This is a genomic window from Archangium sp., assembly GCF_057119385.1.
On record NZ_DBNGVP010000022.1, the window covers coordinates 57672 to 146620 of the forward strand.

The 88949-nt window shown below is 69.5% G+C and carries 71 protein-coding genes and 2 pseudogenes (1 of these 73 only partly in view); 36 read left to right on the forward strand and 37 right to left on the reverse strand.

From position 1 onward, the window contains the following. Nucleotides 1-782, reverse strand: the start of a protein-coding gene (locus AC16DP_RS05395) for a TonB family protein (RefSeq protein ID WP_329732654.1). 1231 nt of this gene lie to the left of the window's left edge; only the first 782 of its 2013 coding nucleotides appear in the window; its start codon is at nucleotides 780-782; its stop codon lies beyond the left edge, outside the window. A gap of 233 nt (nucleotides 783-1015) precedes the next feature. Between AC16DP_RS05395 and AC16DP_RS05400 the strand changes: the two genes are divergently transcribed. The 7 genes from AC16DP_RS05400 (at nucleotide 1016) to AC16DP_RS05430 (ending at nucleotide 8906) form a co-directional block, all read left to right on the forward strand. Continuing rightward, nucleotides 1016-1582 (forward strand): chemotaxis protein CheW, encoded by a 567-nt coding sequence (locus tag AC16DP_RS05400; protein WP_329732653.1) that lies wholly within the window; start codon nucleotides 1016-1018, stop codon nucleotides 1580-1582. Beyond that, entirely contained in the window at nucleotides 1579-3009 is a 1431-nt protein-coding gene (locus AC16DP_RS05405; RefSeq protein ID WP_329732652.1) for a CheR family methyltransferase, read from the forward strand. Before AC16DP_RS05400 ends, AC16DP_RS05405 begins: the two co-directional genes overlap by 4 nt. A gap of 28 nt (nucleotides 3010-3037) precedes the next feature. Beyond that, on the forward strand, nucleotides 3038-4651 hold the full coding sequence (locus AC16DP_RS05410; RefSeq protein ID WP_329732651.1) for a methyl-accepting chemotaxis protein: 1614 nt from the start codon (nucleotides 3038-3040) through the stop codon (nucleotides 4649-4651). Between the two features lie 31 nt (nucleotides 4652-4682). Continuing rightward, nucleotides 4683-5060, forward strand: a complete 378-nt coding sequence (locus AC16DP_RS05415; RefSeq protein ID WP_047858980.1) for a response regulator — start codon at nucleotides 4683-4685, stop codon at nucleotides 5058-5060. 9 nt (nucleotides 5061-5069) lie between these two features. Continuing rightward, nucleotides 5070-5648 (forward strand): chemotaxis protein CheW, encoded by a 579-nt coding sequence (locus tag AC16DP_RS05420; protein ID WP_329732650.1) that lies wholly within the window; start codon nucleotides 5070-5072, stop codon nucleotides 5646-5648. 12 nt (nucleotides 5649-5660) lie between these two features. After that, a complete protein-coding gene (locus AC16DP_RS05425) occupies nucleotides 5661-8186 on the forward strand; it encodes a hybrid sensor histidine kinase/response regulator (protein WP_329732649.1) in 2526 nt (841 codons plus the stop codon). Between the two features lie 90 nt (nucleotides 8187-8276). Next, nucleotides 8277-8906, forward strand: a complete 630-nt coding sequence (locus AC16DP_RS05430) for a DedA family protein (protein ID WP_329732648.1) — start codon at nucleotides 8277-8279, stop codon at nucleotides 8904-8906. 28 nt (nucleotides 8907-8934) lie between these two features. Here AC16DP_RS05430 and AC16DP_RS05435 read toward each other — a convergent pair whose 3' ends face one another. The 4 genes from AC16DP_RS05435 to AC16DP_RS05450 all read right to left on the reverse strand — a co-directional run bounded on the left by AC16DP_RS05435 (nucleotide 8935) and on the right by AC16DP_RS05450 (nucleotide 11736). Next, nucleotides 8935-9717: an alpha/beta fold hydrolase gene (locus AC16DP_RS05435; protein WP_329732647.1), complete on the reverse strand. Its 783-nt coding sequence runs from the start codon at nucleotides 9715-9717 to the stop codon at nucleotides 8935-8937. Nucleotides 9718-9836: 119 nt separating this feature from the next. Beyond that, nucleotides 9837-10196: a hypothetical protein gene (locus AC16DP_RS05440; protein WP_329732646.1), complete on the reverse strand. Its 360-nt coding sequence runs from the start codon at nucleotides 10194-10196 to the stop codon at nucleotides 9837-9839. Next, nucleotides 10193-10744 (reverse strand): YaeQ family protein, encoded by a 552-nt coding sequence (locus AC16DP_RS05445; protein WP_329732645.1) that lies wholly within the window; start codon nucleotides 10742-10744, stop codon nucleotides 10193-10195. Before AC16DP_RS05445 ends, AC16DP_RS05440 begins: the two co-directional genes overlap by 4 nt. 23 nt (nucleotides 10745-10767) lie before the next feature. Next, nucleotides 10768-11736 (reverse strand): histidine kinase dimerization/phospho-acceptor domain-containing protein, encoded by a 969-nt coding sequence (locus AC16DP_RS05450; RefSeq protein WP_329732644.1) that lies wholly within the window; start codon nucleotides 11734-11736, stop codon nucleotides 10768-10770. A gap of 245 nt (nucleotides 11737-11981) precedes the next feature. On the opposite strand from AC16DP_RS05450, the gene AC16DP_RS05455 reads away from it, so the two are divergent. Together AC16DP_RS05455 and AC16DP_RS05460 are read left to right on the forward strand one after the other, a co-directional pair. Further along, nucleotides 11982-14057 carry an alginate lyase family protein gene (locus tag AC16DP_RS05455; protein ID WP_329732643.1) on the forward strand — a complete coding sequence of 692 codons (2076 nt, stop codon included), beginning with the start codon at nucleotides 11982-11984 and terminating at the stop codon, nucleotides 14055-14057. A gap of 58 nt (nucleotides 14058-14115) precedes the next feature. Continuing rightward, nucleotides 14116-15441: a nucleotide sugar dehydrogenase gene (locus tag AC16DP_RS05460; protein WP_329732642.1), complete on the forward strand. Its 1326-nt coding sequence runs from the start codon at nucleotides 14116-14118 to the stop codon at nucleotides 15439-15441. Nucleotides 15442-15548: 107 nt separating this feature from the next. On the opposite strand, the gene AC16DP_RS05465 is transcribed toward AC16DP_RS05460, so the two are convergent. Further along, entirely contained in the window at nucleotides 15549-16001 is a 453-nt protein-coding gene (locus AC16DP_RS05465; protein ID WP_329732641.1) for an SDR family NAD(P)-dependent oxidoreductase, read from the reverse strand. Between the two features lie 144 nt (nucleotides 16002-16145). Between AC16DP_RS05465 and AC16DP_RS05470 the strand changes: the two genes are divergently transcribed. Together AC16DP_RS05470 and AC16DP_RS05475 are read left to right on the forward strand one after the other, a co-directional pair. Beyond that, nucleotides 16146-17873 carry a TldD/PmbA family protein gene (locus tag AC16DP_RS05470; protein ID WP_329732640.1) on the forward strand — a complete coding sequence of 576 codons (1728 nt, stop codon included), beginning with the start codon at nucleotides 16146-16148 and terminating at the stop codon, nucleotides 17871-17873. A gap of 141 nt (nucleotides 17874-18014) precedes the next feature. Then, nucleotides 18015-18545, forward strand: coding sequence for a hypothetical protein (locus AC16DP_RS05475; protein ID WP_329732639.1), 531 nt, complete (start codon nucleotides 18015-18017; stop codon nucleotides 18543-18545). Between the two features lie 78 nt (nucleotides 18546-18623). On the opposite strand, the pseudogene AC16DP_RS05480 reads toward AC16DP_RS05475, so the two are convergent. Beyond that, nucleotides 18624-19057, reverse strand: a pseudogene (locus AC16DP_RS05480) (M24 family metallopeptidase). A gap of 90 nt (nucleotides 19058-19147) precedes the next feature. Between AC16DP_RS05480 and AC16DP_RS05485 the strand changes: the two are divergent. Continuing rightward, complete coding sequence (locus AC16DP_RS05485) at nucleotides 19148-19426, forward strand: LysR family transcriptional regulator (protein WP_329732638.1); 279 nt, start codon at nucleotides 19148-19150, stop codon at nucleotides 19424-19426. Between the two features lie 27 nt (nucleotides 19427-19453). Here AC16DP_RS05485 and AC16DP_RS05490 read toward each other — a convergent pair whose 3' ends face one another. The 14 genes from AC16DP_RS05490 to cra all read right to left on the reverse strand — a co-directional run bounded on the left by AC16DP_RS05490 (nucleotide 19454) and on the right by cra (nucleotide 38773). Next, on the reverse strand, nucleotides 19454-21436 hold the full coding sequence (locus AC16DP_RS05490; RefSeq protein WP_329732637.1) for an SIR2 family protein: 1983 nt from the start codon (nucleotides 21434-21436) through the stop codon (nucleotides 19454-19456). 86 nt (nucleotides 21437-21522) lie between these two features. Further along, nucleotides 21523-24075 carry a DUF5916 domain-containing protein gene (locus tag AC16DP_RS05495; protein ID WP_329732636.1) on the reverse strand — a complete coding sequence of 851 codons (2553 nt, stop codon included), beginning with the start codon at nucleotides 24073-24075 and terminating at the stop codon, nucleotides 21523-21525. Between the two features lie 32 nt (nucleotides 24076-24107). After that, nucleotides 24108-25361, reverse strand: a complete 1254-nt coding sequence (locus AC16DP_RS05500) for an MFS transporter (RefSeq protein ID WP_329732635.1) — start codon at nucleotides 25359-25361, stop codon at nucleotides 24108-24110. Next, nucleotides 25351-26676 (reverse strand): ATP-grasp domain-containing protein, encoded by a 1326-nt coding sequence (locus AC16DP_RS05505; protein WP_329732634.1) that lies wholly within the window; start codon nucleotides 26674-26676, stop codon nucleotides 25351-25353. The genes AC16DP_RS05500 and AC16DP_RS05505 overlap by 11 nt, the downstream gene beginning before the upstream one ends. 80 nt (nucleotides 26677-26756) lie before the next feature. Beyond that, on the reverse strand, nucleotides 26757-27908 hold the full coding sequence (locus AC16DP_RS05510) for a KamA family radical SAM protein (RefSeq protein ID WP_329732633.1): 1152 nt from the start codon (nucleotides 27906-27908) through the stop codon (nucleotides 26757-26759). 293 nt (nucleotides 27909-28201) lie between these two features. Beyond that, nucleotides 28202-30388: a spermidine synthase gene (locus tag AC16DP_RS05515; RefSeq protein ID WP_329732632.1), complete on the reverse strand. Its 2187-nt coding sequence runs from the start codon at nucleotides 30386-30388 to the stop codon at nucleotides 28202-28204. Nucleotides 30389-30474: 86 nt separating this feature from the next. Then, nucleotides 30475-31182, reverse strand: coding sequence for an NAD(P)H-dependent oxidoreductase (locus AC16DP_RS05520; protein ID WP_329732631.1), 708 nt, complete (start codon nucleotides 31180-31182; stop codon nucleotides 30475-30477). A gap of 43 nt (nucleotides 31183-31225) precedes the next feature. Beyond that, on the reverse strand, nucleotides 31226-31369 hold the full coding sequence (locus AC16DP_RS05525) for a hypothetical protein (RefSeq protein ID WP_329732630.1): 144 nt from the start codon (nucleotides 31367-31369) through the stop codon (nucleotides 31226-31228). 254 nt (nucleotides 31370-31623) lie between these two features. Beyond that, complete coding sequence (thiE, locus tag AC16DP_RS05530; protein ID WP_329732629.1) at nucleotides 31624-32289, reverse strand: thiamine phosphate synthase; 666 nt, start codon at nucleotides 32287-32289, stop codon at nucleotides 31624-31626. 13 nt (nucleotides 32290-32302) lie between these two features. Continuing rightward, nucleotides 32303-33097: a hydroxyethylthiazole kinase gene (thiM, locus tag AC16DP_RS05535; RefSeq protein ID WP_329732628.1), complete on the reverse strand. Its 795-nt coding sequence runs from the start codon at nucleotides 33095-33097 to the stop codon at nucleotides 32303-32305. A 15-nt stretch (nucleotides 33098-33112) separates the two neighbouring features. Beyond that, nucleotides 33113-34252 carry an acyl-CoA dehydrogenase family protein gene (locus AC16DP_RS05540; protein ID WP_329732627.1) on the reverse strand — a complete coding sequence of 380 codons (1140 nt, stop codon included), beginning with the start codon at nucleotides 34250-34252 and terminating at the stop codon, nucleotides 33113-33115. 27 nt (nucleotides 34253-34279) lie between these two features. Next, nucleotides 34280-35476, reverse strand: a complete 1197-nt coding sequence (locus AC16DP_RS05545; RefSeq protein ID WP_329732626.1) for an acyl-CoA dehydrogenase family protein — start codon at nucleotides 35474-35476, stop codon at nucleotides 34280-34282. A gap of 33 nt (nucleotides 35477-35509) precedes the next feature. Continuing rightward, nucleotides 35510-37594 (reverse strand): 3-hydroxyacyl-CoA dehydrogenase NAD-binding domain-containing protein, encoded by a 2085-nt coding sequence (locus AC16DP_RS05550; protein ID WP_329732625.1) that lies wholly within the window; start codon nucleotides 37592-37594, stop codon nucleotides 35510-35512. Nucleotides 37595-37789: 195 nt separating this feature from the next. Continuing rightward, nucleotides 37790-38773 (reverse strand): catabolite repressor/activator, encoded by a 984-nt coding sequence (gene cra / locus AC16DP_RS05555; protein ID WP_329732624.1) that lies wholly within the window; start codon nucleotides 38771-38773, stop codon nucleotides 37790-37792. 111 nt (nucleotides 38774-38884) lie between these two features. Between cra and ptsP the strand changes: the two genes are divergently transcribed. From ptsP to AC16DP_RS05575, 4 genes are all read left to right on the forward strand, one after another. Further along, nucleotides 38885-41758, forward strand: a complete 2874-nt coding sequence (gene ptsP, locus AC16DP_RS05560) for a phosphoenolpyruvate--protein phosphotransferase (protein ID WP_329732623.1) — start codon at nucleotides 38885-38887, stop codon at nucleotides 41756-41758. Then, the gene (pfkB, locus tag AC16DP_RS05565; RefSeq protein WP_329732622.1) at nucleotides 41758-42723 is read left to right on the forward strand and encodes a 1-phosphofructokinase; all 966 of its coding nucleotides are present in this window, start codon (nucleotides 41758-41760) and stop codon (nucleotides 42721-42723) included. The genes ptsP and pfkB overlap by 1 nt, the downstream gene beginning before the upstream one ends. Further along, entirely contained in the window at nucleotides 42720-44504 is a 1785-nt protein-coding gene (locus AC16DP_RS05570) for a PTS fructose-like transporter subunit IIB (RefSeq protein WP_329732621.1), read from the forward strand. Before pfkB ends, AC16DP_RS05570 begins: the two co-directional genes overlap by 4 nt. A 116-nt stretch (nucleotides 44505-44620) precedes the next feature. Then, a complete protein-coding gene (locus AC16DP_RS05575; RefSeq protein ID WP_329732620.1) occupies nucleotides 44621-45232 on the forward strand; it encodes a hypothetical protein in 612 nt (203 codons plus the stop codon). 1 nt (nucleotide 45233) lies between these two features. Here the strand turns inward: AC16DP_RS05575 and AC16DP_RS05580 are convergent, their stop codons facing one another. Next, nucleotides 45234-45389, reverse strand: coding sequence for a hypothetical protein (locus tag AC16DP_RS05580; RefSeq protein WP_329732619.1), 156 nt, complete (start codon nucleotides 45387-45389; stop codon nucleotides 45234-45236). Between the two features lie 169 nt (nucleotides 45390-45558). Here AC16DP_RS05580 and AC16DP_RS05585 point away from each other — a divergent pair, with 169 nt between their 5' ends. Beyond that, nucleotides 45559-46044 carry a hypothetical protein gene (locus tag AC16DP_RS05585; protein ID WP_329732618.1) on the forward strand — a complete coding sequence of 162 codons (486 nt, stop codon included), beginning with the start codon at nucleotides 45559-45561 and terminating at the stop codon, nucleotides 46042-46044. Between the two features lie 50 nt (nucleotides 46045-46094). On the opposite strand, the gene AC16DP_RS05590 is transcribed toward AC16DP_RS05585, so the two are convergent. Both AC16DP_RS05590 and AC16DP_RS05595 read right to left on the reverse strand, forming a co-directional pair. Continuing rightward, nucleotides 46095-46679, reverse strand: a complete 585-nt coding sequence (locus AC16DP_RS05590; RefSeq protein WP_329732617.1) for a hypothetical protein — start codon at nucleotides 46677-46679, stop codon at nucleotides 46095-46097. A 16-nt stretch (nucleotides 46680-46695) separates the two neighbouring features. Beyond that, on the reverse strand, nucleotides 46696-47373 hold the full coding sequence (locus AC16DP_RS05595) for a hypothetical protein (protein ID WP_329732616.1): 678 nt from the start codon (nucleotides 47371-47373) through the stop codon (nucleotides 46696-46698). Nucleotides 47374-47808: 435 nt separating this feature from the next. Between AC16DP_RS05595 and AC16DP_RS05600 the strand changes: the two genes are divergently transcribed. Beyond that, complete coding sequence (locus tag AC16DP_RS05600) at nucleotides 47809-49812, forward strand: hypothetical protein (RefSeq protein WP_329732615.1); 2004 nt, start codon at nucleotides 47809-47811, stop codon at nucleotides 49810-49812. Nucleotides 49813-49887: 75 nt separating this feature from the next. On the opposite strand, the gene AC16DP_RS05605 is transcribed toward AC16DP_RS05600, so the two are convergent. After that, a complete protein-coding gene (locus tag AC16DP_RS05605) occupies nucleotides 49888-54240 on the reverse strand; it encodes a carbohydrate binding domain-containing protein (protein ID WP_329732614.1) in 4353 nt (1450 codons plus the stop codon). Nucleotides 54241-54341: 101 nt separating this feature from the next. Here AC16DP_RS05605 and AC16DP_RS05610 point away from each other — a divergent pair, with 101 nt between their 5' ends. Next, the gene (locus tag AC16DP_RS05610; RefSeq protein WP_329732613.1) at nucleotides 54342-54827 is read left to right on the forward strand and encodes a tetratricopeptide repeat protein; all 486 of its coding nucleotides are present in this window, start codon (nucleotides 54342-54344) and stop codon (nucleotides 54825-54827) included. Nucleotides 54828-54863: 36 nt separating this feature from the next. Here AC16DP_RS05610 and AC16DP_RS05615 read toward each other — a convergent pair whose 3' ends face one another. Next, nucleotides 54864-55496 (reverse strand): SRPBCC family protein, encoded by a 633-nt coding sequence (locus tag AC16DP_RS05615; RefSeq protein ID WP_329732612.1) that lies wholly within the window; start codon nucleotides 55494-55496, stop codon nucleotides 54864-54866. Between the two features lie 133 nt (nucleotides 55497-55629). Here AC16DP_RS05615 and AC16DP_RS05620 point away from each other — a divergent pair, with 133 nt between their 5' ends. The 4 genes from AC16DP_RS05620 to AC16DP_RS05635 all read left to right on the forward strand — a co-directional run bounded on the left by AC16DP_RS05620 (nucleotide 55630) and on the right by AC16DP_RS05635 (nucleotide 62432). Next, nucleotides 55630-56916, forward strand: a complete 1287-nt coding sequence (locus AC16DP_RS05620) for a TolC family protein (protein WP_329732611.1) — start codon at nucleotides 55630-55632, stop codon at nucleotides 56914-56916. Further along, the gene (locus AC16DP_RS05625) at nucleotides 56913-58520 is read left to right on the forward strand and encodes an efflux RND transporter periplasmic adaptor subunit (protein WP_329732610.1); all 1608 of its coding nucleotides are present in this window, start codon (nucleotides 56913-56915) and stop codon (nucleotides 58518-58520) included. Before AC16DP_RS05620 ends, AC16DP_RS05625 begins: the two co-directional genes overlap by 4 nt. A gap of 9 nt (nucleotides 58521-58529) precedes the next feature. Next, on the forward strand, nucleotides 58530-61670 hold the full coding sequence (locus tag AC16DP_RS05630; protein WP_329732609.1) for an efflux RND transporter permease subunit: 3141 nt from the start codon (nucleotides 58530-58532) through the stop codon (nucleotides 61668-61670). Nucleotides 61671-61769: 99 nt separating this feature from the next. After that, nucleotides 61770-62432, forward strand: a complete 663-nt coding sequence (locus tag AC16DP_RS05635; protein WP_329732608.1) for a hypothetical protein — start codon at nucleotides 61770-61772, stop codon at nucleotides 62430-62432. Nucleotides 62433-62461: 29 nt separating this feature from the next. On the opposite strand, the gene AC16DP_RS05640 is transcribed toward AC16DP_RS05635, so the two are convergent. Further along, nucleotides 62462-62887 carry a transposase gene (locus AC16DP_RS05640; protein ID WP_329732607.1) on the reverse strand — a complete coding sequence of 142 codons (426 nt, stop codon included), beginning with the start codon at nucleotides 62885-62887 and terminating at the stop codon, nucleotides 62462-62464. 207 nt (nucleotides 62888-63094) lie between these two features. On the opposite strand from AC16DP_RS05640, the gene AC16DP_RS05645 reads away from it, so the two are divergent. Beyond that, entirely contained in the window at nucleotides 63095-63877 is a 783-nt protein-coding gene (locus tag AC16DP_RS05645) for a hypothetical protein (RefSeq protein WP_329732606.1), read from the forward strand. 34 nt (nucleotides 63878-63911) lie between these two features. Here AC16DP_RS05645 and AC16DP_RS05650 read toward each other — a convergent pair. The 4 genes and pseudogenes from AC16DP_RS05650 to AC16DP_RS05665 form a co-directional block, all read right to left on the reverse strand. Then, nucleotides 63912-64199, reverse strand: a pseudogene (locus AC16DP_RS05650) (tyrosine-type recombinase/integrase); the annotation flags it as partial. Between the two features lie 304 nt (nucleotides 64200-64503). Further along, on the reverse strand, nucleotides 64504-65295 hold the full coding sequence (gene istB, locus AC16DP_RS05655; protein WP_329732605.1) for an IS21-like element helper ATPase IstB: 792 nt from the start codon (nucleotides 65293-65295) through the stop codon (nucleotides 64504-64506). Beyond that, on the reverse strand, nucleotides 65267-66754 hold the full coding sequence (gene istA / locus AC16DP_RS05660) for an IS21 family transposase (RefSeq protein ID WP_329732604.1): 1488 nt from the start codon (nucleotides 66752-66754) through the stop codon (nucleotides 65267-65269). Before istA ends, istB begins: the two co-directional genes overlap by 29 nt. After that, the gene (locus AC16DP_RS05665) at nucleotides 66751-67131 is read right to left on the reverse strand and encodes a hypothetical protein (RefSeq protein WP_329732603.1); all 381 of its coding nucleotides are present in this window, start codon (nucleotides 67129-67131) and stop codon (nucleotides 66751-66753) included. The genes istA and AC16DP_RS05665 overlap by 4 nt, the downstream gene beginning before the upstream one ends. 653 nt (nucleotides 67132-67784) lie before the next feature. Here AC16DP_RS05665 and AC16DP_RS05670 point away from each other — a divergent pair. Both AC16DP_RS05670 and AC16DP_RS05675 read left to right on the forward strand, forming a co-directional pair. After that, nucleotides 67785-68339 (forward strand): hypothetical protein, encoded by a 555-nt coding sequence (locus tag AC16DP_RS05670; RefSeq protein WP_329732602.1) that lies wholly within the window; start codon nucleotides 67785-67787, stop codon nucleotides 68337-68339. Nucleotides 68340-68390: 51 nt separating this feature from the next. Next, on the forward strand, nucleotides 68391-69293 hold the full coding sequence (locus AC16DP_RS05675; RefSeq protein WP_329732601.1) for a LysR family transcriptional regulator: 903 nt from the start codon (nucleotides 68391-68393) through the stop codon (nucleotides 69291-69293). A gap of 49 nt (nucleotides 69294-69342) precedes the next feature. Here the strand turns inward: AC16DP_RS05675 and AC16DP_RS05680 are convergent, their stop codons facing one another. Further along, the gene (locus AC16DP_RS05680; RefSeq protein WP_329732695.1) at nucleotides 69343-69663 is read right to left on the reverse strand and encodes an NAD(P)-binding oxidoreductase; all 321 of its coding nucleotides are present in this window, start codon (nucleotides 69661-69663) and stop codon (nucleotides 69343-69345) included. Nucleotides 69664-70368: 705 nt separating this feature from the next. Between AC16DP_RS05680 and AC16DP_RS05685 the strand changes: the two genes are divergently transcribed. The 5 genes from AC16DP_RS05685 to AC16DP_RS05705 all read left to right on the forward strand — a co-directional run bounded on the left by AC16DP_RS05685 (nucleotide 70369) and on the right by AC16DP_RS05705 (nucleotide 74570). Further along, complete coding sequence (locus AC16DP_RS05685) at nucleotides 70369-70599, forward strand: hypothetical protein (RefSeq protein WP_329732600.1); 231 nt, start codon at nucleotides 70369-70371, stop codon at nucleotides 70597-70599. Further along, on the forward strand, nucleotides 70587-71285 hold the full coding sequence (locus tag AC16DP_RS05690) for a hypothetical protein (RefSeq protein WP_329732599.1): 699 nt from the start codon (nucleotides 70587-70589) through the stop codon (nucleotides 71283-71285). Before AC16DP_RS05685 ends, AC16DP_RS05690 begins: the two co-directional genes overlap by 13 nt. A gap of 341 nt (nucleotides 71286-71626) precedes the next feature. After that, on the forward strand, nucleotides 71627-71875 hold the full coding sequence (locus AC16DP_RS05695) for a hypothetical protein (protein ID WP_329732598.1): 249 nt from the start codon (nucleotides 71627-71629) through the stop codon (nucleotides 71873-71875). A 603-nt stretch (nucleotides 71876-72478) separates the two neighbouring features. After that, nucleotides 72479-72796: a hypothetical protein gene (locus tag AC16DP_RS05700; protein ID WP_329732597.1), complete on the forward strand. Its 318-nt coding sequence runs from the start codon at nucleotides 72479-72481 to the stop codon at nucleotides 72794-72796. Between the two features lie 43 nt (nucleotides 72797-72839). Further along, nucleotides 72840-74570 carry a hypothetical protein gene (locus tag AC16DP_RS05705; RefSeq protein WP_329732596.1) on the forward strand — a complete coding sequence of 577 codons (1731 nt, stop codon included), beginning with the start codon at nucleotides 72840-72842 and terminating at the stop codon, nucleotides 74568-74570. A gap of 490 nt (nucleotides 74571-75060) precedes the next feature. Here the strand turns inward: AC16DP_RS05705 and AC16DP_RS05710 are convergent, their stop codons facing one another. From AC16DP_RS05710 to AC16DP_RS05725, 4 genes are all read right to left on the reverse strand, one after another. Then, the gene (locus AC16DP_RS05710) at nucleotides 75061-75309 is read right to left on the reverse strand and encodes an ATP-binding protein (protein WP_329732595.1); all 249 of its coding nucleotides are present in this window, start codon (nucleotides 75307-75309) and stop codon (nucleotides 75061-75063) included. 47 nt (nucleotides 75310-75356) lie between these two features. Beyond that, nucleotides 75357-77138 (reverse strand): hypothetical protein, encoded by a 1782-nt coding sequence (locus tag AC16DP_RS05715; protein ID WP_329732594.1) that lies wholly within the window; start codon nucleotides 77136-77138, stop codon nucleotides 75357-75359. Nucleotides 77139-77162: 24 nt separating this feature from the next. Beyond that, a complete protein-coding gene (locus AC16DP_RS05720; protein WP_329732593.1) occupies nucleotides 77163-77990 on the reverse strand; it encodes a HEAT repeat domain-containing protein in 828 nt (275 codons plus the stop codon). A gap of 234 nt (nucleotides 77991-78224) precedes the next feature. Continuing rightward, a complete protein-coding gene (locus AC16DP_RS05725) occupies nucleotides 78225-79082 on the reverse strand; it encodes a hypothetical protein (RefSeq protein WP_329732592.1) in 858 nt (285 codons plus the stop codon). 192 nt (nucleotides 79083-79274) lie between these two features. Here AC16DP_RS05725 and AC16DP_RS05730 point away from each other — a divergent pair, with 192 nt between their 5' ends. The 4 genes from AC16DP_RS05730 (at nucleotide 79275) to AC16DP_RS05745 (ending at nucleotide 87130) form a co-directional block, all read left to right on the forward strand. Further along, a complete protein-coding gene (locus AC16DP_RS05730) occupies nucleotides 79275-80669 on the forward strand; it encodes a sigma 54-interacting transcriptional regulator (protein WP_329732591.1) in 1395 nt (464 codons plus the stop codon). Continuing rightward, nucleotides 80666-84505: an nSTAND1 domain-containing NTPase gene (locus AC16DP_RS05735; protein ID WP_329732590.1), complete on the forward strand. Its 3840-nt coding sequence runs from the start codon at nucleotides 80666-80668 to the stop codon at nucleotides 84503-84505. The genes AC16DP_RS05730 and AC16DP_RS05735 overlap by 4 nt, the downstream gene beginning before the upstream one ends. A gap of 80 nt (nucleotides 84506-84585) precedes the next feature. Then, nucleotides 84586-86256: an ADYC domain-containing protein gene (locus tag AC16DP_RS05740; protein WP_329732589.1), complete on the forward strand. Its 1671-nt coding sequence runs from the start codon at nucleotides 84586-84588 to the stop codon at nucleotides 86254-86256. A 235-nt stretch (nucleotides 86257-86491) separates the two neighbouring features. Further along, nucleotides 86492-87130: a DUF3575 domain-containing protein gene (locus AC16DP_RS05745; protein ID WP_329732588.1), complete on the forward strand. Its 639-nt coding sequence runs from the start codon at nucleotides 86492-86494 to the stop codon at nucleotides 87128-87130. A gap of 32 nt (nucleotides 87131-87162) precedes the next feature. Here the strand turns inward: AC16DP_RS05745 and AC16DP_RS05750 are convergent, their stop codons facing one another. Continuing rightward, nucleotides 87163-87942: a hypothetical protein gene (locus tag AC16DP_RS05750; protein ID WP_329732587.1), complete on the reverse strand. Its 780-nt coding sequence runs from the start codon at nucleotides 87940-87942 to the stop codon at nucleotides 87163-87165. 452 nt (nucleotides 87943-88394) lie between these two features. On the opposite strand from AC16DP_RS05750, the gene AC16DP_RS05755 reads away from it, so the two are divergent. Continuing rightward, entirely contained in the window at nucleotides 88395-88805 is a 411-nt protein-coding gene (locus AC16DP_RS05755; RefSeq protein ID WP_329732586.1) for a hypothetical protein, read from the forward strand. Nucleotides 88806-88949 lie beyond the last annotated feature (144 nt).

Here is an 88949-nt window from a genome sequence, read left to right on the forward strand (position 1 = left end):
CTGAACGCGGGGGGCGGCTCCTTGTGGTGCGCGAAGATGAGCTCGATGTGATCCTTCGAGACGAACGGCGGCCGCCCCACCAGCATCTGGTAGAGCATCACCCCCAGCGAGTACACGTCGCTGCGGATGTCCGCCTCGTTGCGCGCCTGCTCCGGCGCCATGTACGCCGGCGAGCCCAGGAAGGTGCCGCTCTGGGTGATCTCCGGGTTGGGCGCGTCCTCGGTGGGGGCGATCGACTTCACCAGCCCGAAGTCCAGCACCTTCACGAGATCCTGATCGGACTCGTTGAGGACCATGATGTTGGCCGGCTTCAAGTCCCGGTGCACCACGCCCAGGTTGTGGGCCTCGCGCAGTGAGCGGCAGATCTGCTGGGCGATGCTCAGCGCGCGCGCCCAGGGCAGGGGACCGGTCTCCGCCAGGAGCTGGCCGAGCGTGCGGCCCTCCAGGTACTCCATGGCGATGTAGTAGATGCCGTCGTCCGTCTGCCCGTAGTCGATCACCGTCACCGTGTTGGGGTGGCGGAGCTTGGAGGACAGCGAGGCCTCGCGCAGGAAGCGCTTCTGGAAGCCCGGATCCTTGCTGGTGGGGAAGTTGGGGTTGAGCACCTTGAGCGCGACCACCCGATCCAGGGGGGTCTGCTGGGCCCGGTAGACCCGTCCCATGCCTCCGACGCCGATCGGCTCGAGGATGCTGAAACGGCCGTTGAGCGTTCGCCCGATGAGAGGATCCGAGCCACCATCGCCCGGTCCCTGCGAGTCGCCCTGCGAGTCGCCGGTCACCATTTTCTTTATGCTCCCCCGGTCTTGGCCTGGGTCGGAACCATCCGCACGGCCTCCCATGAAACCACATCTCCCGGAAACACGCGACCTGTCGAGGGGGGCGCCTGCCCGGTTCCTGTCCTCCCAACTCCACCGCGTGCCCGGCGAGCAGCCGGATGTGAGCCCCGCATTGACGGGTCCCGCAATGTCGGACTACCGTCCAATCCTCTTCCCGCATGGACCCCAGCGGGCTCGCGATGGTCGATTCCCCTCCGATGACAGCGGCTGAAGCCCAGGCGAGGCGTGCGTCGGTGCAGAAGCGCCTGGCGCAGGTGGAAGAGGAGATCGTCCGGCTCCGGCGCGAGCTGGCCACGCTCGGCGTGGATCAGCGGCTGCCCGGCCTCTACCTCACGGTGGAGGTGGCCGGTACCACCGCATTGCTGCCCGTCGAGGCGGTGATGGAGGTGGTGCGGCTGGTGGCCATCGAGCCCCTGCCGGCGGCGCTCCCCCATGTGCGCGGCACCATGCTCTACCGGGGCACTCCCGCGGTGGTGGTGGACCTGGCCGCCATGCTCGGCGTGCGCCGGGAGCCGGACCTGGACGCGCACCTGGTCATCTGTGGGGGCGCCCGCACGGTGGCCGTCCTCGTGGATCGGGTGCGCGACCTGGTCGAGTCCCCGGTGCTGGTGGAGGGCTCCGTCTCCGGAGAGTCCACCCACGCCTGGGATGGGACGGGGTTGATGGCGGGCCTGTGCCGCACGCCCGAGGGCATCCGCCCGCTGCTGCGCGCCTCGGCCATCCTGGCCGTTCCGGAGGGGGCGTGAAGGACACGGTGCGCGTGGAGCGCCTCGACGAGGCGACCCTGGGCGGGCTCGAGTCCGTGCTGCGCATCGCGTGCGGCATGGTGCTGGCCCCCAGTGTGCGGCCCTCGTTGGGGACCGCCCTCACGCGCGCCGCCGAGTCCCAGGGACTCCCCACCGCCGACTTCCTCCAGCGGCTGCTGGCCCGCGACACCGCGGCGGTGGAGGCCTTCATCGGCTACGCCGTCATCGGCGAGACCTACTTCTTCCGCCACCCGGAGCAGCTGCGCGAGCTGGCCCGCATGGCTCCCTCCCACCCCGGCCCCTTCCTGGTGTGGAGCGCCGGGTGCGCCAGCGGCGAGGAGCCCTACAGCATCGCCATGACGCTGCTGGCCGCGGGCCTGCCTCCCGAGTCCATCCGCGTGGTGGGCACGGACGTGTCCGGGCGGGCCCTGGAGCGGGCCCGGCAGGCCACCTACTCCCCCTGGTCCGTGCGGCGCATGGAGCCCGAGCTGGAGCGCCGCTTCCTCACCATCCGCCCGGAGGCCGTCAGCGTCCCCCCCGAGGTCCGCGCCCGGGTGGAGTTCCGCCGGCACAACCTGGTCACGGATCCGCCGCCCGTGTCCGGTGCCCAGGCCGTCTTCTGCCGCAACGTCCTCATCTACTTCCCCCCGGAGGTCATCCCCACGGTGCTGGAGCGGCTCGTCCGGGCGCTGGCCCCCGGTGGCTGGCTCTTCCTCGCCCCCGCCGAGGTGCCCTTCGCCAAGGGCATGGGCCTGGAGGAGCGCGAGGTGGAGGGCATGCCCGTGTTGTGCAAGCCCGTCCCCGGTGAGCGCGTCACCCCTCGGGCCGCCCGCCCCGCGCCCCTCCGGGTGCTCGCCCCCCGTGCCCCCACCAGCCCGCTGCGGCGCGTGCAGACGCCCACCCGCGCCACCCCGGCCACCGAGGCGCCCGCCCCCGCGGCCGCTCCCGTGGCCCAGGCCCTCCGGGCAGGCCCGGCCATGACGCCCCCGCCGCTCCCCCCGGCGCCTGGCGGGACGGGCACCCCCGTGGCGGACTCGCTGGAGCAGGCCCTGGCCGCCGCGCGCGCCGGCCAGTTCGACGTGGCCGAGGAGTTCGCCCGCCTGGCCGCTCGCGAGCTGTCCCCCGAGGCCTACCTGCTGCTGGCCATGGTGGCCGAAGGCCGGGAGGACGTGCAGGGGGCCGTGGCCGCGGTTCGCAAGGCGCTCTATCTGGAGCCTCAACTGGCCATCGGTCATGCGATGCTCGTGGCGTTGTATGGGCGGCTGGGTCAGCCCGAGGAGGCGGAGCGGGCCCGCCGGAACGCCCTCCGGGCGCTGGAAGGACTGGATGACGAACACGTGCTGCGCGGAGTGGAGGCGATGACGGCGGGGGGGTTGCGGCGCGCGCTCGTTCCGGGCGTGAGGATGGGAAAGTCGGGTGCGCGATGAGCTTGGAGGAGCTGTGGAAGTCACTGGCATGAAACCGCCCGAGATCCAAAGGCTGGACATGCGCCGGCTCAGCCTGAGGACCAAGATCCTGGCCATCACCGGCGTGTCGGGCGCGCTGGTGACGGCCGTGCTCGTCGCCGTCTTCTCGTTCCAGATGCGCGAGTCGCTCAAGGTGGAGTTCGCCAAGCGCGCCGCGGCGGCCAGCCAGGAGCTGGCCCACCACCTGGGCACCGCCACCTGGTCCCGGGACGAGGAGGGCCTGCGGCTGGCCACGGCCATCACCCTGCGCAGCAACCCCAACATGGCGTACGTGGTGGTGCGCGATCGGCAGGGAGAGCTCCTCGGCCACGCCGAGGTGCAGCGCCTGGTGAACCCGGCGATGCTGCCGGCCCTGCCCGAGGACGCCCCCGCCCGCCGCGAGCTGTCCGTGGGCAAGCGGCCGGTGCTGGAGACGTCCGCCCCCATCTACTTCGAGCCGCGCGGCCCCCGGACCGAGGGCGGCTCCCAGCCGCGGGAGCTCGTGGGCTCGGTGCAGGTGGGCCTGGAGCTGGACGTGCTGGAGGAGGCCGTCCAGAGCATGGCCGTGCGCGCCCTCGGCCTGGGCCTGCTGGCGCTCGCCGTGTGCCTGCTGGGCGTGGCCGCGCTGTGCCGCGTGCTCATCGTCCCGCTGGAGCGCCTGGCGCGCGCGGCGGCCGGCATGGCCTCGGGAGACCTGCGGCAGCAGATCGACGCCAGCGGCAGCGACGAGGTGGGAGACCTGGCGCGCAGCATCGCCACCATGGCGGAGATGCTCACCAACCTCCTCAAGGACCTGCGCGGCGCGGCGGCGGACATGGAGCGCGAGGCCACCAACGTGCTGGCCACCTCCTCGCAGCAGTCCGCCATGGCCAACGAGCAGGCCTCCGCCATCCACGAGACGGGCGCCACCGTGGCGGAGATCGCCCAGACGTCCAAGCAGGCCACCTCCTTCGCGGACACCGTCATCAGCGGCACCAGCCGCTCGGATGCCCTGGGCGCCGATGGCCAGAAGGTCGTCGACGAGAGCGTGGCCGCCATGGAGAAGCTCAGCGAGCAGGTGAAGGCCATCGCCCTCGCCATCACCGACCTCAACGAGCAGACGCTCCAGATTGGCGACATCATCACCACCGTGAAGGACGTGGCCGAGCAGTCCAACCTGCTGGCGCTCAACGCCTCCATCGAGGCGGCCAAGGCGGGAGATCAGGGCCGCGGCTTCGCGGTGGTGGCCATGGAGATGCGCACCCTGGCCGAGCAGTCGAAGATGGCCGCCAACCAGGTGCGCGCCCTGCTGGGCGAGGTGCAGAAGGGCACCCGCGCCGCCGTGTCGGCCACCGAGGAGGGCAGCCGCCGCGCCCTGGCCGCCATGGAGCTGGCCCAGAGCGCCGGGGCCGCCATCAAGGGCCTGTCCGACGTCATCCGGGACTCCTCGGGTGCCGCCCGGCAGATCGCCGGCAATACCCGGCAGCAGACCATCGGCGTGGAGCAGATCGCCGCGGCGATGAACGAGTTGACCATCGCCATGCAGGACAACGTGGAGGGCACCAAGCGCATCGAACAGGTGGCCGGTAACCTCTCCAATCTTTCCAAGCGCTTCTCCGACCTCGTCGGGAAGTACCAGCTGTGACCGGGGGCGTGTTCGTGGAGGCAAGGGACGTATGAAGGTTCTGATCGTCGAGGACACGAAGACCATCACCAACCTCATCCAGGTGTACCTGATGGGGTGGGGGCTGGAGTTCTTCGAAGCGAGTAACGGAGTGCAGGGACTGGCGCGCGCCCGGGAGATCAAGCCGGATCTGATCATCTCGGACGTGCAGATGCCGGAGATGGACGGGTTCGCCCTGTGCGCGGCCGTCCGCGCCGACCCCATCCTCTTCTCCACGCCCTTCGTGATGCTGACGTCGCTCAAGGATGACGCGAGCCGGCAGCGCGGACGGCTGGTGGGTGCGAGCGCCTTCCTCAACAAGCCCGTGGCGGTGGATGACCTGCGCGAGAAGGTGCGCAGCATCCTGAAGCTTCCCGCCAGCAAGTACTGACGAGGGGTCATGGCCGGCGACCAGTCGCGCGAGAAGATCGACTACACGGCCCTGCGCCGCAAGCTGGACGAGGCGCAGGCGGTGCTCGAGGGCGCCCAGGTGCTCAGCCCGGAGCGGCGCCGCGAGGTGCTGGCCGAGCGTGCGCGCGCGCTGGCCGAGTCGCGCCATGAGGAGCGGCGCGAGACGTTGTCGGTGCTCGCCTTCCGCGTGGGCGGTGAGCGCTATGCCGTGCCCATCGACGCGGTGGACCACGTGCTGGAATCCAAGGGCCTGTGCCCGCTGCCGGGCGCCCCGCGCCACGTGCTGGGCGCGCTGGTGTCGCGCTCGCGCGTGGTGCCGGTGCTGGACTTGCGGCAGGTGCTCGGCCTGGAAGGAGGCGGCATGTCCGACCTGACGCGCGTGGTGGTGGTCGAAGTGTCCGAGGAGTTCTTCGGACTGGCGGCCGAAGAGGTGGATGGACGGCAGGAGCTGCCTCGCGCGGACCTGTCGCACCCGCCGCCTGGACCTTTCACGTTCCTCACCCGGGAGCGGTTGATGGTGCTGGACCTCGTCCAGCTCAGCGATCCCGCGGTCGTGGGGCGGGGCTAGGGCGAGGGACGAATGGATCCTCGGGTTCTGCGGAGCCTCTGGCCCATCTTCGCCGCGGAGACGCGCGAGCAGCTGCAGACCATCGGCACCGCGGTGCTGGGGCTGGAGCAGGGCTCGGCCGATCAATCGGCCGAGCAGCTCATCGCGCTCAAGCGGGAGGTGCACAGCCTCAAGGGGTCCGCGGCCAGTCTGGGCCTGGCGGACATCGAGCAGTTGATGCACGCCCTCGAGGACGGGCTGGCGCGCTGCGCTCCCGGCCATGTGCCGCCTCCCGGACTGGTGGAGACGACGCTGCGGATCCTCTCGGCCATGGAGGCGGCGCTCAACCGCGGTGACGCGGGCGAGATGCCGGCCATCGAGGGCCTGGGGCCGCTGCTGGCCGCGCTCGGGCGCGGTGGCTTCGAGCAGGCCCCCGAGGTGAAGGCCAACAAGGTGCCGGCGCAGTTCCGGCGCGACGGCCTGCAGACGCTCGAGAAGCTGGAGACGTCGCTGACGCGGCTGTGCTCGCCGGGCCTGGAGGACCGCCCCGGTGCCGTCTGGGAGGCGGTGGGCCTGGCCGAGCTGCTGAAGGCCGCGGCCAACACCGCCGGCATCTCCGCCGTGGAGTCGCTGGCGAGCTCCGTGCGGGCGGGTTTCGCGCGCATGGAGGAGGCGGGCGTCGGGGCCAGCGTGGCGGCCTCGGACATCGCGGGCTCGCTGGTGCAGCTGCGCGGCGCCCTGGAGTCGCTCTCCGAGGAGACGCCGGCCGAGCCCGCGGCGGCCCCGGCCGAGCCCGAGGTGACGGCACGCTCGGCGGCCGGCCGGCGCCAGCAGGACATGGACCGGGCGGTGCGCGTGTCCGTGCGGACGCTCGACTCGCTGGCGCTCCAGGTGGAGCAACTCGCGGCGGGCCGGGCACAGCAGCTGCGCCGCGCCGAGGCCCACCGCGAGCTGTTGGAGCAGACGCACCAGGCCCTGCTGCAGCTGGAGCGCGCGGCGCAGCAGCTGGCGCTCTCCGGAGGCGGCGGCGCGCTGGAGTCGCTGCGCGCGGGCGTGGGACAGGTGCGCGGCGTGCAGAAGCGGCTGGTGCAGCTGTCCAAGGACGTGCACCGCGAGGGCGAGCAGCTGGCGCTGGTGGCCCAGGTGGTGCGCGACGACCTGCGCGATCTCCGCATGGTGCCGGCCTCGCAGGTGCTGGAGCCGCTCAAGCGCACGGTGCGCGAGCTGGCGGCGCGGTTGGGCAAGGACGTGGAGCTGGTGCTCGCCGGGGGCGACGTGCGCATCGACCGGCGCATCGTCGACGTGCTGAAGGATCCGCTGCAGCACCTGGTGCGCAACGCGCTGGACCACGGCATCGAGACGGCGGCGCAGCGCACGGCCGCGGGCAAGCCGCCGCGCGGACTGCTCACGGTGCGCGTGGAGCCCCGGGGCACGCGTCTGGCGGTGGTGGTGGAGGACGACGGCGGAGGCCTGTCGCCGGAGAACGTGAGGGCCACGGCCGTGCGCCGCGGGCTGCTCACCGAGGCGGAGGCCGCCAAGCTCACCGAGATGCAGGCCGCGCGGCTCGTCTTCGAGCCGGGCTTCTCCACGAGGGATCAGGTGACGGAGACGTCCGGCCGCGGCGTGGGCCTGGACGTGGTGCAGACCACCGCCACGCGGCTGCAGGGCGCGGTGGACCTCTCCTACGAGAAGGGCAATGGCACGCGCTTCACCATCGACCTGCCGCTGATTCTCGCGGGCGCGCTGGGGCTGCTGGTGCGCACGGGCACGGCGGTGGTGGCCATTCCCTCGGACGCGGTGGAGCGCGTGCTGCGCCTGTCGCCCGGGGACGTGGGCACGGTGGCCGGGCACGTGGTGGCGCGCGTGGAGGACGAGCAGCTGCCCTTCCACCCGCTCTCCACGTCCATCGGCATGCCCCGGCTGCCCCTGGCCATCGAGTCGGGCAAGCCGCAGACGGCCATGGTGCTGGCGCTCGGCGGCGTGCGCGCGGTGTTCGCCATGGACGCGGTGGTGGGTCAGCAGGAGATCGTCGTCCGCTCGCTGGGGAGGCACCTGCAGACGGTGTCGCACCTGGCCGGGGCCGCCGTGCTGGACGACGGCAGCGTGGTGCCGGTGCTCAACGCTCCCGAGCTGCTGCGCGTCGCCGCCGCTCCGGTGGTGCTGCGCGCCGCCACCGAGGTGCGCCGCTCGCACATCCTCGTGTGCGACGACGCGCTCACCACCCGCTTCGCCATCAAGTCGCTGCTGGAGATCGCCGGTTACTCGGTGGTCACGGCCGGCGATGGCGAGGAGGCGCTGGGCATCCTCGAGCGCACGCCGTGTCAGCTCGTGGTGAGTGACTGGCAGATGCCCCGGTTGGACGGCATCGGGCTCACCCGCCGCATCCGCGCCCACCCGAAGCTGTCGCACCTGCCCGTCATCCTCTGTACCTCGCTGGACAGTCCGCAGGAGCGGGCCGCCGGCCTGGAAGCGGGCGCGGACGGCTACCTCGTCAAGCGCGAGGTGGAGCGCGGCAAACTGTTGGACCTGGTCCGCCAGCTGCTCCCCTCGGGCGCCTGAAGCAGGCGAGGGGACGAGGCCCGCCCCGGAGGGTGGGTTCCCTTCTCCTCCCGTCCTGGCATGTGCATGTTGCCGGGACCAGGAGGCGGCGTGGAGGATCAGGTCGCACTATGGATCGCGGGCTTCTCGTATCCGGCGGTGTTCCTGCTCCTCCTTCTGTGCGGAGTGGGCGTGCCGCTGAGCGAGGAGCTGGTCATCATCACCGGTGGGCTGGTGGTCGCTCGCAGCGGTGCGAACCTGCCGGTGATGGTGCTCGCCGCCTACCTGGGAGTCGTGGCCGGGGATAGCATGCTGTACCGGATTGGCCGCTCGCTGGGGCCGCGGGTGTTCTCGCATCCCAAGCTGTCGAAGATGCTGACCCCGGCGCGCATCGAGCTCCTCCAGAAGCTGTTCGCGCGCAGGGGCGCGGTGGCGGTGTTCCTCGCGCGCTTCCTGCCGGGCCTGCGCGCTCCGGCGTTCCTGCTGGCGGGAGCCACCGGGCTGCCCTACCGCCGGTTCTTCCTGGCCGATGCCCTGGCGGCATGGGGTCCGGCCCTGGGGATGACGTGGCTGGGCTTCCGGTTCGGTCCCCGGGTGCTCGCGGACGTGCAGGGCGGCTTGCGGTGGCTGCTGCTCGCGGCGGTGATGGTGGCCGTGGGCGTGCTCGGCGTGCGGTGGATGCGGCGGCGGGCGGCGGTGCGCGCCACCCGCGTGGTGCAGGCTCCCGAGGGAGAGGCCTGAGGTCACTCCCACGCGGCCGCTGAGCAGCTCAGTGCTCGTGCCTGCAGCGGCCGATGAAGCGGACCAGCTCCGTGTGGAACCACTGCGGCGCGTCCAGCATCATCCAGTGACTCGTGTGCGGCAGCGTGGAGTGGGACAGCTCGGGCCGCTGGCCGGCGAACGTCTCCGGGCCGGTGCTGGCCACCAGCGCGTGGGTGGGTCCGGTGAACCGCTCGAAGGCCTCGTCCGGGTTGTAGCGGAAGAGCGACTCCATGTTGCCGGCGATGGCCTCCCGCCGCGAGGTCCTCAGCGTCTTCATGACCAGCGCGCGCGTCTTCTCCTTCGCCTCGAGGAGCAGGGGCGTGAACCAGTGCTCGTGGAAGCCGCCGTACTTCGCCTCGCTGAAGTTCTCCAGCCAGGCGTCCACCTGGGCCTTCTCATGGCGGCGCGGGTCTCCCATCGGGTCGACATAGAGAAGCCCGGCGAGCCGCTCGGGGTAGTACGAGGCGAAGGCTCCGGCCACCGCGGCCCCGAAGCCGTGGCCCACGAGGATGAACTTCTCGGGCAGCAGCGCGTCGGCGATGGCGGTGACATCCTCCACCGAGGACTCCACACCAAAGGGGCCGTGGCCACCGCCGCTCTCGCCCATGCCGCGCTGGTCGAACGAGACGCTGCGGGTCGTGAGGCCGTGCTGCGTCTCCGCCCAGTGCGTCCGGTCGGCGGCGAAGTCGTGCACGAAGAGGACGGGGATGCCGCCGTCGCCTTCGACTGTCGCCATCAGCCGCCCCGCGGGTCCGGGGACCGTCACCGTCGTCGCTTCCTTGTGCTTCATCGTGTCCGCTCCCGGCCCCCGCTATTGGCCAGGGCCATCTTCGGAGTCTGACCCAACGCGGCGGGAACGCGTAGCGGCTGGGGCTCGTGCGCTCACCTTCGAACATCGTGAGCGCGGGCCTATGCGCTTTCCGCCTCCAGCAGTGCCGCGAGGAACAGCTCGTAGGTCAGCTCGGCGACAGGCCGCTTCTCGCGGCGGGCCTGGGTGCGCAGCGCCTTGGGCAACGAGCACGGTTGGCCTTGCTCGCCATCGCGCATCTTCACGTAGCCGCGCTCGGAGAAGCCGACGACCTGCCAGCCCCGTTTGCGGAGTGCCTGGCTGAGGTCATCGGTGAGCTGGTGGTGGACGGCCTTGGCCATCGGATGCAGGCCGAAGATCTCGCTCGACCAGCCACCGTCCTCCTCGTGCCAGCCCTTCGCGCGCAGGTAGTTGGCCTTGCGCGCGAGCGAGAGTCCTCCAACGTGTCGCTCGAGCTTCACAGGGACGCGCGGGTCAGCGGACCGTCGAAGCTCTGCCCCTCGCACTCGACATAGGCGTGGTCGCCCACCAGGGTCAGCGACAGCTTGATCCGCCGGGAGTCGAAGCCGGAGAGCGCACGCAGCAGGTCGGCGTCGATCGCGGCGAGCTCTGCCTTCGCCACGCGTAGGGCCTTCGCCTCACGTGCCTCGGTGAGGAACGCCTCGAGCCGCTGCGGAGACTCGAACAGCACGGACACCTTCGCGTGCGGGTTCTGATCCACGGCGCGTTGAATCTTCACCGGGTCCGCCTTGCCCACGCGCACCCAGCTCGTGACCAGTCCGGTGTAGTCGCGGCACTCGAGGTCCGGCTCCTCGGGCTCGCCCAGACCCTTGCCGAAGGCCAGCCGCTCTTCCCACAGCCAGCAGTACGCGAACACCCGCAGCCAGACCCGCTGCATGGTCTCGGACGGGTGGCGTGCGACCTTGAAGTTCAACTGCGGCTGGTCGATCGCGCGATCGACGTGGCTCAGGGCGATCTGGAAGTCGTACAGCGTCGGAGCGAGGGTCATCGGAGCGAGCTATAGCGCATCCGCTAACCCGGGAGGCGTGGCAACACCACGGCCAGCTCGAGCCCGGGCGTCTCCTGCACGGACACCCGGGCCTGCCATCTCCGCCCGAACCGCTCCAGGGACTCGAGCGCTCTGCTCGGCAACGGCAGCTGCGTCCGAGCCCTCACGAGCAACCGCCACGCGTCCACCCCGTCCGGTGCATCCACCCACAGCTCCACCTCGGAGGCCCCGGCCCCCGACAGCAGCCGCTCCAGCGTCCGCACCAGCAGCGCCGAGCCCGTCCGCGGCATCCTCAGCAGCACCGGCCCGGGGGGCAGCTCCAGCCTCGCGGCGCCGGGCCGCCCCGGTCCAAAGGTGGCACTCAGCAACGCCCTCAAATCCTCCGCGGGAACGTCCTCGCCCGAGGGCCGCTGCTGGAGGCGGACATTCATCTCTCCCGCCGCCCGGCCCATGCGCTCGAGGTAGCGCTGCATGGACGGCGTGAGCGCGCCCGCCATGCCCTTGGTCATCATGTCGATATAGCCCTGGATCACCAGCAGCGGCGTGCGCAGGTCATGCGCCGCGCGGGACCAGGCCCGCTCCCGGTGCGCCAGCCGCTCCATCAGCCGCAGCCGCTCCAGGCGCAGCCGCTTCTGCTCGGCCCTCGCCGTGTCCTCCCGCTCCCGGCACGCCAGCAGCGCGCCGGCCAGCTCCGTCAGCCGGGCCAGGTGCTGCCGATCCGCGGGGTCCACACACGGTGTACCCAGCACCAGTGTCGTGCGCCCATGCTTCATCATCTGAAGGGGATGGGCCCGGGCCGGCACCGGCGGCGTCACGCCCGCGAGCGCCACGCACCGGCCCTCCGCGTACAGCGCGGCCCCCGGCGTCTCCGTCAGACGCACCACCGATTCCACGAGCGCAGCAAGTCCGGCCCTCGCCCCGTGGTGCAGCGCCCGCTCGGCCACGGCCGAGACTGTTCGCTCCACCTCGGAGGCGCTGACACTCCGCCCCACGCGCCACCCGCTCCAAGCACCCGCCTGCACACAGGAGGAATGGCCACGGTCGTCCCACGGCGCAACGCAGCCCTGTGTGGGAAACAAAGGCATGACGGAAGGAAAACCTTTTCCCACTCATTCCCTCCGCCACCCAACCTTTTTACTGGCCTGCGGGGATTCCCCGTCCCCAAACCCCGTATTTCCCTGTGCTTGCGCTGGCCGGGCACTTGCTATCGCTCCCGTCCGGGATGGGACGGAGCGGAATGGGGACGCTGGGATACTACTCGACGATCGCACGGCTCGCGCCGGCAGGGCTCGCCCGGGGGATGGCGCGGCGGGTCCAGGGGGTGGCGCGGCAGGCCCTCTATAAGAGGCGCGAGCGCCTCGACGAGCCGAGGCTGTTGGAGGCCTTCGGTGCCGCCACCTCGGAGGAGCTGGCCGAGCGGGTGCTGTCGGATCGCCCGGGCGCGGCCTGGTGCGAGGTGGGGCAGCGGGCCTCTGTATTGGAGGCGCTCGCGGCCCTGTCCGGTGCCAGCGAACGGGCCCTGGAGCGGGCCCGGGCCGCGCTCAGAGGAGAGTTCGACGTCTTCGGCACCCGCGTGTGCTTTGGCGAGGGCCAGCCAGTGGATTGGAGCAGGGATCCGGTGAGCGGCTACCGCTACCCGGTCGTCCCGGTGGAGCAGCTGCGGTTGGCCCAGCCGGGGGTGGATCCGAAGTTCCCCTGGGTGCTCGGCCGGTTGGATTGTCTGGTGGCGCTCGGTCAGGGGTACTGGGTGGAGCGCGACGAGGAGGCTCGCCGGGGCTTCGCACGGGCCTTCGTGACGAGGACCCTGGATTTCCTTCAGGCCAACCCGGTGGGGCAGGGGGTTCACTGGACGTGCGCCATGGAAGTGGCGCTGCGTGCGGCCAACCTGGCGCAGGCGCTGGTGATGTTCTCGGACGCACCCGAGGCGCGCAGGCCCGAGTTCCTCGTGCCGGTGCTGGAGTCGCTCTCCGAGCACACCGCCTGGGTGGAGGCACACCTGGAGGATCAGGGCGCGGTGCCCAACAACCACCTCGTCTCCAACTACGTGGGCCTGCTGGTGGCGGGCGTGCTCTTCCCGGAGCTGCCGGACGCGCCGAGGCAGGTGGCGTGCGCGGTGACGGGGCTGCGCACGCAGATGGAGGCGCAGGTGCACCCCGAGGGCACGTCCTTCGAGGGCTCCATTCCCTACCACCGGCTGTCGGTGGAGCTCTTCACCCTGGCGCTGCTGGTGGCGCATGGCCAGGGCGTGGATCTGGGCTCGCGGTACGTGGCGCGGCTGCACCGCATGTACGAGGCCTCGCACGCCTGGAGCTCCGAGCGGGGGCTGGCGCCGCAGGTGGGGGACAACGACTCGGGCCGCGTCTTCCCCTTCCAGGAGAGGGATCCCCGCGAGCAGGGCTACCTCGCGCCGCTGGGCGCCGCGCTCTTCGGTGACGCGGAGCTCGCCGAGGGGACGTTCCCGGACGAGGCCGCCTGGCTGATGGGCATGGCGGGGCTCGAATGCTTCCGGGGGCTGCCCGAGGCACCACCCGCGAGCTCCGTGAGCTTCCCCGCGGGAGGCTTCCACGTGCTGCGCGGGGTGGGCGCGGTGGTGACGGTGAGCGCGGGCACGCAGGGACAGCACGGCGTGGGCGGGCACAGCCACAACGACAAGCTCTCCTTCGAGCTGCACCTGCACGGGCGGCCCGTCATCGTGGATCCAGGCACGGGCACGTACACGCGGGATCCCCTGGTGCGCAACGCGTTCCGCTCCACGGCCGCGCACAACACGCTCGAGCTGGATGGCGTGGAGCAGGCCCCGTTGGATCCAAACCGGCTGTTCGCGCTGCCCGAGGCGGCGCGGGCCCGCGTGCAGGTGTTCCAGCCGGGCGCGGAGCTGGATCGCCTCACCGTGCGCCACGACGGCTACCGCGCGCTGTCCTCTCCCGTGGGAGTGGAGCGCACCTTCGTGCTCGACAAGCGCGAGCGTGCGCTCGGGGTGACGGACGCGCTGGTGGGGGTGGGGCTTCACGATGTGAAGGGGAGGATCCACCTTCCGGACCGCGAGGCGCGAATGAGGGCGCCAACGCCCGAGGAGCTGGCGCGGGCGCTGCGTGTCCCGGAGGCGCCGAAGGGTTTCGAGGCAATGGGTGTGGAATTGGGGCCGGCGCAGGCACCGGAGGCACTGGTGCTCTTCGCGGCGGGCCTGGAGCCACGGTTGGAGCCGTCCCGGTACTCGCCGGGGTACGGCCTCGTGGTGCCGTCGCAGGTGGTGGTGTTCCGGGTGCGGGTGTCGCCCCCGGTGTGTCTGAGGTGGGTGGTCGTCTTCAAGTGAAGACACGTGACGGGGGTGTGACGGGGGAACCCGCACGCCTTCAGGAGAGGTGAGTCAGATGCGCGTCATGGTGAGCCCGCTGCTGGAGAAGATCCGCCGGCGGGAGGCGAGGGTGGGCGTGGTGGGGATGGGCTACGTGGGTCTGCCGCTCGGGATGGCATTCGCGGAGGCCGGCTTCCCCGTGACGGGGCTCGACGTGGACACGCGGAAGGTGGACAACATCACCAAGGGGGTGAGCTACATCAAGCACATTCCCAGTGCACCGCTGGCGGAGCTGACGAGCAAGGGCAAGCTGAAGGCCACGACGGACTTCGCGAAGGCCCGCGAGATGGATTGCATCATCATCTGCGTGCCCACGCCGCTCACGGCGTCGCGTGAGCCGGACATGAGCTACATCGTCAAGACGGGCGAGGCGCTGTCGCCTCACGTCCGTCCCGGCCAGCTCTTCATCCTCGAGTCCACCACGTATCCGGGTACCACGGACGAGGTCCTCAAGCCCCTGCTGGAGAAGAGCGGCCTGAAGGCGGGCGTGGACTTCCACCTGGCCTTCAGCCCCGAGCGCGAGGATCCGGGCAACAAGAACTTCAACACCAAGACGATTCCGAAGATCGTCGGTGGCCATACCCCGGCGTGCCTCGAGGTGGCGCAGGCGCTCTACTCGAGCGCGCTGAAGGAGACGGTGGCGGTGTCCTCCACCCGCGTGGCCGAGCTGGCCAAGCTGCTGGAGAACATCTACCGCTGCGTCAACATCGCCATGGTCAACGAGATGAAGATGCTCTGCGACCGGATGAACATCGACGTGTGGGAGGTCATCAACGCGGCGGCCACCAAGCCCTTCGGCTTCCAGGCCTTCTACCCGGGCCCGGGCCTCGGCGGTCACTGCATCCCGATCGATCCCTTCTACCTGACGTGGAAGGCGCGCGAGTACGAGTTCCACACCAAGTTCATCGAGCTGGCCGGCGAGGTGAACACGCAGATGCCGTACTACGTGGTGACTCGCACCATGGAGGCGCTCAACAAGACGAAGAAGACGCTCAATGGCGCGAAGGTGCTGTGCCTCGGCGCGGCGTACAAGAAGGACATCGACGACATGCGCGAGAGCCCGAGCCTCCGCATCATCACGCTGCTCAAGGAGAAGGGCGCCGAGGTCGACTACCACGACCCGTACGTGCCCCGCCTCGAGGAGGGCCACGGCTTCCACTACACCATGCAGTCGGTGCCGCTGAGCCCGGAGACGCTCGCCCAGTACGACGCGGTCGTCATCCTCACGGACCACTCGAGCATCGACTACAACATGGTGGTGAAGCAGTCGCAGTGCGTGGTGGACACGCGCAACGCCTGCAAGAACGTGGGCCCGGGCCGCGAGAAGGTCACCAAGGCCTAGTCACACAGGCGTGAAGGCGGACCGGCCCGGTTGCCGTTTCCGCCCGAACGCCGGAGGCCCCGCTGCGGCGCCGTGAGGGGGGGCGCCGGGGCGGGGCCTCCTCTTTTTCATGGACGCCGCGTGCCGGGGGGCGCGCCGCCCTCGGGGAGCGCCAGGTCCTCGGACGCGTAGTACGCGAGGACCTGCTGCCGGTACTCGGGCCGCGAGTACACGTCCGGACGGGGCCGCTCGATGACGTCCACCAGGACGCCCGCGGTCTCCTCGCCGGACTGCGCGCCGGGAATCCTGCGCGAGTCCATGCCACCGCCGAGCGCGTTCACGCCGAACTCCGTGGCCACCACACCGGGCAGGAAGGTGGTGACGTGGCTGTCCGGGTAGCGCTCGCGCAGCTCCTGGCGCAGGTTGGCCGTCAGCGCGTTGAGCGCGTGCTTGGCCGCGTTGTAGGCCGAGCGCACCGGGACGTACGGCACCCGCCCCAGCATGGACGAGACGTTGATGATGTGCCCCCGTCCTCGCGCCTCCGAGCTCGCCCCGGTGATCACCACCACTTTGTCGTCCATCAACGCCTCCAGAGGTTTCCCTGCTCGCGGTGCTCTCTATCCCCGCGGGCCTGGAGCGTCCAGGCGAGCGATTCCAGGGGGTTCTTCACTCGCCGTTCAGCCGCGGAGCATGCCGGCTGGAGCGGGCTCGGCTAGAGTCGGGGCGTGCGAACCCGAAACTGGACAGTCCTTCCCCTGCTCGCCGCCTCCGTCCTGCTCACCGCCGCCGCGCCCGCTCCGGACGCGCGCGTGACGCTGCTGGACGCCATGGCGGAGGAGCTCCAACGCAACCAGAAGCAGCTCAAGCTGCAGAACCACGAGCCCCCGTACTTCATGAGCTATCAGCTCAAGGAGGGCGAGCAGGCCGGCATCGTCGCCCGGTACGGGGCGATCTTCCTGGATGACACGTACCGAGATCGCAAGCTGTACGTGGACGTGCGGGTGGGCTCGTACGACTTCGACAACTCGGGACCCGAGGAGTACGACTTCTTCGGCGGCGGCAAGGGCTCCAGCTACATCGCCAACAAGGACGCGCCCGTGGACGACTCGCCCCTGGCGCTGCGCACCGCGCTGTGGCTGGTGACGGACGAGAAGTACAAGGCCGCGCTCTCGCAGTTCCTCAAGAAGAAGGCGGACAACGTCTACGCGGTGGAGGAGCCGAACCAGACGGCGTCCTTCTCCAAGGAGAAGCCGGTCACGTACGTGCAGCCGGCGGTGGCCTTCCCCTTCGACCACGACCGGTGGGTCCGTGTGGCGCGCGAGGTGTCGGCGCGCTTCAAGGCGCACCCCGAGATTTTCGACTCGGAGGTGCGGGTGACGGCGGACAGGGTGAGGCGCTTGTTCGTGTCGAGCGAGGGCAGCCGCATCGTGACGGAAGAGACGATGTACGGGCTGCACGTGATGGCGGTGACGCGCGCCGAGGACGGGCAGCTGCTGGACAACTCGCGCAACTACTACTCGCCCACCGAGGCGGGGCTGCCGGACGACAAGAAGCTGGCCGAGGCCACCCGCAAGGTGATCGAGGAGCTGCTGGCGCTGCGCAAGGCCCCGGCGATCGATCCGTACACGGGGCCGGCGATCCTCGCGGCGGAGGCGGCGGGGGTGCTGTTCCACGAGACGATGGGCCACCGGCTGGAGGGGGACAGGCAGGATGGGGAAGGGGAGGGGAAGACGTTCCGGGGCCAGGTGGGCAAGCAGGTGCTGCCGCCGTTCATCACGCTGGTGGATGACCCGACGGTGCGGACGCTGCGGGACGAGCCGCTCAACGGCTTCTACGAGTACGACGAGGAGGGCGTGAAGGGACTGCGGACGGTGCTGGTGGAGAAGGGCGTGCTGAAGGGCTACCTGCTGTCGAGGCGGCCGGTGGAGGGATTCCTGCAGTCGAACGGGCACGGGCGCAGCCAGGGGACGCGCAAGCCGGTGGCGCGCATGGCGAACCTGATCGTCGAGTCGTCGAAGCAGCTGGACGACGCGGAGCTGAAGAAGCAGCTGATCGCCGAGGCGAAGCGTCAGGGCAAGCCGTACGGGCTCATCATCCGGGACATCACGGGCGGCAACACGAACACGTCGAGCTACGGCTACCAGGCGTTCAAGGGCGTGCCGCGGATGGTGTACCGGGTGGACGTGAAGACGGGGCAGGAGTCGCTGGTGCGCGGGGTGGAGATCGTGGGGACGCCGCTGTCGTCGATCAACCGGATCATGGCGACGGGCCGCAAGCAGGGCATCTTCAACGGCTACTGCGGAGCGGAGAGCGGGAACGTGCCGGTGTCCACGGTGGCCCCGGCCCTGCTGCTACAGGAGATCGAGCTGCAGCGCGCGGTGGAGGGCAAGGACCGGCCCCCCATCCTGCTCAGCCCCACGGAGGGCACCACCGCCAGCGATGAAGTGAAGTAGGGGCCCAGGGGCTCCCGGGCAGCCGGCCCGTCCCACCCGCGGGAACCGGAAGCAGAGGAGCCCTTGTCTGCTTGCTCCCCTGCTTCCGGATTGCCCTCTCCGCTCGCATCCTCCTGCGCAGTCCAAAAGAGGGGGTTCGAGATGTCGATTCGTCTGATGTGGTGCGGTGTTCTCGTCATTGGCGCGGCGCTCTGGGGCACGGGCTGCGCTCCCGCCGCCGAGGCCCAGCAGGAGGTAGGGACCCAGCAACAGCATGCCGAGGGAGATTTCTGCGGAGGGTTTGCCGGCACCCCTTGTCCCGAGGGCTATGCCTGCATCGACGATCCCACCGACAGCTGTGACCCGGACCAGGGCGGCGCCGATTGTGCGGGCACCTGTCAGAGGGAGACCCCCGCCGCCTGCACGGGCCAGGAACCGGGCCTCAAGTACGTCTCCCGCGACCCCGCCCAGTGTGCCCTCATCCGCTACACCTGCAAGGAGGGCTACGTCCCATTCTCCAACGAGTGTGGTTGTGGCTGCCAGAGGCTGCCGCCGGCCTGTGACTACAACGACCCGGACCGCACGTACGTCTCGAGAGACCCGGACGCGTGCGCCGCCATCACCTTCATCTGCGAGGGGAACACGCAGGGGTTCTTCGATCAGTGCGGCTGCGGCTGCGAGGTCATTCCGTAGCGCGCCCCGGGTCTGACAACACGACCGGCGCGGCCGCCAGCAAGGGCCGCCGCGCCGGAGTCCCTCGGAGCCGGCCGGTCAGCCCTGGGCGGTGAGCACCTCGCGGCCCTCCCGTGTCACCAGGACGGTGTGCTCGAACTGGGCGGAGAGGCTCCCGTCCTGCGTCACCACCGTCCACTTGTCCGGCAGTATCCGGATGCCGGGGCGCCCGAGGTTCACCATGGGCTCGATGGTGAGGACCATGCCCGCGCGCAGGGTGATGCCCGTTCCCCGCCGGCCCACGTGGGACACATGGGGCGGCTGGTGCACACCGCCGCGGGAAAGCCGTGGTAGCCCAGTTGGCTCGGCGTGCCTCCGCGCCTCGCCGTGTCCTCCCGCACCCACGCGTCGATGTCCGCCGTGGTGATGCCGGGGGCCAGCCGTGCCGCGACGTACGCCAGTGTCCCCGCCGCCGCCCGCCCCGCGAGGCGCAGCCGCTCGACCTCGGTTCCCTTCAGCAATGGAATCCCCATGCACGGCAAGGTGGCACCCGGGCCTTCGGAGCGTCCAATGCTGTTTCGGTATGGTGTACGGGCGCCGGGGCGTGCGTTAATCTTCAGGGCGTGAGTCTCACGCACATCCAGTCCTTCGTCGCCGTGGCCGAGGAGCGCAACGTGGGGCGCGCCGCGCGCCGGCTCCACCTCACCCAGCCGCCGCTCAGCCGCCACATCCTCGCGCTCGAGGACGAGCTCGGCACCCGGCTGTTCGAGCGCACGCCCAGCGGCATGCGCCTGCTGCCGGCGGGCGAGGCCTTCCTCCAGCACGCGCGCCGCATCCTCGCCGAGGTGGACGCCGCGGTGCACACCGTGCGGGATGTCGCGGCGCGCGAGCAGGACGCCTAGTCGAGCGTCCTCGCGACCCTCGCGGCGTCACTTCCTCGGGGAGAAGACGACGATGGAGCTGGGCGTCACCAGCAGGTCGTCCTTGTCCGTCGGTTCGTCCTTGCTGGGCCGGGGGAGGATCTCCGTGCTCCACCGGTCTGGCACCAGCCCACACAGCTCCTTGAGCTGTCCCACCTTCGTGGGGGCGCGGGCGGTCACCGCGTGGATCTCCGAGGCGCCGAGGCTGTCCCGGATGTCCACCCAGATCTTCATCACGTCGGACGCCAGGATCTCCGCCACGGGGACCTTGCCGGCGACCACGGGGAACCAGACCGCGGGGGAGAAGACGTGCAGCTCCAGGAGCTGGATGCCCGAGCGGGGATGGTCCGTGAAGTATTGGCGGATGCCCGCCAGCGTCTGGACGAACGGGTGCAGGGGGTTCCACAGGCGGTATTGCCCCGAGGCCACCGGCCCGAGGTGCACCTGGTGGAATCCCGCCGCGTCGGCCAACCGCAGGGCCTCGGCCACCGCGGGCACGATGATGCCCAGGTCCCGGCTGTCCTTGGGGTCTCCGGGGTGGGGGGGAGGCGGTGGGTCGGTCTGGGGGAGGCGGGCCGCGACGGCGAAGATGGGCGTATCGCCGTAGCGGTAGCTCAGCGAGTGCTCGGGGCGGGTGGGCCTCCACTGGCTGGGGTCCCTGTGGGGGATGTGCTTCGCCTGCACCGCTCCCTCCAGGAGATGATTCCCCTGCCGGCCGAGGTCCGGGCTGTTGTCCAGGTTCCTGCCGCTGCTGACGATGACGCACGCGCCCCGGCCCGGAGCGGGAACGGGCAGCGGGGCATACCGCAGCCGGAGCCTCCGGGACTCTCCGACGGGAGGGTACGCGAACTCCGGGGCCGGCTTGTTCGGGCGGTCGGTGGATGGCCTGTCCATGCCATCCGTCAGGCGGAAGCCCAGCTCGTCGGGAAGCCACGCGACGGGCCTGGCGCCGGCCGCCGGAGGACTCCTGCGTTCCCAGACGGTGTCCGTCAGGCGGCCGAGCAGGTCCTTCAGGTCGTCGTAGTTCTCGTAGAGCACAGGGGTGATCCCCAGGCGCGTCTGGAAGAACCGCTCATCGGGTGGCGCCTTCTTTCCGTTCTTGAATTCCTCCCGGGCGAACAGCGCGAAGTGGGGGTAGGGGCCGGGCCCGTAGTGGTGGGCAATCTCTCCAAAGAGATTGATGAGGTAGTCCTCGAGGATGCCGGAGCCCAGGAAGAGCAACGAGCGCCGGGAGAAGACCTCGGCGAAGGCCCGGCGGAAGTGGGGCTGGGCGTTGATGGCCCGCTGGTACTGCTGATGGCCCGCGACCACCTCACCCGCCAGCAGGCGGCGGCGTGGCTCGTCGAGGATGAGCTCCGCGTCGAGCGTCTCGGGCCGCTCGGCCTGCCCGCCCAGGAAGCCTTGCAGGGCCCAGAGGATGGGCCGTGTCGGTGCATCCAGCGAGCGGAGGACCTTGTGGCAGTCCTCGACGCTTCGGCCGAGCACCTCGGGTACATCCGTCTCGTCCCGCTTCGCCGTCAGCGAGGCCGTGCCCACACGCTCCGGGCCCGCCAGCACGGCGGGGCGGGATTGCCGCATCCGGCTCACCACATACAGGTCGTCGTAGTTGGTGGTCAGCACCAGCGGCCAGTAGCACCGGGCGAGCGCCTGCGTCTGGGGCGGAATGGCGCAGGTGCCCGGGGCCGAGCCGCTCGCGTTGAGCGCCTTGCGAAACGCCTCGGCGCGGAGGTCCGCGTCCAGGGAGCCCAGTCCCATCACCGCCTTGTCCGCCAACCGGTACAGCTCCGCGGTCTCCGGGGCCCGGTCCGTCTTGCCGTCGAGGTAGTGCTGGATGTTCTCGGGCAGCGCGACGCCGCCTTCCCGGGCCAATCCCACGAGCAGCTTCAGCCAGCCCGTACAGACGGGAATGCTCATTCCCGAGCCGATGAATGGCACGAGCAGGCCCCGCCGGTAGGTGCTGGCGAGGTGCGGCAGGATGTCATCGAACTCCACGAGTCCCCCTTCATGAAGACGCCTGGGCGGCGTCCGCAGTCTGGTGGGGAACCGGGCATCACTCAAGGAGATGGGGCATGAGCTCGTCACACGCTCCACCAATAGGACCATTTGACGAGCAAGGCGTCGTTGGCGGGCCCCGAGAGGAGATTGCCGGGCAGGAGGGTCGCGGGCGGCGTGACGCCCTTGGGGTAGGGGCCCTCGTGCTGCGAGCGGCTGTAGACGAGGAACAGGGTGGAGCCCAGCCCGTACTCCCAGCGCAGCACCAGGTTCAGATTCAGCGCCGCGTCGTGGAAGCCGGGAGGGCCCACATAGCTGGTGGGCACCAGATCCCTGTCCACCCGGATGGTCGTGCCACGGGGGCGGGCCTCGTAGAAGGTGCCATAGCGGCCGAAATCCGTGAAGAGCTGCGCGTAGGCCTGGAGCGTCAGCCTCGGGGTGACCACCCACTGTTGCCGCAGGGTGATCGAGGCGAACTCCGAGCGCAGATCTCCGAAGAAGTACTGCTCCGCCTCTCCGGGCTCCAGGTAGCGAGGCCCGTGTACGGTGCGGTCCACGTTGAGGCTCAGCCGCGTCTCCAGCCAGTCATTGGGCCGGAAGATGGCGCTCACGGTGGAGCCGTAACCCAGCTTCACGCTGCCATCCATCTGCTTGTTGAAGCCAACGGCCGCGAAGGTGTTCACGAAGAAGGACTTGCTCTCGTCCGTGTTCCACAGGAGCGCCAGGTAGAGCTCCGGCCGGCGGTAGAAGCCGAGGCCCGTCCCGGAGATCTCCCGCACGTCATACCCGAGCGAGGTGAAGCCCAGCTCGGTACCCAGGGTGTGCCAGCCAGGGAAGACGCCGCGGACGTTGAGGACCGCCGACCCGTTGCGCGGGAGGAGGCGCTCATCCGTGGTCCACGACTGCGACGCGGTGAAGTCCGCGTCGAAGCGGTGGAGCACGCCCACGCCATTGGGCCGCGTGTAGTGCAGTCCCAGTCCGGCGATCTGCTGGTTCTGGCTGCGGAGGAACCCCACCGCGTTGAGATCCAGGGTGGGTGAGGCGTAGCGGTAGTTGACGTCGAAGCGGAATGGCTCGCCGCCCAGCTTCCCGGCGGCGACGTAGCCGCCGAAGCCGCCCGCCCCTCGCTCCAGCACGACGCCGTCTCGCAGCGTTCGCGAGGGGGGCCCGCCGACCACCTGGGAGCCCTCCAGCTGCCCCTGGATCGCCCAGGTGCCGTCCGCCGTGTGGAGATCCCAGTCCACCGCTGCGGCGTTGCCGCCCTGGGCGGAGCAGGAGGGCGGCGGGACGGGCAGGGCGGCCTCCGCCTCGGTGCAACGGCGGGTGAGGGGCACCGCCGAGCTGACGCGCGCCCCCACGGTGGAGTTGGCACCGACCGCGCCGCGCACCACGCCCACGAAGTAGTTCTCCGGCACCGGCAGGGTGGCGGGCAACTCGTGGTCCGGGCCCAGGTGCAGCGGCCGTGTCAGATTGAACCGGAGGCCGCGGTCCGGCCGCGCCTCGTCCGTGTTGTTGCGTTGCGCGCCCGCCACGAGCACGTCCAGGAAGCCCACGTCCAGCCCCTTGCCCACCGTCCCCGTCAGCTTCGCCGCTCCCAGGATGGGCGCGTCCAGGCCGATCCGTCTCGAGTAGAAGAGCTGGTGCGGCGAATCCGTGCCCAGCACGGGCTGGAACAGATCCATCCCCTGGGTGAAGAAGGGCCGCTTCTCCGGGAAGTACTGCTCGAAGGTGGAGAGATTGAGGATGATCTGATCCGCCTCCACCTGTCCGAAGTCCGGGTTGATGGTGGCGTTGAGCGTCAGCTCGGAGGTGAGCGCGGCCTTCACGTCCACCCCCAGATCCGCGGAGGGAACCCACAGGCGTGGCTCGGGGCGGGTGGCATCGGAGAACTGCGGCCGCAGCACCATGCGGGTCGCGGCGTAGGGCGTGAGCTCCAGACGCCCCGTATTCTGGAGTTGCTCCAGCCCGGTGAGGTGGCCCAGCCGGGACACCCTGCCGTTGGCGTCACGAGGGATGAAGACCGAGAGGTTCTCCTCGAAGAGCCGGGCGATGGTGCGCTGGGCGGCGAAGCCCCACGTCTGCACCGGGGCGGACGGGTAACGGAGGATCCGCAAGGGGATGATGAGCTCCGCCGTCCAGCCGTCGGGGGCCATGGCGGCGGCGCCGTCCCAGACGGCATCCCATTCCTGCGTCTCCTTGATGTCCTGGAACAGGAGCGAGTCCGCCTGCACCCCGCCCGCGGTCACCTTGAAGACATAGCCGGTGCGATGGTCATGCGCGGAGTCGATGATGACCTGGATGGCGTCCGAGTAGGGCGGTTGATCCCTCCGCCCCAGGTTGCGGATGATCTCCTCCGGCCGCGAGTCCTGGAGGTGGAAGCCAAAGTAGACATTGTTCTCGTCGTACAAGACACGCATCTGCGTGCGTTGGGACGGAGCGGCATTGGCCTTGGGGAAGGTCTGCACGAAGGCGTCGAACACCGGCGCCTGCTGCCAGGCGGGCTCGTCCAACTTCCCATCCGCCCGGATCTGCGCCGTGGTGCGAGTGGCCTGGATGAGCTGCCCCACCCCAGGCCCCTCCACCGCCGCCAGCGCGGGCAATGCCACCCACGCCGCCATCATTGCCGCGAGCCTTGACACGGTCCTGTTTCCTTCCCTGGGTATCCAACGCGTCAGGATGCTTCGATGCCGAGTTTCGGACGGCGCCCCGCCATGAGCAGGCGCAAGCCAATGATCGCGACCGCCAGCAGCGGCAGGCCGTGGAACAGCGCCACCACTCCCGCCGGGTGCATCCACTCGAAGAATGGCGCGGAGATCAGCATGCCAATTCCAAACCCCACCATCTGCATGAGGGTGAGCAGGCTGAAGATGGGCAGCCGGAGCTCGTCACTCGTCCGCTGGGCGCGGGACACCAGCGCCACCTCGGCCAGCCCGTCACCCAACCCGGCCAACGCCGCGAAGGTCAGGAGCAGCGGCAGGCCGTCCTGGCGGAAGCAGAGGATGAAGCCGGCGGACATCATCACCACCCCGGCGAAGAACATCCGCTCCAACCAGGGCTCCGGCCGGGGAGCGCGCCGGCCGAGGCCGCTGGCCAGACGGGCCCCGGCGAACTTGCCAACGGCCCAGCAGGCCAGCAGGAAACCCATCACCCGGGCGGCGCCCTGTGCATCGATCAGTTTGGCGAGCACCGGGAAGCCGACGTTGTGGGCGGCGCTCCCCAACGTATCGAACAGCGTCACCAGCAGCATGGAGGCCAGGACTGGCAGCGCCCGCAGGCCCACGCGCAGCTGCCGCCACTCGTCCAGATAGCTGCTGCCTCCGCTACTCCGGCTGGCCGCCGCGCTCCCTTCACTTCGCAGCGGAAGGATGAGCAGCCCCGCCACCAGGTAGGTCAGCACATTGATGGCGAAGACCGCCTGATAGCTGGCCAGGGCGATGAGCAGACCGGAGGCCAGACTGCCCAGCACCATGCCCAGCGACGACATGGACGTCAGCCAGGCGTTCACCCGCATGAGCAGCTCCTGCCGCACCAGCCCTGGCAACTGGCTGTTGAGGCCAATGGAGAACAGCGCGTTGCACAGCCCCAGTGCCAGGGCGATGAACGGCAGCACGGGCACATGCAGCTCCGAGGGCAGCAGGAGCAACAGGCCAATGGCGCCGGCACGGATGACGTCGAGCACCACGAGCGGGGCGCGGCCGGGGAATCGGCGGAAGAAGACGGTGCCCATCAGGCTGGCCGCGATGCCACCGCTGACGCGGCATGCCAGGAATATCCCCACCATGATGGCATTGCGGCTCTGCAGGTAGACGTAGGTGGACAGGGCCACCATGTTGAGGAAGGCCCCCACGTCGGAGACGAAGCGGGCCGAGACCAGCAGCACCGCGTTGGAGGCCGGCGGAGCGGCGCCGGTGGAGTCAGGCGCCAACTTCCACCTCCACCGCGACCTGCGCCCGGATCTGCTCATCGATGCGATGGATGTCGGCCACCGAGTTGCCCTTGAACCAGGCATCCACCACGAACACCTCCTCGTAGTCACCCCCCACGCGGTCTCCAGGCCTGGCATAGCCGGCGATGTCCACCATGCCAGGAATGGCGGACGCCTGCTCCAACCCGGTGATGCGCCGGAGCACGCCACCCCGGCGGGGGTAGAGGGCCATCATGCCGTACAGGCCCTCGGGCTTCTGGACGACAGGTTTGTCGACCGGCTGGCCCACCGTCTGACGGATGAAGGTGTCCGCGTAGTCGACGTTCGCGAGCGTCTTGAAGCTGTCGCTCACCCGCATGCCTCCGATGCGCGGGTTGACCTCGATGACGCTCGGACGCCCCTGGCTGTCGTAGCGCAGCTCGACGTGGCAGAAGCAGTTCTTCAATCCCAGACTGCGGATGACGTCGACGGTGTAGTCCCGGACGCGCTGTTGCATGGTCTCGTCCAGCCGCACGGGCGGGGTGACCAGCAGATTCTCGTAGGAGCAGTAGGCCTCCTGCGTGACGTCGAGCTTGTCATGGATGAGGACCGGGTAGGCCGTGTCCTCGGTACAGAGGAACTCCACGCTGAGCTCCCAACCGTCGATGGCCTCCTCCACCAGCACCTGGGACAAGGGATCGAAGCGCCGCGTGCCATGCCGGGGGTCCTGGTACTCATGGGCCGCGAAGAAGTGCGCGTAGTAGCCCTTGCGGACGTTCTCCAGGTAGTGCCGGAGCACCTCGCGCGCCTGCTGCAGCGTGGTGCAGCGGGAGATGAAGCTGGAGCCCACACCGACGAGGGGCTTGATGATCAGCGGGAAGCCCACCGTGCGCACCGCTTCCTCGAGCTCCGCGTCGTTGCCGGCCAGCGCATGGCGGATGGTATAGACCCCCGCCTGCTGCAGGGTCTGGCGCATCAGGTACTTGTTGTTGGCCCGCAGCAGGGCCTCCGGGTTGTTGTGGGGCAGGCCATGCTGGCGTGCCAGTTCCGCGACCTGCATGCCCAACAGCCCCTGGCCCGTGAAGAAGCCGAGGATGGTGTTGATGCCCACGATGTGGCGTGTGCTGGCCAGCTGCTCGTAGAGGGCACTCAGGTTGGCGGATGACCAGTCATCGGTCCGGATCAGCTCGAACGGTTGATCCTTGACCAGATGCTCGGGGATCGTCGTCGGCGCCACGACCACCACCGCGAAGCCCATCTCCACCGCTCGGCGGGCGACCGCGCAGGTCGAATAAAAGGAGAACTTCTCCAGAAGGAGGATTGTCGGTTGGGACATGTGAGTCTCTCGCTGAAGCGCTGCCCGGCCACGCCGCCCATCCCTCTCGGGCGGCGGGTGGCCAGGAGCCGGGCGTTCAATCAGTAGGGCAGGTAGGTGTCGTTGCCGTCGAGGTAACGGGACACGATGTAGCCGTTCTCGTCCACCTCATGGAGCGCGGGCAGGCTCTTCTTGCCGGAGAACGCCAGGAAGCGCTCGGCCTTGTAGGGCGAGGTCCTGCGGATGTACCGCTTGCCGTCGATCTCCTCGTAGTCCAGCGTCATGCCTGGCGCCACGCGGTGCTTGCCCACGGGCGTGACATAGACGTAGGGCACCGCGTACGTCCCCGAGAACTCGGCCAGCTGCGCCAGGATGTCCAACCCCCGCTGCACGCTGGTCCGCATGTGATAGGTGCCAATCACATCCATGCAGTGGAACAGGTAGTAGGGCACGATGCCAATGGCCAGGAAGTGATCCAGCAGGTTCTTCAGGGTGGCGACGTCGTCGTTGATTCCCTTCATCAGCACCATCTGGCCGCGCACCGTGACGCCCCGTTTGGTGAACTGCTGCACCGCGCGGATCACCTCCGGCTGCAGCTCGTCGGCATGATTGATGGAGACACCGATGGAGATGTTCTTCGAGGCCAGCGGCTTCTCGGGATCGACCCGGTTGTAGCTGGCGATGCGCTCGGCCAGCTCGGTGGTGATCCTGTCCGGCTGGAACAGGATGTGCCGGCTGCCGATGCGAATCTTGGTGATGTGCGGAATCGACGAGAGCTGCTCCAGGATCTTGTACACCAGCGCGGGTTTGGCCAGGGGATCGCCGCCGGTGATCAACGCCGTCGTGATGCGCGGATCCGCGCGGATGTACTCCAACGCCGCATCGATGTTCTCCTCCGGCATCACCTTGTTGTCACCGGCGAGGGTGCGGGTCTTCTTGAAACAGTACCGGCAGTAGGAGGCGCAGCCGAAATAGGGGGTGATGACGGCGCGATCCTCGTAGATGCGCTCCAGGCCATAGATGCCGGAGTTGTCCTTGCCTTCTTCGAAAGGCTGTTCCTTGCCGAAGTCCATCAACTCATAGAAGCTCGGCTCGAACTGCTTGCGCACCGCGTCGGACTGCTCCATCAGGTTCTTGATGTAGCGCGTGGTGGCATAGCGGAAACGGGACTTCACCTCGTCGACCATCTCGGCATGGCTCGACTCGGGAATGCTGGACAGGGTCTCGGGGGTGAACTTCGCGGGCGCAGTCACTTGGTGCCTCCTTGTCTGGGCTTGGGCAACACTGGCTGCGGTATACGAAATGGGACTGACGTAACCCGATGACGGGGCGGCCGGGCCCGTGTAGGTCTCCGATAAGGGATTGAATTTCCTGGTGGGGGGCTGGGTTGCCTGACGCACCATGTCGGGCGCACAAACGAGAACGGCCGCGCCCGGATGGACCGAGCGCGGCCGGTGATGTCGAGGTCAGCGCGTGGGCTCAGCGGCTCTGGCAGGCCAGCTCGGCGGTGAAGCTGAGCGTGTGGCCGTTGCCCGTCATGCCGCGCTCAGGGGCCGGCGGGGGCGGCCACGGGAGCGGGCGGCTCGGCGTCTCCGAGCGCGACGAGGCCTTCCTGGTCCACCTCGAGGACGTGGAGGAACGGCAGCAGGCTGTTGCGCTCGTCCGTCCACCGCCTCCGAGGGGCCTTGATGAAGGCCACCCGCTGGGCCCGATTGCCCGCGCGCGTGAAGGTCTCTCCCCGGCCGAAGCTCCCCTCCTGGTCGAGCAACACCCAGAGGCTGCTGCGCGCGTCTTCCTTCGCCTCCGTGGACACCATGGTGGCATGCAGGCCAGTGGCCCACGCGTGCGCCACGGCGATGGGCAGCAGATCCAGGTGCAGGTTGCTGATGTGCAGCGCCAGCACGCCACCGGGGGCCAGGTGCCGCCGGTAGGTGTCCACCGCCTCCTCGGTGAGCAGGTGCACCGGGACGGAGTCCGAGCTGAAGACATCCACCGCGAGCACGTCGAAGCCTTGCGCCTGGCCGCGCGCCAGCTCCTGCTCGAGCAGGATGCGCGCGTCTCCCTCCACCACCTCCACCCGGGCCGGTGTGTCGCTCAGATAGGTGAAGTAGCCGCCCATCCCCTTGGCCAGGGAGATGATCTGCGGGTCGATCTCATAGAAGCGCAGGGTGTCTCCGGCGCGCGCCAGCGCGGCCGTGGTCCCCACGCCCAGGCCCAGCACTCCCACGCGCAGCACGGGTGGCTGCCCCGCGAGCTCCTTGAGCCGCCGCTGCTCGGTGAGGGCCAGCCCCAGCCCGCTCTCGGGCGTGTAATAGGTCGTGGGCCGCATGCGCCGCTCCGGCCGCGTGTACTGGAAGCCGTGGAGGATGTCCCCGTGGCGCAGCGAGAAGTTGTGCGCCTCCTTGTCCCGGCCCATCGGCTCCGTCACGCGCACCACGCCGAAGAAGCCGCGCCAGGAGCCGACCACGTGACGCTCTTCCGACACCGCCAGGCCGAGCGCGCCGGCCACGAGGATGAGCAGCAGGGCCGGTACGTACCGGAGGGTGGCTCGGGCCACCGTCTCGTCCGGGGCGCGCCGCAGCAGCAGGAGCGCCGCCAGGACACAGCAGAGGCCCAGCGTGAGGGGGTACTCCAGGTAGGTGTTGAAGACGTGAGGGGCCACCAGGTGCACGAGCCCCGCGCCGAGCACGCCCCCCGCGGACACCCACAGGTAGAAGGCGCCGAGCAGGCGCGGCGAGGGCCGCAGCCGGTACAGCTCCCCGTGGCACAGCAGGGCCCCGGAGAAGAGGGCCGTCGCGTGGATGAGCAGCTGCACGACCAGGGACACCTGCACGCCCGCGTAGGCCATGCGGGTCACCCCGCCCACCGCCAGCAACAGCAGCAGCGAGGTGACGAGGCGCGAGTAGAGCGCCTCGCGCTCGAAGGCGATGATGAAGGTGACGAGGTACAGCGCCAGCGGCAGCACCCAGACGAAGGGCCCCGCCGACACGTTCTGCGAGAGCTGATTCGTCGTGGCCAGCAGCAGCACCGAGGCGCATGCGCTCAGTCCCAGCCAGGCCAGGGGGAGTGCCACGCCCGCGGACTCCGCCGGGGCCTGCTCCCGGGCCACCTGCGCGGGGGCTTCCTCGTGGCGCAGCACGCCCATGGCGCACGCCGCGCTGCCGATGGCGAAGAGGAGGAAGCCCGCCCCCCACGCCCACGCCTGCGCTCCCCGGCCCAGCCAGGGCTCGACGAGCAGTGGATAGGCCAGCAGCGCCAGCAGGGAGCCCGTATTGGAGAGGGCGTAGAGCCGGTAGGGCGAGGCGTCCGGCCGCAGGCGGCTGAACCAGCTCTGCAGCAGCGGCGCGGAGGTGGACAGCGTGAAGAAGGGCAGCCCCAGGGTGGCCGCGAGCATGGCCAGCAGCCGCCCGGTGGAGATGCCATCCGCCGCCGGACGCCACTCGAGCCCGGGTGCCACGGGTGAGCCCACCAGCACCGCGCGGCCGAGCAGCACCAGCACCGTCAATCCCAGCAGTGCCAGGTGGACGCGCGCCTGCCGCTTCGGGGGCAACCAGCGGATGCTGGCATACGAGTAGGCGTACCCTCCCAGGAGCATCGCCTGGAAGAAGAGCATGCACGTGGTCCACACCGCCGGCGTTCCGCCGAACCAGGGCAGCGAGTACTTCCCCGCCAGCGGTTGCACGCCGAAGAGCAGGAAGGCGCTGAGGAAGAGGGTGACGGCGTATCGGAGCATGGGGGGGTCGTCCTCGTGCGCAGCATATCCCGCGCGAGGGACGGCTTCGCCCCCGTGCTCGGCCGCTTGCTTCTGGAAGGGGTGGCTCAGCCCGTCACGCGGCGGCGGAACGTCTCGTCGAACTCTGCCAGCGATGGGTAGGCGATGGGCTGCGTCGTGGCCAGGGTCCGCAGCCGCTGCGCGTAGGACTCCAGGTACGCCGCGCGCTGCTCCGCGCTCACCCGCGCCGCCGCGAAGCTGATGTGGGGCGGCAGCACGTCGAAGCCGCAGAAGCGCAGGACGCCGGAGTTGATGGGGTAGAGCTGCATCAGGATGTCGCCGCTCAGGCCCTCGGGGCTGAAATAGGTCTCCCCTCCGCCCGTGGTCAGCGACAGCATGGCCCGCTTGCCCCGGAAGACTCCGCGGTCGTGCCAGCGGCCCCCTCCATAGGCGAACCCCGACGCGAGGACACGATCCACCCAGCCCTTGAGGATGGCCGGCATGGAGAACCACCACAGCGGGAACTGGAAGATGAGCACGTCGCACGTGCTCACCTTGTCCATCTCCGCCTGGACGTCGGGCGCGAAGCCGTGGTTCGCCACGGCGTGCGCCTCCTCCGCCTGCTGCTTGTAGAGGTCCGGGTTGGCGACCGTGGTGAAGTTGCGGCGGTCCGAGACGGGGTTCCACCCCATGGCATACAGGTCGGAGACCTGGACCTGGTGCCCCTCCGCCTGGAGGACCTGCTGGGCGTGACGGGTGAGGGCTCCGTTGAAGCTCTGGGGCTCGGGGTGGGCGTGGACGATGAAGACGTTCATGGCGCCGCGAGTCTATCCCCGCGGCGCCGGGAGCGGGGAGGGTTCACGCCCGGCCCGCGGCCTGCCTGCCCCGGCGCGAGAGCGCGTCGATGGACGCGGCCACCAGCAGTACACCCCCCGTCACCATGAACTTCACCGAGGCCGAGAGCGCCAACAGGTCCATGCCGTTGGAGATGGAGCCGATCACCAGCGCGCCGAGCGAGGAGGGCGATCTTCTTCTCCGCCCCGGGCGCTCCGGCGCTGGCCCCCTCGGGTTTCTTGTCCCGGTTGCAGGCCGAGGCCAGGAGCACCGCCAGCACGAGCAGCGGGAGACGGCCGCTGAATCCGCTGTTCGAGGAACGCATCCCGCGACCATGGCGTCTGGCCCACGGGCTCGGAGAAGAAGACCGCGGAGGATTCGTCGTCCATGCGACGCGCACCGTCCAGTACCTGCCGCGAGGGTCACCCTGTCGGCGGAGAGGCCCTGCGCGCGAGCCCCTGTCGGACGGCCCGGACGAGGGCACTCGCGGCCAGCTCGCAGTCGTCCGCCGAGCAGATGGCGGAGACCACCGATACGCCGTCCGCTCCCGCGGCGATGACCGCCGGGGCGTTGGCTGCGGAGATGCCACCGATGGCCACCACGGGGACGGGGAGCAGACGCCGCAGCCGGGCGAGCTCCTCCAGTCCGAGCGCCGGGGTGGCGTCCGCCTTGGAGCCGGTGGGGAAGATGGGGCCCACGCCCGCGTAGTCCACCACCGCCGGGTCCAACGTGGGCAGGTCCGCCGCCCCGGTGATGGACAGGCCCACCAGCGCGTCGGGCCCCATCAGCCGTCGGGCCACCTCGGGGGGCAGGTCTCCCTGTCCCACGTGGACGCCATCCGCTCCGAGCGCCAGCGCCAGGTCCACCCGGTCATTGACGATGAGCGGCACCCCGAGGGGCCGCAGCCGTTGGAGCAGCGCCCGGCCCAGCTCCAGCGTCTCGCGGGCCGAGGCGTCCTTCTCGCGCAGCTGCACCACGGTGGCCCCACCGCGTACCGCGGAGAGCACCACGTCCACCAGCTCGCGCCCGCGCGACAGCAGGCGGTCGGTGACGAGGTAGACGGACAGGTCGGGCACACGGCGAGGCATTGCGGGCGTCTCCTCAGCGTACGCGGGCGCGGGTGCGCACGGTGGCTTCGTCCAGGGTGTGGAGCACGTCCAGCAGGTGCATCTGCAGCGAGCCCGGTCCCCGGGACTGCTCGGCGGCGAGCTCTCCGGCCAGACCCAGCACGACGAGGGCGCGCGCGGCGGCCAGCACCGCATCGGGCTCCACGGCCAGGAATGCGCCCACGAGCGCGGAGGCCGTGCACCCCATGCCCGTCACGCGGGACATGAGCGGGTGCCCGTTATCCACCGCGACCACGCGGGAGCCGTCGGTGACGTAGTCCGTCTTGCCCGTGACGGCCACCACGGTGCCCAGGCTGGAGGCCAGCCGCCGGGCCGCGTCGAGCGAGGCCTCGGAGGACTGGGTGCTGTCCACGCCGCGTGTGGCGCCCGCCTCGCCCGCCACCGCGAGCACCTCCGAGGCATTGCCTCGAATGACGGCGGGCGCCTGCCGGGCCAGCTCGGCGGCGGTGGTGGTGCGGTAGCGCGTGGCCCCGGCACCCACCGGATCCAACACCCAAGGCACCCGGGACTGGCGCGCGGAGTGGATGGCCAGCCGCATGCCCTCCACCCATTCTGGCGACAGGGTGCCGATGTTCACGACCAGCGCCTGCGAGATGGCGGCGAACTCGGCCACCTCCTCCCGCGCATGCACCATGGCGGGCGAGGCCCCCACGGCGAGCAGGGCGTTGGCCGTGTTGTTCATCACGACGTAGTTGGTGATGTTGTGCACGAGCGGCGAACGCTCCCGCACCGCCTTCAGCGACTCCCATACTCCTGCGATCAAGTCCAACGCGAGCTCCTCTCCCTACGCCGCGTCCGAGGTGGCGAAGCGGGTCAGGTGGAAATCGGCATCGCCGAAGGTTCGGTCGATGCTGGTCAGCCGTTTGAAATAGTGGCCGGCGTTGTACTCCATCGTGGTGCCGATGCCGCCGTGCAACTGGATGGCCCACTGGCCGATGAAGCGGCCGGAGCGGCCAATCTGGACCTTGGCGGCCGACATCGCCTTGGTGCGCGCCGGAGCGTCCGTGCTGTCCGCCCGGCCGGCGGCGAGGATCGCCATGGACTTCGCCTGCTCGTGGGCGATGTACATGTCCACCATGTGGTGCTGCAGCACCTGGAAGCTGCCGATGGGCACGCCGAACTGGGTGCGCGTCTTCAGGTAGTCGAGCGTCACCTCGTTGAGCGCCTGCATGTTGCCCACCGCTTCCGAGCACAGGGCGGCGATGCCACGGTCGCTCGCCTGCTGGATGAACGGAAACGCGCCGCCCTCCGGTCCCATCAGGGCCGAGCGTGGTACCCGCACACCCTGGAGCGTGACCTCGGCGGCGCGGGTGCCATCGACCGTGGGGTAACCGCGGATCTTCAGGCCCGGCGCGCCGCGCTCGACGAGGAACAGCGACAACCCGTCCTGTGCGTCCGGCTTGCCCGCCGTGCGCGCCGAGACGATCAGGTAGTCCGCGCAGTCGCCCCCGAGCACGACCGCCTTGGCCCCATCGAGCGTGTAGCCATCAGCGCCGCCCCTGGCGGTGGTCGTGACGTGGGTGAGCGAGTAACGCGATTTGGGCTCACCGTGCGCGAAGGCCAGGAACAGCTTGCCCTCGGCCAGGCGGGGTAGCAGCTCGGCTTTCTGTGCGTCGCTGCCGGCGGCGCGCAGCAGGCCCGCGCCCAGGACGACCGTGGGGATGTACGGCTCCACCACCATGCCGCGGCCGAATGCCTCCAGCACGATGGCGAGGTCCTGGAAGGTACCGCCGATGCCGCCGTGCTCCTCGGCCAGCTCCACACCCAGCAGGCCCAGCTCGGCGAAGGTGGCCCACAGCTCCCGGGAGAAGCCGTCCGCCGAGGCCAATATCTTCGCCCGCGCCTCGAAGCCGTAGCGCTCGCGGATGAGCCGGGCGGCGGTGTCCCGCAGCATCTGCTGCGTGTCGCTCAGACTGAAGTCCATGAGAGTTCTCCTTCCTTCCGCGCGAGCTCAGAGCCCGAGCACGGCCTTGGCCAGGATGTTGCGCTGGATCTCGTTGGAACCGCCGTAGATGGTCACCTTGCGGTAGTTGAAGTAGTCAGGCCCCAGCGGGGCGGCATACTCCGGGCCGATCGGCTCTCCGTGCCAGCCGGGCTCACGGGCCTCGGGGTTGAACGGCAACGCGTAGGGGCCCACCGCTTCCATCATCAGCTCGGTCAACGTCTGCTGGATCTCCGAGCCCTTGATCTTGAGCATGTTGGCCTCGGCGCCCGGCGCCTGGCCCGCGCGCTCGGCGGCGATCATCCGGAGGTTGGTCAGCTCCAGCGCCATCAGCTCGATCTCCACCGCGGCGATCTTCTCGCGGAAGCCCGGGGTCTGGATGAGCGGCACGCCGTCCACCGTCTCCTCGGTGGCGATCTTCTTGAGCCGTGTCAGCTCCGACTTGGAGCGGCCGATCCGGGCGATGTTGGTGCGCTCGTGGCTCAGCAGGAACTTGGCGTAGCTCCAGCCCATGCCCGGCGCGCCGACGATGTGGTCCTTCGGCACGCGCACGTTGTCGAAGAAGACCTCGTTGACCTCGTGCTCACCGTCGATGGTGATGATGGGCCGGATCGTGATGCCCGGCGTGCTCATGTCCGCCAGCAGCATGGAGATGCCTTGCTGCTTCTTGGCCGCCGGATCCGTGCGTGCCAGCAGGAAGATCATGTTCGCGTACTGGCCCAGGGTGGTCCACGTCTTCTGCCCGTTGAGCACCCACTCGTCACCGTCCAGCTCCGCCTTCATCCGCAGCGACGCCAGGTCCGAGCCCGAGCCCGGCTCGGAGAAGCCCTGGCACCACCAGTCGTCCTGCCGCAGGATGCGGGGCAGGTAGTAATCCTTCTGCTTCTGGCTGCCGAAGGCCATCAGCACGGGGCCGATCATGCTCAGGCCGAAGGGCAGGGCCTGCGGGGCGCCCTCCTCGGACAGCACCTCGTCGAAGAGGTGTTGCTGGACGGAGTTCCAGCCGGGTCCGCCGTACTCCTTCGGCCAGCGGGGGGCTCCCCAGCCGTGCGCGTGGAGCCGGCGCTGCCACTCGACCTGCTCCTCCTTGCCGAGGCGCTTGTGGTGGAGGACGCGCTCCCGCGTCTCGGGCGGGAGGTTGGCCCGCACCCACTGCCGCACCTCGTCGGCGAAGGCGAGCTCTTCGGGGGTGTAGTTCAGGTCCATGGTGCTCTCCTGGGTGTCTCGTGCGTTCCCGGCTCAGACGGCCTGGGCGAAGCCCTTGCCCTCGGCGACCCACCGCTCCAGCAGCGGGGACGGCGTCCACCAGCGGGCGCCGTGCTTCCGGCCGTACTCGCGAATCTTCTCCAGCGCCTGGGGCAGGCCCACCTCGTGCTCCGCCCAGAACATCGGGCCCCCGCGGTGCGCCGGGAAGCCGTAGCCGTAGAGGTAGACGATGTCGATGTCGCTCGAGCGGTAGGCGATGCCCTCGCGCAACACCTCGCAGCCGATGTTCACCATGGCCAGGAAGCAGCGCTCGAGGATCTCCTGCTCGCTGATCTCCCGGCGCTGGATGCCGTACCCGGCCGCCGTCTCTTCAATCACCCGGGCCACGACGTCGGAGGGAACCGGGGTGCGATTGCCCGGCTGGTAGTCGTAATAGCCCGCCTGTGTCTTCTGGCCGAGCCGGCCCATCTCGACGAGCTTGTCGGCCACGGCGCCAGCCCTGGGCTCGAAGGTGGTGGGGTCCCGGTCCTTGCGAGACTTGTAGCCGATGTCGAGTCCGGCCAGGTCACCCATCTGCAACACGCCCATGGGCATGCCGAACTTCACCAGGGCCTGGTCCACCTGCTGCGGCGTGGCGCCTTCCAGGACGAGCAGGCTGCCCTCGCGCATGTAGCCTTCCAGCATGCGGTTGCCGATGAAGCCGTGGCTGTTGCCGGCCACCACGCCCACCTTCTTGATGCGTTTGGCGATGTCCAGCGCGGTGGCGAGCACGTCGGGCGCGGTCCGGGCGCCGCGGACGACCTCCAGCAGCTTCATGACGTTGGCGGGGGAGAAGAAGTGCATCCCCAGCACGTCCGCCGGGCGCGAGGTGTAGCCGGCGATGGTGTCGATGGACAGGTAGGAGGTGTTGGTGGCCAGGATGGCGCCCTTCCTGGCGACGCGGTCCAGTGTCTCGAAGACCTTCTTCTTCACCTCGAGCGTCTCGAACACCGCCTCGATGACGAGGTCCGCTCCGGCCAGCGCGTCATAGGAGAGGGTGGGGCGGATGAGGCCCATGCGCGTCTCCACCTGCTCGGCCGTGAGACGCCCCTTGGCCGCGGTGGCCTCGTAGTTCTTCCGGATGACGCCGAGCCCTCGGTCCAGCCCTTCCTGGTTCACCTCCAGGAGGGTGACGGGGATGCCGGCGTTCGCGAAGTTCATGGCGATGCCGCCCCCCATGGTGCCGGCGCCGATGATGGCCACGGACTGGATGGGGCGGGGCTTCACGTCGGCTGGGAGGCCCGGAATCTTGGAGACCTGACGCTCGGCGAAGAAGACGTGCTGGAGCGCCTTGGACTGGCTGTTCCGCGCGCACTCGAGGAACAGATCGCGCTCGCGCTGGATGCCCTGGTCGAAGGGGAGGGTGACCGCGGCCTCCACCGCGTCGATGATGCGCTGGGGAGAGAAGAGGTTGCGCTTCTCCTTGGCGGTGCGCTGGCGGGCCGTGTCGAAGAAGCCGGCGGGGACGGCGTTGGGCGCGAGGGTGAGGTCTCGCACCCGGCGCCGCGGCGAGCCGATCTTCTCCCGCGCGAAGATGACGGCGGCCTCGGTCAGGTCGCCCTCCACCAGCTTGTCGATGGCACCCAGGCCGAGCGCCACGGGCGCGGGGATCGGGTCACCGGAGATCATCGCCTGCAGGGCCGGCTCGACGCCCACGAGGCGCGGCAGGCGCTGGGTGCCGCCAGCGCCCGGCAGCAGGCCCAGCTTCACCTCGGGCAGGCCGACCTGGGCGCTGGCCACGGCCACGCGATGGTCGCAGGCCAGCGCGACCTCGAAGCCTCCGCCGAAGGCCGTGCCGTGAATGGCCGCGACCACCGGCTTGGAGAAGGCATCGAGCGCGTCGATCACCTCCGGCAGGCCCGGGGACTTGAGCGGGCCACTGAACTCGGTGATGTCCGCGCCCGCCATGAAGGTGCGCCCGGCGCAGGCGATGACCACGGCCTGGATGGCGCCGTTGGACTCCGCCTGTTTCAACCCGTCGAGGAGCGCCACCCGCACGGCGTGACTGATGGCATTCACCGGCGGGTTGTCGATCCAGAGGATGCCCACGTCACCGCGTGCCTCGAAACGTCCCGACATTCACCTGCCTCCCTTGGCGTGCGCTTGGAGCGGCTCAAGCGCCGCGCACTATACCGGGGCCGCTGGCGTGCCTACCCCTGCAATTCGCCTTGGGGCGGGAAGCCGTGCTGCTTCCGCCCCTCGTCGCCCTCGAAGAGGGCCGTCGTCTTGAACAGCCATCCGCTCCACCGGTCCGACAGGCGACACAGTGCCCGCTCAACCGCGGCGCTTGAGTTCGCGAGCCACCACTTCGCAACCGGGCGCGTAGTGGCCCCGCACCGCTTCCAGCGCGCGCGCCAGCGTCAGCTCGGCGATGCGATCGTGCCGCTGCGGCAGCGAGTTGACGCGCAGCGGGAGGAAGTCGAGCAGCCGATCGTCTCCGAACGTCGCCAGCCGCAGTGACCGTGGCAGACCGGCGGGTGACTCGAGCAGCACGTCGAGCACACCCTGCAGCAACGTATAGGAGCTGGTGACCAGGGCGTCCGGCAGGCCGTGCCGGGCGAGCAGTTCGCGCATCAACAGGGCGCCACTCTCGCGGTCGTACCGGGCGCCGGTGAGCTCGTGGACGTGCTCGATGCGTCCCTTGACGGCACGCCGGAAGCCCTTGCGCCGCTCGACGCTGATCGACAGCGCGGGCACCGCGTCGAGCCAGGCGATGCTCCGGGTGTGCTCGTCCATCACCGAGTCCGTCAGGGCCTCGGCGGCCGACACGTTGTCGCTGATGACACAGACGAAGCGCTTCGGGTCCAGCGCGCGGTCCACGGCGATCACCGGCGTGCCGCCCTCCATCAGCCCCGTGTAGAACGAGTCCTTCGCGGGCAGCGCGCTCGCGACGATCAACGCATCGCAGCGCCGCGCGCGCAGGGTCAACGCGAGCTCCCGCTCCGTCTGGGGGTCATCGCCGGAGCCGGCGATCAGCAACTGGTAGCCCTCCTTCCGGGCGCCGTGCTCGAGCAGCTTCGCGAGCCGGGCGTAGCTGGCGTTCTCGAGGTCCGGCACGATGAAGCCCAGCGTGTGGCTGGCACCCCGACGCAGTGCGGCGGCCTGGGCGTCGATGCGGAAGTTGTGACGTTGGACCACGGACATCACCCGCTCCACCGTCTGGGGGCTGATGCGGCGCGCCTCGGCCTGTCCGTTCAGCACGTAACTGGCCGTGGTCCGCGAGACGCCCGCCAGCCGGGCGATGTCCGCCAATGTCACTGCGTCCTCCTGCTGCCCGGGAATTCCAGGTGGGCCCCTGGCATTGAATCCACGTAGGTGACACGATTCAGCAAGTCATCTATAAGCCTCGGGACGGGGAGGACGCAACGGATGCTGACGCTGACTCGGGACGATGTCCGGCTGGGTTGCCGCGCCGCCGATTGGCGTGCGGCGTTGGACCAGGCCGCCGCCGCGTTGGTGGAGGCCGGCCGTGTCTCGGCCGAGTACCGCGAGGGGCTGCTCGCTCGCGAGGCCCAGTCCTCCACCTATCTGGGCCACGGCATCGCGATCCCCCACGGCACGCCGGACAGCCGGCGCTACGTGCGCTCCACGGGAGTGCGCGTGCTGCAGTTTCCGGAGGGCATCCGGTGGCACGACGGCACCCGCGTCAACCTGCTGGTGACGATCGCCGCGCAGTCCGACGAGCACCTCGACATCCTGCGTCAGCTCACGCACGTGCTGGAGCGCGAGGGCGTGGCCGAGACCCTGGCCGGTGCGACGACCGCGGACCAGGTCATCGCGGCGCTGTCCCGCGCGCCGGTGTCGGCGAGGCTCGATGCCGGGACGCTCTGTCTGGGCGTGCCGGTCCGAGACCGTCTGGAGCTGGCCCTGGCCGCGGCGGCGCGGCTGCGCCAGGCCGGCTGCGTGGACGCGGGCTTCGTCGCGGCGATCGCCGGACAGATGCCGCTGCCGCTGGGCCAGGGACTCTGGCTCGTGTACGGCGCCTCCGGCGTCAAGACTCCGGCCCTGGCGCTGGCGACCCCGGAGCAGCACTTCCGCGACGACGTGGGCGAGGTCTCCGGCGTCTTCTGTCTCGCGGCCCAGGGGGACACCCATCGCGCGCTGCTCGTGCGGCTGGATGAGCTGATCGCGCGAGGAGACGGTGGGGGGCTCGCGGGCCTGCCCGCCGATCAGGTCCTGGCCCGGCTGGCCGGTGAGTCCGCGCGGGCCGAGACCGCTCGGGTCCGCCTGCTCAACGCGCACGGGCTCCATGCGCGGCCGGCGAGGGAGCTGGTGCTGGTGGCGCGGGCGCAGACCGCCCAGGTCCGCGTCCGGTTGCTCGAGGGCAATGGGGAGACGGTGTCCGCGGCCAGTCTGACCAGTGTGCTCAGCCTCGGCGCGCGGCGGGGCCAGACGTTGGTGTTCTCCGCGGAAGGGGAGGGCGCCGCACAGGCCGTGGCGGCGCTGGCCGACGCGGTGCGGGGGGGCCTCGGTGAGCCGGTGACGCCGCTCCAGGAGACGCGCGAGGAGAGCGCTGCCCGGACTCCCCAGACTCCCCGTGCCGCTCCGGTGGAGCCGGTCGTCCCTCCCCGGGTGGACGAGCCGCTGACGGCCGTGCCGGCCTCGCCGGGACTCGCCATCGCGCCCGCGTACGTGCTGCGCCTGCCGGAGTTCCATTACCCCGAGCGGGCGGAGGTCCCCACGCACGAGCGCGGACGGCTGGAGCGCGCGCTCGACGGTGCCCGCCAGCAGCTCGAGGCGTTGGTGAAGCGGGCGGTGGGGGGAGAGGTCTCGCAGATCCTCTCCATCCACGCGGAGATGCTCGGAGACCCGGACCTGCGCGATGCGGCCTTCGAGTCCATCGAGGAAGGTGTGTCGGCCGAGGCCGGCTGGTGGCGCGCGATCGACACGGCGGCGCGCGCGCAGGAAGCGCTGGCGGACCGGTTGCTGGCGGAGCGCGCCGCGGACCTGCGGGACGTGGGCCGCCGCGTGCTCGGTCTGCTGTGCGGTGTCGAGATGCCGATGCCGCCGGAGCAGCCCTACATCCTGGTGGCCGACGACGTGGGGCCGTCCGATGTCGCGCGGCTGGACACGGCGAAGGTGCGCGGGCTCGTCACCGCGCGCGGCGGGGCCACCTCGCACAGCGCGATTCTCGCGCGGGCCCTCGGTATCGCCGCCGTGGTGGGCGCGGGGGAGCGCGTGCTGGCGTTGACCTCCGGTGTCGAGCTGATCGTCGATGGCGAGGGTGGGCGCATCGTGGCCGCTCCGACGCCGGAGCGCCGCCAGCGCACCGAGCGGCGCATCGAGGAGCAGGAGACGCTGCGGCGCGCGGCCCATGCCCGGAGGCACGAGGAGGCGCGCACGCGTGACGGCCACCGCGTGGAGATCGCCGCGAACCTCGGCAACACCGCGCATGCCGCGGATGCCGTCGAGCGCGGAGCCGAGGGCATTGGCCTCCTGCGCACCGAGTTCGTGTTCATGGAGCATGCGGAGGCGCCGGATCTGGCGACGCAGATCGCCGAGTACGGTGAGGCCTTCGATGCGCTGGCGGGCCGTCCGCTGGTCGCGCGGACGCTCGATGTCGGTGGCGACAAGCCGCTGTCGTACTGGCCGATGCCCCACGAGGAGAATCCGTTCCTCGGGGTGCGCGGCATCCGTCTCACGCTGATGCGGCCGGAGGTGCTGGAGACGCAGATCCGCGCCCTGCTGATGGCCGCCGGCAAGCGGCCGGTGCGCATCATGTTCCCCATGGTCAAGGACATCGAGGAGTTCCGCGCGGGCAAGGCGATCTTCGACCGCGTGCAGGCCGAGGTGAAGGCGGCCGACGTCCAGCTCGGGGTGATGATCGAGGTGCCGTCCTGCGCGCTGCTCGCGCCCACGCTCGCGAAGCAAGCCGACTTCTTCTCGATCGGCACCAACGACCTCACGCAGTACACGCTCGCGATCGACCGTGGCCACCCGCGGCTGTCCGCGCAGTCCGATGCACTGCACCCGGCCGTGCTGCGGCTGATCCAACTGACGGTGGAGGCCGCTCATGCCGAGGGCCGTTGGGTGGGCGTCTGTGGCGAGCTCGGCTCGGATCCCCAGGCCATCCCGGTGCTGGTGGGCCTGGGCGTGGATGAGCTGTCCGTGAGCAGCCGCCGTGTCCCGCTGGTGAAGGCCGCCGTCCGCGAGCTGACGCTGCCCCGGGCGCGTGAGCTGGCCGCGCTCGCATTGAGGCAGCCGACCGCCGCCGCGGTGCGCGAAGCCCTGGAGGTGGTGTGATGGCCCGGATCCTGACGCTGACGCTGAACCCCGCATTGGATCTCGCGATCCGCCTCGGACCCATCCGGCTCGGCGAGGTCAACCGCACCGAGAGCACCCGGCTCGACGCCGCCGGCAAGGGCATCAACGTGGCGCGGGTGCTCGGGGACCTGGGCCATGACGTCACCGTGTCCGGCCTGCTCGGTGCGGACAACGAGACGGCCTTCGTGCGCGCCTTCGCCCGCTACGGCTTGCACGATGCGTTCGTCCGGATACCGGGCGAGTCGCGCATCAACGCGAAGCTCTCCGAGCCGGACGGGCGGGTCACCGATCTGAACGGTCCGGGTCCGCTCATTCCGGCGCATGCCCTGGACATGCTGACCGTGCGCCTGGGGCCGCTTCTTCCCGGAATCGAGGCGGTCGTCATCTCGGGCAGCCTGCCGCCGAACATGACGCCCGCGCAGCTCGCCAGCCTCATCGCCCGCGTTCGTGAGCGCGAGATGCCGGTGTGGCTGGACACCAGCGGTCCCGCGCTGTTGGCGGGCCTGGCCGCGCGGCCCACGGGCGTCAAACCCAACGAGACAGAGCTGGCCGACTGGGCGGGCCATCCGCTCGACACGCCCGACGCGCGGCTCCAGGCGGCGCTGCGGCTCAATGCCGAGGGCATCGAGGACGTGCTGGTCTCCGCCGGAGCCGAGGGCGTGATCTGGGCCCAGCGGGGTGACGCCCTGATGGCGGAGTCGCCAAGGGTCTCCGTCGTCAGCACCGTGGGCGCTGGCGATACGCTGCTGGCGGGCGCGCTGCACGGCGTCATGTCCGGCTGGCCTCGGGAGCGCACTCTGCGCTTCGCGACGGCGCTCGCCGCCGAGTCCGTGCGCCACATCGGCGTGGGAGATGCATCGGCCGCGGATCTCGACATGCTCCAGGCGCGGACGGTCGTGCGGAGCCTGACCGGGCAACCACTCACCGGGGAGACGCAGCGATGAACGTGATCCTCATCACGGCCTGCCCGAGCGGCGTGGCCACGACCTTCCTGGCCGCCCGGGGGCTCGAGCGTGCCGCGAAGCGGCGCGGTTGGAACGTGACGGTGGAGATGCACAGCCAGCTCGAGCCGGTCGTCGTGCCCGGCCGTGAGGCCATCGAGGCCGCCGACCTGGTCGTCGTCGCGGCGAGCGCGCCCGTGGACCTCTCCCGGTTCGTCGGCAAGCGCGTCCACCAGGCGCCGATCTCCGAGGCGCTGCCCGACCCGGACGCCTTCCTGACGCAGGCCGAGCAGAGCGCCAGGACGCTGACGGCGGACGCCGCGGCCAGCCCCACCGAAGTGGCGCCCGCGGCCCGGCCTTCCACGGAGGGCGGGAAGAAGATCGTGGCCGTCACGGCCTGTCCCACCGGGGTGGCCCACACGTTCATGGCGGCCGAGGCGCTGACCCGGGCCGGGCAGGGGCTCGGTCATCCCATCCGCGTCGAGACGCGAGGCTCGGTGGGGGCGCAGGATCCGCTGACGGCGGAGGAGATCCGGGACGCCGAGGTGGTCATCCTGGCCGTCGACATCGAGGTGGACTCCTCGCGGTTCGCGGGCAAGCGGGTGTGGCGGACCTCCACCGGCACCGCGCTGAAGAAGTCCGAGCAGACGATTCGCGATGCCCTGGAGAAGGCCCAGGTCATGGCGGGCGCGCCGGGCCGTCCAGCGGGCGGTCCCTACCAGCACCTGCTGACTGGCGTGTCCTTCATGCTGCCCATGGTCGTCGCGGGCGGTCTGCTGATCGCCCTGTCCTTCGTGTTCGGCATCGACGCCTTCAAGCAGGAGGGCTCGCTGGCGGCGGCGCTGATGCGCATTGGTGGCGGAGCGGCGTTCAAGCTGATGGTGCCGCTGCTCGCCGGTTACATCGCCTACTCCATCGCCGACCGGCCCGGCATCGCTCCCGGGATGATTGGCGGCTATCTGGCGAGCGAGCTCGGGGCCGGCTTCCTCGGAGGCATCGCCGCGGGCTTCATCGCGGGCTACGCGGCACGAGGACTGAGCCGCTACGTCAAGCTCCCGGCCAGCGTGGAATCCCTGAAGCCCATCCTGATCATCCCGCTCGTGGCGAGCCTGATCACCGGGCTGGTGATGATCTACGTCGTTGGCGCGCCCATGGCCGCGATCATGTCAGCGGTGACGGGCTTCCTGACGAACATGAACTCCGGCAACGCGATCCTGCTCGGCGTGCTGCTCGGCGCGATGATGTGCTTCGACCTGGGCGGTCCCATCAACAAGGCGGCGTACACCTTTGGCGTGGGGCTGCTGTCGGCGGGAGCCGGCTCGTACGGTCCCATGGCGGCGATCATGGCGGCCGGCATGGTGCCGCCCATTGGCATGGGCCTGGCGAGCCTCCTGGCCCGGAACAAGTTCTCGGAGCCGGAGCGCGAAGCGGGCAAGGCCTCGCTGGTGCTGGGCCTGTGCTTCATCTCCGAGGGAGCCATCCCCTTCATGGCCAAGGATCCCCTGCGCGTGATTCCCGTCAGCATGATCGGTGGAGCGTTGACGGGCGCGATGTCGATGTACTTCGGCGTGCAACTCATGGCCCCGCACGGGGGACTGTTCGTGCTGCTGATCCCCAACGCGGTCAATCACGTGCTGCTGTACCTGTTGTCGATCGCCGTCGGTTCCCTGGCGGTGGGCGTCGGGTATGCGGTGATCAAGACCGGCCAGGCCGAGCTGCCGGGCACGGCGGCACCCCCTCGGCTGCTTCCGGCCGCCGCGGGGAAATCAGGGATGAGTCACTGATAGGCCCGGGCTATCAGCCCGATGAAAACCTTGTCTTGGTCACATCCGGGCCCGGAACGCATCCTTCCATGCACGACACCAGCGTGTTGCCGCGCTGGCGCACTGGGAGGCTGTTCATGGTTGCTGCCCTTGCTGGATTGGGATCTGGAGCGCTTCACGCCGTCTCCGGTCCGGATCACCTGCTGAGCCTGGCGCCCCTCTCCCTGGGCATCGGCCGGAAGGCGTGGCGCGTGGGGTTGATGTGGGGGCTGGGGCATGCGCTCGGCACCCTGCTGTGTGTGGCGGCCGTGGTGGTGGTGGCCGCGGCCCTGAACCTCGACGTGCTGCGGACGTGGGGCGAGCGCATCGCGGGCGGTGCGCTGGTGATGACGGGCATGGTGGGGTTGCGCCGTTGGTTGTCCCATCGCAAGCCGGCCAGGGACGCGACCGTCTCCAAGGCCGGCGGGACGAGCACCTGGGGCGTGTTCTCCATCGGCTTCATCCATGGCCTGACGGGGGCCGCGGCGGTGCTGCTGCTGCTCCCGGCCGCGGTGGCCTCCTCGCCCGTGTGGCAGGCGCTGTACCTCGGCGGCTTCATGGTGGGCAGCACCGTGGCCATGGCGGCGCTCACCGCGGCCCTGTCCGCCGGCTCGAGCGCCATGCCCAGGCCCGAGGCGCTCCTGCGGCACGTGCCGGCGGTCGCCTCGTTCGGCTCGGTGGTGCTCGGCGGCTGGTGGATGGTGGCGTGACTCAGTGGCCGCGCAGCACCGTGAGCCCGGCGTCGGTGAGGACGTAGAGCATCGCCGGGGTGCCGTTGGGCAGGTCTCCCTCCAGGAAGCTCGAGTCCTGGTAGGAGCTCCGCTGGGAGCACCTTCGTCCCCCTCGTGCCGGGCCATGCGGGAGCAATCCGCGTACCGGGCTGGAGGAGGAGAAGACGGGCCCGCGCCCACCCCGATGGAAACCGGTGAAACCGAGGGCTGGAGATGCGAGGAGGCAGGCTTGTGTCTACACTGACGGCATGCCCCTTCTACGCTCCTGGTCAAGTGCTCTGGGTCTCGGACTCCTCGTGGGAGGAGTGGCCCTGGCGGAAGGCACACCGGTCATCTCGGTGGACCTTCCGTATGACAATTACAACCTGCAGCTCCGGGGAGATGACGTCGTGTCGCGCGACCTCCAGCTCCACCGCACCCCGACGGAGATCCGCGGGCGGGCGCTCGGCTCGGTGGCGCAGCTCTCGCTCGAGAAGGACGGTGTCTCGGGGGCGGTGGGCAACTCCCCCGTGAACCTGAAGGTCCGCACGGAGGGAGACTCCCTGATCGCCGAGGGCGGCTTCATCGATGGGCCGGTGACGCTGCGCTTCAGCCCGAAGGAGCTCCACGTCTACATCAGCCAGTGCCGCTACGAGCTGACGTCCACCCAGGGGGTGTACGAAGGGCGGCGCAGCTGTGACAGCCGCCTGCTGCCCCCGGTGCGCATCACCGTGCCGGCCGGGCTCCGCGAGCGGAGTCCCGCGGAGCAGGCGGCCCTGCTGCTGTTCGCGCTGGCCCCCGCGGCCAGGTAGCGCGGCGCACTCCGGACCCGTCTCCCACCGGGTCCGGAGCGCACCGGGCGCTAGTTGATGATCGGAATGCAGCGGCAGCTGCTCATGTCACACCGCGCGGCGCCGCCGCAGGTGTCGCCGCAGTTGGGCTTGCAGACGCACTGATCACCCGCCTCGTTGCAGCCGAGCAGCGGGCCGGAGCAGTGGTCCGGCTCGGTCTCGCTGTATTTCGGGTCGTCCTCGCAGGGGATGCCGCCGTCGGGAGACTTCACCGCATCCACCCAGTACTGGTACGAGACGGCCACCTGGGTGGACTCGCTCGCGGGGCGGCAGGCGCCGAAGAAGGAGAGGGTGCGCGCGCTGCCATCGAAGTCGAAGCCGTTGACGGTGCTGCGCGGGATGTCACCGCTCGCCTTGCAGACGGCCGGGTCGCGCACGTTCTCCATGGCCACCTTGATGGACGCGCCGATGGGCGGCTTGAGCGTCTTGTAGCCCGCGTTGCCGATGGTGTCAGCGATGATGGCGTCCATTGAGGACCCGATGGAGGCGGTGTCGAGGATGGAGCCGAGCACGCCGCCCGTGGCGTTGACCACCGACGCGTGGCGCTGCGGGCCGTTGGCGGGCAGCGGGTTGAACTCGCGCGTGCCCTCGGTCACGGTGCAGGTCTTGCCCTCAGTCCGTGGTGGTGCCGGGATTGACGTCCGGGCGGAAGATGCCGGCGCAGTTGGCCTCGTCCAGGTGGGTGATGGCGCCCACCTCCACGCCGTCGGAGATGCCATCCCCATCCGTGTCGAAGCGGCGCGGGTCCGTCTCGGAGGCCCCGCGGGTGCCGTTGGCGTCCTGGTCCTCGCCCTTGATGCTCCCGCTGGAGGGACCGTCGCGCAGACCGTCGCAGTCCGTGTCCGCCAGCAGTGGGTGCGTCTCGTCGTCGTCCACCTTGCCGTTGTGGTTGGCGTCCTCCACGCCGTCCGGCAGGCCGTCCCCGTCCGAGTCCGCCTTCACGGGGCTCGTCTGCAGCGAGGTGTCCGCGTCCGCGGGGACGGTGCAGGAGGTTCCGGTCACCGGCGTGCCCACGCCCACCTCGAGCCCGTCCGGCAGCCCGTCCTGATCCGTGTCCGTCACTCCGGGGTTCGTCTTCTTCCCGTCGTAGGAGGCCTCGAATTCGAGCTTGTCGCTCAGGCCATCACAGTCGGTGTCCTTGGTGGCGTTGTTCGGATCATTGGCATCGGTGGGCAGCGGCGTGGGGCCGGGATCCGTGGGGCCGGGGTCCGGGTTGGGATCGGTGCACGCGGGTGCCGCCATCAGGCTCATGGCGAGCAATGCGGCGCTGAACAACTGTCTTGGATTCATGGGGCCTTCCTCACAGAGGAACCGAGGTGTCTGGAATACCGCCCCCCCCCCGTACGGCGAGTTCGAATCATATACAGTATCGGACGTATTCCACCTTGTTTCGCTGGGGCTGGGATTTACGGCTCGAAGTGGATTCCGCTGCCGGCAGGGGATTTCACGTGTTGGAAGAAGGTGGAGGCCCTGTATTTGAAAGGGATTGAGAACATGAGAAGGCTTTGAAGCCAGGGCCTGTTCCCATACGGACAGTGCGTGGCATGTGGGTGAGCCGGATGTATGTGAACAGGGGGAAGCCTCGGAGTGGGACTCACGGCTCGCGTGCCGGGATGTTGTCGATTTCGGCTGTCAGCGGACGTGCTTCGTCAGACACGGAAGACATACGAAAGTATCGACGGCACGCGCCCCCTCGCGTGCGTCCCCTTTCTGGATCGGAGGCCCATGATGTGCCGGACCTTGAGCACCCTGGTGCTGACGCTGCCCCTGTTTGCCCTGCTGGGTTGTGAGCCGGATCCTGGAGGAGGGCCTGGCGGGAACAATTCCGAGGTGACGGTGGTGCTGAAGCCGGCGGCGGTGACGCTGCCCATGACGGCGGCGCAGCACTTCACGGTGACGGTGACGGGCGCGAGCGACACGTCGGTCATCTGGACCTCGACGGGCGGGGACATCACCCGGGAGGGGGCGTTCACGGCGCCGAGGAAGGAGGGGACGTACAGGGTCCGGGCCACGAGCATGGCGGATACGACCCGGTATGCGGAGTCCGTGGTGACGGTGAAGAGGCCGACGGTGCCACCGGCCCTGCCGAAGATCCATGCCTTCACGGCGGCGGCGGCGACGATCAACCCGGGGGAGGGCACGACGCTGAGCTGGGAGGCGGCGGGCGCCACGAGCCTGAGCATCGAGCCGGACGTGGGCACGGTGACGGGGACGAGCGTGGCGGTGAGCCCGTCCGAGACGACGACCTATACGCTGACGGCCACCAACGCGGCCGGCAATGTCACGGCCACCACCACGGTCACGGTGACGCCTCCGGCCGCTGACACCTGGGCGTCCCTCGGTTGGGCCAACGAGCTGCCTGGCAACTACGACTCGGACGTCTACCGCTGGCTGGATGCGGGCAAGCAGCAGCGGACGGCGGTCCTCACGCGCAACACCGCTCGCGATCCGGGTGGCAGCCATGGCGGCATGCTGCGCCAGTTCCGCTTCTACATCGGCAGCACGGAGCGTGTCGCCACGGGCACCGGTGCCAGCAGCGGCGCCGGCTACATCTGGAACGGCTGGGGCTACGTGGTGAGCCACTTCGGCAGTGGCGGTGTGAGCCACTCCGGAAACCTCGCGGGCAACTACCGCCGGGTCTTCGTGGGCAAGCACCACGCCATCCACGAGTTCTCCTGGAACATGCCCATCAATGGCACTCCGGTGAAGGTCACGGTGCACTGGTTCTTCTCCACGGGCCGGGATTACCCGGTGTACGCCGTCACCTTCGACACCAGCGCCGCGGGGTCCTCGGGCCTGTCCACCAGCGCCGATTCCCGGACGCCCTACGGCGACATCGCCTGGGATGGGGACGGCACCAACGCCTTCGTGGACGGCGTGAAGTGGGGCGACAAGTACAAGTTCTACTCCCGCACCGAGCCCTTCACCGCCCAGAGCCAATGGGACTACAGCCAGCCCAACGTCGTCCCCTACACCCTGCTCTATTCCCGCGCCGCCGATGCCGAGATGGGCATGGTGCAGACGCTCGACTGGGTCCAGCACAACACGGGGGGCACCTGGTTCAACGACAACTGGGGCAAGAACTCCGAGACTCGCGTGGGAAGTTTCGATGGCTGGATGATGCCGCCCAATTGGAACTGGCCCTACCAGATGTGCCAGTACGAAATGGACGGCTACAGCCAGACCCGCAGCAAGCGCCTCGCCTGGGGCTTGATGTACGGGGCCGTGGGCAATCCCGCCTACTACGGCTATGGCTATGGAGGGACGTTCTCGGGCCATCCCTACCAGAGCTACTCCGTCTTCATGGTCATGGGTCAGCAGAGCGCTGGAGAGGTCCTGGCCCAGGCGACGCAGGTGGAGCGCATGCTCAAGGCGCAGCTCACCGTGACCCAGGGCGCGGTGGTGATCTCCGGTCCGCTCGGCGTGGCCCGCTCCGACACCGCCACCTATCCGGTGCCCGGGTACAACAGCAACTACGCGGTCTACGAGCTCCGGGCGGACCTGTCCGGCCTGTTCAACGCGACCCTGAACGCCGCCGGAGGAGAGTTGCAGAATCCGCTCTTCCTCGTCCGCGCTGCGGCGGGCGTGCCGGCGCGCCTCTACCTGGACGGCGTGCTGCTCAAGGCGGACGTGGACTACTTCGCTTCCTTCGACTCCAGCTCGGGCGTGCTGTGGCTCACCCTCAACCGGGCCTGGAGCGGCAGCCACACCCTGTCCAGCGGTACGTAGGCAAGCGCGGGGTCGCCGCGGGGACCACCGGCGCGAGGCTCATGGGCCTCGCGCCGGGGCACTTCCCGCGACGGATTACTTCCAGGTGTCGTTGAGCGTCAGGGTGCCGGTCGCGGGTGTCGTGGAGGTGCGGTTGGTGCCGCTCTCCCAGATGACGTTCCCGCTGCCGTCCTTCTTGATGTACTTGTACTCGAAGGCCGTGGAGCCGGGCAGGCTCAGCGTCACGCTCCACGTCGGGTAGTTGGTGGGCGAGAGCTGGATGGCGGCGGCGGTGCTCCAGCTCCCGAGCGCGGCGATGCTGCCCACGACGTAGATGTTCTGTCCCACCACGGTGCTGGCCGTCTCGTTGAAGGTGACGGTGGCGCCGGTGGTGCTGGTGGTGACGCTCAGCGCGGTGCTCAGCGCGGAGACGTTGCCCGCGGTGTCCCGGGCGCGCACGGTGTAGCTGTACGTGGCGCCAGCGCTCAGGCCGTTGTCGGTGTAGCTGGCCGAGGCGGGCGAGCCCACCAGCGAGCCATTGCGGTACACGTCATACCCGGCGATGCCGCTGGCGTCCGTGGAGGCCGTCCACGTGAGCGAGACGGAGGTGGACGTCTTGGACTGCACCGCGAGGCCCGTGGGGACGCTCGGCGCGGTGGTGTCGGCGGACGGAGCGCCCGCGGTGATGGTGCCGGCGCTGAACGTCTGCACTCCCGCGGGGAAGAAGTAGTTGAGCCCGCCGTTGTTGTCCCAGGTGCCGCTGCCGTTGTTGAAGACGGCCTCGAGCTGCGTGGCCGAGCCCAGGTTGACGGTGTACTTCGCGTAGCCGGCCACCTCCGCGGCGGGCATGGCGACACCCGGCGACGTCGTCCACGTGCCACCCGCGGGGCGGTAGTGGATGTACGGGGTGGCGAAGCCCTTCTTGTAATAGACGGTGACGGAGTTGCCCGCGCTGGTGGTGACGGAGAGCGCCGTGCTGGCCGCCGAGGTGTTGCCCGCCGCGTCCCGCGCCTTCACGGTGTAGCTGTACGCGGTGCTCGCCGCGAGCCCGCTGTCCGTGTACGTGGTGCCCGTGGGCGTGCCCACCTGCGTGCCGTTGCGGAAGACGAGGTAGCCCGTCACGCCGGCGTTGTCCGTCGACGCCGTCCACGACAGGGACACGGACGCGGCCGTCTTCGAGGGCGAGGTGAGGCCACCGGGAACGCTCGGCGGCGTGGTGTCCACCACCGGGGCGCCCGCGGTGATGGTGCCGGCGCTGAAGGTGGAGACGCCCGTGGGGAAGAAGTAGTTGCCGCCGTTGTTGTTGTCCCACGTGCCGCTGCCGTTGTTGAAGACGGCCTCGAGCTGCGTGGCCGCGCCCAGGTTGACGGTGTACTTCGCGTAGCCCGTCACCTCGGAGTCGGGCATGGCGTAGCCCGGCGCCACCGTCCACGTGCCGCCCGTGGGACGGAAGTGGATGTACGGCGTGGTGAAGCCCTTCTTGTAATAGACGGTGGCGGTGTTGCCCGCGCCGGTGGTGGCGGAGAGCGCCGTGCTCTGCGCGGAGAGGTTGCCCGCCGCGTCCCTGGCCCTCACGGTGTAGCTGTACGGGGTGCTCGGCGACAGGCCCGTGTCCGTGTAGCTGGTGCCCGTGACCGAGGCCACCTGCGTGCCATTGCGGAAGACGTCATACCCGGCCACGCCGTAGTTGTCGGTGGAGGCCGTCCAGAGCAGGGCCACCGAGGAGCTCGTCGTGCCCGAGGCCGTCAGCCCCGTGGGCGTGGAGGGCACGGTGGTGTCCGGCGCCAGGGTGGTGACGGAGAGCGCCGTGCTGGCCGCCGAGGTGTTGCCCGCCGCGTCCTTCGCCTTCACGGTGTAGCTGTACGCGGTGCTCGCGGTGAGCCCGCTGTCCGTGTAGCTGGTGCTGGGGCTCGAGCCCACCTGCGTGCCGTTGCGGAAGACGTCGTAGCCCGTCACCGCCACGTTGTCCGAGGCCGCGCTCCAGGTGAGCGTCACGGAGCGATCCGTCTTCGTGGAGGCCGCCAGGCCCGTGGGCGTGGAGGGCGCCGTGGTGTCGATCACCAGGAACGGGTGCGTACCCTGCACCGTGCCGTTGGGGTCCTCGATGTACTTGCCGCCCACCAGGTTGTACTTGCCCGAGCCGACGTAGACGGACTGGATCTCGCTGCGCGTCACGTTGCCCCGGCTGTCCGTGGCCTCGACGTAGTAGTCGAGCAGCTGGTCCCGGTAGTTGCCGAGGTAGACGTAGTAGAGGTCGCCGATCTCCTGCGCGGGCACCTTCGCCATGACGGGCAGGTAGGCGGGCTGCCACGAGACGCCGTTGATGACGGGCTTCAAATCCCTCCGGCTCAACGGGAAGTCCACCCAGGCGCCCACGCGCGTGGTGTCGATGTTGGGCACGCCCGCGGCCTTGAGCGCGGCGGGGTCATACACCTTGTGGGTGTTGTCCAGCGGGTCGATGCTCTTGTTGGTGTGCACGCGGACGCGGGCCTTGATGCTGGTGATGCCGCTCACGTCGTACGCGTAGGTGTAGATGGCGAAGTTGTTGTTGAAGTGGTGGAGCGTCCAGCCCTCGGACTTGTCCGTGTTGGGGCTGCCCGGGTTGTACGGCCAGCGCTGCGGCCACCAGACGGACGGGCCCGTACGGTCCTGCGTGAGGCGGTCCTGCACGTAGGGCTTGGAGAAGTAGAGCGAGTTGTTGAAGGCGAGCGTGGGCTTGACGATGTCGTCCTGGTTCTCGTCGTAGTAGCCGAAGCCCGAGTCCATGGCGGGCAGCAGGAAGTACCAGGCGAGCTCGGCGGGGTTGGCGCCGCCCGCCCAGTCGTTGGCCGCGTCACCCTTCACCGGGAAGGACATCATCCACGGGTTGAGCTGGTTGCCCGCATGCGTCACCTGGTTGTCCAGCGTGGTGGTGGGCTTCCAGTGGTTGGGGTGGGCGTCGAGCCAGATCTGCTCGGCCGTCTTCGCGTAGTTGAGCGAGGCCTGGAGCAGGGCGAAGTTGCGCTCCAGGTAGTGCCAGCCGTGCTCGAAGGAGACCGTCATGCCCTCCTGCACGCCGCTGAGGTTCGTCTTGGGCGCCAGGTTGAGGCCCGTGGCCGAGTTGAACGCGGGGAACTGGCCCCTCCAGATGCCGAAGGGCAGCTTCCAGTGGTGCCACTGGGGGTCGGACGAGGAGTCGCGCGTGTCCACCCACGAGCCGTCCTGCACGTGCACCACGTCGGTGGCGGGCGGCGTGTTGTTGACGAGGTACTCGCTGATGCCCAGGCACTGCACGCCAGCGGTGCAGGTGACGCTGCGGCCGTTGTACCAGGTGGTCTCCGAGCCCGCGCGCCCGCCCGAGTTGTCTCCGTCATGCGCGATGACGAAGAACTGCTTCTGCGGGACGAGCCCCTCGAAGCTCTGGAGGTTGACGATGTCGACGGTGACCTGGCCCTCCCAGCCCTCGTACCAGGAGCCGTTCTGGTTGACGGGGATGCCCACCACGCGCGACTCGGCGCCCGTGGCCGGGTCCACGTAGCGCACCCAGTGCGGCGTGGAGGCGAACGGGTACTTGTTGCGGATGACCTGCTGCTCGTGCGCCATCTGCAGGCTCACCCAGCTGCCCACGTTGCTGGTGTTCTGCAGGTCCGCGCGGTTGGGCGGCGACACCAGCGTGTCCGAGCCCGGATCGTTCAGGAAGGGGTAGTCCTTGAGCGTGCGCGAGAAGTGGTTGTCACCGATGACGGACCACTGGATGCCCAGCTTCGCCAGCGTGGGGATGAGGCGCTCGGAGAAGCCCAGCTCCGTGGGGAAGAAGCCCTTGGAGGACTGGAAGCCGCTGCCCAGGAAGTAGGGCTGCGCGAGCGTGGCGCTCTGGTTGACGAGGTCCTTGAGGAAGTAGTCCGGCCCCACCAGCGGCCCCATGGTGTGGTGGCCGGTGAAGTGGATGAGATCCAGCGTCCGGTTGCCCGCCGGGGTGCGCAGGGTGTTGTACCGGTCCCGCCAGGGCGAGCCCCAGCTGGTGTTGGTGTAGCCGGGCACGTTCTGCAGCGTGTTGATGTCCTGGACGTTGTTCACCACCGCCCCGGACATGGTCACGTGGACCTGGCCGGTGGGGGCGTTGGTGCTCATGTCCGCCGCCACGCTCGGGGGCCAGTACATATAGGCGCCCGTCTTCGCGTGGTGCGAGTAGTAGGCGACCAGGTCGTCGTGCGGCATCGGCGCGCCCGACGGCAGGAAGTACGTGTAGTTCGACGGCGGGCTCTGCTTGATGTTGATGACCTGGCCGTCATACGCGTAGCGGATGGCTCCGCCCACGGGCGTCGATGCGTACTTGCCCAGGTCGTAGTACGGCCAGAAGTTGGGCATGTGGTTGTGGTACACGTGCGACGCGGCGATCTGCGCCTGCGCCGGTCCGGCCCACAGCAGCGCCGCCACGGCGGGCAGCAGCAATGGCTTCAATCGGTTCACGGGGCTCCTCGGGGGAGGGGTGGGGGAAAGCGCCGGACGGATTAGTGGGGCTTACGCTTTTTGTCACTTTTTTATGCAATTCAGTTTTATTAGGAGCTCAGATGAACAAGGGGTTCTGGGTGTGCGCGCTGCTGCTGGTGGCGTGCTCCGAGAAGCAGGGGAGTGGGGCCGGGCCGGGCGCGCAGGACAAGGAGGCGGCGGCCCTGGCGAAGCAGGACGCGCAGTGCCCGGGCGGGACGGTGAAGGGGTGCCTGGACGGGGCCATGGAGGCCGATCGACGCGGTGAGTCACCGCGCGCGGTGGAGCTGTACACGCGCGTCTGTGACGCGGGCGTTGCACGGGCGTGCAACGTGCTGGGCACCTTCGTCTGGCAGGGGCGGGGCGTGAGCGCGCCGGATCCGGCGCGGGCCTATTCGCTCTACAAGCGCGCCTGTGAGGGAGGGGATGCCGCGGGGTGCTTCAGCGCGGGCATCTGCCACCGGACGGGCTCGTGCGCCGAGAAGAACGACGCGGAGGCCCACACGCTCATCCAGCGCGCGTGCGATGGCGGGGACAAGCGGGCCTGCGCCAACCTGGGCGGCCGCTGAAGGCCCGCCCGGCGGCTCAGGGAAACAGCGGGGACTTCACGGCGTGGGCGTGGCCGCCTGGGCTTCCTGCTCGGCCTTGGCGGCCTCGGCGGCGGCCCGGGCCTTGAGCTGGAGCTCGCGCTCGAGGCGGTTCTTCGCCTCCTTCTCGGTGATCGTCTTCAGGGTGGCCAGGCCCTGCTCGAAGTCCTTGCCGATCATCTCGTCCATGTCCACGAACAGGGAGAAGGCCTTGCCCATGAAGTCCTGGTGCCCCTCCATGGCCCACGTCACCTGGATGCTGCCATCACCCGTGGGCTTGAACGTGAAGAGGGCGGTGTTCGTGTTCGGCCAGGGCTCGAGGAACTCGAGCTGGATCTGGATGGACTCGTAGAGCTTCGCGTCCACGAGGGTCATCCTGCCCTTGCCCACCTGATCATTGCCGGACCAGGCGTAGATGGAGCCGGGCCCCGCGAAGGCTCCGTCGAAGGCCGTCTGCATCTTCGGGTCCTTCTCCGCCCACGGAGACCAGAACTTCCACTTGTGGAAGTCGTTCACGGTGCCGAAGGGGAGCTCGACAGGGGCGGCGATGGTGATGGACCGCTCGATGCGGAAGGTGGACGGCCGCGAGGCCACCACGGCACCCACTCCGATGAGGGCGACCACGAGCGCGAGGGAAATCTTCTTGAGCATTTCGTCTCCTGAGAGGCGGGGTGAACCGTATGTCCCCTCGCGGCTGGACGGCAAATGCCATGTGCCTCGGGACGGAGTGTCCGGGTGACCCGCTCCGGGTGTCCGGCCGAGCAGGCGTGCTAGGCTGCCGCCCATGAGCACGTGCTCGCCCCGTCGACGCTCGTCGTCTCGTCCTCCCTGGAGTTTCGTTCTCATTCTGCTGGCCGGGAGCGCCCTGGCCCAGCCCGCGCTCGACGAGTCCCAGTACGTGGAGCGGGTGCTCACCGCGAGCCTGGAGGCCCGTGTCGCCGGGCTCGAAGCCGCGCTCGGCCGGGCCGAGGCCGTGGGTGTGGGCCTGTGGCCCAATCCCTCGCTGGAATGGCAGCGTCAGAAGACGACCTCCGGGACTCGGGATGGGGAGAGCCAGGACGTGCTGGTGGCCTCCATTCCCCTCGTGCTCTCCGGGCGGTTGGGCCTGGAGGCCGAGGCCGCCGAGCGGAGCGCGCAATCCGCCGAGGCCCGGTACGCGTGGGCCCGGGCCGGGCTGCGCCATGAGGCCACCCGCGCATTCACCGCGGTGCTGGCGGCCCGGGAGCGCCGGAGCCTCCTCGAGGAGTCACTCGCCTCGCTGGAGCGCCTGGCCGGGGCCATCGCCGTCCGCGAGAAGGCGGGTGAGGCCGCGGGTTACGACCGGTTGCGCATCGAGCTGGAGGTGGAGGCGGTGCGGGATGCGCTGCGCGGCGCCGTGCTGGAGGAGCAACAGGCCTCGGCGCAGGCGTTGTGGTTGCTCGGGCCCGGGATGGCGTCCCTGCCTCCGTTGCAGGGCACTCTCGGGGTGGAGCGGCCCCTGCCGGACGTGGCCACGCTGTTGGAGGGGCTCGGCGAGCGGCGGGGTGATCTGCGTGCGCTCTCGCTGGAGGCCAGCGGCGCGGAGGCCGCGCGGCGTGCGGCGGGCCGCGGCGTGATTCCGGAGCCCACCGTGACGGCGGGCGCGCAGTTCCTCGACGTGGGATTGCCGGGCGCGGGGACGGGGTATGTCGTGGGCGTCGCGCTGCCGCTGCCTTTCTTCGAGCGCCGGCAGGGAGAGTCCGCCCGGGCGGAGGCGCGCAAGCAGCTCTCCGAGGCCCGCCACGCCGCGCTCCTGTACGCCGCGCGGACCCGGCTGCCGGTGCTGCGGGAGGCGGTGTCCGGCAGGCGGGAGCGGCTCGCGCGGCACCGTGCGGATGTCCTCTCGCGCGCCGAGGAGCTGCGCCGCATCGCCGCGACGGCCTACCGGGGTGGCAGCGCGGAGCTCCTCGTCCTGGTGGAGGCCGAGCGTGCCGCACGCGAGGCGCGGCTGACGGCCATCCAGCTGGGTGTGTCCCTCGTCGAGGCAGAGACCGATCTTCTTCTTTTCGTGGGCGCCTATGACGGCGCCGGATCCCGGAGCCCAGGGCGATGAGCCGACTGTCGTTGATCCTTCTCACCGTGGCGTGTCTGACCGCCTGCAAGCCGCGCCAGGAGGGGCATGAGCATGGGCCGGGCCAGGAGCATGGGCACGAGCACGGCGCGGCCTCCTCCGCGGAGCCGGAGCGGCCAGGCATGTCCGTGACCGTCTACCAGGATGGGCTCGAGCTGTTCATGGAGTACCCGGCGCTGGTGGTGGGCCAACCGTCGCCGCTGGTGGCGCACTTCACCGACGCGCGAGATCCCAACGGCTTCCGGGTGGTGACGAAGGGCCGGGTGACGGCCACGCTGCGCTACGCGGATGGCACCGAGGAGCGCTTCGTGGCCGGCAAGCTCCTGCGCGATGGCATCTTCAAGCCGCCGGTGCAGCCCACCCGGGCCGGCGAGGGCACGCTCACCCTGCGTCTGGAGGGCGAGCAGGTCTCGGGCACGGTGGAGGCGGGCAAGGTCGTGGTGTACCCCACCGTCGCCGCGGCCGTGGCCGCCGCGCCTCCCGAGGAGCCGGGTGAGGCCACCGTGCCCTTCCTCAAGGAGCAGCAGTGGAAGACGCAGTACGCGACGGCGCCGGCCGAGCCGCGCGCGCTGCAGGGAGGCGTGCGCGCCACCGGTGAGCTCAAGCCCGTGGCGGGACAATCCGCGGAGCTGTCCGCGCCCGTGGCGGGCCGAATCCCCGTGGGGGACCGCGTGGTGCACCTGGGGCAGCGCGTGCGCAAGGGCGAGGTGCTCGTGCGGCTGATGCCCACGAGCGCCGCCGCCGGGACGGATGTGGCCACGGTGGAGATGGAGGCGGCCCGGGCCCGGGCGGAGCTGGGCCTGGCGGAGCGTGAGGTGAAGCGCGCGGAGGAGATGTTCGCGGGCAAGGCCATCCCCGAGAAGCAGCTCGACGCGGCGCGGGTGGCGCGGGAGGTGGCGGCGGCGCGGGTGGATGCCACCGAGCGTCAGCTCTCGCTCTACCGCAGCACGCAGAATGGAGGTTCGGGGGGCCCCGGTGGCGCGGCCTTCGAGCTGCGCTCGCCGGTGGACGGGGTGGTGTCCTACGCGGAGGTGACGCCCGGGGCCATCGTGGACGTGGGCACGCGGCTCGTCTCGGTGGTCAACCCCGAGCGGCTGTGGCTGGAGGCGCGGGTGTACGAAGCGGACGTGGCGAAGGTGGAGCGCTCGCCGGGCGCGGCCTTCACGGTGGCGGGCTTCGAGCGCGAGTTCTCCGTGGACGAGAAGACGGGCCGCCGCGTGGCGGTGGGCTCGGTGGTGGATCGGCTGACGCGCACGCTGCCCGTCATCTTCGAGCTGCCCAATCCCGAGGGTGTCCTCAAGCCGGGCATGTTCGCCAAGGTGATGCTCTACACGGGCGAGACGGTGCGCGGGGTGGCCATCCCCGAGTCCGCCATCGTCGACGACAACGGCAAGCCCACCGTGTTCGTCATGGACGGGGGCGAGTCCTTCTTCAAGCGGGCCATCCAGCCCGGGGTGCGCTCGGGCGGCTACGTCCAGGTGCTCGAGGGCGTGAAGGAGGGCGAGCGGGTCGTCTCCCGGGGCGCCTACGAAATCAAGCTGTCCACCGTGGCGGGCGCCGCCGTCGGGCACGGACACACGCACTGAGGGCCCGGCATGAACCGCCTCATCCGCTGGTCCATCGACAACCGTCTGCTGGTGGTGGCCGCCTCGGTGCTGCTGCTCCTCCTGGGCATCGAGACCGCCCGGAACATGCCCGTGGACGTCTTTCCGGATCTCACCGCCCCCACCGTCACGGTGCTCACCGAGGCGCACGGGCTCGCGCCCGAGGAGGTGGAGACGCTCATCACGTTCCCCATCGAAACGGCGGTGAATGGCGCCACGGGCGTGCGCCGGGTGCGCTCGGCCTCGGCGGTGGGCATCTCCATCGTCTGGGTGGAGTTCGACTGGGGCACGGACATCTACACCGCCCGGCAGGTGGTCAACGAGAAGCTGCAACTGGTGGCCAGCCAGCTCCCCGCGGACGTGCCGCCGCCCACGCTGGCGCCCATCTCCTCGGTGATGGGGGAGATCCTCTTCCTGTCCATCTCCTGGGACAAGGCCGCGCAGGCGCCGGACGCGGCGGGGCGTGAGGCGCAGATGATGGAGGCGCGCAGCGCGGTGGACTGGGTGCTGCGCAAGCGCCTGCTGTCGGTGGCGGGCATCTCCCAGGTGGTGCCCATTGGCGGGGCGGTGAAGCAGTACCAGGTGCTGCTCCGGCCCGAGGCGCTCCAGGCGCTCGACGTCAGCTTCGAGCAGGTGGTGCACGCGCTGCGGACGACGAACCGGAACACCTCCGGTGGTTTCTTCGTGGAGCGGGGGCAGGAGTACCTCCTGCGCGCCGTGGGGCGGGCGCGGGGCGTGGAGGACGTGGCCAACACGGTGGTGACCGTGCGCGCGGGCCAGCCCATCCGCGTGGGGCAGGTGGCGGACGTGCGGGTGGGGCCGAAAACCAAACGCGGGGAGGGGAGTGCCAACGCGGAGCCCGCCGTCATCCTCGCTGTGATGAAGCAGCCGGACGCCAACACGTTGGAGCTCACCCGGCAGTTGGACGCGGTGCTGGACGACATCCAGCCCACCCTGCCCAGGGGGCTGATCATCAACCGCCACATCTTCCGGCAGGCGGACTTCATCTCGGTGGCCGTGCGCAACGTGTCCGTGGCGCTCCGGGACGGCGCCATCCTCGTCGCCGTCATCCTGCTCGTGTTCCTGATGAACCTGCGGGCCACCTTCATCTCGCTCGTGGCCATCCCGCTGTCGCTGGTGGTGGCGGTGCTGGCGCTCAAGGCGCTCGGCGTCACCCTCAACACGATGACCATTGGCGGGCTGACCATCGCCATCGGGGCGCTGGTGGATGACGCCATCATCGACGTGGAGAACGTCTTCCGGCGCCTGCGGGAGAACGCGCACCTTCCCGAGGGCCAGCGCCGCTCCGCCTTCGAGGTCATCTACCGGGCCTCGGTGGAGGTGCGTGCCTCCATCGTCTTCGCCACCCTCATCATCATCCTCGTCTTCGTGCCGCTCTTCTTCCTCTCGGGGTTGGAGGGGCGGATGCTGGCGCCGCTGGGGCTGGCCTACATCGTGGCCATCGCCGCTTCGTTGGCGGTGGCCGTCACGGTCACCCCCGCGTTGTGCGCGTACCTGTTGCCGCAGGCCCGCTCGCTGGGCGCGGAGGAAGGGCCCGTGCTGCGCTGGCTGAAGGTGCGCTACCAGCCCGTCCTCCTGTGGGCCCTGGCACGTCCCCGGGCCGTGCTGGGTGGAGCCGCCCTGGCCTTCCTCGCCACGCTCGCGATCGTCCCCTTCCTGGGGCGCTCCTTCCTGCCCGAGTTCAACGAGGGGACGTTCACCGTGAACGTCGTCACGTTGCCGGGCACGTCGCTGGAGGAGTCGGACCGGCTCGGCCGCCGGGTCGAGCAGGCGCTGCTGGCCCTTCCCGAGGTGGTGACCACCTCCCGCCGCACCGGGCGCGCGGAGCTGGACGAGCATGCCCAGGACGTCAACGCCTCGGAGCTCGATGTGGGCGTGGACCTCTCCAAGGGCAAGCGCGGCAAGGAGGAGATGCTGGAGGCGATGCGCCAGGCGCTCGCGCAGGTACCGGGGGCCGTGGTCACCATCGGCCAGCCGCTCTCCCACCGGATCGATCACATGCTCTCGGGCTCGCGCGCGGCCATCGCGTTGAAGCTCTTCGGGGATGACCTGGACACGCTGCGCGGACTGGCCGAGCGCGTGAAGACGGTGGCGGAGACGACCCGGGGCGCGGTGGACGTGTCCATCGAGCAGCAGGTGAACATTCCGGAGGTGGAGATCCGCATGGACCGTGACGCCGTGGCGCGCTACGGCCTCACCACGGGCGAGGTCGCCGAGGCGGTGGAGCGGGCCTTCTCCGGTGAGACGGTGGGCACCCTGCTGGAGGGACAGCGGGCGGTGGAGCTCGTCGCGCGTCTGGATGACGCCTCGCGGGCGGACCTGGATGCCATTGCCTCCACGCCGCTCGACACCCCCACGGGCCCGCGGATTCCCCTGAAGATGCTGGCGAGCCTCACGCGTGAGTCCGGCCCCAACACCATCACCCGGGAGAACGTGCAGCGGAAGATGGTGGTCCAGGCCAACGTGTCGGGCAGGGATTTGTCCTCGCTGGTGGACGAGCTCCGGGCCCGCGTCGCGAGCGAGGTGCGATTCCCCGAGGGCTACTACATCGTCTACGGCGGCCAGTTCGAGAGCGCCGAGCAGGCCGCGCGCACCATCACCCTGCTGGGTCTGGGCGTGGTGGTGGGCATCTTCCTGCTGCTGGTGGTGGCCTTCTCCTCGGTGCGCAATGCCTTGCTCACGCTCATCAACCTGCCGCTGGCGCTCATCGGCGGGGTGGTGGCGGTGGTGCTCACCTCGGGCGTGGTGAGCGTGGCCTCGCTGGTGGGCTTCATCACCCTGTTTGGGATTGCCACGCGCAACGGCATCCTCATGGTGAGCCATTTCGAGCACCTGATGACCGAGGAGGGAAAGAGCCTCCCCGAGGCGGTGGTGCAGGGCTCGCTGGAGCGGCTGGCGCCCATCCTCATGACGGCGCTGTGCGCGGGGCTCGCGCTGGTGCCGCTCGTCATCGCCGGGGGCGAGGCGGGCAACGAGATTCAAGCGCCCATGGGCGTGGTCATCCTGGGCGGGCTGCTCTCCTCCACCTTCCTCAACATGCTGGTGGTGCCGGTGCTCTTCCGGCTCTTCGGCCAGCCGCCAGGGTCAGGCTCCGCCAGCCCCTCCATCTGACGAGGCGCGTCAACGCCTGCCTCGCCTGCCTCGCAACCCCGTGGCTTGTATTTCAGGGCTGGAATATTGTACCTTGATAACAATCCTCGCGAGGTAATCATGAAATCACGGAAGACGACTGGTATTTCCCTTGGCGCCGTGCTGTCCGGTTTGATGCTTCTCGCTTGTGGCGGTGTTCCCGACGCGGAGCTGACTCCGGCCGATGGGCCCCAGGGCACCACCACGTCGGCCCTGTGCTCTGGCGTGAGCGTCACGACGCTCAGCCTCGCGGGCATCAGCACGTATCAGGGAGAGATGGCCGGGAGCGGGGACTGGGCGGTGGCCAACCCCGCCAATGCCGTCCGGCTGGAGTACTATGTCGATGGCGTCCTGCGCAGCTCGGAAGATCGCTGCAACGCCTCGGGCGGGACGTCTTCCTGCACCGGCTCGGGTTCCTGGTCCTTCAGCGCCTCGGGCATCACCTGCGGCTCGCACAACTTCCAGGTGAAGGCCTATCCGATGGTCATCGACAGCGCGGGCAATCGCACCGTCTGCTTGGACAGCCCCAGGTCGCTCTCCCAATCCGTTGCCGGTGATGCGTGCCCCCCGCTCATCACGCACATCCTGTACAACCCCTACTTCAGCGGCACCTATCAGTATGTCGATTCCGCCAATGTCACTCGCTATATCTTCGTGAACAAGAATCAGACGTACTACATCTGCGCGCGGGATGGCAGCGTCAACGGAGGACCCTTCACCAAGGGAGGTGGCTGCAATTACTAGTGGACTGTCCACGAAGTTATTGGACAAAATCAGGACGGGTGCCGATCCACCCACTCGTGCATCTTGGGACGGGTCCACGACCAGGTAAATGGATGGGCGTAGAGCCGGTTGTACTCGGGCCAGCTCGCTTCGAGGTGGGCAATGAACTCGGAGCGGCTGGCCCAATCTCCCCGCTGCAAGTAGTGGGCTCCGAAGGTACGCAGCAGCAGTTCAGCCTGATTGAGCCAGGAGGCATGCGCTGGGGTGAAGAGCACCCGGACATGAGGGTAGTTGTGCCGCAGGAAATCGAGCGTTTGTCGGCAGACATGGCTGGAGCCGTTGTCCCAGATGAGGTGGATGCGTGGTGAATGCCTGTACTCCTCGAGCAACTCGGGTAGGACGGCTCGCAGGCTGGCTGAGTCATTGCGCTCCAGACACCAGCCGCGCATCTGTCCGGTGTGGACCTCCAGTTTCACCAGGACTTCGTGGACAGTCCACTAGCGCCGGAGTTGGCCGAGCTTGTGGAGCACCTCGGGTATTCGCCGGCCTGCCCGGGATGTCTCGGCGAGCCTTTCCGCACCGGGCTCCGACTCGAATGCGTCGGGAGGAGTTCCAGGGGGTGGCGGGATGGGGTAGGTCCTGACTTAGGCTTTCTGGGTTTTGCTTGGTGAAAGGACACTCGCGTGAAATTCGAGGTCTTCCAGGTGCTGTTCAGCGCTGCTCTGGAACGGCGGCAGCACTATCTCTCCGACCCCTCGCTGGCCCCTTGGTTCAAGAACACGGCATTGCCGCCCATCATCGGGTTCGGGCTTCCAGCCGATGAGGCGCCGGTCCATCTCGTGACGATTGGCCTGAATCCGAGTGACCGAGAGGTGACCGAGGGCTTCGTGCCGAAATCGGACGATGCCAAGAGTCACTGGGACCGGCAGACTGGGTACTTCACGCGTCCGTACCGCACCTGGTTCGACAAGGCTGAGCGCATCGTTCGGGCGGCTTCGGGCGGAGAGGTCTCCTACGGCGGCGTGTACGGGACGGGACGACGGTGCGTGCACCTCGACGTGTCGCCCCTGCCGACGGCCGGCAAGTTCGACACGGTCTTCGATGCCTCTGAACGAACGCCGGAGGAGCGCGCACGGGCGATTGATCTCCTCAAGCGGGAGTCCGACGAGTTGCTGCGTCCGCTTGTCCGCCTGCTCGTGGAGAAGCACCAGCTGCCCCGCGTCCTCATCATGGGGTATTGCCCCCCGGCTGGAGGCTCCGCGACCATGAAGCGCTTCTGGGGCCGCGGCGCAGAGTTCAAGGTGCGCGATTTCGGGGCCGAGGCGGGTACGCGGTGGGCCGTGGGCGCGTGGGCCATTGGGACGTCTTTGCAGCTGCCGGTCGCGTTCCTGTCGAAGGGGCCTTCCAGTCAGGCAGGCATCGGTGACCTCGAGCGGGCGGCCTCGCGGCTCTCACCAGAACATTGATCGCCTCCCGGCGCGCGTCCGGGCTCAGGTGCGCGTACTTCATCATCATGTCGATGGTGGCGTGACCCAGCAGTTCCTGTGCTGCTTTGAGCGTCATGCCCTTCATCACCAAGTGGCTGGCGAACGCGTGGCGGAGCGTGTGCCAGCAGCCCACCTCACGGAGTCCTGCCCCCACTCGACTGCCCTTCGGTGGTGAAGCGCGGGCCGCAGCGGTACTCTCTGACCCCGGTTTGTTCTTCCTATCCGCGTAGCACGCCGGGCGCCGCGCCGTCAGAACTCGTAGTTGGTCTGATGGTAATTGAATTTTCCGCACTCGAGGCATTCGTACCAGCACTCATTCCACTGCGAGGTCTCAGCGCTTCCGAAGTGCGTCGCAGAGCTTGCGTAGATGACGCGGGTCTCCTTGCTCGCGCAGTTCATGCAGCGGGAGAACCAGCCATTCGCAAGCGGATGCTCCGAGGCCGGAACGCCCGAGCCCACGTAGGTTCTCGCGTAGCCACTGTAGACGGCAGCGAAGATCCGACGGAATTTGACGGTCGGGTCGGCCGAGCTCCCCGCCCCCCAAGACGACAAAACCCCCGGTCGTTGGGGCGACCGGGGGCGGGGGCGTCATGGGGGCTGGGCGCTCAAGCGGATTTGGCGCGCTTGCGCGTGGGGGCCGGAGGTGTCGGCTGCGGGTCATGGCCCGCGTGCTTCTGCCTCCAGGAGTCCGCGTCGATGTCCAGCACGTGGCAGTGCTGGACGAAGCGGTCCACCAGGGCCGCGACGCACGCCGCACCTGGGAAGACAGTCCCCCATTGCTTGAATGACAAGTTGGTGGTTATGACCGTCGCGCGTTTTTCATGCCGCTGGCTGATGATGTTGTAGAGCAGGTCTCCAGAGCGGCTGTCACACGGCAGGTAGCCCAGCTCGTCGAGAATCAGCAGGTCTGGCTGGAGGTAGCGGCGTAACCGCCTGTCGAGCGCGGGGAGTGACTCCTGTTTGAGCAGGTCGGCCAGCGCGCCCGCCAGGGTGGTGAAACGCACGGTGTAGCCCTGCTGGAGGGCGGTGAGGCCGAGGTTCTGTGCCAGCATCGTCTTGCCCACGCCACTCTGGCCGCGCAGCAGCACGTTGTGTCCGTGCTGGAGGAAGTCGAGTGTGAGCAGCCGCTCGTAGAGAGGCTTGTCGATGCTGCGCGGGTGATTCCAATCGAAGCGGTCCAGGGGACAGAGGGTGCCCAGGGTGGCGACGCGGGTGCGGCGGTCGAGGTTGGTGGCATCGCGGGCCCGGTGCTCCAGTTCCACCAGGCGCTCGCACACCTGGGTGGGTGAGGCCCGGTCGCGGGTGGAGCTCTCCAGCAGGGAGCGCAAGGCCTCGGGGGTGGCGCGCAATCCGAGGGCGCGCAGTCTGTCAATCACGTCGACGGGTGGTGCACTCATCGTAAGACTCCAGGGAGTGAGGCAGCACGTCCCGGTCAGGGACATGGCTGCCGAGGTGGACTTCGAGGGGAAGGGGCTGGCGCAGGGCGAGGCGGCGCTGCTCGCACACGGCGGCCAGGGCGCCCGGGTCATGAGTGCCGCGCTGGAGCACCTCGGCGACGGCGTCGGCCAACAGGGAGGGGCCGTAGGTGTCCAGCAGCCGCAAGGTGCGGGCGGTGAGGCTGCCCACGTTGCGGCCGGCCTCCACCCAGCGGGTGAAGAGAGCCTCCACGCCGGGCACGCAGGCGCGCAGCCTGTCCTGGCCCTTGGGCTCACGTGCATGGCGCTTGAGGGCCAGGAGGGCTTCGCGGTGCTCGGGGGCTTCCACCAGCTGGCGCCGGCCCCAGCAGCGGGCATGGCGGGCCACCTCCTGGGCGCCGTCCAGCAGACGCACGCAGGTGTCATCGGCCACCAGGGTGAGGCTGGTGCTGGCGTAGCGTGGGGGCACGGAGTAGCTGTTGGTGTCCAGGCGGATGAAGGCGGTTGCATCCACGCTCACCGGCTCCACCCTGTCGGTGCTGGCCGGTGTTGGTGGAAGCGGCAGCAGGCGTTGCTTCTCCTCGGCCAGGCACTCGGCCACGGTGCGCCCGGGCTGCGTGGGGTGGGGGCGCGCATGGGCCACCTCCTGAAGGAAGGCCCACAGCTCCTGGTTGCCCTGCTCCACCGAGTGCACGCTACGGCCCGCCAGGAAGCGCTCGCGCAGGTAGCGGATGGCCCGCTCCACCTTGCCCTTCTGGTTGGCTTTACGTACCGCGCACACCCTCGGCTGCACCCGGTAGTGCCCCGCCACCTCCAGCAGCAGCGGGTGGAAGCGCACCGCGTCCCCATACCTCTCCAGTACCACCGCCTTGGGGTTGTCGAACAGCCATTGCCGGCTGGTGCCTCCAAAGCAGCCCGCCGCTCTCACCAGCGAGCGCACCAGCGAGTGGGCTCCCATGTCGAAGACAAACTCGCCCCACATGCCGCGCGACCAGGCCAGCACCTGGACGAACAGCCACAGCGCCCTCTCCCCGCCGGGCACCTTCACCTTTCCCACGTAGGCCCAGTCCACCTGCGACTGCTCGCCCGGCAACGGCTCCACCCTCAGGAAGGCCTCCCGCGTGGGCCGCGGGCGCACCCCGGCCACGTACTCGCGCACCGTCCGGACGCTGCCCTCGTACCCTCTGCCCCTGAGCATGTCGTACAGCCTCGTGGCTCGCAGCTTCGGGTAGCGCGCCAACGTCTCGGTGATGAAGTCCGTATACGGCTCCACCAGCCGCGGCCTCTCCTGTCGTGACGGCCCGCGCCCCTCCATCAATCCCAACACCCGGCGCACCACGTCCCCGTGCACCTCGAGCTGGCTGGCGATGGTGCCTACCTTCCAGTGCTCGGCGTAGTACAGCCGGCGCACCTCCGCCTCCACCTGCGTGTCCACCGTCACGGCAACCCTCCCGCTGACTGCGCCTGTCTCAGCGCGTGCATGTCCTCGAAGTCACCCAGGCCGTGCACCTCGCCGGCCATGCGCTTGTCCCGTGGCGCGACGAGCTGCACGTCGTAGAAGAGGCCGCGCATGCCCACGCCACGTGCGTCGGTCAATCCCAGCCAGTACGAAACGGCCGTGGCGTTGGCACACAGCACAACGCGCACCGGACAGTCCATCCACAGCGCCAGTCCTTCCAGCAGCGTCGTCACCGTCCGGCCGTGGCGCAGGTGCGTCAACGGGGGCAGCACCGCCCTCAGCTTCTCCTCCGGGCCGTGCGTCAGCAAAAGGCGCGTCTGCGTGGCCGAGGGCCACATCAGCAGCGAGGGGCAATCCATGCTCAATCTCCACGCCGGCTCGCTCGCATGCACCGCCCATCGATGCGCCCGGCTCGCTCGGCGCCGCGCACTCCACAGCAGCCGGAGGAGACCGCGAAGGTGGATCCGTCACGCTATACTTGGTACGTTGGCTCAGCCGCCGCCTGTAGGCGCGTTGCCGGTCGCGGTGGTCCAACCGCCCCTCCTCGCTGCGCTGGTGGCGGGCCCGGGCGGCACGCACCACTCGCTGGCGGCCGGCCTCGCGGCACTCCGGGCCGCAGTAGGACTGGCCCCGATAGCAGGAGGGGCACAGGAAGAAGACCCTCAGGCACCAGGAGCAACGCTCCTCGAGAAGAAGCTCCACGTCCGCACACTCCGAGCGGACGGGCAGGAACTTGACGGAGCTGCGCAGCGGCGGCACTCATGCCGCCAGCCGACCGCAACACTCCGGAGGGCTCGGGTGGCACAGACCCGGGCCCTCTCTTTTATGGCCGCCCGCTACTGCTCAGGTGGTGTACGTCCCCCTACCACTCCGGTCGAATTCTCGACCCGACCGTCAAATTCCGTCGGATCTTCGCTGCCGTCTACAGACGAGAACCCGCACGCCCTGGCGGAACAACTGCTCGGCTTCTTCGCCGAACCCTGACACCTTCTGTCTCCTGGAGCCCTCCCCCATGTCCTGCTTCTTCAAGTCCGCCCTCCTGCTCGTCTTCCTCGCCACCGCCGGGACGGCCCATGCACAGACACACATTGAAACCCAGCCACTGGCCCTGGCCTTCCGGGGTGTGAGCGTGGGGGCCCTCCACCAGGTGGGCCACGTCAAGTTTGGAGGGGGTTTCTACTTCTTCTCCTTCCCGGACTTCTTCGTCGACCAGAGCCCGGGCAACGCCAACGAGGGCTGGAACGTCACCGTCTCCCCCGCCTTCTGGTTGGAGGGCAATTACCAGTTCCAGGAGGATGGGACGGGCCTGGGCCTCGGCGCCAACGTCGTCTACTCCAACTTCCAGATCACCCAGGACACCGCCCCCGGACGGGCCCAGTACCAGGCGCTCGTCTTCATCCCCAAGGTCACCTATACGTGGGTGTTCTTCTCCCACCTCGTCGTCTCGCCGGGCCTCGGACTGGAGTTGCACGCCAAGGTGGGGGGCAACACCACGGTGGGCACGAATGACTTCGAGCCGCTGCGCCTCCAGCCACTGCCCATCCTCAGCGTGGGCTACCGCTTCTGAGCCGGGTGGACGCCGCGCTCCAGCCTCTGGAATGCTGGAGGGGTGCTCGACTTGAATGACGTCCGCGTGTTTGCCCGGGTGGTGGAGCTGCGCAGCATCTCCGGCGCGGCCCGGAAGCTGGGCCTGCCCAAGTCCACCATCAGCCGCAACGTGGCCCGGCTGGAGGAGGCGCTGGGGGCGAGGCTGATCCAGCGCTCCACGCGAGGACTGGGGCTGACGGACACAGGCACCGTCTTCCACCGCCACTGCCTGCGCATCCTCGAGGACGTGGAAGCCGCGGAGGCGGCGGTGAGTCAGTTGCAAGGGGCTCCCCGGGGGCTGCTGCGGGTGAGCGTGCCCGCCACCTTCGGCCACTTCTTCCTCGGGCCCCTGCTGGCCGAGTTCCTCCAGCGCTACCCGGAGCTGCGCGTGGCGCTGGAGGTGACCAACCGGCGGGTGGACCTGGTGGAGGAGGGGGTGGACGTGACCATCCGCGCGGGGCGCCTGGCCGACTCCTCCTTCATCTCCCGCCGGCTGGGGGAGGCGCGCTTCGTGCTGTGCGCGAGCCCGGCCTACCTGCGCCGCCGGGGAACACCCCAGGAGCCCCTGGAACTGGCCGCGCACGAGGTGGCGGATGTGGTGCCCTTGGAGGGCAGCCGCACCTGGCGGCTCTCCGGCCCCGCGGGCCAGCAGGTGGACGTCACCCTCACCCCCCGCCTGGGCGTCAACGATCCAGGCATGGTATACAGGGTGGTGCTGGGCGGCACGGGGCTCGGCTGGGTGCCGGAGTTCCTTTGCGCGGAGGATCTGCGCGCCGGCCGGTTGCGCCCGCTTCTCCCGGGCTGGAGCCTGCCCGCGGCCGAAATGCACGCCCTCTTCCCCAGCCAACGGGACCTGGCACCCAAGGTCCGCGCCTTCGTCGATTTTCTCGTGGAGAAACTGGCCCGCCACGGTGCGGTCCAGGCGCCTCGATAGCCGATGGCCACGCCACAGCGCGGGGATGCGCGCTCGGCGGCTTGCGCGATCATGAAGCGCGCCAGGTCGGCACGGGTGAGCTCACTGCCACCGGGCACGCCCGCGTCGCGAGCGAGGCGGTAGCCCCCCGGGCCGGTCCATCCAGCAGCCGCGGCGGGCGGACGATCGTCCAGTCCAGCCCGCTCGCCTTCACGTGCTCCTCGAGCCGCAGGTGGTCCGCATGCACGTGGCGGAGCAGATGACGGCCGATGAAGCGGAAGAACAGGGGCTCCGTGCCCGTGGGGGTGACCATGCCCGAGGTGATGACCAGCAGGCGGCTCACGCCCCCGGCCTTCATCGCGGCGATGATGCTCGCCGTCCCCTCGGACATCACCGGGGTGGGCGACAGATCCTGTCGCTGGTGTGGTGTTGAGCCGCGAGCAGTCACGCCGCCAAAGACGCCCACGCCCCTGCTGCCACCCCCTGGGGAGGCCACCGGGCCGGCGTGTGCCCCAGGGAGCTGCACCGTGTCTGCACCAGCCCGGCCCCCAGCCCTCGTGGCACCCGTCAGCAGCCCTCCTCGCCCCCTCGGCTCCAGCCCTCTCCCTCCACACCGCCCCCATTCCGCCTATACGCCCCCGCCCAGGACAAACTTGACGCGCTTGCATGGCGTCTTCGCCCCAGGGGCGACACTGCGGCCATTTCTGGTCCCCACGGCGGCGGCGCCGGGCGAGGACGAAGCAGCAGCGGGAGGAGCGGGAGCAGGGAGTACGTGCAGGAAGCGGCAGCGCGTCCCGAGGCCGGACTGGGCCGGGTTGCTCCGCAGGACGTTCGCGGTGGATGTCTTCTCCTGCCCAAGCTGCGGGGGCAGGCGGCGAGTGCTGGCCCACCTCACGCAGGGCGCCGTCATCCGGCGCATTCTCCGCCACCTTCAGCTGCCTGAGTCCCCAGCTGTCCTGGCTCCGGCCCGGGGGCCACCGCAGCTGGAGCTCTGGGAGTAACTCACAGCGCAGGGACGCCCCCTCTCGCGGAGCCCGAGGCGACCGGTCGTCCGCGCAGGGGAGAGGTGCGCCTGGAGCGCGACGTGCAGTCCCCCATGGGGACCCTCCTGCACTGTCCACGGCGTGTCGCGCGGCCCTCCTGGCCGACCACCTACCCCGGCTGTCGCCCGCAACAGGGCTCCTATCCCGCCTATACTCCGACGGATGGCTGGGCCCTCAACCGGGGGAGCTGGTTCAATTTCAACACGGTCGCGCAGCTGCCGAGCTTCGACTTCGTCGGGGTGGAGACGGGCGTGAACGTCGGCGGCTGGACGTGCGCGAGCTGAACGGCACGGGCGTACCGCTGGAGAACAGGAGCACGGCCTTCCTGGCGCTCATCCTGGAGACCAACGCGAACCGGATGGCGTCCATGGGAGGCTACGTGGCGGCGTCCCACCGCTTCCAGTCGGGCCCGGTGGCGCCAGCGTGGGAAGGGCAGGTGAACCTGTATGGGACGGTGCGGCCCCACCCGGCGCTGGAGACGCGGCTGGAGGTGTTCCTGGACCGCGTCTCCTTCGGCCCGCGCCTCATCGAGGACCTGGGAGATAACCGCTTCCTGCTGAGCCCGCTGCTGCCGGACTCGATGTCGCTGACGCTGCGGCAGCAGTGGGTGGTGACGCCGAGGCTGACGCTGCAGGCCTACGCGCAGCTCTTCACCGCCTACGGGGCGTACGGCACGTATTACGAGGGAGTGTCCGACGCGTCCCGCACGCCCATCCGCTTCGCCAGCCTGGTGCCGGTGGAGCGGGAGAACACGGAGGACTTCCACGACGTGGCGCTGAAGCTGAACATGGTGCTGCGCTGGGAGTACCGGCTGGGCTCGACGCTGTACGTGGTGTACACGCACGGGCAGCAGCGCTTCCCGGTGGCGGACGGCGTGAGGCCGCCGCACACGCTGATGCCGAGGGGGCTGCTGGCGGGAGCGGCCAACGACGCGCTGATGGTGAAGTGGTCCTGGTACTGGGGCGCGTAGACCCCCCTCTCCCCTCGGGAGAGGGACGGGGTGAGGGTCTTCCCCCCGTACACGAATGTTCAATCGGGTTCAACATCCGTGCATGCAGGCGCAGGAGGCCGGCTACTCGCTGCCGCTCCTGACCCACCGTGTGAAGCAGGGCCCCTGCGGCGCAGGCATCGCGGCATCTACCGTCTCACGCACGACCCGGCTGTTCGAGTCCTCTGAGCGATGCCCGGAGGTTACTTGCCGCTTCAGGCTTTTCAACCTATGGAGTTGACTCAAGGGACTCGGATCGATTGCGACGGAGCCGAGCAAGCCCTGTAGGGCCTGACTTCTCAACCTCAGCGGGGAGCGGAGCAATGATGAAGGTTGTAGCAGCGTCGGCCGAAACGAAAATGGAGAGGTTCCCCATTGCGCCGGCACAGTTCCTGACCAACCTCTTCGCGCTTCTCCGAACGGCCGGTCACGAGCGCATCATCAAGCTCCTGGCGTCCTCTACGACCCAAATTGGCGTCCACAACTACGGTAACTGGAACGGAGGCACGTATAACTGGGGTCTCGTCTTCCGGGTCGACATGGAGTCCTTTGGTAGATTATCCGAAGCGTAGAAAGTCAGAATTGATAACGGAAGTCAGTTGAATGTTCCGGTCAAGCCATATGACACACCCTGTTCGACAATCTCTTGGCAGGGCCTTCACTCGGAGATGCTCGCTCCGACCTCTGATGGCGAACAGGTCTAGATATAATATAACTGACTTCCGTTATGATACGTAGCTGCGTGCTCCATCTAGGGCTCCCCTGAACGGGACGTGAAGAAACCCGATCTGAACTGCGCTGTTGCGCAAACGGGATCTGATTCCCACATGAGCTTGAGTATGAATGCCGATGTTCCATTGCCCGGACTCGATCGACTGATGGATGTTTGCCGGAAGCACGGCTTACCCATGAAGACCCTGCCACCAGGACACTCTCCTCCTGCCGCTGGGTCACTGGTGGCGGGGCACCCTTTCGATCCCATTCTCGCGACTGTCTACAGGCGTCTTGGAGGAGCCCTGCTAGGAGGGAAACACGATGGGGTGCTTTTTCTCAACCGGGTCGATGACCAGGTAAATGGAGTCGAACGGGAAACCGAAGAGCTACGCGACGGAGAAGAGCCCTTCCACTCCTCCGTCGCCTTCGGGTCCATTCCCGCGCTTGCCTCGTATTACGCCGTGGTGCCGAAGTTGGCCGACGAGCAGGGCCGCCAACCGGTCATCTACTTCGAGACCTACATGGATAGGTACGCCTTGCCCATCGCCTCGGACGTGGACCGATTCTTCGACACCCTCTCGCGCTATATCGACCTGCTCGTGGAGGACGAGGGCTTCCGCTCGGGTGGTAAGCGAGACGTTGAGTTCCCGGATAGCGTGCCCGAACTCATCGCCCGTGACCGGCGGCTGGTCGAGATGATCGTCACCGGCCGCTTCGACTTCATCATGAACCTGGGGGACGAGTTCCAGGACTGGCTCGCCCGGGTGAAGTCGGCCTGATGGAGAATCACTCATCGGCTCCGTCCCCTCTATTCCAAGCGCCATGAGTCAGGAGACATTCGCAGCGCTGCGCCCTGCCGACTACGGCTACAACACGGCCAGCGCCGCTCGATGCATCGGCGTTGAGCTCGCGTGGTGGGTATGCATCCTGGCCCTGGTGCTCCAAGCCTGTGCAACGACGGGAGCGATGGATGACCTCGAGCCCGAGGAGGACCTTCCAGCGAAGGAGATTGGAAGGGCCCTGCATCCCTCATGGGAGACACGCGACGCGGAAACGGACGAAGAAGCACGCCGGGCTGAGGCCACGGCGGCCCTGTCGGGCATGCGCGGAGTGGCCAGCCACGTGGAGGAAGCCGGCGCCGAGCTGGTCTTCCGGTTCTGGGCACAGGACGGCGTGCTGACACTGCTGTCCTGGAAGCGCAGTGCCGGAGAAGCTGGCTTCACGGGCAAGGTGGATTCATTCGTCCGGGATTTCGAAGTCTACCTGCCCACCTACGTGAGGGCTCGCACGGGAGAGGTTGTCTTCACCCTGCTCCAAGAACAGCGGGGCTGGAGCCTACGGTCCGTCACCACCGCCGAGGGTTCCAAGCCACTGGAGGCCAGGACATTGCCTGTGCGGCGCTCGGGCGTGACGGCGGACACTCTCGCCCAGGCACATGCCGTGGCCATCCAGCTGGCCAAGGGGCTGCGGGTCCCCAATGGGGGCAATGCCACAGTGTTGGCGGATGTCCTGTTGGATGATGACCGAGTCCTAGGCGCGACGACCGCACGCTACGAGTCCCATGGCGGCCCGCCCGTCCGAGAGCCCTCGCCGGAACTGGCCGCGCAAATCACTCAGGCGCTCCTGCCGTTCACCCACGGTATTGGACCGCGCACGGTCCGGTTGACGCTGCAGGCAGAGCATCACCGGGCGGAGCGGCATGCGCGCTGGCGAGTGATGGAGGCCGAGACGCTACGCCCGGAGTCACGCTCCTCGCCCGACCTCGTCGCCGAGCACTACGCGCTCTACGAGCGCATCCTCCGCGAGTGGAGGGAGGAGACCCAGGCCGCCTTCCTGCAAGCTGGGGTCACCAGCACCGAGTTCCTCGCCACCTGGTTCATCAGCAGTCTCGCGTTACGAGGCGGCATCACGCTCTTCGAGGCGGTGGCGCCCAGACTGGCCCCCATCCTGGCCCGGGGTGGCTCGGAGGCCGTGGCTTGGTTGCGTTCCTTCCTCGCCCGGGTACGTCCAACGGAGCGGGAACAGTTCCATCGCTTGTGGACGAAGGCCCAGACGCAGGGGCTGTCAGCCGCGGAGAAGGAGCAGTTGCGCAAGCTCATGGCCCGCTTCGAGAAGCTCCTCGGTACGAAACTTGACCGTTATGAGAGCAACGAACTCAGGCGGATGGCGCACGACGACTTCTACGAGAAATTACATCCCAATCTGGCGAAGCTCCTGCTCGATGATCGGGCAAATCTCTATCCCGTGCATCATCGCGTTCCAATTGAGTACGCCCATCTCTTCGTGCGGTTGAACATCAACGCCAAAGAGAACCTTTGGGGAGTGCACAAGTCCGTTCATCAAAAGATCAACAACATTTGGACGGCATTCCGGCGGGCAAAAGGCAAGGCCACTGCGGAAGATGTGCGGAAAGTGGCTGCCATCGTCGACCGGCACTTTGGTCGCTGGTTCAACCAACGTTATGAAGCGAGCCGCTCCGCATCCGCACTCGCCAAGGCCGAGGCGGATGCACTCGACGAAGTCAAGGTGCTGGTAGACCTCCTCATGAAATGAGCATGACTGCTGATATCGCACTGCATGGGCTCGACCGGCTGATGGAGGTGTACCGGAAGCACGGGCTGCACATGGAGACCCTGCCGCCGGGGCGCGCGCCTCCCTCGGCTGGAGAGCTCGTAGCGGGCCACCCTTTTGATCCCGTGCTCGCGGCCGTCTACAGGCGTCTTGGCGGGGCTATTTTCGGCGGGGAATTCGGGGGGCAACTCTTCCTCGACCAGGTCAATGATCAGTTGAATGGAGTCGTACTGGGGACCGAGGCATTTCGTGAAGAGGAGGACCCCTTCCGCTCCTCCGTCTTGTTCGGGAGGATCCCCGGGCTCGCCTACTACTACGCCGTGGTGCCCAGGCTGGCTGACGAGCGGGGCCGCCAGCCCGTCATCTACATCGATGCCTACATGGACCGGTACGTCCTGCCCATCGCCTCGGACGTGGACCGCTTCTTCGATGCCCTCTGCCGCTACATCGACATGCTCGTGGTGGAGCAGGGCTACCTGTTCGATGGCATGCCCGGTATCCATTTTCCCACCAGCGTGCCCGAGTTCATCGCCCGTGACCGGCGGCTGGTCGAGATGATCGTCATGAGGGTGCTGCGGTTGCCGTACCTGTCCTCGAGAATCTCCAGCATGTCCCTGCGCTCTTGCTCCTTGAGCGGCGCCAGCCCCCAGTCGTCAATCACCAGCACGTCCACCTTGGCCAGGCGCGCGAGCACCCGCGCGTGGGTCCCCCTGCACGACAATCCGGGCCCTCGGCCACTCCCTGCCGGGGCAGGCTGGCGACCAGTCCCTAACGCTGGTGCATCGCCGCATCCAACTCCGCCTGGAAGGCGCTGTGCCGGGGGAACTCCTCGCGGAACCGGTGGAGGAGCTCCGGGGCCCGTGCCGGCTGTCCTCGTCTCTGGAGCACCTCGGCGCAGGCCGCCAGCAGCAGGGCGGCCTTGCCGTAGCTGCGCCGGTGCTTCTCCCGCACGATGGCGCGCGCCCGCTCGCGGGCCACCGTCAAACACCCCTCCGACAGTTCCTCCTGCCGGGGGCGGCTCACCGAAAACGCGGGAAGGACCTCGGCGTACGCGCGGGAGAGCCGCTCCGACAGCTCCCGCTCCGCCTCCTCCGTGGTCCAGGGCTCGTCCTCCAGACTGTTCTCCAACGCCGTGCGCCACAACTCCTCCACGGAGCGTGGGGGCCCCTCGGGAGAAGACGGGCCCGACAGCCACAGCAGCAGGAACGGCACCACGAGCCCCTGGGGATTGTCATTGTCCGACCACCCGAGCACCTTCGCATTCGCGGCGCTCTTCCAGGCCGCCTGCCAGTCGTGCCCGAGCAACCGGGCATGGGCGAGCAGCACCTCATCCAGGCGCGGGTACGGCTCGTCCCGCTCACCCCTCGGCAGCGGGGGTTCTTCCCAGGGCATCGGCCCCGTGTCGTCCGGTCGGGCCAGGGCCTTTTCCAACTGCCGCGCGGCCCGCTTCATCAGGCGCGCGCGCTCGGGCTCGGTCTTGCCGCAATCCCGCAGCTCCAGCAGGCGCCTCAGGTCCGGGCTGGCCACCAAGGACTCCCAGCGGGCTTCGCGGACCTGCTCGGGGCGTGCGAGGCGCTCGGCGGCCGTGGCGAGGAAGTCCGCCACCCAGGCGCGCAGCGGCAGTCTGGCCGGCAGGGCTTTCAGGGCCTCGTGGGCCGTGTCGAGCACCTCGCGCGGCTGCCCCTCACGTTCCAGCAGCGCGAGCAGGTCCACCCAGGCCCTCGGGTGGCGGCCCCGTCCGGCACGTGCCAGCTCGCGCAATCCCTCGGCGCCCCGAGACAGGCCCACGGCCTCGCGCAACCAGGCCTCGGCTTCCGAGTCGTCCTCCTGCTTGCGCAGGAGGGCTTCCCAGTCGGACAGGAAGGCCTCGAGCTCCGGTAGCGGCTCGGGGGAGATATCACTCACCTCCTGCAGCTTTGGCCGTGGGCCGAAGCTCCACCGGTCCGCCTCTTTCATCGCAGCCCACAGCGCCTCGGCGCGCCGGGCGGGCGGCGTGGTCCGATAGAGGGCGCACAGGTAGCGGGCCCGGGCCTCGGGCACGTCCACTTCCCCGAAGTGCTCCGGGCGCAGGCCCAGGCCGTAGTCGTCCTCGCGTTGGAGCAGCTCGAACAGGGCCCGGTAGGCGTCCCGGGCGAGCGGCCAGCGGCCTCGCTCGAAGGCCCGCTGCGCCCGCCGGAACAGGGCCGTCACGGGCGCGACGAGCTCCGCGTAGGGACCGGGGCCGGAGTCCTCATACTGGTCGTACTCGTCCCAGTCGGAGGGGGCCTCGTCCTGGAGCTCCTCGAAGCGCTGGACCTGCTCGGTGATGTCGGCCAGCAGCTTGTCCTGGAGGGCGTGCTCGAGTTCCTGCTGCCGGTCATCCGGGACGGGGGTGAGCGAGTCCAGGAAGGACTGCCGCTCGGAGGGGTGGACATGGCTGGCCATGGCGCGCAGCACGGTGCGCAGGTCCTCGAGCGAGGAGGCACCGAGCCGCGTCTCCACCGCCCCCCAGAAGGACTTGAGCGAGAGCCGGGGTTTCCAACCTTCTTGCTGCTCGACGTCGGGAGTCATGCCGATAGGGTATGACCTCTCCCGTCATGAGGACACCTCCGCCAGACGTGTCCGCGATGGCCCATCCCGCTCGCCCTGGTACATGGCGAGCACGGACTGCCGGGCGCTGGCCATCTGCTCCGCCGGCACTCCGCCCAACGCGAGCGCCGCCGCCTTGCGCACCTGGGCATCATCGCTGTGCAGCAGCGACTGAATCTTGCCGGCCGACCCGGCGCTGATCTTCTGGGTGTCCATGTTGCCGAGGATCTTCGCCGTCACCTTCGGGTCCGTGGAGGCGGCCGCGGCCGACACCGCGGCGTCCGAGGCCGGGCCGTGATAGCCCGAGTAGACGTTCTGGATGTCCTCGGCGATGTTGGTGGCGGCCTCCTGGCGCACCTCGGGCGAGGGGTCGCGCACCAGCTTCTCGTACAGGTCGCCCGTATTCTCCAGGGCGCTGGTGCGCCGCATCGAGCGCACGGTGGCGGCGCGCACGGCCGGGTCTCGCTCTTCCAGGGCCCGCTTCGCCACGAGCTTGATGGCCTCGGGGTCCGCCCCGCGCTCGGTCCGCGCCACCAGCGCGGTCGCCAGGTGCTCGGCCATGACGGGGTCCGTCTCACGCTCGAACGCGGCCTGGAGCTCGTGAGCGGGCAGGGTGACGGCGGACTCGCGCAGCAGCGTGCGCAGGTACTTCTTGTAGGCCTCGGAGTTGGACTGGAGCCCGCGGCGGATGGAGTCCATCAGGCCCTCGACCGAGCAGCTCCCGCCCTGGAGTGCTGGGCCCGGGGCGGCCACCTGGGCGGCGGCCTCTGTGGGCACGAGGGGGCAGAGCGTGAGCGCCAGCAGGAGGGTGCGGAAGGTGGCGGTGCGTGTCATGGGAGCTCCCGGGCTCACTCGTGGCGGTCGAGGCAGTTGAAGGGGTGCTGGTGAGGTTGTGCGCCGCCATTTGTGGTGTTGAGCCTCGAGCAGTCACGCCGCCAAGGACGCCCACGCCCCTGCTGCCTCCCCCTGGGGAGGCCACTGGGCCGGCGTGTGCCCCAGGGCGCTGCACCGTGTCTGCACCAGCCCGGCCCCAGCCCTCGTGGCACCCAGGGCCGCGGCTGAAGCGGCCTACGGCACGGGGGGAAGACCGCCGATGGCGATGAAGCTGGTCACGCTCAGGGTGTAGTTCTCGAGCTTCTCGGCCCGGACCAGGCGGTCGGCGGTGGCGCTGAACCAGACCTTGTTGACCCGGTGGCCGTCGGGCACGAGGATCTTCGCATCGCAGTAGAGCAGACCGAGATCCGAGCCCTGGAGCGGCACCTCGTAGCAGAACTGGGCGTACTTGTAGTCCACCCGGTTGCTGTCGAAGTTGCACATCGACGCGACGACGTCGCCACCCGCCCGGTAGATGAGCTGGTGATTGTCGATGCTGTTGCCGAGCAGCTCGGAGTTCCACCCGGAGACGTTGGACGTGAACGCGGTGTAGCTGTCACAGGCCGTGCTGTCGACGGTCTCCATCATGCTCACCTCGTTCGCGGAGAGCTCGCGGACCTCGGGGGTACGGCCGCGCCGGGCCGCCTCGCGCACATGCACCTCGCGCAGCGGGGCGGGGACCTCGGTGCCCTCGGGCGCCACCGCCAGGAACGCCTCCAGCGAGGTGGCTCCACGCGCGTTGAGCCGATCCAGGGAGGAAGGAGCGTTCAGCGGGGCCACCTCGGTGATGGACACCACCGGAGTGCCACCGTTTCCGCCCTCGTACTCGACGGTGAAGCTCAGCCGGGCGCCCCCGGCCGTCTCGAACTCGCCGAGAACCTCGGAGCTGTACTCGATGACCTGGCGCTCGGCCTGCGTCGCGTCCGCCTCCGACTCGGGCCCACAACCGGTGAGCGCGAGCATCGCGCCCGCCAGGCTGGAGACCAGGGCCCGGGTGGTGAAACCAGGGCGCTTGTTGCTCGGGATGGACTTGCTGGAGATCGTGTTCGTCATGGCCGTTTCCTTGAGTGGGGGTTTCCGTTTGCCGCCTCCAACCCATGAGCAAGCGGCGGGCCAGCCGCTCCGGCCGCGATGAAGCCTCGAAGGACGCGGAAGAACGCGCTCGCGCCCGCCTGGGAGCGGGGGGAGCGGCAAGAGTTGCATGCAACACCTGCATGCAACGCCTGCCAGGGCTAGACTGCCCCCATGCGCGAAGAGGACCAGACCTGGACCCAGGACAAGGTGCGCGTGAGCGTGCGCGCCGGGTGGTTCCGTCTGCTCGTGGTGGATGGAGCGACCTCGTCCATGGTGGAGCTGCCGCCCAAGGGGCTGCTGCTCGTCGGGAGGGCCCCGGAGGCGGATCTCCGGCTGGCGGACCGCTCCGTCTCCCGGCGGCACGCCCGCATCTTCCTGGACGAGGGCCAGATGCGCATCACCGACCTCGAGAGCCACAACGGCGTTCGCGTCAACGGACAGCCCCTGACGCAGGTGCACACGCTCCAGCCGGGTGACGTGGTGAACATCGGCGAGGTGCACCTGGTGGTGTACACCGCGGCCGCCTCGACGCCCGCGTCCCCCGCGGAGGGCGCGCCCCAGGTCACCGAGCTCACGCTCGGCGAGCGCACCGTGGTGGTGGCCGACCCCGCCATGAAGCGCCTGTACGAGCTCATCCGCCGGCTCGCGGCCAGCGAGCTGCCGGTGCTCATCCTGGGCGAGACGGGCGCCGGCAAGGAGAACGCCGCCTTCGCCGTGCACCACTGGTCCCGCCGCTCGGGCAAGCCCTTCGTGGCCCTCAACTGCGCCACCCTCGGCGAGACGCTGGCGGAGAGCGAGCTGTTCGGCCACGAGAAGGGGGCCTTCACCGGGGCGGCGTCCGCCAAGGAGGGTCTGCTGGAGACGGCCGCCGGGGGGACGGTCTTCCTGGATGAGGTGGGAGAGCTGCCGCAGGGCGCTCAGGCCAAGCTGCTGCGGGCCCTGGAGGCGCGGCGCATCCTGCGCGTGGGCGGCACCCGGGAGCGGGACATCGACATCCGCATCGTCGCCGCCACCCACCGCCAGTTGGAGAGGGAGGTGGAGGCCGGGCGCTTCCGGAGGGATCTCTTCTTCCGGCTGGGAGGCGCGACCGTGGTGCTGCCGCCGCTGAGGGACCGTCCGAGCGAGGTGGGCGTGCTGGCGCGCCGGTTCCTCGACAAGGCCTGTGCCGCCACCGGACGCGAGCCCCTCACACTGGCGCCGGCCACCCTGGAGGTGCTCGAGCGCCATGGCTGGCCAGGCAACGTGCGCGAGCTGAAGAACACGCTGGAGTATGTGGCGGCCACGGTGGATCAGTCCCTCGTCGAGCCGAAGCACCTGCCCGAGCGCATCCTCTCCGCGCTGCGTTCCCCGGAGCCAGGGCCCGAGGCACCTGCCGAAGCCCCCTCACCGGCGGCGGCTCCCTCGCGCCGCGGTGCCTCGGTCTCCGAGGAGATGCGCGCCCTCGAGCGCGAGCGCATGGTCGAGGCGCTGCGTGCGACGGGCGGGGTGAAGGTGCGCGCGGCCGAGCTCATCGGCATGCCGATGCGCACCTTCGCGCTCAAGTGCAAGCGGTACGGCTTGCCGTGAGCACCGCTCCGGCCCAGTGGGAGCCACCCGCCTCCTTCGAGGAGTACCACCTCCTGCGCGCGCTCGGACAGGGGGCCATGGGGCAGGTCTACCTCGCGCGCGACACGCTGCTCGACCGGCTCGTCGCCGTGAAATTCCTCTCGGGCCTGGCCCCGGACGAGAGCCAGCGGGAGCGCTTCCGCATCGAGGCGCGCGCCGTCGCCCAGCTCCAGCACCCCAACATCGTCGCCATCTACCGCATCGGCGAGGTGCTGCGCCGCCCCTACCTCGTCTCGGAGCTCATCCGCGGCACCAGCCTCGACAAGCTGGAGCGCCCCGTCCCCTGGGAGCGGACGCTGGACATCGGCATCGGCCTGGCGCGCGCGCTGGCGGCGGCACACCGGCACGGCGTGCTGCACCGGGACATCAAACCCGCCAATGCCATGCTCACCGAGGAAGGCGAGGTCAAGCTGCTGGACTTCGGCCTCGCCAAGCTGCTGGATGCCGGCGAGCGGGGAGGCGCGCGGGCACGGCCAGAGGCCCCCTCGCGCGAGCCGCTGCCGCTCGGCATGGAGCCGGCCGGCGCGGACAGTCTGGCCACGCTGCCGGCCGCGGGAGCGCTCGCGGCGACGCCAGCGGTGGGGGACCGGAAGGAGAGGCCCACCAGCGCGCTGACGGCCACGGGCGCCTGGGTGGGGACGCCCCGGTACATGGCCCCGGAGCTCTGGCGCGGCGAGCCGGCCTCGTTCCGCAGCGACGTGTACGCGCTCGGCGTGCTCCTCCATGAGCTGTGCGCGGGCCAGGCGCCCCACCACGGCCTGGGACTCCAGGAGCTGCGCGAGGCCGTGCAGCTGGGTCGCGCTCCGCCGCTGGCCTCGGTGGTGCGCGGCGTCGAGCCGCGCCTCGCGGCGCTCATCGACCAGTGCCTCGAGCCCGAGCCAGCGCGACGGCCCGCCTCGGGAGAGGCGCTGCGCGAGGCGCTGGAGTCGTTGCGTGAGGGGGAGCAGGAGGCGGGGGGGGCGACGGCGCGGCCCTACCCGGGCCTGCATGCCTTCTCCGCCGAGGAGCGCGGGAACTTCTTCGGCCGCGGAGCCGAGGTGCGCGCGCTGCTCGAGCGCCTGCGCGCCGAGCCGTTCGTCCTGGTGGCGGGGGACTCGGGCGTGGGGAAGTCCTCGCTGTGCCGCGCCGGGCTGCTGCCACGCATCGCCGAGGGGGCCCTGGGAGGACAGTGGGCGGTGGTGGCGGTGGTGCCCGGGAGGCACCTGCTGAGCGCGCTGGCCGCCGCGCTGGCGCCCCTGCTGACGCTGAGCGAGGCCCGGCTCGCCGAGGAGCTGCGCGCCGATTCCCTGGCGCTGGCACGGCTGCTGAGGACGCACGCCGGAGGGCGGAGCACGCTGCTCTTCGTGGACCAGTTGGAGGAGTTGCTCACCCTGGCCGTGCCGGAGGAGGCCGCCCGGGTGGCCGAGGCGCTCGGGAGGCTGGCGGAGGGAGTGCCCGGTGTGCGGCTGGTGGCCACCGTGCGCGGCGACTTCCTCACGCGGCTGGCCACCCTGCCCGGCCTGGGCGAGCGGCTCTCTGGAGCGCTGTACGTGCTGCGCCCGCTGTCGGAGACGGGGCTGCGCGAGGCCATCACCCGGCCGGCGCGCGCCAACGGGGTGTCCTTCGAGTCGGAGGCGCTGGTGGAAGCGCTGGTGGCGGCGGGGCGCGCCGAGGGGGGGCTGCCCCTGCTGCAGTTCGCGCTCGCCGAGCTGTGGGAGGCCCGGGACGTGGGGCGGCACCTCATCCCCGCCGCCACGCTGGAGAAGCCAGGCGGCGTCGCGGGCGCACTGGCCCACCACGCCGATGGGGTGCTGGCGAGGCTGTTGCCCGCGCAGCAGAAGGTGGCCCGCGAGCTCCTCCTGAGACTCGTCACGCCGGAGGGGACACGGGCGCGGCGCCCGGCCTCGGAGCTGCTGGGAGAGGGGGCCCGGGCGGAGGACGCGCGGGCCGTCCTCGAGACGCTGGTGCGCGGACGGTTGCTGGTGGCGCGCGAGGCCGAGGGAGAGGCGGCCTACGAGGTGGCACACGAGGCGTTGCTCACCCGCTGGGAGCAGCTCCGCGGCTGGCTGGCGGGAGATGCCGGGCGCCGTGCGGCCCACCAGCGCCTGGAGCGGGCCTCGGCCGAGTGGCAGCGGCTGGGGCAGCCGAGGGAGGCGCTCTGGGGAGCCCGCCTGCTGGCCGAGGTGCGCGCGCTCGAGCCGGACGAGCTGGCGCCGCGGGAGGCCGCCTTCCTCGTCTCCTCGCGCCGGGCCGTTCGCAGGGGCCGTCTGGTGCGCCTGGGCGCCGCGCTGGCGCTGCCCCTCGCGGCGGCGCTCCTCCATGGCGGCAACCTGCTGCTGCTGCGGCTCGAGACGGACCGTGAGGTGGGCCGGCACCTCGAGACGGCGCGGCATCACCTGCAATGGGCACGGCAGCAGAACGCCGTCATCGAGGCGCTGCGGGAGCGGGCCTTCACCGCCTTCGATGGGCGGCGGAAGAAGGAGAGCGAGGAGGACTGGGCCCGCGCCAACGAGCTGACCGCCCGGATGAACGAGCGGGGCCATGACCTGGCCCGCCAGGAGTTGGAGAAGGCGATGTTGCGCGACCCGGGCCGGGCCGGCACGCGCCACCTGCTGGCGGGAGCCCTCTACGAACGCCTGGTGCTGGCGGAGCGCGACCACCAGGACGCCCTGCGCGGACACCTGCTGCGCCAGCTCGAGCTGTATGACGAGACGGGCGAGTACCGCCGCCGCTTCCACGCCCCGGGGCGGCTCGAGCTCGAGACGCGCCCCGCGGGAGCCACCGTCCGCGTCCAGCAATACGTGGAGGAGGAGGGCCGCCCGCGCCTGGGGCCCCACCGGCCGCTCGGCACCACCCCGCTGGCGGGAGTCGCGTTGGAGCCCGGCTCCTACCGGCTGGAGCTCCACCTGGCCGGCCGTCCCCCCGTGCTCTACCCGCTCCTCGTCACGCGCGGGGAGCAACTGCACCTGCGCCTCCCCCTGCCGGCCTCCGTCCCGGAAGGCTACGTCTACGTGCCTCCGGGCCGGTTCCTCTTCGGGAGCCGGGATGAGGAGCTGGTGCGGCGCGTCTTCCTGCAGACGCAGCCGCTGCACACCGTGCGCACCGGCGGCTATCTGATCGCCCGCCACGAGGTGACCTACGGCGAGTGGTTGCGTTTCCTGCGCGCGCTGCCTCCCGCGGAGCGGGCCCTGCGCCGGCCCCTGGCCACCAACACCTTTGGCCGTGTCGCGCTGAGCGAGCTGCCCGGGGGAACGTGGCAGCTCACCCTGCAGCCCCGGACACACGCCTACGTGGCCCGCGAGGGCGAGCCGGTGCGCTACCTCGAGCGCGAGCGCAACGCCGAGCAGGACTGGCTGCGCATGCCCGTCTCCGGAGTCTCCTGGGAGGATGCCCGGGCCTACGCGGCGTGGCTGTCCGGCTCGGGCCAGCTGCCCGGGGCCCGCCTGTGCGAGGTGCACGAGTGGGAGCGCGCCGCCCGCGGTGCCGATGCGCGCATCTACCCTCACGGGGACCGGCTGGAACCGGGGGACGCCAACTTCGACCGGGCCTATGGACAGAAGGTGCTCGCCTTTGGCCCGGACGAGGTGGGCAGCCACCCCGCCTCGGACAGCCCCTTCGGCATCGCCGACCTCACGGGCAATGTCTGGGAATGGAACCAGGTGGCCGCCGAGCCCACGGCCGCCCTCTACTCGGGCGGCAGCTTCTACCAGGACGTCATCAGCAACCGGAGCAACAACCACGTGCGGGGCGAGCCCTCGCAGCGCACGGCCCTCATCGGCCTGCGCATCTGCGCGGACCCGCCCGTGCCGGACCCCTGAGCCCTCCTCGAAGCCTTGGCCGATCACTTGCACGCCTGGAGACGGCCAGGAACACCCGCCGTAATAGGGAGGTATTCCGGATGATTGGGAGAGAAACGAGGCACGGACTGAAGCGGCTCGGGCTGTCCACGGTGTTGGCGCTCCTCACCCTGGCCACGCGTGCCGGGGCGGCGAACGAGGGGTACGAGGGACAGCAGGGCACGCGCCTGCATGGGACGGCGCCGGAGCTGTTCGAGCGGGTTTCCATCCCGTTGACGAGCGCCACCACCCTGGGCGGCATCGCCATCCAACAGGTGGTCATCGACAAGGGGCAACTGAAGAGCGGAGTGCCCGCGTTGAAGGGCGCGCAGTGGAGCGGAGCGCGCTTCAATGCCTGGGTGAAGACCGAGCTGGTGACCTTCCAGATTTCCCAGGCCCAGCCGCACCGCAACGTGTACGCCGACCCCGACTCGCCCGAGAGCCTGTCGGCCACGGTATGGGAGTACGAGGTGAAGTGGAGCTCACCTGCTCTGGGGAGCGGGGAGCTGTGCCCGGGGAGCGCGGCGCTCGTGCTGCCGGGGAGCTGGAACGGAGCGCGCTACGCGCACAGCACCACCACCTTCTCCTTCGCCTGCCTGCCCCGGCGGCAGCTCGACGGGACCCTGGTGAAGGGAGGCGTGGCGGCCAAATGCGTGGACTGGGGCTACCCTCCCTGGACGAGCGAGGATCCGAGGTTGGACAACAGCTCGCTGTCCCTGACGGAGATGGATGCGATTCGCCACCACCTGGCCTGTACGGCCATGGCCACCGCGGACTTCTGCGGCGAGGCCCGGCCCAACACCCTGGACGGCACCCCCATCACCCTCTTCCACCAGGGCAATGTGCGGAGCGAGGTGGTGAATGCCTATTCGCCACCGGTCGTCTCGGGAGGCCCGCTGGGGCAAGGCTTCTTCTTCGAGGCCGCGTGGGTCATGGTGGATGCGAGCACGGGTCAGCCCCTCCTGTCCGCCCCCCACTTCCCGACGACCCCGGTGCGCGCACAGGCGCTGTGCCTGACGAAGAAGCGCTGGGCCACGCTTCCGCCCGCGGGCACGTGCACCATCCAGGGGCCCCTGGTGGATCCTCGAAGCGCGTGGATGGATCCCCGCCAGCCGCGCCCTCCTTCCCGGTACTGTGAGGAGTACAGCCGGGACGAGCTGATACAGAATGGCGCCGTGCTGTTCTCCTACTCGAGGTTCCTCGACGCCGGGCTCTTCCGGTTCAAGCGCAACAACGAACACACCCAGTACACCGACCAGTTCCTGAGCACGGCGCACATCGTCATCAACCCGCAGCCGCCCTACACCTACCAGCCGGATCCCTCCCTCTTCCCCAACGCGGACGAGTACGTGCTGGATACCCGCATCGCGCTGGGCTTCGAGGGCCCGCTCTTCAAGTTCGACGCCCCCGCCACGGTGCTGGACGGGCTGCCGGTGCGCCGGCTGCTGCGCTACCGCCAGAAGGATGGCACCGGACGCTTCGTCACCCTGGTGGAGGGAGCCCCGGTGCCCGCTGACCATCAGCTCGACCTGGATGCCCGGGCCCAGGGCGTCGAGGGCCATGTCCGTGATGGGCTGGCCCCCGCCACCACCCCCCGCCCCCTCCACCTGTATGGCAATGGGAGCGACTACTTGACGAGCACCCAAGGCAACGTCCCGGACTTCATGCAGCGCACGGCCTCCCCCATGGGATACATGCCTTCGCTGGCGGACTACGCGGCCCAGCAGCCGTGAGCAACTGTCAGAAGGGGGGCCGGGTGCCCACTCCGCCGCTGGCGCCGCCAACGCACTGCGTGAACGGTGATTGCGTGCCGCGGGAGACGGACGCGGTGGGGACGCAGCCCCCGCTGACGGATGGGAACGGTGCTGTCCATTGTTTGTTGCGGGCAGGCCGGAACAAGGGATGATGGCCGGACAACGCGGGAAGGAAGACATGCGCGGCCTGAGACAAACACTTGTATGGATATGCATGGTGGCCAGCCCTGCCCTGGGAGCACAGCCCCCGGGAGCAAAGGCACAGCCTCGCCCGCTGAGCACCGTGCTGTCGGTGGATGCCGTGAGCCTGGTGCGCAGCACCTTGCAGCTCGAGGGAGAGCGGGTCCTGACGGAGAAGCTCAGCGTCCAGCTGGGAGTCGGCCTCTCGCTGTCCGCCAGCCGGGTGGGCCGGGAGGTTCCCATCGCCAGCGCCGGAGGCTTCGTCACCCGGCGCGTCGAGCAGGGCAACACCACGGGCACCGTGTCCCTGTCGCCGGGCGTCCGCTACTTCCTGTGGGGCAGTGCTCCCGAGGGGCTGTGGGGTGGCCTGCAGCTCGGGGGAGGCGTGGGCCGCAGCTTGTTCGACAGCCGGTCGGATGGCGTGGCCGAGCCGTCCCGCATCACGAGCCTGCTGACCCTGGGCGGTGACGCCCTGGTGGGCTACTCGCTGCTGCTCACCCGGGGCTTCATGCTCCAGGCCGCCGTGGGGATGGGGGCCGCGTACACGACCTACGAGGAGTCGTCGACCCTCTCGATAGGGCCGGATGACCAGCCCTCCCATGGACCTCCCTCACGCACGCACCGCTGGGACTTCGGCCCTACCACCCGGCTCGCGCTCGGCTGGGCCTTCTGAGTCCGGGCGGCGTGCACGGCCTCGATTCCTGGCTACGGTACCGGGCACGCGGGGCTGGCGCTGGGGCAGGTGCCGCAGCCGGTGCCCTCGCAGTACTGACACGCGTCCCGCACGGCCGGATCGCTGGGCGCCGACTGGTCGTGCACCACCTGCACCTGGCAGGCCGCCGAGGCCCGGTTCCCACTCGGATCCGTGACCGTGAAGTGCACCGTGTACACACGCCCGTTGCCGTGCCCCTGCCGCTCCGAGCGCAGCCGCGCCGCCGACCCGCCCCCCAGCTCGATGTCCCGGCACGTGTGGCCATCGCCCACGGCGTCATCCACCAGCGAGTCATCCTCCACCTCATCCGACTCGGCCCTGGAGATGACACCCACCGCGTCCACGTCCAGCGGACCGTGACACCTGTCCACCACGCTCTCCACGCAGTGGCTGAGCTTGAAGTCCAGCATCTCATGGTTGGGCGCCCACAGGCTCACCGGCGCCGGCTTGAGGGTGATGATGGGGGCGAGGGTGTCCACCACGCACACCTGGTGCCCGCAGCTCGCGCCCTGGCCAATGGAGTCGCTCGCCGAGCACGTCCCCGTATTGCACCCCAGCGGGAAGAAGCTGCCCGAGGGCGGCTGGCACGACACGCTGTAGCCCGGCACTCCGCCCGTGACCGAAGGGGAGAAGCTCGCCACCGCGCCTCCGTTCTCGCACTCCAGCGTCTGCGAAGCCGGGCAGTCGATGTACAGCGGCGGTGGGGGATCTCCCGCGCAGTCCGGTGGGCTGACGGCGACTGCCAGGACTCCCAACATCACGAATGCCTTCATCTGTGAGTGCCTCCCTGTTTCAGGGAAGCATAGACCAGAAGCGGGGGGCTGTCCGGTGTCTGGTGGAGTGTCCACTTGACCGGGGCAAGCCCACTGCTCTCCGGGGAGCAGCTCCCGCGCATCTGTTGAGAGGTGGGATTGGCTCCGCCCTGCTGCAGCTGGGACGAGTGGCCGGGCTGGACATGTACGGGGCGGCTTCCGCTCGCTCGCATGAACTGGTACCAGGAGGACCTGGCCGCCCTGCTGGATCTGCTCGGCCGTGGAGCCGTGACAGGCAAGATTGTCCTGCTCTGCAACGGCTGGGGAACAGCCTTGCCATGGACGAGCCATCCCTCCCTCCTCCAGGAGTGAGGCCTTCTCCTCGGCCGCCTCTTTCCATCCATTTCTCTCGTGGGCAAGATTTTCCAGGAAACAGGTTCACGTATTTCAAACGAACCTGGGGAGAAATCATCGTGAAAATGAAGATTACATTCTACGGATTCCCAGACAATGACCCTCCAAGCAAGGACATCGCATTTCCTGTCATCCACCAGCAGGCGGGTGGAAGGGGAACCTTCGAAGATCCCATCACGGCGGCGACGGCTACGCCTGAAAACGGCGGGAGGTTCACCCCAGGCACGCGCATGTACGTGCCCTCGCTGCAGAAATACCTGATCGTCGAAGACTCGTGCGCATCGTGCAGCCCGGACCAGGTCGATATCTGGATGGAGAGCGATGAGCGTTCTCCAAGCGAGATCGTCCTGAAATGCGAGGAGGCCTGGACACCAGACACGCCGGTGGAGGTCGAGATCTCTCCAACTCAGGGCCGTCCAGTGAATACCGGTCCTTTCTTCGATGTGAACTCCTCAGCCTGTACGATATAGACGGCAGCTGAAAATCAGGATCTTCTGTAGCTGAGGTGGGCGCTCGACGGTGGACGGAGGGTCTCCGGTGAGAGACGGGAGAGGAGCGGTCGGAAGAGGCGACTGTCACTCTGGCAACAGCCCTGGTCGCGGAGTTGCAGTGCG

Coding starts and splice junctions, on each gene's coding strand:
- AC16DP_RS05400 (WP_329732653.1), top strand. CDS start 1,016: ATGGTCGATTCCCCTCCGATGACAGCGGCTGAAGCCCAGGCGAGGCGT.
- AC16DP_RS05410 (WP_329732651.1), top strand. CDS start 3,038: ATGAAACCGCCCGAGATCCAAAGGCTGGACATGCGCCGGCTCAGCCTG.
- AC16DP_RS05415 (WP_047858980.1), top strand. CDS start 4,683: ATGAAGGTTCTGATCGTCGAGGACACGAAGACCATCACCAACCTCATC.
- AC16DP_RS05420 (WP_329732650.1), top strand. CDS start 5,070: ATGGCCGGCGACCAGTCGCGCGAGAAGATCGACTACACGGCCCTGCGC.
- AC16DP_RS05425 (WP_329732649.1), top strand. CDS start 5,661: ATGGATCCTCGGGTTCTGCGGAGCCTCTGGCCCATCTTCGCCGCGGAG.
- AC16DP_RS05435 (WP_329732647.1), bottom strand. CDS start 9,717: ATGAAGCACAAGGAAGCGACGACGGTGACGGTCCCCGGACCCGCGGGG.
- AC16DP_RS05445 (WP_329732645.1), bottom strand. CDS start 10,744: ATGACCCTCGCTCCGACGCTGTACGACTTCCAGATCGCCCTGAGCCAC.
- AC16DP_RS05455 (WP_329732643.1), top strand. CDS start 11,982: ATGGGGACGCTGGGATACTACTCGACGATCGCACGGCTCGCGCCGGCA.
- AC16DP_RS05460 (WP_329732642.1), top strand. CDS start 14,116: ATGCGCGTCATGGTGAGCCCGCTGCTGGAGAAGATCCGCCGGCGGGAG.
- AC16DP_RS05465 (WP_329732641.1), bottom strand. CDS start 16,001: ATGGACGACAAAGTGGTGGTGATCACCGGGGCGAGCTCGGAGGCGCGA.
- AC16DP_RS05475 (WP_329732639.1), top strand. CDS start 18,015: ATGTCGATTCGTCTGATGTGGTGCGGTGTTCTCGTCATTGGCGCGGCG.
- AC16DP_RS05505 (WP_329732634.1), bottom strand. CDS start 26,676: ATGTCCCAACCGACAATCCTCCTTCTGGAGAAGTTCTCCTTTTATTCG.
- AC16DP_RS05515 (WP_329732632.1), bottom strand. CDS start 30,388: ATGCTCCGATACGCCGTCACCCTCTTCCTCAGCGCCTTCCTGCTCTTC.
- AC16DP_RS05520 (WP_329732631.1), bottom strand. CDS start 31,182: ATGAACGTCTTCATCGTCCACGCCCACCCCGAGCCCCAGAGCTTCAAC.
- thiE (WP_329732629.1), bottom strand. CDS start 32,289: ATGCCTCGCCGTGTGCCCGACCTGTCCGTCTACCTCGTCACCGACCGC.
- AC16DP_RS05540 (WP_329732627.1), bottom strand. CDS start 34,252: ATGGACTTCAGTCTGAGCGACACGCAGCAGATGCTGCGGGACACCGCC.
- AC16DP_RS05545 (WP_329732626.1), bottom strand. CDS start 35,476: ATGGACCTGAACTACACCCCCGAAGAGCTCGCCTTCGCCGACGAGGTG.
- AC16DP_RS05550 (WP_329732625.1), bottom strand. CDS start 37,594: ATGTCGGGACGTTTCGAGGCACGCGGTGACGTGGGCATCCTCTGGATC.
- ptsP (WP_329732623.1), top strand. CDS start 38,885: ATGCTGACGCTGACTCGGGACGATGTCCGGCTGGGTTGCCGCGCCGCC.
- pfkB (WP_329732622.1), top strand. CDS start 41,758: ATGGCCCGGATCCTGACGCTGACGCTGAACCCCGCATTGGATCTCGCG.
- AC16DP_RS05570 (WP_329732621.1), top strand. CDS start 42,720: ATGAACGTGATCCTCATCACGGCCTGCCCGAGCGGCGTGGCCACGACC.
- AC16DP_RS05575 (WP_329732620.1), top strand. CDS start 44,621: ATGGTTGCTGCCCTTGCTGGATTGGGATCTGGAGCGCTTCACGCCGTC.
- AC16DP_RS05595 (WP_329732616.1), bottom strand. CDS start 47,373: ATGAATCCAAGACAGTTGTTCAGCGCCGCATTGCTCGCCATGAGCCTG.
- AC16DP_RS05600 (WP_329732615.1), top strand. CDS start 47,809: ATGATGTGCCGGACCTTGAGCACCCTGGTGCTGACGCTGCCCCTGTTT.
- AC16DP_RS05610 (WP_329732613.1), top strand. CDS start 54,342: ATGAACAAGGGGTTCTGGGTGTGCGCGCTGCTGCTGGTGGCGTGCTCC.
- AC16DP_RS05615 (WP_329732612.1), bottom strand. CDS start 55,496: ATGCTCAAGAAGATTTCCCTCGCGCTCGTGGTCGCCCTCATCGGAGTG.
- AC16DP_RS05620 (WP_329732611.1), top strand. CDS start 55,630: ATGAGCACGTGCTCGCCCCGTCGACGCTCGTCGTCTCGTCCTCCCTGG.
- AC16DP_RS05625 (WP_329732610.1), top strand. CDS start 56,913: ATGAGCCGACTGTCGTTGATCCTTCTCACCGTGGCGTGTCTGACCGCC.
- AC16DP_RS05630 (WP_329732609.1), top strand. CDS start 58,530: ATGAACCGCCTCATCCGCTGGTCCATCGACAACCGTCTGCTGGTGGTG.
- AC16DP_RS05635 (WP_329732608.1), top strand. CDS start 61,770: ATGAAATCACGGAAGACGACTGGTATTTCCCTTGGCGCCGTGCTGTCC.
- istB (WP_329732605.1), bottom strand. CDS start 65,295: ATGAGTGCACCACCCGTCGACGTGATTGACAGACTGCGCGCCCTCGGA.
- AC16DP_RS05665 (WP_329732603.1), bottom strand. CDS start 67,131: ATGGATTGCCCCTCGCTGCTGATGTGGCCCTCGGCCACGCAGACGCGC.
- AC16DP_RS05670 (WP_329732602.1), top strand. CDS start 67,785: ATGTCCTGCTTCTTCAAGTCCGCCCTCCTGCTCGTCTTCCTCGCCACC.
- AC16DP_RS05680 (WP_329732695.1), bottom strand. CDS start 69,663: ATGTCCGAGGGGACGGCGAGCATCATCGCCGCGATGAAGGCCGGGGGC.
- AC16DP_RS05685 (WP_329732600.1), top strand. CDS start 70,369: ATGGGGACCCTCCTGCACTGTCCACGGCGTGTCGCGCGGCCCTCCTGG.
- AC16DP_RS05695 (WP_329732598.1), top strand. CDS start 71,627: ATGATGAAGGTTGTAGCAGCGTCGGCCGAAACGAAAATGGAGAGGTTC.
- AC16DP_RS05705 (WP_329732596.1), top strand. CDS start 72,840: ATGAGTCAGGAGACATTCGCAGCGCTGCGCCCTGCCGACTACGGCTAC.
- AC16DP_RS05715 (WP_329732594.1), bottom strand. CDS start 77,138: ATGACTCCCGACGTCGAGCAGCAAGAAGGTTGGAAACCCCGGCTCTCG.
- AC16DP_RS05720 (WP_329732593.1), bottom strand. CDS start 77,990: ATGACACGCACCGCCACCTTCCGCACCCTCCTGCTGGCGCTCACGCTC.
- AC16DP_RS05725 (WP_329732592.1), bottom strand. CDS start 79,082: ATGACGAACACGATCTCCAGCAAGTCCATCCCGAGCAACAAGCGCCCT.
- AC16DP_RS05730 (WP_329732591.1), top strand. CDS start 79,275: ATGCGCGAAGAGGACCAGACCTGGACCCAGGACAAGGTGCGCGTGAGC.
- AC16DP_RS05740 (WP_329732589.1), top strand. CDS start 84,586: ATGATTGGGAGAGAAACGAGGCACGGACTGAAGCGGCTCGGGCTGTCC.
- AC16DP_RS05745 (WP_329732588.1), top strand. CDS start 86,492: ATGGTGGCCAGCCCTGCCCTGGGAGCACAGCCCCCGGGAGCAAAGGCA.
- AC16DP_RS05750 (WP_329732587.1), bottom strand. CDS start 87,942: ATGAAGGCATTCGTGATGTTGGGAGTCCTGGCAGTCGCCGTCAGCCCA.